Origin of the sequence: Flavobacterium ustbae (assembly GCF_003946915.1) — a bacterium.
Taxonomy (GTDB): Bacteria; Bacteroidota; Bacteroidia; order Flavobacteriales; family Flavobacteriaceae; genus Flavobacterium; species Flavobacterium ustbae.
In genome coordinates this window covers 1-115,343 of record NZ_RPOC01000007.1, presented here as the reverse complement: position 1 = coordinate 115,343, position 115,343 = coordinate 1, and the positions used below count along the sequence as shown (strand labels likewise).

76 protein-coding genes (1 of these 76 running past the window's edge) are annotated in these 115,343 nt (G+C 35.5%); 55 read left to right on the top strand and 21 right to left on the bottom strand.

The window, feature by feature from the left end; genetic code table 11:
- The 13 genes from EG814_RS11225 to nagB form a co-directional block, all read left to right on the top strand.
- Positions 1-2,349: the 3' portion of a glycoside hydrolase family 95 protein gene (locus EG814_RS11225; protein ID WP_125721915.1), read on the top strand. 99 nt of this gene lie to the left of the window's left edge; 2,349 of the gene's 2,448 nt are visible here — the last part of the coding sequence; its start codon lies off the left edge, out of view; the stop codon is at positions 2,347-2,349.
- A 539-nt stretch (positions 2,350-2,888) separates the two neighbouring features.
- Entirely contained in the window at positions 2,889-4,454 is a 1,566-nt protein-coding gene (locus EG814_RS11220) for an MGH1-like glycoside hydrolase domain-containing protein (protein WP_125721913.1), read from the top strand.
- 172 nt (positions 4,455-4,626) lie between these two features.
- The gene (locus EG814_RS11215) at positions 4,627-7,377 is read left to right on the top strand and encodes a glycoside hydrolase family 78 protein (RefSeq protein ID WP_125721911.1); all 2,751 of its coding nucleotides are present in this window, start codon (positions 4,627-4,629) and stop codon (positions 7,375-7,377) included.
- A gap of 221 nt (positions 7,378-7,598) precedes the next feature.
- Positions 7,599-8,744, top strand: a complete 1,146-nt coding sequence (locus tag EG814_RS11210; RefSeq protein WP_125721909.1) for a sialidase family protein — start codon at positions 7,599-7,601, stop codon at positions 8,742-8,744.
- A gap of 160 nt (positions 8,745-8,904) precedes the next feature.
- Entirely contained in the window at positions 8,905-9,792 is an 888-nt protein-coding gene (locus EG814_RS11205; RefSeq protein WP_125721907.1) for a sugar phosphate isomerase/epimerase family protein, read from the top strand.
- Between the two features lie 159 nt (positions 9,793-9,951).
- Positions 9,952-12,681, top strand: a complete 2,730-nt coding sequence (locus tag EG814_RS11200) for an alpha-d-galacturonidase (RefSeq protein ID WP_125721905.1) — start codon at positions 9,952-9,954, stop codon at positions 12,679-12,681.
- Positions 12,682-13,152: 471 nt separating this feature from the next.
- Positions 13,153-16,593, top strand: a complete 3,441-nt coding sequence (locus EG814_RS11195; protein WP_235830959.1) for a malectin domain-containing carbohydrate-binding protein — start codon at positions 13,153-13,155, stop codon at positions 16,591-16,593.
- Positions 16,594-16,917: 324 nt separating this feature from the next.
- Entirely contained in the window at positions 16,918-19,323 is a 2,406-nt protein-coding gene (locus EG814_RS11190; protein WP_125721901.1) for a sugar-binding domain-containing protein, read from the top strand.
- A gap of 228 nt (positions 19,324-19,551) precedes the next feature.
- Positions 19,552-20,961, top strand: coding sequence for a glycine-rich domain-containing protein (locus EG814_RS11185; protein ID WP_125721899.1), 1,410 nt, complete (start codon positions 19,552-19,554; stop codon positions 20,959-20,961).
- Between the two features lie 142 nt (positions 20,962-21,103).
- Complete coding sequence (locus EG814_RS11180; RefSeq protein WP_125721897.1) at positions 21,104-21,664, top strand: YdeI/OmpD-associated family protein; 561 nt, start codon at positions 21,104-21,106, stop codon at positions 21,662-21,664.
- Between the two features lie 49 nt (positions 21,665-21,713).
- Positions 21,714-22,358 (top strand): Pr6Pr family membrane protein, encoded by a 645-nt coding sequence (locus EG814_RS11175; RefSeq protein WP_125721895.1) that lies wholly within the window; start codon positions 21,714-21,716, stop codon positions 22,356-22,358.
- A gap of 87 nt (positions 22,359-22,445) precedes the next feature.
- Positions 22,446-24,539: an alpha-L-fucosidase gene (locus tag EG814_RS11170; protein WP_125721893.1), complete on the top strand. Its 2,094-nt coding sequence runs from the start codon at positions 22,446-22,448 to the stop codon at positions 24,537-24,539.
- 138 nt (positions 24,540-24,677) lie between these two features.
- Positions 24,678-26,591 carry a glucosamine-6-phosphate deaminase gene (gene nagB, locus EG814_RS11165; RefSeq protein ID WP_206430303.1) on the top strand — a complete coding sequence of 638 codons (1,914 nt, stop codon included), beginning with the start codon at positions 24,678-24,680 and terminating at the stop codon, positions 26,589-26,591.
- A 1,121-nt stretch (positions 26,592-27,712) separates the two neighbouring features.
- Here nagB and EG814_RS11160 read toward each other — a convergent pair.
- Both EG814_RS11160 and EG814_RS11155 read right to left on the bottom strand, forming a co-directional pair.
- Complete coding sequence (locus EG814_RS11160; RefSeq protein ID WP_125721889.1) at positions 27,713-28,426, bottom strand: LytR/AlgR family response regulator transcription factor; 714 nt, start codon at positions 28,424-28,426, stop codon at positions 27,713-27,715.
- Between the two features lie 71 nt (positions 28,427-28,497).
- Positions 28,498-29,556, bottom strand: a complete 1,059-nt coding sequence (locus tag EG814_RS11155; RefSeq protein ID WP_125721887.1) for a sensor histidine kinase — start codon at positions 29,554-29,556, stop codon at positions 28,498-28,500.
- 130 nt (positions 29,557-29,686) lie between these two features.
- On the opposite strand from EG814_RS11155, the gene EG814_RS11150 reads away from it, so the two are divergent.
- The 16 genes from EG814_RS11150 to EG814_RS11075 all read left to right on the top strand — a co-directional run bounded on the left by EG814_RS11150 (position 29,687) and on the right by EG814_RS11075 (position 58,810).
- The gene (locus EG814_RS11150; protein ID WP_125721885.1) at positions 29,687-31,924 is read left to right on the top strand and encodes a GH92 family glycosyl hydrolase; all 2,238 of its coding nucleotides are present in this window, start codon (positions 29,687-29,689) and stop codon (positions 31,922-31,924) included.
- A gap of 48 nt (positions 31,925-31,972) precedes the next feature.
- A complete protein-coding gene (locus EG814_RS11145; protein WP_125721883.1) occupies positions 31,973-33,850 on the top strand; it encodes a sodium:solute symporter family protein in 1,878 nt (625 codons plus the stop codon).
- Between the two features lie 299 nt (positions 33,851-34,149).
- Entirely contained in the window at positions 34,150-35,115 is a 966-nt protein-coding gene (locus EG814_RS11140) for a glycoside hydrolase family 130 protein (RefSeq protein ID WP_125721881.1), read from the top strand.
- Positions 35,116-35,120: 5 nt separating this feature from the next.
- Complete coding sequence (locus EG814_RS11135) at positions 35,121-36,188, top strand: carbohydrate-binding family 9-like protein (RefSeq protein WP_125721879.1); 1,068 nt, start codon at positions 35,121-35,123, stop codon at positions 36,186-36,188.
- A complete protein-coding gene (locus tag EG814_RS11130; RefSeq protein WP_125721877.1) occupies positions 36,163-37,281 on the top strand; it encodes a putative glycoside hydrolase in 1,119 nt (372 codons plus the stop codon). The genes EG814_RS11135 and EG814_RS11130 overlap by 26 nt, the downstream gene beginning before the upstream one ends.
- Before the next feature lie 88 nt (positions 37,282-37,369).
- Positions 37,370-38,389: a N(4)-(beta-N-acetylglucosaminyl)-L-asparaginase gene (locus EG814_RS11125; protein WP_125721875.1), complete on the top strand. Its 1,020-nt coding sequence runs from the start codon at positions 37,370-37,372 to the stop codon at positions 38,387-38,389.
- 360 nt (positions 38,390-38,749) lie between these two features.
- Positions 38,750-41,062 (top strand): beta-N-acetylhexosaminidase, encoded by a 2,313-nt coding sequence (locus EG814_RS11120; RefSeq protein WP_125721873.1) that lies wholly within the window; start codon positions 38,750-38,752, stop codon positions 41,060-41,062.
- Positions 41,063-41,079: 17 nt separating this feature from the next.
- Positions 41,080-42,930 carry a beta-galactosidase gene (locus tag EG814_RS11115; protein ID WP_125721871.1) on the top strand — a complete coding sequence of 617 codons (1,851 nt, stop codon included), beginning with the start codon at positions 41,080-41,082 and terminating at the stop codon, positions 42,928-42,930.
- Between the two features lie 267 nt (positions 42,931-43,197).
- The gene (locus tag EG814_RS11110; RefSeq protein WP_125721869.1) at positions 43,198-44,682 is read left to right on the top strand and encodes an alpha-L-fucosidase; all 1,485 of its coding nucleotides are present in this window, start codon (positions 43,198-43,200) and stop codon (positions 44,680-44,682) included.
- 11 nt (positions 44,683-44,693) lie between these two features.
- The gene (locus EG814_RS11105; RefSeq protein ID WP_125721867.1) at positions 44,694-46,937 is read left to right on the top strand and encodes a GH92 family glycosyl hydrolase; all 2,244 of its coding nucleotides are present in this window, start codon (positions 44,694-44,696) and stop codon (positions 46,935-46,937) included.
- Positions 46,938-46,950: 13 nt separating this feature from the next.
- On the top strand, positions 46,951-49,611 hold the full coding sequence (locus EG814_RS11100) for a glycoside hydrolase family 3 N-terminal domain-containing protein (RefSeq protein WP_125721865.1): 2,661 nt from the start codon (positions 46,951-46,953) through the stop codon (positions 49,609-49,611).
- Positions 49,612-49,874: 263 nt separating this feature from the next.
- Positions 49,875-52,961 (top strand): SusC/RagA family TonB-linked outer membrane protein, encoded by a 3,087-nt coding sequence (locus EG814_RS11095; RefSeq protein WP_125721863.1) that lies wholly within the window; start codon positions 49,875-49,877, stop codon positions 52,959-52,961.
- Positions 52,962-52,977: 16 nt separating this feature from the next.
- Positions 52,978-54,564 (top strand): SusD/RagB family nutrient-binding outer membrane lipoprotein, encoded by a 1,587-nt coding sequence (locus EG814_RS11090; RefSeq protein WP_125721861.1) that lies wholly within the window; start codon positions 52,978-52,980, stop codon positions 54,562-54,564.
- A gap of 437 nt (positions 54,565-55,001) precedes the next feature.
- Positions 55,002-56,048 (top strand): sialidase family protein, encoded by a 1,047-nt coding sequence (locus EG814_RS11085; protein WP_125721859.1) that lies wholly within the window; start codon positions 55,002-55,004, stop codon positions 56,046-56,048.
- 245 nt (positions 56,049-56,293) lie between these two features.
- Positions 56,294-57,259 (top strand): M20/M25/M40 family metallo-hydrolase, encoded by a 966-nt coding sequence (locus EG814_RS11080; protein ID WP_235830958.1) that lies wholly within the window; start codon positions 56,294-56,296, stop codon positions 57,257-57,259.
- Between the two features lie 615 nt (positions 57,260-57,874).
- Entirely contained in the window at positions 57,875-58,810 is a 936-nt protein-coding gene (locus tag EG814_RS11075) for a T9SS type A sorting domain-containing protein (protein WP_125721857.1), read from the top strand.
- A gap of 118 nt (positions 58,811-58,928) precedes the next feature.
- On the opposite strand, the gene EG814_RS11070 is transcribed toward EG814_RS11075, so the two are convergent.
- Entirely contained in the window at positions 58,929-59,294 is a 366-nt protein-coding gene (locus tag EG814_RS11070; RefSeq protein ID WP_125721855.1) for a winged helix-turn-helix transcriptional regulator, read from the bottom strand.
- 81 nt (positions 59,295-59,375) lie between these two features.
- On the opposite strand from EG814_RS11070, the gene EG814_RS11065 reads away from it, so the two are divergent.
- Positions 59,376-60,251 (top strand): NmrA family NAD(P)-binding protein, encoded by an 876-nt coding sequence (locus EG814_RS11065; protein ID WP_125721853.1) that lies wholly within the window; start codon positions 59,376-59,378, stop codon positions 60,249-60,251.
- 270 nt (positions 60,252-60,521) lie between these two features.
- Here the strand turns inward: EG814_RS11065 and EG814_RS11060 are convergent, their stop codons facing one another.
- The 6 genes from EG814_RS11060 to EG814_RS11035 form a co-directional block, all read right to left on the bottom strand.
- Positions 60,522-61,850: a hypothetical protein gene (locus EG814_RS11060; RefSeq protein ID WP_125721851.1), complete on the bottom strand. Its 1,329-nt coding sequence runs from the start codon at positions 61,848-61,850 to the stop codon at positions 60,522-60,524.
- Between the two features lie 38 nt (positions 61,851-61,888).
- Positions 61,889-64,282 carry a TonB-dependent receptor gene (locus EG814_RS11055; RefSeq protein WP_125721849.1) on the bottom strand — a complete coding sequence of 798 codons (2,394 nt, stop codon included), beginning with the start codon at positions 64,280-64,282 and terminating at the stop codon, positions 61,889-61,891.
- Between the two features lie 617 nt (positions 64,283-64,899).
- The gene (locus tag EG814_RS11050) at positions 64,900-65,889 is read right to left on the bottom strand and encodes an FAD:protein FMN transferase (protein WP_125721847.1); all 990 of its coding nucleotides are present in this window, start codon (positions 65,887-65,889) and stop codon (positions 64,900-64,902) included.
- 259 nt (positions 65,890-66,148) lie between these two features.
- Positions 66,149-68,332, bottom strand: a complete 2,184-nt coding sequence (locus EG814_RS11045; RefSeq protein ID WP_125721845.1) for a PepSY domain-containing protein — start codon at positions 68,330-68,332, stop codon at positions 66,149-66,151.
- Positions 68,333-68,359: 27 nt separating this feature from the next.
- Positions 68,360-68,842: a DUF2271 domain-containing protein gene (locus EG814_RS11040; protein WP_125721843.1), complete on the bottom strand. Its 483-nt coding sequence runs from the start codon at positions 68,840-68,842 to the stop codon at positions 68,360-68,362.
- A 109-nt stretch (positions 68,843-68,951) separates the two neighbouring features.
- Complete coding sequence (locus tag EG814_RS11035; protein WP_125721841.1) at positions 68,952-70,442, bottom strand: ankyrin repeat domain-containing protein; 1,491 nt, start codon at positions 70,440-70,442, stop codon at positions 68,952-68,954.
- An 813-nt stretch (positions 70,443-71,255) separates the two neighbouring features.
- Between EG814_RS11035 and EG814_RS11030 the strand changes: the two genes are divergently transcribed.
- The 3 genes from EG814_RS11030 (at position 71,256) to EG814_RS11020 (ending at position 75,834) form a co-directional block, all read left to right on the top strand.
- A complete protein-coding gene (locus EG814_RS11030; protein ID WP_125721839.1) occupies positions 71,256-72,230 on the top strand; it encodes a ribonucleotide-diphosphate reductase subunit beta in 975 nt (324 codons plus the stop codon).
- A gap of 16 nt (positions 72,231-72,246) precedes the next feature.
- Positions 72,247-73,944, top strand: coding sequence for a ribonucleoside-diphosphate reductase subunit alpha (locus tag EG814_RS11025; RefSeq protein WP_125721838.1), 1,698 nt, complete (start codon positions 72,247-72,249; stop codon positions 73,942-73,944).
- 285 nt (positions 73,945-74,229) lie between these two features.
- Positions 74,230-75,834, top strand: coding sequence for a Na+/H+ antiporter (locus EG814_RS11020; protein WP_125721836.1), 1,605 nt, complete (start codon positions 74,230-74,232; stop codon positions 75,832-75,834).
- A gap of 141 nt (positions 75,835-75,975) precedes the next feature.
- Here the strand turns inward: EG814_RS11020 and EG814_RS11015 are convergent, their stop codons facing one another.
- Positions 75,976-77,748, bottom strand: coding sequence for a MutS-related protein (locus EG814_RS11015; RefSeq protein ID WP_125721834.1), 1,773 nt, complete (start codon positions 77,746-77,748; stop codon positions 75,976-75,978).
- 62 nt (positions 77,749-77,810) lie between these two features.
- Complete coding sequence (locus tag EG814_RS11010; protein WP_125721832.1) at positions 77,811-78,644, bottom strand: universal stress protein; 834 nt, start codon at positions 78,642-78,644, stop codon at positions 77,811-77,813.
- 181 nt (positions 78,645-78,825) lie between these two features.
- Here EG814_RS11010 and mnmE point away from each other — a divergent pair, with 181 nt between their 5' ends.
- Positions 78,826-80,226, top strand: coding sequence for a tRNA uridine-5-carboxymethylaminomethyl(34) synthesis GTPase MnmE (gene mnmE, locus EG814_RS11005; RefSeq protein ID WP_125721830.1), 1,401 nt, complete (start codon positions 78,826-78,828; stop codon positions 80,224-80,226).
- Between the two features lie 550 nt (positions 80,227-80,776).
- Here mnmE and EG814_RS11000 read toward each other — a convergent pair.
- Positions 80,777-81,136: a nuclear transport factor 2 family protein gene (locus EG814_RS11000; protein ID WP_125721828.1), complete on the bottom strand. Its 360-nt coding sequence runs from the start codon at positions 81,134-81,136 to the stop codon at positions 80,777-80,779.
- Between the two features lie 188 nt (positions 81,137-81,324).
- Here EG814_RS11000 and EG814_RS10995 point away from each other — a divergent pair, with 188 nt between their 5' ends.
- The 7 genes from EG814_RS10995 to msrA all read left to right on the top strand — a co-directional run bounded on the left by EG814_RS10995 (position 81,325) and on the right by msrA (position 89,165).
- Entirely contained in the window at positions 81,325-82,434 is a 1,110-nt protein-coding gene (locus tag EG814_RS10995; RefSeq protein WP_125721826.1) for a catalase family protein, read from the top strand.
- 32 nt (positions 82,435-82,466) lie between these two features.
- Positions 82,467-83,600 (top strand): Gfo/Idh/MocA family protein, encoded by a 1,134-nt coding sequence (locus tag EG814_RS10990; RefSeq protein WP_164515318.1) that lies wholly within the window; start codon positions 82,467-82,469, stop codon positions 83,598-83,600.
- Positions 83,601-83,725: 125 nt separating this feature from the next.
- Positions 83,726-84,211 carry a (2Fe-2S)-binding protein gene (locus EG814_RS10985; protein ID WP_125721822.1) on the top strand — a complete coding sequence of 162 codons (486 nt, stop codon included), beginning with the start codon at positions 83,726-83,728 and terminating at the stop codon, positions 84,209-84,211.
- Entirely contained in the window at positions 84,204-85,220 is a 1,017-nt protein-coding gene (locus EG814_RS10980; protein WP_125721820.1) for an FAD binding domain-containing protein, read from the top strand. The genes EG814_RS10985 and EG814_RS10980 overlap by 8 nt, the downstream gene beginning before the upstream one ends.
- 16 nt (positions 85,221-85,236) lie before the next feature.
- Complete coding sequence (locus EG814_RS10975; protein WP_125721818.1) at positions 85,237-87,489, top strand: xanthine dehydrogenase family protein molybdopterin-binding subunit; 2,253 nt, start codon at positions 85,237-85,239, stop codon at positions 87,487-87,489.
- Between the two features lie 345 nt (positions 87,490-87,834).
- A complete protein-coding gene (rpiA, locus tag EG814_RS10970; RefSeq protein ID WP_125721816.1) occupies positions 87,835-88,521 on the top strand; it encodes a ribose-5-phosphate isomerase RpiA in 687 nt (228 codons plus the stop codon).
- Positions 88,522-88,673: 152 nt separating this feature from the next.
- Positions 88,674-89,165, top strand: a complete 492-nt coding sequence (msrA, locus tag EG814_RS10965) for a peptide-methionine (S)-S-oxide reductase MsrA (protein WP_125721814.1) — start codon at positions 88,674-88,676, stop codon at positions 89,163-89,165.
- A gap of 123 nt (positions 89,166-89,288) precedes the next feature.
- On the opposite strand, the gene EG814_RS10960 is transcribed toward msrA, so the two are convergent.
- Both EG814_RS10960 and EG814_RS10955 read right to left on the bottom strand, forming a co-directional pair.
- Positions 89,289-89,552, bottom strand: a complete 264-nt coding sequence (locus EG814_RS10960) for a hypothetical protein (protein ID WP_125721812.1) — start codon at positions 89,550-89,552, stop codon at positions 89,289-89,291.
- 65 nt (positions 89,553-89,617) lie between these two features.
- Positions 89,618-89,839, bottom strand: a complete 222-nt coding sequence (locus EG814_RS10955) for a hypothetical protein (RefSeq protein WP_125721810.1) — start codon at positions 89,837-89,839, stop codon at positions 89,618-89,620.
- Positions 89,840-90,357: 518 nt separating this feature from the next.
- On the opposite strand from EG814_RS10955, the gene EG814_RS10950 reads away from it, so the two are divergent.
- From EG814_RS10950 to EG814_RS10940, 3 genes are all read left to right on the top strand, one after another.
- A complete protein-coding gene (locus EG814_RS10950; protein ID WP_125721808.1) occupies positions 90,358-91,005 on the top strand; it encodes an outer membrane beta-barrel protein in 648 nt (215 codons plus the stop codon).
- Between the two features lie 306 nt (positions 91,006-91,311).
- Positions 91,312-93,627, top strand: a complete 2,316-nt coding sequence (locus EG814_RS10945) for a TonB-dependent receptor (RefSeq protein ID WP_125721806.1) — start codon at positions 91,312-91,314, stop codon at positions 93,625-93,627.
- A 60-nt stretch (positions 93,628-93,687) separates the two neighbouring features.
- Positions 93,688-94,794, top strand: a complete 1,107-nt coding sequence (locus EG814_RS10940; protein ID WP_125721804.1) for a PepSY-associated TM helix domain-containing protein — start codon at positions 93,688-93,690, stop codon at positions 94,792-94,794.
- A gap of 49 nt (positions 94,795-94,843) precedes the next feature.
- Here the strand turns inward: EG814_RS10940 and EG814_RS10935 are convergent, their stop codons facing one another.
- Positions 94,844-96,838, bottom strand: coding sequence for a GAF domain-containing hybrid sensor histidine kinase/response regulator (locus EG814_RS10935; RefSeq protein ID WP_125721802.1), 1,995 nt, complete (start codon positions 96,836-96,838; stop codon positions 94,844-94,846).
- Between the two features lie 190 nt (positions 96,839-97,028).
- On the opposite strand from EG814_RS10935, the gene EG814_RS10930 reads away from it, so the two are divergent.
- The 5 genes from EG814_RS10930 to EG814_RS10915 all read left to right on the top strand — a co-directional run bounded on the left by EG814_RS10930 (position 97,029) and on the right by EG814_RS10915 (position 99,863).
- A complete protein-coding gene (locus EG814_RS10930) occupies positions 97,029-97,640 on the top strand; it encodes a hypothetical protein (protein WP_125721800.1) in 612 nt (203 codons plus the stop codon).
- 40 nt (positions 97,641-97,680) lie between these two features.
- Entirely contained in the window at positions 97,681-98,166 is a 486-nt protein-coding gene (locus tag EG814_RS10925; RefSeq protein ID WP_125721798.1) for a hypothetical protein, read from the top strand.
- Positions 98,167-98,194: 28 nt separating this feature from the next.
- Entirely contained in the window at positions 98,195-98,938 is a 744-nt protein-coding gene (locus EG814_RS10920; protein ID WP_125721796.1) for a hypothetical protein, read from the top strand.
- A gap of 183 nt (positions 98,939-99,121) precedes the next feature.
- Entirely contained in the window at positions 99,122-99,289 is a 168-nt protein-coding gene (locus EG814_RS21025; protein ID WP_164515317.1) for a hypothetical protein, read from the top strand.
- Positions 99,290-99,362: 73 nt separating this feature from the next.
- The gene (locus tag EG814_RS10915) at positions 99,363-99,863 is read left to right on the top strand and encodes a PRC-barrel domain-containing protein (protein WP_125721794.1); all 501 of its coding nucleotides are present in this window, start codon (positions 99,363-99,365) and stop codon (positions 99,861-99,863) included.
- A gap of 99 nt (positions 99,864-99,962) precedes the next feature.
- Here the strand turns inward: EG814_RS10915 and EG814_RS10910 are convergent, their stop codons facing one another.
- A complete protein-coding gene (locus tag EG814_RS10910) occupies positions 99,963-100,946 on the bottom strand; it encodes an SDR family NAD(P)-dependent oxidoreductase (RefSeq protein ID WP_125721792.1) in 984 nt (327 codons plus the stop codon).
- Positions 100,947-101,385: 439 nt separating this feature from the next.
- Here EG814_RS10910 and EG814_RS10905 point away from each other — a divergent pair, with 439 nt between their 5' ends.
- Both EG814_RS10905 and EG814_RS10900 read left to right on the top strand, forming a co-directional pair.
- Complete coding sequence (locus EG814_RS10905) at positions 101,386-101,760, top strand: nuclear transport factor 2 family protein (RefSeq protein WP_125721790.1); 375 nt, start codon at positions 101,386-101,388, stop codon at positions 101,758-101,760.
- A gap of 209 nt (positions 101,761-101,969) precedes the next feature.
- Positions 101,970-102,599 carry a hypothetical protein gene (locus EG814_RS10900; RefSeq protein ID WP_125721788.1) on the top strand — a complete coding sequence of 210 codons (630 nt, stop codon included), beginning with the start codon at positions 101,970-101,972 and terminating at the stop codon, positions 102,597-102,599.
- Between the two features lie 36 nt (positions 102,600-102,635).
- Here EG814_RS10900 and EG814_RS10895 read toward each other — a convergent pair whose 3' ends face one another.
- The 4 genes from EG814_RS10895 to EG814_RS10880 all read right to left on the bottom strand — a co-directional run bounded on the left by EG814_RS10895 (position 102,636) and on the right by EG814_RS10880 (position 107,445).
- Positions 102,636-102,863 (bottom strand): hypothetical protein, encoded by a 228-nt coding sequence (locus tag EG814_RS10895; RefSeq protein WP_125721786.1) that lies wholly within the window; start codon positions 102,861-102,863, stop codon positions 102,636-102,638.
- Positions 102,864-103,056: 193 nt separating this feature from the next.
- Entirely contained in the window at positions 103,057-104,550 is a 1,494-nt protein-coding gene (locus EG814_RS10890) for an autotransporter outer membrane beta-barrel domain-containing protein (RefSeq protein WP_235830957.1), read from the bottom strand.
- Positions 104,551-104,585: 35 nt separating this feature from the next.
- Positions 104,586-106,373 (bottom strand): T9SS type A sorting domain-containing protein, encoded by a 1,788-nt coding sequence (locus EG814_RS10885; protein ID WP_125721782.1) that lies wholly within the window; start codon positions 106,371-106,373, stop codon positions 104,586-104,588.
- Positions 106,374-106,986: 613 nt separating this feature from the next.
- Positions 106,987-107,445, bottom strand: coding sequence for an RNA methyltransferase (locus EG814_RS10880; protein ID WP_125721780.1), 459 nt, complete (start codon positions 107,443-107,445; stop codon positions 106,987-106,989).
- Between the two features lie 446 nt (positions 107,446-107,891).
- Here EG814_RS10880 and EG814_RS10875 point away from each other — a divergent pair, with 446 nt between their 5' ends.
- Positions 107,892-108,134 (top strand): hypothetical protein, encoded by a 243-nt coding sequence (locus tag EG814_RS10875; RefSeq protein ID WP_125721778.1) that lies wholly within the window; start codon positions 107,892-107,894, stop codon positions 108,132-108,134.
- 33 nt (positions 108,135-108,167) lie between these two features.
- On the opposite strand, the gene EG814_RS10870 is transcribed toward EG814_RS10875, so the two are convergent.
- Positions 108,168-108,656 (bottom strand): DNA-deoxyinosine glycosylase, encoded by a 489-nt coding sequence (locus EG814_RS10870; protein ID WP_125721776.1) that lies wholly within the window; start codon positions 108,654-108,656, stop codon positions 108,168-108,170.
- A 325-nt stretch (positions 108,657-108,981) separates the two neighbouring features.
- On the opposite strand from EG814_RS10870, the gene EG814_RS10865 reads away from it, so the two are divergent.
- From EG814_RS10865 to EG814_RS10855, 3 genes are all read left to right on the top strand, one after another.
- On the top strand, positions 108,982-110,634 hold the full coding sequence (locus EG814_RS10865) for a T9SS type A sorting domain-containing protein (RefSeq protein WP_125721774.1): 1,653 nt from the start codon (positions 108,982-108,984) through the stop codon (positions 110,632-110,634).
- Complete coding sequence (locus tag EG814_RS10860) at positions 110,591-113,905, top strand: sugar-binding protein (protein ID WP_125721772.1); 3,315 nt, start codon at positions 110,591-110,593, stop codon at positions 113,903-113,905. The genes EG814_RS10865 and EG814_RS10860 overlap by 44 nt, the downstream gene beginning before the upstream one ends.
- A gap of 10 nt (positions 113,906-113,915) precedes the next feature.
- Positions 113,916-115,343: MopE-related protein (locus EG814_RS10855; RefSeq protein WP_262700064.1), on the top strand; the 1,428-nt coding region annotated here is incomplete at its 3' end.

Sequence of the window (115,343 nt, the reverse complement as noted above, 5' to 3'; positions counted from 1 at the left end):
ATCTGGAACGAGGCCTTGCCATTAGGAAACGGACGCTTGGGCGCGATGGTCTTTGGCGATCCGGCTGTGGAGCGTTTACAATTGAATGAAGAAACCATTTGGGCGGGTTCTCCAAATAGTAATGCCCATTCTAAATCTATTGAATCTCTACCAATTGTCCGCAAACTAATATTTGAAGGAAAATTTGATGAAGCGCAAGATTTGGCTACAAAAGATATAATGTCGCAGACGAATGACGGAATGCCGTACCAGACTTTTGGGAGCGTTTATATTTCATTTCCAGGGCATCAAAAATATTCGAATTATTATCGGGATTTAGATATTAGTAACGCTTCCGCGAAAGTGAAGTACACGGTTAATGGAGTGGAATTTACTCGCGAAATCATCACTGCATTTTCAGATCAGGTAATTGCGGTGAAGCTTTCTGCGAGCAAACCGGGACAAATTACGTGTAATGTTTTCATGAATAGTCCGATTGATAAAACCGTTCCGTCGACAGAAGGAAATCAGATTATCCTTTCGGGAGTTGGAACCAATTTTGAAGGTGTAAAAGGAAAAGTAAAATTTCAAGGTAGATTGACTGCTAAAAATAAAGGCGGAGAAATTGATGCGAGCAATGGAGTTTTAAGTATTAACAAAGCCGATGAAGTGACTTTGTACATTTCGATTGCAACTAATTTTAAAAACTATAAAGACATTTCAGGAGACGAAATTGCGAAAAGCAAAGATTATTTGGCTAAAGCCGAAATAAAAGATTTCGAAACCATAAAAAAAGCTCACACTGAATATTATCAAAAATTCTTCAACAGAGTTGCTTTAGATTTAGGTTCGAATGAAAACGCTAAGAAACCAACAAACGAAAGAATTAGAGATTTCTCCAAACAATTTGATCCGCAGTTAGCAGCTTTATATTTCCAATTCGGACGTTATTTATTGATTTCAAGTTCACAGCCGGGCGGACAGCCAGCGAATTTACAGGGAATTTGGAATGACATGGTTACTCCGCCTTGGGACAGTAAATACACGACAAACATCAATGCCGAAATGAATTATTGGCCAGCGCAGGTAACGAATTTGCAGGAAATGCACGAACCGTTTTTGCAGATGGCAAAAGAGTTAAGCGTTACGGGTGCAGAAACTGCTAAAATGATGTACAATGCCAGCGGATGGGTTTTACACCACAACACCGATATTTGGCGTGTAACAGCTCCGGTAGATTCAGCAGCTTCAGGAATGTGGCCGACTGGTGGAGCTTGGGTTTGTCAGGATTTATGGGAAAGATATTTATATACAGGCGATAAAAAATATTTAGCAGAGATTTATCCGATCATGAAAGGTGCTGCAGATTTCTTTTTGGATTTTATGATTGTAGATCCAAACACGGGATATTTGGTTGTGGTTCCTTCAAGTTCGCCTGAAAATACTCATGCGGGTGGAACAGGAAAATCAACCATTGCGTCTGGAACAACAATGGACAATCAATTGATTTTTGATTTATTTACGCATGTTATGGAAGCTTCAACTTTAGTTTCACCAGATGCTGCTTATGCGAAAAAAGTGAGTGATGCTTTGGCAAAAATGCTTCCAATGAAAATTGGAAAACACAATCAGTTGCAGGAATGGCAGGACGATTGGGATGATCCGAAAGACAATCACAGACACGTTTCACATTTGTACGGATTGTATCCGAGTAATCAGATTTCGCCAATCAAAACACCTGAATTATTTGAAGCCGCAAAACAATCACTGATTTACAGAACAGACGAATCTACAGGTTGGTCAATGGGCTGGAAAGTGAATTTATGGGCGAGATTATTAGACGGAAATCATGCTTATAAGCTGATTCAGGATCAATTGCATTTGGTAACAGCAGATCAGAGAAAAGGCGGAGGAACGTATCCGAATATGTTAGATGCGCATCAGCCGTTTCAAATCGATGGGAATTTTGGCTGTACAGCAGGAATCGCAGAAATGCTGATGCAGAGTCAGGAAGATGCGATTCAGTTATTGCCTGCTTTACCAACTGTTTGGAAAGACGGAAGTGTAAATGGTTTAGTAGCAAGAGGTGGTTTTGTAATCGATATGACTTGGAAAAATAATAAAGTTTTGACTTTAAAAATATATTCAAAAATTGGTGGAAACTGCCGTTTAAAAGTGGAGAATACTTTGAAAGGTTCGTCAATAAAAAAAGCAAAAGGAAAAAACGGAAATGCTTTGTTTTATGATGTGGAAGTGAAGAAACCAATTATTTCAAATGAAGCTAAACTAGAAAAAGTAAAATTGCCGAATTACAATGTTTACGATATGAATATGAAAGCAGGGCAGACGTATACTTTTACGGGGAATTGATTTTTTTTAACCATATAAGTTACATAAGGGAATTTAGAGTTTTTTTCCTGCAAGGTTTTCGAAACCTTTTAGGTAAATAGCAAGTATAGTTTGTCATTGCGAGGAACGAGACATCGTACAACGATTGTCGATTTTGATTGCGTTGGACGGATTAAAATCCGTCCCTACAAAATGTATCGTTCCTATGGAACCTTAGAATGTTTGTAGAAATTCCGGAGGAATGATTTATATTGTAGCAACGGATTTTAATCCGTTGAAAATAGGTTGACATAGTTAAAAGAGTTCCGTAGGAACGGTTCATATTAAAATACGAAGTTTAGTTTGTCACTTTTGATAAAACTGTGAATGGAATCTTTGAAGACCAAAACACCTACAAGGTTTTGTCCCGAAGCCTCGGGATTGCAGGAGTTGCAAAAACGTAAACGTCTCTCGCGTGAGTGATGGAAGTGGAGCTCTCCCGATTTTTCATCGGGAAGCGGGAACGGACAGCACGGCCCGGAGGGACACGCCCAAAAAAATATTAAAATAATATAATTAAAATGTTACGAGATTTTAAATACAAAATAATAGCCCTTACGGTTTTAATTGCTTTAAACACAAGTTGTAAATCAGGTGTTAGTCATTCGCATAAAGGAAAATCGGCTGTTTTAAATTCGGCAGATTACAAACATTATGTTGATTATTTCAACACGATGGAAGACGAAAATTTGAAATTTGCGATTCCGAATGACAGCGCATGGACTTGGATGGAAAAGAACATTCCGTTGTTTGAATGTCCACAGCAGAATTTTGAAGAGATTTATTATTTCCGTTGGTGGAGTGTTCGGAAGCATATTAAAAATACACCTTTGGGATTTGCGATTACAGAGTTTTTAGTTGACCGTTCATATGCCGATAAATACAATATGATCAGCTGTGCTTTGGGGCATCATATCAACGAATTTCGTTGGGTTCATGACCCGAAATATATTGAACAAGATGTGAAAATTTGGTACAGAGGTAATGACGGAAAGCCAATGAACAAATTGTATAAATTCAGCAGTTGGACAGCCGATGCTTTGTACAATCGTTATTTGGTGAATAAAGACGAAAAATTCTTATTGGATTTGTACCCAGACATGGTTACGGATTATGCAGTTTGGGAAAAAGACCGTCAGCGCAAAGATGGTTTATTTTGGCAGCATGATGTAAAAGACGGAATGGAAGAATCTTTAAGCGGCGGGCGAAAAGTGCAAAACGCAAGACCAACAATTAACAGTTATATGTATGGAAACGCTTTAGCGATTTCTAAAATGGCTGAAATGAAAGGCGATAAACAAGCAGAAGCAAAATTTAAAGCGAAAGCAGAGGTTTTGCAGCAATTAGTAGAAACCAAATTATGGAATCAGAAAAGTGAATTTTTTGAAACTTTGACGCAAAAAGATACTTTGGCACAGGTTAGAGAAGCGATCGGATTTATTCCGTGGTATTTTAATCTTCCTGAAAAAGGAAAAGGTTTTGAAAAAGCTTGGGAACAAATTAAAGATGAAAAAGGATTTTCGGCACCGTTTGGATTGACAACGGCAGAAAGAAGAAGTCCGCGTTTTAGAACGCACGGAACGGGAACTTGCGAGTGGGACGGTGCAATTTGGCCTTTTGCAAGTTCGCAGACTTTGACCGCAATGGCAAATGTTTTAAATAGTTACGATCAGAATTTTGTTGGAAAACCAGATTATTTCAAACAAATGGAATTGTATGTGCAATCGCAGTATTATAGAGGAAAGCCTTATCTTGGCGAATATTTGGACGAAACGACTGGCTATTGGTTAATGGGCGATAGAGAAAGAAGCCGTTATTACAATCACTCGACTTTCAACGATTTGATGATTACGGGAATGGTTGGTTTACGTCCGAGAGCAGATGAAAAGATTGAAGTGAATCCGTTGATTCCGCAGGAAAAATGGGATTGGTTTTGTCTAGATAATGTTTTGTATCATGGCAATATTATTACTATACTTTGGGATAAAACAGGCGAAAAATATAAAAAAGGAAAAGGTTTTAGAATTTATAAAAACGGAAAAGAAATTGCGGTTTCTGAGAAATTGGAAAGAGTGATTTCAGAGTAAAATTGAATTGTTTCACGCAGATTTTAAACAGATTTAAGCAGATTAAAAGTGATTTTTATTCGTCTCTTTCTTATTTGGGAATTATAAAACACGATAAAAATCTGCGACCATCTGCATAAATCTGCCTAATCTGGGTGAAAAAAATAAAGCACAAAAGCATTAAAATAATACCATGAAAAAGTTTTTTTTACATCTTACCCTAATCATTTCACTTTTTACCATTTCGGCGAAAGCCCAAAACAAGATTATGGTTAGTGATTTGAAATGCGAAATGCTTACCAATCCAGAAGGAATCGATGTTTTACAGCCTAGATTAAGTTGGAAAATAAAAGCAGACGTAAACGATGTAAAACAAACAGCTTATCAAATTATAGCTTCTTCCAGTTTAGAAAAACTAAATGCCGGAAATGGCGATTTATGGAACAGCGGGAAAGTACAAAGCGATGCTTCTGTAAATGTAACTTATAATGGAAAAAAACTTGAAAACCGTCAGGATGTTTTCTGGAAAGTAACCGTTTTTACCAATAAAGGAGAAATTCAATCTAAAGAAAATGCACATTTCAGTATCGGAATTTTGACTTACGCCGACTGGAAATCAACGCGATGGATTGGGTATGAACAAACTTCTCCTGGAGACAGTATTTCTCAATATTCTAGATTATCAGCAAGATATTTACGAAAAGAAATCAATCTCAAAAAGAAAGTCAAAAATGCCAAGGTTTATATCATGGGAATGGGCTTGTACGAGTTGTACATTAATGGAAATAAAATTGGAGATCAGGTTTTAGCACCTGTTCCGACGGATTATACAAAGAATGTAAAATACAATGTTTTTGATGTGACTTCGCAACTTCAGGAAGGTAAAAACATCTTAGGAACGATTTTAGGAAACGGACGTTTTTTTACGATGCGCCAAGATTACAAACCTTATAAAATCAAAACGTTTGGTTACCCAAAAATGGCTTTACAGTTATTTGTAGAATATACCGATGGAAGCAAAGACGCTATTCGTACAGATGATACGTGGAAAATCACAACCGATGGACCAATTTTATCGAACAACGAATACGACGGTGAAGAATACGACGCCCGTAAAGAAATGAAAGGTTGGAACACCATTAATTTTGATGATAAAAAATGGTTTTCAGCAGAATACGTGCAGGAACCAGGCGGGTTTTATGAAGGGCAGATGTCGGCAAATATGAAGGTGAAACGCGAAGTAAAACCTATTTCGATCAAACAAACACCAAAAGGAACTTATATCTTAGATATGGGGCAGAATATGGTGGGCTGGTTGCAATTGAAAGTGAAAGGGAAAAGTGGAGAAAAAATCACGATGAAGTTTGCTGAATCTTTGCAGAAAGACGGTTCGTTGTACATTGCGAATCTGCGTGATGCGAAAACTACAGATATTTATACTTTAAAAGGGGAAGGCGAAGAAGTTTGGGAACCTCGTTTTGTTTTCCACGGATTTCGATTTGTTGAAATTTCAGGTTTTACAACAAAGCCGACTTTAGAAAATTTTGTTGGAAAAGTGGTGTATGATGACATTCAAACAACAGGAACTTTCGATTCTTCAAACCCAATAATGAATCAGATTTTTAAGAATGCGTGGTGGGGAATCAGCGGGAATTATAAAGGAATGCCAATTGACTGTCCACAAAGAAATGAGCGTCAGCCTTGGTTGGGAGATAGAACTACAGGAGCTTATGGCGAAAGTTTTTTGTTTGATAATCAGACTTTGTATGCCAAATGGTTAGACGATATTAAATATTCACAAACGCTAGATGGTGGACTTCCGGATGTGGCACCTGCTTTTTGGCGTTATTATGGAGACAATGTTACGTGGCCAGGAACGTATATCACGGTTGCCGATATGCTGTATCAGCAGTTTGGAGACGCAAAAGTGGTCGAAAAACAATATCCAAACATGAAAAAATGGATGGATTATATGGAAGAAAATTATTTGGTTGATGATATTATGACGAAAGATAAATACGGCGATTGGTGCGTTCCGCCAGAATCTCTAGAATTAATTCGTTCGAAAGATCCAATGCGTTTAACAGATGGGGAATTGATTTCGAGTGCGTTTTATTATCAGTTATTGAATATTATGAAGAAATTTGCGGTGATTGCTCATCATGAAAAAGATATTCAGCATTATGATGAACTGGCTTCAAGAATCAAAAAAGCATTCAATACCAAATATTTAAACCAATATAAAAACAGTTACGCGAATAATACTGTAACTGCCAATTTACTGCCTTTAACTTTCGGAATGGTTCCAGATGGACTTCAAACCAAAATATTCGAAAATTTGGTACACCAAGTAGAAGTCGTAAAAAATGGTCACATAAGCACAGGCGTTATCGGAACTCAGTTTTTAATGCGAACGCTTACTAATTTCGGACGTGGAGATTTAGCTTTCAAATTAGCATCCAACAAAACTTATCCAAGCTGGGGTTATATGGTTGAAAATGGAGCCACTACAATTTGGGAACTTTGGAACGGAAACACCGCAGATCCTGCTATGAATTCGCAAAACCACGTCATGCTTTTAGGTGATTTACTGATTTGGTATTATGAAAATATGGCGGGAATCAAAAGCAATCCTGAAACGCCAGGCTTCAAACAAATTATCATGAAACCTGATTTTAATGCAGGATTGACCTATGTAAATGCGTTTTATGAATCGATTTACGGAATGATAAAAAGCGATTGGAAAAAAGATAAAAAGGGATTGGTTTGGAATGTTAGTATTCCTGCAAATAGTTCTGCTGTTGTATATCTTCCAACTAGCGATATTTCTGCTGTTTCTATTAATAAACAAAAGCTGGATAAGACTTCTTCTTATAAAATTGAAAATAACAATATTGTACTTTCATTAGAATCAGGTTCGTATGTTTTGAAGGTAAAACAATAACATAGGGAAAATTTGTCCCCAGATAAAGATGCTTTAGTAATAAAAAGCTTAAGATATTTTGCTATAAACGTTAAATAACTTGCATTTTTAGTATTTCGGGACAGTACAGGATACATTGTTAATTTTTTAGTGTTATTTTTACACTTAATAAATATTTTTACCTAAAAAAATGATAGGTATATATTTATTGTCGAAAAAAATAATTCATAATTTAATTAAGAATGAAGATTATAAAATTAGCATTTGTATTGTTTGGACTTTTCCTTTTAGGAAGTTGTAAGTCGGCTTTAGAAAAGAAAACATGGAAAGAAGGAATTTTAGTAGATCAGTTTGTTTACGATAAAGCACCTTATCCGTCTTGCCATGCCATTACAATTGTCGAAGCAACAAATGGTGATTTAGTAGCCTCTTGGTTTGGGGGAACTCACGAGAGAAATCCTGACGTTTGCATTTATGTAGCAATTAAACCAAAAGGAAGTGATACTTGGAACGAAGGTGTAAAAGTGGCCGACGGTGTAATGAAAGAAGGCCCAAGATTACCAACATGGAATCCTGTTTTATATCAAATTCCGAATGGAGATTTAATGCTTTTCTACAAAATCGGACCAAAACCATCTGAATGGTGGGGCGTAATTAGAACTTCATCTGATGGCGGAAAAACTTGGTCTGAGGCTCAAAAAATGCCAGAAGGTTTCTTAGGGCCAATCAAAAATAAACCAGTTTTATTAAGCAACGGAACTTTATTATGTCCGTCAAGTATCGAAGGCGACGGCTGGAGACTTCGTATGGAATCAACTCCTGATTTCGGAAAAACTTGGGTAATGGGCGATACGCTTCCAAGAGGAAAACAAAAAATCAATGCCATTCAGCCGAGTATTTTATTCCACAAAGACGGAAGCATTCAAGCAATAGGAAGAACCAGAAACAGAGCTATTTTCAGCACTTTCTCAAAAGATAACGGAAAAACATGGTCGGATGTGGAGTTAATCGGACTTCCAAATAACAACTCAGGAACAGATGCTGTAACTTTAAAAGACGGAAGACATTTATTGGTTTACAATCACGTTCTTCCTCCGGGGAAAGAAGCAAAAGGACCGAGAACGCCTTTGAATGTTTCGGTTTCTAAAGATGGAATTAACTGGAAAGCTGCTTTAGTTTTAGAAGATTCAAAAATCAGCCAATATTCATATCCATCGATGATTCAAGGCTCAGACGGAATGGTGCATATTGTGTATACTTGGAGAAGAGAAAAACTGAAATACGTAAAAGTTGATCCGAGTAAACTGGTTGCACTTCCAATTAAAAATGGAGTTTGGCCAGGCGAAGAAGGAAAAGTGGTTACGGCTGTGAAAGCGGAAGAAGAGTAAAAAATATAATGCCACAGATTAAAGGATTTTCACCGATTAAAAAATCTGCTAGATCTGCTAAATCTGCGTGAAAAAATTTACTCTCGCAGATTTAGCAGATTATGGAGATAAAAAAAATCCTTTTTAATCTTTTAATCTGTGGCAAAAAAAAAATATACCCATGATATATAAAAAACATTTATTAATTGCATTGCTTGTTGTTTTATCAACAACATTCAACAGCTGTGCAACGGCTCAGCCATCAAAAAACAAACAGCAATACAAAGTAGCGGTTTGCGACTGGATGATTTTAAAAAGACAAAAATTAGGTGCTTTCGGATTAGCAGCTGAAATCAAGGCAGACGGAATCGAAATGGATATGGGCGGTTTAGGAAAGCGTCCTACTTTCGACAGCAAATTGGGCGATCCTGTAGAAAGACAAAAATTCTTAGATAAATCAAAAGAATTAAATGTCGGAATCAGTTCCATTGCCATGTCGGGTTTTTACGCACAGTCTTTCGCCAAAAGAGAAACCATCGAACCAATGATCAACGATTGTGTAAAGGCAATGAAAGACATGAAAGTAAAAGTGGCTTTTTTACCGTTAGGAACAGAAAGCGATTTGACTAAAAATCCAGAACTACGTCCGATTGTTATTGAAAGATTAAAATGGGCGGGAAAACAAGTCGGTAAAATTGGCGGTGTTATTGCTATTGAAACTTCATTAAGCGCCACAGACGAGAAAAAACTTTTGGAAGAAGTAGATTCAAAATACATTAAAAGTTCGTTCAATTTTGCGAATGCCGTAGATAACGGAAGAGATATAGCATTAGAATTAAAGATTTTAGGAAAGAAACATTTAGCACAGATTCACGCTTCAAACACCGATAAATTTTGGTTAGAAAACGATCCTGCGATCGACATGCCAAAAATCAAACAAACGCTGGATGAAATGAAATGGAGCGGTTGGCTGATTGTAGAGCGTTCAAGAGACGTAACACAAGTTCATAATGTAAAAGCCAATTACGGAGCCAATGTCGCTTATTTGAAGAAAATCTTCCAGAATTAAATAAATTGAAAGATACAGTGATCAATATGTAATCGTTAAACTAAACAAATTATCACTACAAATCTGCCGAATCTGCTCAATCTGCGGGAGTCATATTTTCTCGCAGATCACGCAGATTTAGCAGATTATTTTTAAAAGAATACCCAAAAACAGCATATCATGAAACATTTACAATTACTTCTTTTGTTTTTTTACGTCACTTTCGCGCAAGCGCAAAACATCACCATTGTGAGTGATGAAAACGCGCCGAGAGCAAAATACGGTGCAGAGAAATTAGCTAAGACTTTAACTTCAAAAGGTTTTCAGGTTAATGCTTCAGACAAATTCAAAAAATCAAAAGATAAAGTAATTGTTATTGGCGAAAAAGGAACTGATTTCTGGAAGAAAAATGCCAAAAGCGCTAAAATAGACGACAGTAAACTGACGAAAAAAGAAGGTTTTCAGATTCGTACTCAAAATAATATCATTTATATAGAAGGAACAGATGCAACTGGAGCATTGTATGGCGCTTTAGAATTAGTAGACCGTATTAAAGATTCTGGTAAACTTCCGTCAGAACTAAATATTGATGACAGCCCAGAAATGGTTTTACGTGGCGCGTGTATCGGAATGCAGAAACCGGTTTATCTTCCGGGGCGTGACGTTTACGAATATCCTTATACGCCAGAAACTTTCCCGTGGTTTTACGATCAAAAATTATGGATTAAGTATTTGGATATGATGGTTGATAACCGCATGAATTCCTTGTATTTATGGAACGGACATCCGTTTGCTTCTTTGGTAAAACTAAAAGAATATCCGTTTGCCGTAGAAGTAAGCGACGAAGATTTCAAAAAGAACGAAGAAATCTATAAATTCCTAACTGTAGAAGCCAACAAAAGAGGAATCTGGGTAATTCAGATGTTTTACAACATCATTGTTTCTAAGCCTTTTGCAGAGCATTATAACATCAAAACTCAGGATCGTTCACGACCAATTACGCCTTTGTTGTCCGATTATACCAGAAAATCAATTGCGGCCTTTATCGAAAAGTATCCAAACGTTGGTTTAATGGTTTGTTTGGGAGAAGCCATTAATACCGTTGATGATGATGTAGAATGGTTTACAAAAACCATAATTCCGGGTGTTCGCGATGGTTTGCAGGCATTAGGAAAAACAGAAGAACCACCAATTATCTTGCGTTCTCACGATACAGACGGACCTTTGGTAATGGAAAAATCACTTCCGTTATACAAAAACTTATATACAGAAAGTAAATATACAGGAGAATCTTTAACGACTTACACGCCGGGCGGACCTTGGGGTGAAACGCACAAACAATTAAGTTCTCTTAAATCGATTCATATCGAAAACGTGCACATTTTGGCGAATTTAGAGCCTTTCAGATACGGTTCGCCAGATTTTATTCAGAAAACCGTAAAAGCGATGCATAACATTCACGGGGCAAATGCTTTACATTTATATCCGCAAGCTTCGTATTGGGATTGGCCGTATTCTGCCGATAAAACCAAAACGGGCGAACGTTTACTAGAAATGGATCGCGATTGGATTTGGTACAAAGCTTGGGCAAGATACGCTTGGGAAAGCAAAAGAGACCGAAACGAAGAAATCAAATATTGGGATAAAGATTTAGCTGCGAAATATGGAACAAGCCAAGAAGCCGCTAATAACATTCTAAAAGCATACGAAGAAACAGGAGAAATCGCTCCAAAAACGTTAAGACGTTTCGGAATCACCGAAGGAAATCGCCAAACCTTATTGTTAGGAATGTTCGAAAGCCAATTGGTAAATCCGTCAAAATGGAGAGTATATCCAGGATTCCACGAATCTTGTGGGCCTCCGGGCGAGTTATTATTGGAATATGCTAAAAAAGAATGGAACAAAGAACCACATTCTGGCGAACTTCCAACGCAGATTATTGCTGAAATTACAGAACATGGAAGGTTAGCGGTTGAAGCCATCGACAAAGCCGAAGCCAGCGTAACCAAAGACAAAGACGAATTTTTACGTCTTAAAAACGATGTACATTGCTATAAAGCTTTCGCCGATTTCTTCTCAGAAAAAGTAAAAGCTGCGATTTTGGTTTTACGTTACAGCTATTCCAATGATATTGCCGATTTAGACAAAGCATTGCCACATTTAGAAAAAAGCATCGAATATTACGAACTTTTGGTCAATTTGACGAAAGATCATTATTGGTACGCCAACAGTATGCAGACCGCTCAACGCCGAATCCCGATTGGAGGTGACGATGGAAATAATAAAACTTGGGCTGAATTGTTACCGCATTACGAACGTGAATTGGCGAATTTCAAAAGAAATTTAGAAAAACTAAAATCGTCTAAAGATGGTAAAATCGAAACCAAAGAAGGAAAACCTTGGAAACCTGCCGAAGTAACTTTTATCGATGAAAAACCAGGAACCTATTTAGTAAAAAAAGGAACAAAAGTTTACGGAACAGACATTTCTGAATTAACCAAAATTGCTCCAGAACTTCAAAACCTAAAAGGATTTTCTTTTGTAGAAAACGAACAAAACGAAAAAGGAACACATTTGAAGTTTAGAAACACAAAAGCGGTTAAATTAGTAGTTGGTTATTTCAACTCCGATCAGAAACGATTTTTGTTGCCGCCAAGTTTAGAAACCGATGCTGCAGGAAATGCGCACGGTCAGGCCGAAGTAATTTTGGCAAGCGCCATGAATTTGAAAGAACTGCCACGTGTAAACATTCATACCTACACTTTCCAGCCGGGCGAAAACAAACTCGATTTAGGAAAAGGAAAAGTATTGATTTTAGGTTTCATCGACGCCGATCAAATCATTACACCGCGTGATGTCGGGTATATAGATGCAGGAGAAAAAGCAGCAATCGACTGGTTATTTTATTAATAAAGATAATAATTTGGGCGTGTTCGCCGCGGCGAATCGGGCTTTCGGCTAAATTCCCGATTTAGAAAAACAAGGCTTTTTAGCCGTAGTTTTTGTTAATCGGGAGATACCGCCTCAATCCATCACGCGAAGCAAACGTTACCTTAAACCTGACGGGTTTAATACGAAGTAATAAACGCAATCTTGTCATCCTGAACGAAGTAATGACACGTAAGAAACTCGACAAAAGTTGTCATTTCGACGGAGGAGAAATCACACGCGTGATTCGACAAAGATTGGAAATAACTGTACGGAGTTTCTAGTGAGATTTCTCCTTCGTCGAAATGACAAAGAAAGCCGAAGGCTTTACTAATAAACTAAAAAACAACCTTATATAACTTATATGGTTTTAAAAATATGAACAGAATAGTTTTTTTTATTTTTTGTTTTTTCTCAAGTTTTTGCTCTGTTTGGAGTCAGGGCAAAAGTTCGATGCGTAAAGAAATTTCGCTGAATTCATCTTGGGAGACCGTAATGCTGGATAATCTTCCGCTGAAAGAAGAAGATTTTGTAGAAAATCCAAAAACTGATTCCAATTGGCAAAAGGTAAGTGTGCCTCACAATTGGGATCAGTATTATGGTTTCAGGAGAACAAAACATGGAAATTTACACGGAACAGCGTGGTACAAAAGAACTTTAAAACTGGATAAAATTAAATCCGGACAAAAGTTTTTTTTGTTTTTTGAAGGCGTAAGTTCATACGCAACAGTTTGGGTAAACGGAAAAAAAGTCGGTGAACACAAAGGCGGAAGAACCACTTTTACGCTGGACATTTCCAATTTAATCATCCCAAACAAAGAAAATCAGATTTTGGTAAAAGCATCGCATCCCTCATTTATTGCCGATCTTCCTTGGGTTTGTGGAGGCTGTTCGGGCGAATGGGGATTTTCAGAGGGTTCTCAGCCAATGGGGATTTTTAGACCTGTTTCTTTAATTATTACAAACGATGTCAGAATCGAACCTTTTGGTATTCATATCTGGAATGACAAATCGGTTTCGAAACAAAGAGCGATTCTTCATACGACAACCGAAATCAAAAATTACGGCACTTCAAACCGAAATTTAACTATAGAAAATACTTTTTTTGATGCTTCAGGAAAGAAAGTTTCAGGCATTAAAAATCAAATCAAATATAATTCGGGAGAGAAAAGAGAAGTAGTTCTGACGTTGCCAGAAATTCAAAATCCGAAATTATGGTCGCCTTCGAATCCGTATTTGTATAAATTGGTTACGACCATTTCTGAAAATGGAAAAGTTATAGATCAGTTAACAACGCCTTACGGAATCCGATGGGTGAGCTGGCCGGTAAGTCGTGACGGAAAAGATAATCGATTTTTTATTAATAACGAACCTGTTTTTATCAATGGAGTCTGTGAATATGAACATCAGATTGGAAACAGTCACGCATTTTCAAACGAGCAGATTCATGCTAGAATCGAACAAATAAAAGCAGCTGGATTTAATGCTTTCCGTGAAGCGCATCAGCCTCATAATTTAGAATATCAGGCAGCATTAGACGAAAATGGAATCTTATTTTGGAGTCAGTTTTCCGCACATATTTGGTACGATACACCAGAATTTAAAGAAAATTTCAAAACGCTTTTACGCGAATGGATTAAAGAACGCAGAAACAGTCCTTCGGTTGTGATGTGGGGATTGCAAAACGAAAGTACGATTCCGAAAGAATTCGCAGAAGAATGTACGCAGATTATCCGCGAAATGGATCCATTATCGGAGAAACAAAGAATCGTCACGACTTGTAACGGAGGAGAAGGAACCGACTGGAACGTAGTTCAAAACTGGTCTGGAACGTATGGCGGAGATCCGTTAAAATACCATCTCGAAATGACGACGCAGTTATTAAACGGAGAATACGGCGCTTGGCGTTCGGCTGATTTGCATACCGAAGGCGAATTCGATCAAAAAGGAACTTTAAGCGAAAACCGTTTTTCGCAATTAATGGAAATCAAAGTTCGCGAAGCCGAATCGGTTCGTGATAAAATTGCGGGACAATTCAATTGGCTTTTTGCCTCACACGAAAATCCAGGACGTGTGCAAAACGGCGAAGGATTTAGAGATATTGACAAAGTAGGACCTGTTAATTACAAAGGACTTTTCACGATTTGGGGCGAACCTTTGGATGCGTATTATATGTATCGCGCCAATTATGTTTCGAACAAAACCAACCCGATGGTGTATATCGTTTCGCATACTTGGCCAAGTCGTTGGGAAAGTGCCGGAATCAAAAACGGAATCGATATTTACTCGAATTGTGAAGAAGTGGAATTGTTTAATGATGTCAATAAAATGTCATTAGGAAAACTAAAAAATCCAGGAATAGGGAAACATTTTCAGTTTAATAATGTCAATGTTCAATACAATGTTTTATACGCCGTGGGTTATGTAAACGGAAAAGCAGTTGCGAAAGATTATGTTGTTTTGAATAATCTTCCAAAAGCAATCAATTTAGAAGCCTTAACGCCTAATAAAACGGATATTTTAAAAGCAAAAAGCGGTTTAAATTATATCTATAGAGTAAATTGTGGTGGTTCTGAATTCACAGATTCTAACGGAAATACTTGGTTAACCGACACACACAAAAGCGGAAAAAACACATGGGGTTCTTTGTCATGGACAGATAATTTCGAAAAACTTCCTGATTTCTATGCAAGCCAAAGAAGCACTTTTGATCCAATTGACGGAACAAAAGATCAAGCTTTATTTCAAACCTTCAGATACGGAGTTGAAAAGTTAAGTTATGAATTTCCTGCGCCTGACGGAGAATATTTAATCGAATTGTACTTTACGGAACCCTGGTACGGAACAGGAGGCGGATTGGATTGCAAAGGCTGGCGATTATTTGATGTTGCCATTAACGATAATGTTGTTTTAAAAGATTTTGATATTTGGGCGGAAGCAGGACATGATAAAGCTTTAAAGAAAACTTTTGTTGTAAAAAGCGTTGGAGGAAAAATCAAAATTTCATTTCCGAATGTAAAAGTTGGTCAGGCGATAATTTCTGGGATTGCAATTGCATCAAAAGATAAAAATGTAAAATCTGCGGAGGAATCGGCTAGAAATATTCAGAATGTAAGTTTAGATGCTAAAGATTTCAAAATTGCGTCTTGGTTGGATATTAATTCGAAACAATATGTAAATTCAGAAGAAGCTTTTACAGAACTTCCGTCAGAAGTTTTTGGAGCAGATTATTTACAGTTTTCAGCTGATTCAAAAGATTCAGGTTCGTTTACAGCTAAAGAAGAATCGAATGTTTTTGTTTTAGTTGATAGTAAAATTAAGACTTTAAGTTGGCTTTCAGATTATAAAAAAATAGAAGAAAAAGCAAAAAATAATGCTGGAATTTCTTTTGATGTTTTCGCTAAAAAAGTAAAAAAAGGGGAGAAAGTTTCTTTTGATAATTCAGAAACGATTTCGACAATTGTCGTTGTTCCAACTTATGATATGGGTGAAAAAGACGATTCAAGACCTGTAGTTATTATCGAAGCCGAAAAAACAAAAACAACTGGAACTGGAATCGAAAAAGGGAATTTCAAAAAAGCAGATTATATTGAATTTACTAAAAAGACAAATAACAGCATTGAGTTTGAAGTAAAACCAGGAGTAGCAGGAATTTATTTGATGCGTTTCCGTTTCATGAACCGAAATGAAACGCCATTAAAAGTAAAATTCAAAATGGAAGATGCTTACGGAATTTTAATGCGAAATGATACGATTGAATTTTTCCCTTCACCGGAAAAATGGAAGATTTTAAACACAACATCAGGAGGTTATATTAACGCTGGAACGTATAAAATTACTCTCGAAGGAGACGATTTGAAAGGACTTTTAATTGATAATTTTGAATTTCAGTAAATTGAGCCACGAAGGCACAAAGACGCAAAGGTTTTCATTGTAGAGACGCACCGCAGTGCGTCTACGCTCCAAATGTCCATACTGTGTGTTAGACGCACTGCAGTGCGCCTCTACGGTAAGGTTGTGGAATATTTTGTGAAAGAATTTAGAATAAAAAATAAATCGCGCAAAGTCGCAAAGACGCCAAGAAAATTAAAACATATAAGTAATATAAGAAAATTTAGGTTTTGCTAAAATGAACTTATATTACTTATATGGTTAAGAAAAAAAACTTTGCGTCTCTGCTCCCGAAGTTTCGGGATTGCGAGAGAAAAAAATAAAAATATGGTTAAGAAAATTTTACTTGCATTTACAGTTTTGCTTTCAGCATCAATAATGGCTCAAAAACAAGCCAGAATTGTAGAAGACTTTAATAAAAACTGGAACTTCAAATTAGGAGATTATCCAGAAGCAATAAACACAAACTACAATGCGTCAGATTGGAGAACGCTTCAATTGCCACACGATTGGAGTATTGAATTAGCTTTCGATAAAAACAGCAAAACTAAACAGGCGCAGGGATTTTTACCTGCAGGAAAAGGCTGGTATCGCAAAGTTTTCACCGTTCCAGCGAACTGGAAAAACAAAACGGTTTCCATTGAATTTGATGGTGTTTTTAAGAACAGTGAAGTTTTCATAAACGGAAAATCATTAGGAATTCGTCCAAACGGTTATATTTCTTTTGGATATGATTTAACGCAGTATTTGAATTTTGGAAAATCGAATATTATCGCCGTAAAAGTTGATAACGATTCTCAGCCAAATTCACGCTGGTATACAGGATCGGGAATTTATAGAAACGTAAGATTGGTAGCTGTTGAAAAACTCCACGTAGGGAAATGGGGAACTTTTGTAACGACTCCAGAAGTTTCAACAGAAAAATCAAAAGTAAATATTGAAGTTACGATTGATAATGATAATACTGCTGCAAAAGAATTTAAACTCGTTACTTCGATTGTAAATGCGGAAAATAAAGAAGTAGCAAATTTTACTTCAAAAGAAAAAATCGGTGCAAAAACTTCTGAGAAAAAAGTGCATAATCTGGAAGTAAAACAGTCAAAATTATGGAGTACAGAAAATCCGTATTTGTATAAAGTGATTACAAAGGTTTATGAGAAATCAAAATTAGTAGACAATTACGAAACTCCGCTAGGATTCCGTTATTTTAATTTTGATGCTGAAAAAGGATTTTCGCTAAACGGAGTTCCAACGAAAATTTATGGAGTTTGTCTGCATCATGATAATGGCGCTTTGGGTGCTGTGGAAAATATTCATGCCGTTCGAAGAAAACTGACGTTGATGAAAGAAATGGGAGTTAATGCGATTAGAATGTCTCATAACCCGCATTCTTTGGAAATGATGCAATTGTGTGACGAAATGGGTTTCATTGTTCAGGACGAAGCTTTTGACGTTTGGAAAAAGAAAAAAGTAACCAACGATTACCACAAAGATTGGGATGCGTGGCACAAACAGGATTTAGAAGATTTTATAAAAAGAGACCGCAATTATCCGTCGGTTATGATGTGGAGTATTGGTAACGAAATCCGCGAACAGTTTGATTCGACTGGAATTGCGATTACTAGAGAATTGGCTCAAATTGTAAAAAATCTAGATACGACTCGTCCCGTAACTTCCGCTTTGACAGAAAATGTAATTGAGAAAAACTTTATTTATCAATCGGGAGCTTTAGATTTATTGGGATTCAATTATAAACACGAAGATTATAAAGATTTTCCAACCAAATTTAAAGGACAAAAAATACTAGCATCAGAAAGTGTTTCGGCTTTACAAACACGTGGGCATTATGATTTTCCAGACGGAATCAAAGCTTGGCCAGTAAAACACGGCGCTCCGTTTGACGGAAATGCTGATTGGACGGTTTCGGCTTACGATCAGGTGAAATCATATTGGGGTGCAACGCACGAGGAAAACTGGAAAACCATCAAAAGTCAGGACTTTATGGCGGGAACTTTTATCTGGACAGGATTCGATTATATCGGAGAACCAGATCCGTATCCGTATCCTGCTAGAAGTTCGTATTTTGGAATTGTGGATTTAGCCGGACTTCCAAAAGATGTGTATTATATGTACCAAAGTGAATGGTCAAAAAAAGACGTTCTGTATATTTTTCCGCATTGGAATTGGAAAAAAGATCAGGAAGTTGCCGTTTGGGCGTATTACAATAATGCCGATGAAGTGGAGCTTTTCTTAAACGGAAAATCTTTAGGTAAAAAAGCCAAACACAATGATGATTTGCATATTTCATGGAATGTAAAATTTGAGCCAGGAACTTTAAAAGCGGTTTCCAGAAAGAATGGAAAAGTGGTTTTAGAAAAAGAAATTCATACCGCTGGCGAAGCTTCTAAAATTGATTTAAAAGCAGATAAAACTTCTATTAAAAATGATACTTACGATTTGGTTTATGTAACAGTTTCGTTAGTTGATAAAGACGGAAATGCACTGCCAAACGCAATGGATTTAATCAATTTTGAGGTTTCTGGCGGAGGAAAATTAGTTGGAGTTGATAATGGTTATCAAGCTAATTTGGAGTCTTTTAAAGCGAATTCTTGTAAATTGTTTAACGGAAAATGTATTGCGATTATTCAATCGAATGGGAAGAAAGAGATTATTCAGTTGAAAGCTTCAGCAAATGGATTGTCGTCTTCAGAAATTACAATAAAAGTAAATTAAAAATCTCGCAATCCCGATATCTATCGGGAGCGAAGGCGCAAAGTTTTTAAACCATATAAGTTATATAAGTCAATTTAAGTTTTTGCTTAACTGAACTTATATAACTTATATGGTTTAATTTTTTGTAAAGATGTTTTTTGTGAGAGAAATAATGCTATTTTAGCTAAAGATTTGTAGTGTTACATAATACATTTCACGACATAGAAATACTAAATCATAAGCGATTTTATGGATAAAACACTTTGGGAAAAGGTTGTAGTATTTAGCTTTGATAATCCGAATGATGAGTACGGATTTTCGACGAGATTAGCATTAGAAAACCATTGGACATTATATTTTACTCAAAGTGCCATATTGGAGTATAAAAAGTTCATGTTTCTAGCAGCCACAAACAACGAAATGGTTTCACCTTCAGAAATTGTGGATATTGTCTGGCATCAGCATTTAATTTTTACTAATTCCTATTCTGATTTCTGCAATTTATTGGGAAAAAGAATCGAGCATATTCCGTCGACTCATAATAAATCTGAGTTTGAGAGATTTCAAACAGCTAAAGAACGAACTGCAGCACTTTACGAAATCAATTTTGGAAAACAGCCCGCAGAAGTTTGGCATTATAACAATGAATTTGATTCTCTACAACTTGAGAAAAGTAAATTTGATGTCAAGAAACTGAGAAAGAACTTCTTCAAATATACCTTGGCTGGATCTATTCCTGTCTGTCTGATAATTTATTTTCTTTTAATAAAAATTCAGAATCCTCATTTCATAATTGGTTATTTGTTACTTTTTGTTGCAGTATTTTTATTGTTGAAAGATTATGTTCGAAATAAATTCAGTGCCTTATATACCGAATTAGAATCGAATGCAATTATAAAAAATCTTACTGCGTTCGAACTCATTTACTTTCGGGATAATAGTTTAGATGCTGTAATTCATGGAGTTGTCAATAAATTGATCGAACGGAATAAAATACAGATTCTAGAGAATAAAAAATTAGAATTAATCGACGAAAGTTTGGGCGATAATCCATATGAAAACTGTGTTGTCGAAATTATGAAAGAGTTTGAGCCAATGCCGTACAAGCAACTGTGCTGGAATGTGAGACAGAAACCTATTTTTGAACAGCTTCAAAAAGCAACTTATAGAATAAAGGATAGAATTATCGCATCGAAACCATTCACGAATGTGATGATTACAGTAATGATTACTTTGGGAGCACTTTTAACTATTGGTTTTAGCAGACTTTTTTCTGGGCTTTGGAGAGACAAACCAGTTATATTTTTGCTGGTTGCTCTCGTGCCTTTAGTTTTCATTGTACTTTACTATTTAAATCAGTTATTAAATCTAATTTTTGTAGATATTATTCCTTCTTCGATTAAAGAAAAAGTATTAAGCAGAGGCGAGAGTATGCGAGATTGGGAATGGGATTATTTTCTCTACGGAACTGCAGTGCTTTCTGCTGCTTTTATTCCGTTAGTGAATTATGCTTCACCATCATCAACATCATCTGGGGATTATTTCAGCTTTTCAAGTTCAACCGATTCGGGTTCCTGCGGTTCTTCTTGTGGGAGTTCTGGAAGTTCCTGCGGTTCCTCATGCGGAAGTTCATGTGGAGGTTGCGGTGGCGGAGATTAATATTTTTTGAACCATATAAGTTGTATAAGAAATTTTAAGTTTTTGGCTTAATTAAACTTAAATGACTTATATGGTTTAAATTTTCTTTAATTTTAAACTTTGCGTCTCTGCGCCTTTGCGCGATTATTTAAACTCTAAGAAAATGACACCGACTTTTTTTGCAGATCAAAAAGATTTTAGAAAATGGCTAGAAAAGAACCATCAAAAAGAAAAAGAACTTTTGGTTGGTTTTTATAAAGTTTCAAGTAAAAAGCCCTCAATGAGCTGGTCAGAATCTGTAGATCAGGCGCTTTGTTTTGGATGGATTGACGGTGTGCGCAGATCGATTGATGATGAAAGTTACAGCATTCGTTTTACTCCGAGAAGGCCTTCTAGTATTTGGAGTGCGATTAATGTTCAAAAAATGGAAGATTTGACTAAAGCAGGTTTAATGACAGATGCAGGTTTAAAAGCTTTTAGTTTTCTGTCAGAGAATAAATCAAAAATATATTCGCACGAAAAGAAAGAACCTATCCCGCTTTTAGAAGCTTACGAAAAGCAATTTAAAAGCAATAAAATAGCTTGGGAATTTTTCGAAAAACAAGCTCCCTCTTACAAGAAAGTTATGATTCATTGGATTATGAGTGCTAAGCAGGAAAAAACGCAATTGTCAAGACTTGAAAAAACAATTGTAGAAAGCGAAAAGCAAAAACGAGTGCTATAGCAAAATCCAATAAAATTGCTTATTTTAGTGGTTTGACTTGTAGCGAACTATGGAAAAAGAAAATACCACAACGATAAAAGGGGAGATTTTGCTGGGTATTATTTTTGCCCTCGAATTATATGCTTTACCTGTACAATTTTATTTATTGCTAAAAGGATCCGAATTTACCTTTTTCAGTGCTGCAGTGCGCTTTTTTAGCTTTTTCACGATTTTAACCAATAGTATCGTTTTTATTTGCAGTGCCATGCTGCTGTTTGGAGGAAAATCGAGAATAAATTTTTTCTTTAGAAAGTGCACGACTTTAACGGCAATTACGGTTTATATTCTGATTGTTGGAATGGTTTTTAATCTGCTCCTTCGTCATATTATCGAATTAAAAGGACATCACCTTATAGTGAGCGAAATATTCCATACTGTTGTCCCAGTCTTATTTTTCTTTTTTTGGTTGTTCTTTGTGAGTCCAGAAAGAATCTCTTTCAAAGTTATTTTCTTCTGGCTCGTTTATCCGATTCTCTATATTATTTATACTTTATTTCACGGAATTACGACCAATTTTTATCCGTATCCCTTTATTGATGCAACCAAATTAGGCTTTAAAACCGCTCTCGTAAACGGATTATTTGTTTTAATTGCTTTTGTGGTTTTGTCAGTGATTTTGATTTCTATTTCTAAAATTAGAACCAAAATGCTTTAAAATCTGTTGTTGGTCGAAATTCTATTTACGAGATTTCAATTTGTAGTATATTTATGCTTTATATACCATTTTAAAGCAGTTTTACCTATGAAAAAAATATTCCTTTCCTTATGTCTTTTTGGAATAATTTCTAATGTGTCAAGTCAAGAATTACCAAACGCTCCAAAACCATTTGGACCGCTTCCGACACAGAAACAAATCGATTGGCAGGAAATGGAATTCTATGCTTTTGTGCATTTTTCATTAAACACTTTTACCAATAAAGAATGGGGTTACGGAGATGAATCGGCAGAACTTTTTAATCCGTCGCAATTAGATGTTCGACAGTGGGCTCGCATTGTGAAAGAGTCGGGAATGAAAGGAATTATTCTGGTTGCTAAACATCATGACGGTTTCTGTTTATGGCCTTCGGCGTATACAGAACGTTCAGTTAAAAATTCTCCTTGGGAAAATGGAAAAGGCGATTTGGTTAAAGAATTGGCCGCTGCTTGTAAAGAATACGATTTAAAATTAGGATTATATCTTTCGCCTTGGGACAGAAATCATCCGCAGTACGGAAAACCGGAGTATATCACGTATTTCAGAAATCAGCTAAAAGAATTATTGACGAATTATGGAGATGTTTTCGAAATGTGGTTTGATGGCGCAAATGGTGGTGATGGGTATTACGGCGGAGCTAATGAAATGAGAAAGATCAATTCGTTAACTTATTACAACTGGGAGGAAACCTATAAATTAATTTATGACATAGCACCAAAAACGTTAGTTTGGGGCGTTGGTCCGTCAGAAGCGAGATGGATTGGAAATGAGGAAGGTAGAGCAGGAAAAACCAATTGGTCACTGCTTCGTCAGAAAGATGAATTGGCTGGAAAAGTGCATTACAGCGAATTTATGTCGGGTCATGAAGACGGAGAAAAATGGGTTCCTGGAGAAGCCGATGTTTCGATAAGACCGGGATGGTTTTATCATTCAGTTGAAGACGATAAAGTGCGTTCGCTTGACGAAATGGTCGATATTTATTACGAATCGATTGGACGAAATGCGACTTTATTATTGAATCTTCCGGTTGATCAACGTGGTTTGGTTCATGAGAACGATGAAGCAAGATTGAAAGAATTGGTTGCAACAATTAAAGCCGATTTCAAAACAGAATTATTGGCAGATACACAAGTTCAAGCATCAAATACAAAAGGAGCAGATTCTAATTTTGGACCTCAAAATGTTATTGACGGAAATAAAAATACCTATTGGGCTACAGACGAAAAGGTTAAGGAGGCAACAATCGAATTTACGTTTAAAAAGCCTACAGCAATCAACAGAATTTTGCTTCAGGAATATATTAAACTAGGGCAGCGTGTAAAAGCATTTACGGTGGAAGCTAAGATTGATGGAAACTGGAAAACTATTGCTACGGAAACTACAATTGGTTACAAAAGAATTTTGCGTTTAGACCGCGTGACAGCTTCGGCTATTCGAGTTAATATTTTAGATGCAAAAGCGGGATTTGTAATCAGCGCAATCGAAGCGTATAATGCGCCAACTTTCGTTAGAGAACCTCAAATTCTTCGTGATAAAAAAGGTTTGGTTACGATTAAATCGGAAGATGGAAATGCTATTTATTATTCGCTTGACGGAAAAAATCCTTCAGAAAAAAGCATTTTGTATAAAAAGCCATTTGTACATAATAAAGCAGTAGAAATTAAAGCAATTTCGAGAAATACGAAGGAGAAAATAAACAGCGGTATAAAAACGGCTAAATATGGCGTTTCTAAAGAAAAATGGAAAGTAGTTTCGGTTTCTAGCGGAGATCTTGTTTCTGCTGAACGTATTATTGACGGAAATGCTAACACAGAGTGGGGATTTGGAAATGATGAAAATAAACTGCCTCAAAGTGTTGTGATCGATATGGGAGAATTAGTGAGCATAAAAGGTTTTACTTATACGCCACAACAGGTTGGCAACAATTTGAATCTGATCTCTAATTATGAATTGTATACGAGTGTAGATAGTTTTTATTGGGACAAACAATCAGAAGGAGAGTTCTCAAATATCAAACATAACCCAATTGAACAAATTAAGAGTTTTACTGCAGTTAAAGCAAGGTTTTTAAAGTTTGTCGCTACATCAGGCGTAGGAAAATCACAAACTGTTTCGATTGCCGAAATTGGAGTTGTAGAATAAAAGCTTTTCAGAAACTTTAGAAATAGCTTAGCTTTCTTATTTTGTCTTTTGCCGAAGCGCAGTCGTTATTAGTCGAATTTTTAAGACGAACGAATAATTTAATTCTACTTTTATCTTAGAAATTAAATGGCAAGGCAAATGATTAAAGAAGATATAGGTTTTAGAGAAGCAGGGAAATTTGAAGAAACTCGTTACGAGAAAATTCACAATGTTATTTTCGAATCTTCGCAAGAAGCTTCTTTACTTGTCGCGCAGGAAATTGCCAATTTAATTCAGAGAAAAAATGAGCTAAACGAACCTTGTGTTTTAGGTTTAGCAACAGGTTCTTCGCCAATTAAGGTTTACGAAGAATTGGTAAGAAAGCACAAAGAAGAAGGGCTGAGTTTTGAAAACGTAGTGACTTTCAACTTAGATGAATATTATCCGATGGATAAAAATGATATTCAGAGTTATTATCATTTTATGCACGAGCATTTATTCAATCACGTTAATATTCTTCCAAAAAATATAAATATTCCAGATGGGCAGGTGAGTGCCGAGGAATTACAGCAATATTGCATCGATTACGAAATGAAAATTATTTCGTACGGCGGATTGGATTTTCAATTGCTCGGAATCGGCAGAACAGGACATATCGGATTTAATGAACCAGGTTCTCACGTTAATTCGGGAACCAGAAGTATTACTTTGGATCATATCACGCGTGTCGATGCGGCTTCTTCTTTTTTAGGAATTGATAATGTGCCGAGAAAAGCCATTACAATGGGAATTGGAACCGTTAGAAATGCAAAAAGAATTGTTTTGCTAGGCTGGGGAATCAGCAAAGCGGGAATTATAAAAAAGACAATCGAAGGACAAGTTTCTTCGCAAGTTCCAGCGACGTATTTACAAGAGCATAACAACACAACATTTGTTCTAGATACGGAAGCTTCGTCTGAATTAACACGAGTTAAAACGCCTTGGCTGGTGAAATCTTGTGTTTGGACAGATGAATTAAAATTGAAAGCGGTGGCTTGGTTAAGTGAGTTGACTAAGAAACCTTTCTTAAAACTGACGGATAAGGATTATAACGACAACGGAATGTCGAGTCTTTTGACGGAAGAAGGAACTGCATACGATTTGAACATTAAGATGTTTAACAAAATGCAACAGACAATCACTGGCTGGCCGGGCGGAAAACCCAACGCAGATGATACTTACAGACCGGAGCGTTCCACGCCGGAGAGAAAAAGAATCATTATTTTCAGCCCGCACCCAGATGATGATGTGATTTCGATGGGAGGAACTTTTGATCGTTTGGTCGAACAAGGACATGAGGTTCATGTTGCGTATCAAACTTCTGGAAATATTGCCGTTTCGAATGAAGAAGCATTGAAATTTGCAGAAATTTCTAAAGCATTGAATCCGAATTCTGAAGTTTCTCAGGAAATTATTGATTTTCTTAAAAACAGAACAGGAACAGAAATGGATTCTGCTGAAGTTAGAAAATTAAAAGGATTGATAAGAAGAAGCGAATCTTTTGGCGCAACGCGTTACATTGGTTTGTCAGATTCAAATGTTAACTTTTTAGATCTTCCGTTTTACGAAACAGGAACGGTTAAAAAGAATAATCTTTCGGATGCAGATGTTGACATTATGTGCGATATCATTGAAAGAATAAAACCGCACCAAATTTATGCCGCTGGAGATTTAGCAGATCCGCACGGAACTCATAAAGTGTGTTTAGACAGTTTGTTTGAAGCTTTGAAAAGATTAAAACACAATAGCTTTATGGATGATTGCTGGGTTTGGCTGTATCGAGGCGCTTGGCATGAATGGGAATCGTACCAAATTGACATGGCAGTACCAATGAGTCCTGACCAAGTTATGAAGAAACGACATGCTATTTTTTATCACCAGTCTCAAAAAGACGGCGTAATGTTTCAAGGTGATGATAGCAGGGAGTTTTGGGTGCGAGTTGAAGACAGAAATAGATTGACTGCAGAAAAATATCACAGCTTAGGTTTAGCAGATTATTCGGCTATCGAAGCGTTTAAGCGATATCACTTTTAGTGATTTTTTGCAGCAATAAAGATAATAGACTATTTCATGGTTTATTTTGGTTAGTTACCTATAATTGAGTAAAATGCGGTCGTGGTTGGCCGCATTTTTTTTGTTTTTTGTTTCACTGTAAATGGTTTTACCGCAGAGAGCGCTAAGGATACGCAAAGATTCGCAAAGATTCGCAAAGGTTTTTTTTAAGTTTTGTCATCCTGAGCGTCCCGAAACTTCGGGAGAAGGGCGCAAAGGTTTTTTCTTAAAGATTGTCTGTAGAGACGCACTGCAGCGCGTCTAACGTTTGTTATATAATCTCGCAAAGTCGCGAAGTCGCAAAGTTTTTTCTCAAAGATTATCTGTAGAGGCGCACCGCAGTGCGTCTAACGTTTTGTGTAGAAATGGTTTTAATCTCGCAAAGTAGCAAATGCGCAAAGTTTTTTCCTCAAAGATTAGCTGTAGAGACGCACCGCAGTGCGTCTAATGTTTGTTATATAATCGCGAAAAGACGCAAAGGCGCAAAGTTTTTTCTCAAAGATTATCTGTAGAGGCGCACCGCAGTGCGTCTAACGTTTTGTGTAGAAATGGTTTTAATCTCGCAAAGTAGCAAATGCGCAAAGTTTTTTCCTCAAAGATTAGCTGTAGAGGCGCACCGTAGTGCGTCTGACGTTTTGTGTAGAAATGGTTTTAATCTCGAAAAGTCGCGAAGGCGCAAAGTTTTTTCCTCAAAGATTAGCTGTAGAGACGCACTGCAGTGCGTCTAACGTTTGTTATATAATCGCGCAAAGACGTAAAGGCGCAAGTATTTATGAAAACTTCAATATCAAAAAACAATAAAATTCCGTTAGGAATGGTCAATTTTATAGCAACGGATTTTAATCCGTTGAAATAATAATTGTCGTTTTAAATTAGTTCCGTAGGAACGACATATATTAAAAACAAAAAAAATGTTTCGATCCTACGGATCTAATTTGTATTGGAATCCATCAATCCCGGGATTAAAATCCCGGGCTACAATATGAATCGAGCTTATAGCTCTTTTGTTTTATTTTTATCTCTCCATGAAAAAAAATCGCAAAGCTTAAAAATAAACTTTGCGAATCTTTGTGAATTTTTGTGAATCTCTGAGGTAAAATTAATTATATCGAAGAATTCAAGATTTTCTGTTTTACTTCATCAATATAAGATCTTCCGATAACGTAACGAAGTCCTTCAATTTCAATGCTATTTCCTTCAACGGCGTCGATTTTGTCGATGGCGATGGTGTATGATCTATGGATTCTGATGAAATCTCTTTCGGGTAATAAACTCGTGAAATCGGATAAAGTGCTGTGAATAATGAACTTTCCAGACGTTGTACTTATTTTTAGATAATCTTTTAAACTTTCGATTACTAAAATTTCGTTCAAGAAAATTTTCTTCATTTTTTTCTTATCGATTTTGACGAATATAAACGGATTTTCTTTACTGTTCTCTATAGGAGCTTTGGTATTGGTATTAAGACGTTTGCTGATTTTATTTACGGCTTTCATCAAACGTGGAAACTCAATTGGCTTTACTAGATAATCCAAAACATCCAATTCGTAAGTTTCAATAGCAAACTGGTCATAAGCGCTTGTAATTACCAATAACGGCGGATTTTCTAAGCTTTTAATAAAATTAATACCGTCCAAAACAGGCATATTGATGTCTAAGAAAATTACATCAATTGTATTGTTTTTTAAAAAATTAAGTCCTTCAATAGAATTACTGAAAGTGTTTACCAATTCTAATTCTTCAATTTGCTCAATATAATTTTTAATAACGTTTATTGCCAATGGCTCATCATCGATAATTAAACACTTTATTTTCATTTGTATGGTTATTTTGGGCCAATGTGTGGTTATCTTGTAAGTATAGTTTTAGTTATATCTAAAAGTAGGGGCTATGTAACTTTTATAACTAGTTTAACGACAAAAATATTCTTTTTATTTTTAAATGAAAGCTTATAGTCACTTTTATTATATCCTAATTCGAGTCTTTTTTTTACGTTCTCGATACCTATACCACTTGACTTGTTAAAATTATCTTTATGTACGGTAAATTCGGGCATTGGGTTTGAAATCGTAAAATGTAAGTAATCTCCCTTTACTTTAAATCTGATGTCAATTAGTACATTGCCAGTGTTTTTGTTTACACCATGTTTAAATGCATTTTCGACGAAAGTCAAAAGTAAAACAGGTGAAATTTCCTTATCATGTATATCTCCAGAAATAGACATTTCAACTTCTAATCGTTCTCCATTTCTAATTCGTTCCAAATCCAGATAATTCTGAATGCACATAATTTCATTCTCCAGACTTTGCTTTTTACCTTTTGTTTCATACAACATGTAACGCATTAATTCTGAAAGTTTTAAAACGATTTTTGGTGTTTTGTTTGATTTTTCTACAGAAAGCGAATAGATATTATTTAAGGTGTTAAAGAAAAAATGCGGAGAAATCTGTGATTTTAAAAACAATAATTCCGTTTCCAGTTGCGATTTTTCAAGATCAGTAACACGTCTCTGTTCTTTTAAGAAATCAAGTGTAATCTTAATTGCCGTTACAAAAGTCATTACATACAATTCGCCCATCATCATATCTATAGTATAATTGAGTGTAAGCGTGTTGATTGTCTGCGGACCTTCAGGCCACACATCATGTGTTATCAATAAATAAGTCAGGTTGAATTTAAGAACCACCATTACAAATATGGCAGAAAGTACACTTATAATATATAGAACGTACTTTTTTTTGTAGACCAGATGTGGCATTAAAACCAAAATATTCAGATAGCACAAAGCCATGTGAATTGGAAATCCGAGCAAAGTAGTTTTTAAGGAGTAAACATAGTCGTTAAAATAGCTTCCCCAGCGAAAAGTATTGAATACAAAATACGTAAGCCAGAAATAAACATGATAACGACTAGGTAAACTATAAGGTTTGTTGGCGTTAAAAATCATAAGCGGTCTTTAGAGTGTCGTTTGTTACTGTTTTTTGATGTTTAGAGCTGTTTAAATGTCGTCCGTCTAAAAATATTTTGGTAAAAGTTGAATTTATCTAAATTTAAAGTTAAATTAATATTGTTTTGATATGAAGAAAATTACTCTGCTTTCTTTAACGGTAATTTTTGCTGCAAGTTGCAAAATAAATGTAGATAAAAACAAAGATCGAAAAAGTTTTGCAACAAATTATGTAGATCCTTTTATAGGTACAGGCGGTCACGGACATACGTATCCTGGCGCAACAGTTCCGTTTGGGATGCTGCAGGTGAGTCCAGATAATGGAATTTCAAGCTGGGACTGGTGTTCTGGCTATCATTATTCTGACTCAATAGTTTCTGGATTTAGTCATTTACACTTAAGCGGAACAGGAATCGGTGATTTGGCAGATATTTTATTTATGCCGACAAACAAAAAGTTAGACTTAACCGCCAAAGCCGCTTCACGCGATTTCCTTCCGTATAAATCAAAATATAGTCATGTTAACGAAAAAGCAACACCGGGTTCTTACCAAGTTTTTCTTGAGGATCCTAAAATCAATGTAGAATTAACCTCTACGCAAAGAACCGCATACCATAAATATACCTATGCTGCTAACGACAAACAATCTGTAGTTGTAGATTTAGGTTTTGCCATCAATTGGGATAAGGCAACCAAAACGGCTATTAAAATTGAAGACGAAAATACGATTAGCGGTTTCCGTTACAGTACAGGCTGGGCAAAAAATCAGAAAGTATTTTTTGTAGCTAAATTTTCTAAACCTATTACAGAATCTATTTTAACAGCTGATAAAAAAGTAGTTTCTGGCGGAAATGCTGAAGGAGAAAATACAGCGCTGCAATTATTCTTCGATTCTAAAAACTCAAATCAGTTAGATGTAAAAGTGGCTCTTTCTTCGGTAAGTGTTGAAAATGCAAAATTGAATTTAGATACAGAAAAACAAGATTTCGAAAAAGTTAAATCGAAAGCTGCTGCAGATTGGAACAAAGCTTTAAGCAAAATTACAGTTGAAACTCCGGTAGATTCTTTAAAAACCATTTTCTACACCGCTTTGTATCACGCACAAGTGGCCCCAGTTACGTACAGCGATAAAAACGGACAATTTAGAACGGAAGACGATAAAATTGTAACGGCAAAAGATTATACGGCTTATTCTACATTATCGCTTTGGGATACTTTTAGAGCAGAAAATCCTTTGCTGACTATTTTAGAACCAACAAAAGTTTCAGATTTAGTAAACTCAATGTTAGCGTATTACGAAACAAAAAAAATACTTCCAGTTTGGACGCTTTACGCGAATGAAACCAATACAATGACAGGATATCATTCAATCCCCGTTATTGTAGATGCTTATTTTAAAGGTATAAAAGGTTTTGATGCTGAAAAAGCCTACGAAGCGATGAAATCAACGATGATGCAGGACGAACGCGGATTGAATTTCTATAAACAATACGGTTATATTCCTTATACTTTATTAGACGAATCGGTTACGATTACTTTAGAATACGCTTACGACGATTGGTGTGTGGCGCAAATGGCTAAAGCACTTGGAAAACAAGCAGATTATGAGCTTTTCTCAAAACGTTCAAAAGCATACGAGCATTTATTTGATTCGAAATCCGGTTTCATGAGAGGAAAATCGCAAGATGGAAAATCTTGGAACGAACCTTTTGATCCAAAACATTCTAACCATAGAGAACATACAGATTATACGGAAGGAAATGCTTGGCAACACAGCTGGTTTGTGCCTCATAATGTAGATAATTTCATCAAACTTCACGGAGGTAATGAAACTTTCACCAAACGTTTAGAACAATTATTTACAGAAAGTTCTGAGATTACAGGAAGCAATGTTTCTGCGGATATTTCGGGATTAATCGGACAATACGCGCACGGAAACGAGCCAAGTCACCACATTGCTTACATGTTCAATCATGCAAAACAACCTTGGAGAACGCAATATTGGGTGCGTCATATTTTAGACACACAATACAATACCACAGCAAACGGATTGAGTGGAAACGAAGACTGCGGACAAATGTCGGCTTGGTATGTTTTCAGTTCAATGGGATTATACCCAATGAATCCAGCTTCTGGCGAATATGAAATTGGAAGTCCGATTTTTGAGAAATCGACTTTAAATCTTCCAAACGGAAAAACTTTTGTGATTGAAGCAGAAAATGTTTCCAAACAGAATTTCTATATCCAATCGGCAACCTTAAACGGAAAACCATTCAATAAAACAGCAATCACTCACCAAGAAATGCAAAATGGCGGAATTCTTCATTTTGTAATGGGGTCACAACCCAATAAAAACTGGGGATTATAACAAAGAATAAAACAAAGCATAACTAACCAAAAATAAAAAAAGATATTAATGAACATTATCGACGTATCAATCATTTTAATCTACATCGTCCTCTCGGTCGGCATAGGAATCTGGATTTCAAGAAAAGCATCAAAAGGCTTAGATGACTATTTTTTGGGAGGAAAATCAATCAAATGGTATTTCTTAGGGCTAAGTAATGGCTCTGGAATGTTTGATGTTTCGGGAACTTCCTGGATGATTGGCGTGCTGTTTTTATACGGTGTAAAAAGTTTCATGTTCATGTGGCTTTGGCCGATTTGGAATCAGATTTTCGTAATGATGTTCCTCGCAGTCTGGATCAGAAGATCGAAAGTAATGACGGGATCTGAGTGGATTCTAACACGTTTTGGAAGTGATAAAGCAGGAAAGGCATCTCATATCATTGTAGCGATTTTTGCGATTATTTCTACAATTGGTTTCATTGCTTATTTCTTCGTTGGAATCGGAAAATTTGTAACGATTATTTTGCCTTGGGATTTGACTGTTCATATGAACGGTTCAGTTTTCTTAACATCAGAACAGGCTTATGCGTTGTTAATCATTTTCTTAACTACAATTTATACCGTTAAAGGAGGAATGTTTTCTGTGGTTGCGACAGAGGTTGTTCAGTATATCATTATGATTGTTGCCGGAGTTTTAATCGCTGGTTATGCTTTCATTAATTATACAGATATTCAAATCAATTCGGTGATTACACCAGAATGGAAAAATGTTTTCTTTGGATGGGAATTCGAAACGCAATGGGGCGATAAATTTGAAACATTCAACAAATTAATTGATACAGAAGGTTACAAAATGTTTGGCGCTTTCATCGGAATGACGTTGTTCAAAGGATTTTTTGCCAGCGTTGCAGGGCCAACTCCAAGTTATGATTTACAAAGAGTTTTGTCAACAAAATCGGTTAAAGAAGCGGCTTACATGAGCGGTTTTACCAACCTGATTTTATTCATTCCGAGATATTTATTAATTACGGGAATCGTGGTAATTGCTTTAGTAAATTTAGCGCCAGAATTAAATGCAAACGTAAACTTAACCGGAGCAGATTTAGAATTATTAATGCCAAAAGTGGTTAATCTTTATATCCCAGTTGGAATTAAAGGAATTCTACTTGCAGGTCTTTTAGCAGCTTTCATGTCTGGATTCTCAGCTTTCGTAAACGCAGGACCAGCATACATTGTAAATGATATTTATAAAAAATACTTCAAGCCAGTTGCTTCAAACAAACATTATATTAAAGTAAGTCAGATTTCGTCTTTCTTAGTGGTTGGTTTAGGAGTTTTCATGGGATTCTTCGCAGATTCGATCAATTCATTAACACTTTGGATTACAAGTGCTTTATACGGTGGTTACGTTGCAGCCAACTTCTTAAAATGGATTTGGTGGCGTTTTAACGGCTGGGGTTATTTCTGGGGAATGGTAGGCGGATTAATTGCAGCTTCTCTTCAGTTTGTTTTAGATCAGAATAAAGGAAATTTAGCAGCGGGTACATTCTTGCATGATCTTTCGCAAGTGCCATCAATCTACTTATTCCCATTAATCTTCGGAATGTCGATTTTAGGTTGTCTTCTAGGAACTTATCTAAGCAAACCAACTGATATGGAAGTTTTGAAATCGTTCTACAGCAACGTAAGACCATGGGGATTCTGGAATCCAGTTTACAAACAATTAAAAGCTGAAGATCATTCTTTCCAAAAAAATAATGATTTCTATTTAGATATGATGAATTGTGTAATCGGAATTGTTTGGCAATCGAGTATGATTTTGCTTCCGATTTATTTCATTATCAGAGATTATCCAAAAGCTTTGGTAGCGTTGGCAGTGTTTTTAGTGACAACGACGATATTGAAATTTACTTGGTTGGATAGAGTTAGGAAGATTGAAGAATAAAGAAAATAGAGTATAGATAATAGAATAAAGATTTCTAGATAAAATATTTAAACACATAGAAACATAGATTTTTCTTTTGCTTGAAAAGGATAAAGAAAGAAACTAGTTTCTAACACATAGCATAGCATTGAACATAGCCCATAGTTTCAACTATGGGTACGCAAAATTGTCCGTAACGCTATGTGTAAACAAGTGAAACGTCTTTTTGTACGCTCCAAAAAGCTATGATTCTATGTGTTTAAAAAAGCATACAACAAAAACCACAAACAAAGAACAATAAATAATAAAAAAGATAAAAAATGAGTACTATTCCTTGGCAAGACAGACCCGAAAACAGTAAAGATGTAATGTGGAGATATTCTGAGAATCCAATTATCGACAGATATTCGATTCCTTCTTCAAACAGTATATTCAATAGTGCAGTTGTACCTTTTGGAGACGGATATGCTGGGGTTTTTAGATGCGATAATAAAGCAGTTCAGATGAATATTTTTGCGGGTTTCAGTAAAGACGGAATCAATTGGGACATCAACCACGAACCAATCGAGATGAAATCTGGAAATACAGAAATGATCGAATCGGCTTATAAATACGATCCGCGTGTAGTTTGGATCGAAGATCGTTACTGGATTACGTGGTGTAATGGTTACAATGGACCAACAATTGGTATTGGTTACACTTTCGATTTTAAAGAATTTTTCCAATGCGAAAATGCATTCCTTCCTTTCAACAGAAACGGAGTTTTATTCCCGCAAAAAATCAACGGAAAATATGCGATGTTAAGCCGTCCAAGTGATAACGGACACACGCCATTTGGAGATATCTGGATCAGCTATAGCCCAGACATGAAATATTGGGGCGAACACAGATTGGTGATGAAACCATCTCCGTTTGATCAAAGTGCTTGGCAATGTACGAAAGTTGGAGCAGGACCAATTCCGATTTTAACTGATGAAGGCTGGTTAATGATTTACCACGGAGTTATCAATACTTGTAATGGTTTCCGTTACGCAATGGGTTCTGCACTTTTAGATGTTGATTCACCAGATCAGGTAAAATACAGAACACAGCCTTATATATTAGGACCTGCAGAAACGTATGAAATGGTTGGAGACGTTCCAAACGTAGTTTTCCCATGCGCCGCTTTACACAGTATTGAAGAAGATAAATTAGCAGTTTATTACGGAGCAGCAGATACTCACGTAGCGATTGCTTTCGGAAAATTAAGTGAAGTAATTCAGTTTACAAAAGAAAATAGTTTATAAAGAAGATGCATAGTAGAAGTAAATTATTGTCCCTTGCCGTATTTTTTGTTGCGTTGATGGGATATGCGCAATCTGAAAAAGAGGTTTCACCAAAAAGTTATATTGCGTATAAAACGTCAAAAGAAATTGTTATTGACGGCGATGAAGCAGATAAAGCTTGGGAAAAAGCATCTTGGACAACGCCTTTTGTCGACATAGAAGGTGTTGAAACTCCAAAATACAAAACTCAGGTCAAAATGCTCTGGGACGATAATTACTACTATATTCTCGCAAAAATGGAAGAGCCTCACGTTTGGGCAAATTTAAAACAACGCGATACGATTATTTTTTATAATAATGATTTTGAGGTTTTTATCGATCCGGATAATGATACGCACAATTATTATGAATTAGAAATAAACGCTTTAAACACGGCTTGGGATTTATTTATCAATAAACCTTACCGCGAAAAAAATACCGTTCTAAACGACTGGAATATCGACGGATTAAAATCGGCTGTAAAAGTAAACGGAACTTTAAATAATCCTTCGGATATTGATAAAGGCTGGACATTAGAAATAGCCATTCCGTGGTCGGTTTATAAAACTTCGTATCATGATGATGTTGTTCCAAAAGATAAATTTTGGAAAGTCAATTTCTCTCGTGTGAATTGGCAGCATGATATTGTCAACGGAAAATACGAACGTAAAAAAGATAAAGAAGGAAAATTTCTCCCAGAATACAATTGGGTTTGGTCGCCTATGGGAGTGATAAATATGCATGAGCCCGAAAAGTGGGCTTATGTATACTTCTCTTCAAAAGAAAGCGAGGATAAATTTACAATTCCGCAGGAAGAAAAAGTAAAATGGGAGTTGTATACGTTGTACAGAGCTCAGAAAAGATATTTTGACAAGAATAAAACATGGGCTAAATCCATAAAAGATATCAGTACAAAAAATATAATTGTTGACGGAAAGGTTTTAAAGCCGATATTAGAGAATCATTTATCGGGATTTAATATTGCAATAAAAAGTCCTTTTTCAAACAAAACCTTAATAATTAAAGAAGATGGTAAAATTAGTACGAACGACTAAGTTACAGCAGCTATTAAAAGTTTTAGTTTTGGCGCTTTCGCTTAGTTTATTCTCTTGCGGACAAAAAGACGCTAAAACAGCAGAAAACGGAAAATTCAATTTTGGAGTTTGGACAACTGCTGATCCTAAAAAATCGGATGCAGATTATACAACAGAATTCAAAAAATACAAAGACGGCGGAATTGATGAAGTTTTAATCAACACCAATACAGATCCGAAACTTTTAGGAAGATTGGTTCCGTTAGCTAAAAAAGAAGGTTTAAAAGTTCATGCTTGGATTATGGCAATGAACCGCCCGAACGATTCAGTTGCTTTACAGCATCCAGATTGGTATCAGGTAAGTAAAGAAGGAAAATCTTGTTTTGATAACCGTCCGTATGTAGATTATTACCAATGGCTTTGCCCAACTAAAGAAGAATCAAGAAATCACGTTTTAGGCTTGGTTGAAGGTTTAGCAAAAGTGGAAGGAATCGAAAGTGTACATTTAGATTACATTCGTTTTCCAGATATCTTTTTGCCAATCAGCTTGTTGCCAAAATACAATTTAGTTCAAGACGTAGAATTGCCACAATTTGATTTCTGTTATTGTGATGCCTGCGTTTCTAAATTCGAAAAAGAACACCATAAAAATCCAAAGCAAAGTCACAATACTTCAATTGATATGGAGTGGAAAAACTTCCGATTAAATGCGGTAAAAGCGGTGGTTGATGATGCGTATAAAATAGCTCACAAACACAACAAAAAATTAACAGCAGCAGTTTTTCCTTATCCAGAAATGGCAGACCATATGGTTCGCCAGCGTTGGGACAAGTGGAATATTGATGAAGTGTATCCGATGATTTACCATAGTTTCTACGATGAAGAAATTGACTGGGTTGGCTATGCAACTAAACAAGGTGTAGGCGATTTAGAATCAAAACCAACAAAAGTTAACACAGGAATTTATATTCCAGGATTAAAATCGGATGCAGAATTGAAAGAAGCAATTCTTCAAGCGAAGAAAAATGGAGCGACAGGAGTTTCATTTTTTGACGGAAATGCTTTATCAGATAGTAATTTAAAGACTATAAAAGCAGTAAAAGCAAGCTTATAAAGATTTTACTCGGATTAAAATTTTTTACGAAGTAAATTAGCGACATCAAGAATTGAATTCTAAATGTTGAACCAAAAATAAAAACCACATGTCAAATAGAAGAGATTTTATCAAGAAAACAGCTTTAGGCACTTTGGCCGTAAGTTCTGTTTTGGGCGTTAGCGGATTTGCTGCAAATCATGAAAATGAAGTTGAAGAAGTAAAAGAGAAAAAACAGCAGAAACCGATCATTATTTCGACTTGGAATCATGGTCTTCCTGCTAACAAAGAATCTTGGAAAAATTTAAAAGAAGGAAAATCAGCTTTAGACGCAATCGAAGCAGGAATGAAAATTCCTGAAGCTGATCCGACTGTTCGAAGCGTTGGTTACGGAGGATACCCAGACCGCGAAGGAAAAGTGACCTTAGACGCTTGTATTATGGATCATAACAGCAATTGCGGTTCTGTTAGTTTTCTTCAAGGAATTAAACACCCAATTTCTGTTGCTAAAAGGGTGCTTCAAAATACGCCTCACGTTATGTTAGCTGGACAAGGCGCATTGCAATTTGCTTTATCAGAAGGTTTTAAAGAAGAAAATTTACTGACTCCAGAATCTGAAAAAGACTGGAAAAAATGGCTGGAAGATTCTAAATACAAACCAGTTATCAATATAGAAAATCACGATACAATAAGCATGCTAATGTTAGACCAGGAAGGTAATCTTTCTGGGGGTTGTACCACGAGTGGTGCAGCTTGGAAAATGCACGGACGCGTCGGTGACTCCCCAATAATCGGCGCTGGTCTTTTCCTGGATAACGAAGTGGGGGCAGCTGCTGCAACTGGTTTAGGCGAAGCCGTGATCAGAACTGCAGGTAGTGCGATGGTGGTAGAATTAATGCGTCAGGGGAAAACTCCTTTTGAGGCTTGTAAAGAAATTACAGAACGTATTTACAACAAACACAAAAATCACAAAGACATGGAATACCTGCAAGTTGGTTTTATCGCTTTGAATAAAAACGGTGAATATGCAGGGTATAGTTTAAGATCTGGTTTCAATTTTGCAGTTTCTGATGACGTAAAAGGCCACAGAATGGAAGATGCGAAATTTAAAATGTCTTGGGAGAAATAAGATTGAAATGAAAATTTTTAAACACATAAAAATATAGATTTTTTATGTTTAAAAGAATGGATGGATTAAAATCCATCTCTACAATATGTTTCGAGCCGAAGGCTCTTTCGTAAGAGTTCCGGAGGAACGAACCATTTTGTAGCAACGGATTTTAATACGTTGAAGGCAAAAGATTAAACGCATTTTTTGTCATCCTGAGGAACGAAGGATCACACAAGAAACTTTACAATGATTGGTGAGTTACTGCGAGGAATTACTAGTGTGATCCTTCGTTCCTCAGGATGACAAACTAAAACAAAAAACTATGTCTCTATGTGTTTGAAAAAACGAACCACAAAGAGACAAACCAAAAAACAAAGAATGAAAAAATTACTATTCCTATTAACCCTAATCACTTCAGTTTTCTCGGCTAATGCACAGAAAGTTTACACAGAAAGTGATATTAAGATCATTCCGAAACCGAGTCAGACTCTTATTAAAACAGGTGTTTTTGAGTTTACAAAAGATACAAAGTTTGTCGTAAACGGAGATTTCCAAAAAGATGCTGCAAATGCTTTGGTTTCTAAATTTGAAACGGCGGCAGGATTTAAACCTGAAATCACAAATAAGATTCCGGCAGGAAATTTTGTTCAGTTTAAAGTCGATCCAAACTTAAAAAATGAAGCTTATGTTTTAGATGTAAATCCGACCAATATTGTGATTTCTGCAAAAGGAAATATTGGTTTTCTTTATGGTTTAGAAAGTGTTCGTCAATTACTTCCAGAAGCGATTGAAAGTAAATATGCAATTACTTCTGCAAAATGGGAAATTCCAAGTTTAACGATTAATGATGAACCTCGTTTTAAATGGAGAGGTTTAATGTTGGATTTATCGCGTCATTTCTTCGATAAAAACTATGTTTTGGCAACAATCGACCGTTTGGCAATGCACAAAATGAATGTGTTGCACATGCACTTAGTGGACGATCAGGGTTGGAGAATTGAAATTAAAAAATATCCAAAACTAACAGAAGTTGGTGCTTGGAGAGTAGATCAGGAAAATGTTTCATGGAATGCGAGATTAACGACAAATCCTGATGAAAAAGGAACGTACGGCGGATTCTTTACGCAAGACGAATTAAGAGAAATCGTAAAATACGCAGCTACAAAAGGAATCGAAGTAATTCCAGAGATCGAAATGCCGGCTCACGTAAGCAGTGCTATTGCAGCCTATCCAGAACTGGCTTGCTTCAATCAGCGAATTGGTGTTCCGTCAGGCGGAGTTTGGCCTTTAACAGATATATATTGTGCAGGAAAAGAAACGACTTTTGAATTTTTGCAAAATGTGATTGATGAAGTAATTACGATTTTCCCTTCAAAATATATTCATATTGGTGGCGATGAAGCGACGAAAACCAATTGGGCAAAATGTCCGCATTGCCAGAAAAGAATTAAAGACGAGAAATTAAAAGATGTCAACGAATTACAAAGCTATTTTGTAAAACGTATGGAAAAATACATCAACTCAAAAGGCAAAAGAGTGATCGGTTGGGATGAAATCCTTGAAGGAGGTTTGGCTCCAGACGCAACTGTAATGAGTTGGAGAGGAATGAAAGGCGGAATTGAAGCTGCAGATCAAGGTCATGACGTAATTATGACTCCAGAATCTCCTTGTTATTTCAACTTTTATCAAGGGCCGCAAAATGAAGAGCCTTTGGCTTTTGATGCTTATAATCCGTTGAGTGAGGTTTACAAATTTGATCCTGTAGTTTCAACCATGACGCCTCAAGAAGCTGCTCACGTTTTAGGCGGGCAGGCAAATCTTTGGGCAGAACATTTAGCCTTGCCAAAAGATTCAGAATATATGATTTTTCCAAGATTGGCAGCATTATCAGAAACTTTATGGAGTCCGAAAGAGAAACGCAATTGGAATGATTTTACAGCGAGATTGTTTTCTCTTCTAAAACGTTACGATTATTTAGGAATCAATTATGCGAAAAGTGCTTATTTGGTAACAGCTTCTTCTACAGCAGATTTAGCGAACAAACAAATTAAAGTAGAATTGAAAAATGAATTTCCTAACCCAGACATTCGTTATGTTTTAGGAGATAAAAATATCAATCAACATGCTGTAAAATATGTTGCTCCAATTGAAATCAAAGAAACTACAGTTTTAAAAGCTTCTTTATTTCAAGATGACAAACCAGTTGGAAAAACATACACAGACACAATTGTTTTCCATAAAGGATTTGCTAAAAAAGTAAAATACTTAACGCCTTTTAATTCGAATTACAAAGGAGATGCGAATACGATGGTAAACACCATTCGCGGAAGCAAAAATTTCCATGACGGACAATGGCAAGCTTGGCTGGTTAACGATATGGAATTGGTTATTGACTTAGAAAAATTAGAAAGCATTGAACAAGTATCAGTTGGAGCATTAGAAAGTCAGGGAGCAGGAGTTAATTTCCCAATCGAGGTTAAAGTTTTAATCTCTAATGATGGAATAAAATATCAACAGGTTGGAAAAATTACACGTCCGTATGCGGTAAATGCGGTTCCGGAATTGAAAGATTTCAAAATCAATTTCCAAAAACAAAATGCACGTTTTGTAAAAGTAATTGGAGGCAACTTAAAGAAAAGCCCAAAAGGAGAAAGCTCTTGGTTGTTTGTCGATGAAATTGTAATCAATTAATTATTTAGATATAAAAAATGAATAAGATACTATTTAAGCTCGGGATATTATTGATTTGTTTGATGCCGTTTTTTAGCAAGGCACAAACAAAAGGATTTTCTATATCTAATGGAGAATTTAAGCAAGACGGAAAAATTGTTAAAATACATTCTGGAGAAATGCACTATGCGCGTATTCCTAAAGAGTATTGGAGACATAGATTGCAAATGCTTAAGGCTATGGGAATGAATACCGTGGCAACTTATGTGTTTTGGAATTACCACGAAACAGCGCCAGGTGTATGGGATTTCAAAACAGAAAATAGAGATTTAGGAGAGTTTTTACGTATTGCCAAAAGCGAAGGATTATATGTGATTCTTAGACCAGGTCCGTATGCATGCGGCGAATGGGAATTTGGAGGATATCCTTGGTGGCTGCAAAATAATCCGGATTTAGTAATTCGTACCAATAACAAAGCTTTTTTAGACGCTTGCAAAACTTATTTGGAGCAATTGTCTGCACAGGTAAAAGGATTTTTTGCTAATCAGGGAGGGCCTATTATTATGGTTCAGGTTGAAAATGAATTTGGCTCTTATGTTTCTCAAAGAACAGATATTTCGGCTGCTGATCATACAGCCTACAAAACAGCTATTTATAATACGCTTAAACAAACTGGTTTTCAAGAACCTTTTTTTACTTCTGATGGTACTTGGCTGTTTGAAGGTGGTAGCGTTGATGGCGTACTCCCAACTGCAAATGGAGAATCCAATATTGATAATTTAAAGAAGCAGGTTGATAAATTTCATAAAGGGCAGGGGCCTTATATGGTTGCAGAATTTTATTCTGGTTGGTTGGATCATTGGGCAGAACCATTTATTAAAATTGGGTCTGAGGAGATTGCAAGCCAAACTAAAAAATACCTAGATGCAGGCGTGTCTTTTAATTTTTATATGGTTCATGGTGGAACTAATTTCGGATTTACTTCTGGAGCAAATTATAATGAAGAAAAAGATATTCAGCCTGATCTTACAAGCTATGATTATGATGCGCCTATTAGCGAAGCAGGTTGGGCGACACCAAAATTTATGGCGATACGTGATCTAATGCAAAAATATTCTAAAACGAAATTAGCACCAATTCCAGAGAAAATACCAGTTGTAAAATATCCTAATCAGCCTATCAAATCTAGTATGGATGTTTTAAGCTGGATAAAAAAGGAAAAACCTGTTGTAAACGATCAGCCCTTAACATTCGAAAAACTGGGTCAGGGACATGGATATGTTTTGTATCGAAAAAGATTTACGCAGCCAATTAATGGCAAATTGAAAATTGAAGGATTAAGAGACTTTGCTACTGTTTATGTAAACGGAGTTTACGCGGGCGAGTTGAATAGAGTTTTCAATAACTACGAGTTGGAAGTTAACATTCCTTTCAATGCTATTTTAGAAATTCTGGTTGAAAATATGGGGCGTATTAATTACGGTGCCGAAATAGTACACAATACAAAAGGTATTATTTCTCCTGTATTTATTAATGAATATGAAATTAGCGGCGGATGGGAAATGTATAAAATGCCAATGAGTGAAGTTCCAGCTATTAAAAATGAAAAGGTAAAAACCGGACGTCCAGTTATATACGAATCTATTGTAAACATAGATAAACCAGCGGATACTTTTCTTGATATGACAAATTGGGGAAAAGGAATTGTATTTGTTAACGGACACAATCTTGGACGCTACTGGAAAGTAGGACCACAACAAACGCTTTATGTACCAGGTTGTTGGTTGAAAAAAGGTGAAAATAAGTTTGTTGTATTGGAACAGCTTAATGAAAATAGCAATACAGAATTGACTTTTACAGATCAGCCGATACTTGAAAAATTAAATTAAGATTAGCTCATTGAGTGAAATTAAAAAATACTAACATTTTAACACATAGAGACATAGTCCCGAAGTTTCGGGATTGTGTCGAAAAAAGAAAATGGAAGAAACAAGTTTCCACACATAGTTAAGCTATGTGCATTTAAACTAGTGAAACGCCTTTTTTAAGTTTAAATAAACTATTTTTCTATGTGTTGAAAATAATTTCGCTCAACAAGTTAAGATTACATATTAAACCAAAAAATAAAAATAATAACACAATAAAATAGATTAAAGATGAAAAGAGGAATATTCATTATCGCCCTTTTATTTTCAGCTCAGCTATTCGCGCAGGCGATATATGAAGATGAAAGATACGTACCAGAAACTGACCCTTTAGTATTGAAAAACTTAGATGAATGGCAAGGCAAAAAATTTGGTTTGCTAATGCACTGGGGAACTTACAGCCAGTGGGGTATTGTAGAATCGTGGTCTATTTGTCCAGAAGATTACGGATGGTGTGAACGTAAAAAAGGAAGCAATCCTGCTAATTACAATCAATATATTGCAGATTATGAAGGTTTGAGAAAAACTTTTAATCCGGTAAAATTTGATCCTGCAAAATGGGCTAAAGCAGCTAAATATGCGGGTATGAAATACATGGTTTTCACTACAAAACACCATGACGGATTCAATATGTACGATACTAAATATTCTGATTATAAGATTACAAGTAAAGACGTTCCTTTCCATACAAATCCAAAAGCAGACGTTTTAAAAGAAATTTTTAACTCTTTTAGAGGAGAAGGAATTTCAACAGGAGCTTATTTCTCTAAACCAGACTGGCATAACGAAAACTACTGGGATCCATACTTTCCACCATTTGATAGAAACGTAAACTACGATCCGTCATTATACCCAGAAAAATGGCAGAAATATGTTGATTTTACCCACAACCAAATCCTAGAAATCTTAACGAACTACGGAAAAGTAGATATCCTTTGGTTAGACGGAGGATGGGTTCGTAAAAGAGACCAAGTAAACATCAAAGAAAACTACGATGAGAAGTTTGCAGAAAACGAATCTAAAAACGGTTTCATCAAACATAGAGTGGTTGACCAAGATCCTAAAATGGATGAATTGGTTGTAAAAGCACGTCAGAAACAACCAGGTTTAATTGTTGTGGATAGAGCAGTTCACGGCAAAAACCAAAACTACTTAACGCCAGAAGGGCGTGTTCCTGCTAAAACATTGCCTTATCCTTGGGAATCTTGTATTCCAGCTGGTGGCGGATGGTCGTATTCTCCAGGTGCAGAATATATGACTGGAAGACAAGGTATCCATATGTTAATTGATATCGTAGCTAAAGGCGGAAACTTATTGTTAAACGTTGCTCCAAGTCCAGAAGGAGAGTGGGATAAAGGCGCTTACGATTTGTTACAAGCTTATGGTGATTGGATGAAAGTAAACAGTACAGCGATTTACAACACCAAACCAATCGAGCCTTACAAAGAAGAAAACATTTGTTTTACACAAAATAAAGCGGGTAATGTATTTGCCTTTTATTTAGCTAAAGAAGGAGAAGACAAAATTCCTGCAACAGTTACAGTAAAAGCAATCAGCCCTAAAAAAGGAACGAAAATTACAATGTTAGGTTCTAAAACTTCATTGAAATGGGTAAAATCAGATAACGGATTTACCGTTACTATTCCAGAAAGTTTAAGAAACAATCTTCCTGCAAAAGAAGCTTGGACTTTAAAAATCGAAGCGATTAACAGATAAGAATGAAGCCTATGGTTTTAAATAAAAATAATAAATTCAAAACAGCATGTATTTTGTACATGCTGTTTTTTAGCATCACTATTTTGGCACAGGAGCCTGCCGATTTTGTCAATCCGCTTATTGGAACTTCCAATTATGGAGCGGCATTTCCTGGACCAATTGCACCGCGCGGAATGGCAAGCATTAGTCCGTTTAATGTGGCGGGAATAAAAGGTACTCCGATGGAAAAAGACAGCCAGTGGCTTTCGAATCCGTATGTGAATGAAAATACCTTTTTGACAGGATTTAGTCAGGTGAATTTGAGCGGTGTTGGCTGTCCAGAATTGGGCGTTATTTTATTGATGCCGACGACGGGAGCAGTAGAAATCGATCATTTAAAATACGGTTCTACTTATTCTAATGAAGTTGCAAAAGCGGCTTATTATAGCGTAAACATAGACAAGTATAAAGTAAAAGGCGAATTTACGGCTTCAAAACGAGTTGGAATAAGCCGATTCACTTTCCCGAAAGGGCAGTCTAACATTCTGTTAAATCTTGGTTTAGGTTTAACAAATGAAGAAGGTGCTATGGTAAAAGTGGTATCGCCAACAGAAATTGAAGGAATGCGTTCGGTTGGTTCGTTTTGCTACAACAGCCCAGAAGATTCTTATCCAGTTTATTTTGTGGCTCAATTTTCTAAACCTGCCGATAAATTTGGAGTTTGGAAAAAACCTGCAAAATATAACGGAGTTGAAGCACAATGGATGGGTTACAATGGAAAAGCGAGAATGATGCAAAATACAATCAAAACCGTTGTAGGTGATAGTATTGGAACTTATTTTACTTATAAATTCGATAAACAAGAAACGGTTGAAGTGAAGATTGGAATTTCGTACGTAAGTATCGAAAATGCCCGTGAAAACTTAGCAAAAGAAGTGGGTAACAGAACTTTTGATGCCATTTACAAAGAAACCTACAACGAATGGAACGAAGAATTATCTAAAATTTTGGTCGAAGGCGGTTCAAAAGATGATAATACGATTTTCTATACGGCCTTGTATCACACTTTAATTCACCCCAATATTTTAAATGATATTAACGGAGAATATCCAGTAATCAAAAGAAGTAAGATTGGTAAAACCGATGGCACACGTTATACCGTATTTTCTTTATGGGATACGTACCGAAATGTGCACCAGCTGATGTCTTTGGTGTATCCAAAGCAGCAATCTGATATGGTAAAAAGCATGCTGAGCATGTTTGATGAAAACGGCTGGTTGCCCAAATGGGAATTGAATTCGACAGAAACTTTTACTATGGTTGGCGATCCTGCAAGTATTGTAATTACAGATACTTACTTAAAAGGAATTCGCGATTATGATGTCAATAAAGCGTATTACGCAATGCTGAAAGGCGCAGATCAGGTTGAACATAATCCGCTTCGTCCGGGATTGAAAGATTATATCAAAAAAGGATATGTAACGACAGATAATAAAGGTCCGGTTTCAACAACTCAGGAATACAATATTTCAGATTACGCTATTTCGCTTATGGCCAACGAATTTGGGGACAAAGACAATGTAAAACGTTTTAAAAACCGTTCGTTATCGTATAGAAAATTATTTGATAAGGATTTGAATTTGCTACGTCCAAGAACTGCAAAAGGAGATTGGTACGAGCCTTTTGATCCTGCTTCTGGAGCCAATTTTGAAGAAAATGTTGGTTTTATCGAAGGAAATGCGTGGCAATATAATTTCATGGTTCCTCACGATATCATCGGATTAAAGAAATTAATGGGCGGCGATCAAGCATTTTCGGCACAATTGCAGAAAATCTTCGACACCAAACAATTTGATATGGCAAATGAGCCAGATATTGCCAATCCGTATTTATTTAATTATGTGAAAGGGGAAGAATACAAAGCTCAGGAACATGTAAAAAGATTGGTTCGCGAACATTTTAAAAATGAACCAAAAGGATTGCCAGGAAATGATGACACGGGAACGATGTCGGCTTGGCTAGTGTATTCGATGATGGGAATTTATCCAATATCGCCTGGAGATCCAATTTACACCATTACAGCGCCAATGTTTCATAGAGTGACGATTAAATTAGATCCAAGATATTATAATAAAGAAAGCATTGTAATTGAAAGACAAATCAATAATGATGGGAAAATCAATTCGATTGAGCTAAAAGGAAAAACACTTAATAGCTTTTTTATTTCGCACAATGATTTTGTGAATGGAACAAAGCTTAAAGTGATTCAAAATTAAAATACACACAACTATGTTACAATTAAGAATGAGAAAAACAGCCATTATTTTTGTAATGGCTGTTGGCTTTTTTAACCAAAGCCATGCCCAGAAAAAGTATCCGTACCAGGATGCCAAACTGCCGGTAGAAGAGAGAGTGCAAGACTTGTTAAGCCGTATGACACTTGAAGAAAAAGTGCGTCAGATGGATATGTACAGAGGAGATTTTTTTAAAGAAAAAGAAGATTTTGCGAAAGGTAAATCGGCTGAGAAAATCGGAAAATTAGGTATTGGAGCGATTCATGACCTTTATCCGCGTTCAGCGAAAATGATTAACGATTTGCAGACCAATGTAATAAAAGGAAACCGTTGGGGAATTCCAGCGTTGATTATGTGTGAAATGCTTCACGGATATTTAGACGAAGGAAGTACAGCTTTCCCAATGAATATCGGACTTGGAGCAACTTGGGATGTTAACGTTTTAGATAAAGTGGGTAAAGTAATCGGTATGGAAGCACGTGCTCATGGCGTTCATTTTGGTTTTGGCCCAAATTTAGATTTAGGACGCGAGCCAAGATGGGGGCGTGTTGCGGAAACTTTTGGTGAAGATGCTTTCTTGAACAGCGAAATTGGTTTGGCTTTTATTAAAGGTTTGCAAGGAGACGATTTAAAATCGGATCGTTCGATTATTGCGGAGCCTAAACACTTTGCAGTTCACGGTATTCCACAAGCGGGAGGAAATTCTTCTCCAATTTTAGTAGGAGAACGTTCAGCTCGTGAAGATCATTTACCTTCTTTTAGAAAAGCGTTTACAAAAGGCGGTGCATTGGGAACAATGTGTGCGTATTCTGAGTTAGACGGAATTCCATGTGCGGCAAATCATTGGTTATTGACTGATGTTTTAAGAAAAGAATGGGGTTTTAAAGGAATTGTAGTTTCAGATTTAGGAGCTATTAAATACATCCAAACGACTCACAAAGTGGCAGATTCTCCAAAAGATGCTATTAGAGAAGCGGTTTCTTCTGGTGTTGATATGCAGTTTTACGATTTTTCAAACGAATTCTGGCAAAACACGATTATTGAATTGGTTAATGAGAAAAAATTAACGGAAGAAAACATCAATCGTGCTGCGGGTGGCGTTTTACGTTTGAAATTCTTATTAGGATTATTTGAAAATCCGTTTACAGATAAAAATCTGATTAAAGAACGTTTTCATACCAAAGAAAATCAAGCAGTTGCTTTAGAAGCTGCTCAAAAATCGATGATTTTATTGAAGAATGAAAACAACCTTCTTCCATTAAAAAAAGACCTTAAAAATATTGCGGTTATCGGACCAAATGCAAATGCTTCAAGATTGGGAGGTTATTCTCCTAAAAATAGTGTTGGAACAACCGTTTTCGAAGGTATTCAGCAAATCGTTGGAAAAACAGCAAATGTAGTTTACGAAGAAGGCGTACCGCTGATTGTAAAAGGTCAGGCTATTCCATCAAAATATTTATTTCTTGCAGATGGGTCTCAAAACGGATTAAAAGGAGAATATTTCAATAACAGAAATCTTGAAGGAACTCCAGCTTTAACGCGTATTGACAGCCAATTAGAGTTTGACTGGCCTTGGGCGCCTGGTGATGGTGTTAATGTAGATGATTTCTCTATTCGTTGGACAGGTTATATTCAATCAGATAAATCATTTGATGGTTGGTTAGGTTTAAGTTCTGATGACGGAATAAGAATGTGGGTTGACGATGTATTGGTTGTTGACAACTGGACAAAAGGAGCAACAAGCATTGTTACAACTCCAAAAAATATTGAAGCAGGAAAGAAATACAAAGTCCGCATCGAGATGTGGGAAGGAGGCTGGGGAGCCAGAGCGCACTTGCGTTGGAACTTAGAAAAAGTAAACATGCAGCCAGCGATTGAAGCCGCTAAAAAAGCTGATGTTGCGATTGTAGTTTTAGGAGAATCAAACGAATTAGTAGAAGAAAACCGAGATGTTGCCGACTTGAATTTACACGGAATACAGCAGGAATTGATTGAAGCGATTCAGAAAACAGGAACTCCGGTAGTTTGTGTGCTATTAAACGGTCGTCCGTTGTCTACCAACTGGATTGCAGATAATATTCCAGCAATTATTGAAGGATGGTTCCCTGGAGAATTTGGAGGAAGAGCTGTTGCCGATGTTTTGTTCGGAGATTACAATCCAGCGGGAAGATTGCCAATTACGGTTCCGAAATCGGTTGGGCAGTTACCTATATATTATAACCAAAAACCTTCTGCAATTCACAGATACGTTGCAGAGAGCGAAAATCCGTTATTCAATTTCGGTTTCGGATTAAGCTATACGAAGTTTGAATATTCGAATATGGCTATCAGCTCGACTGAAATTAAAAAAGACGGCGAATTGAAAGTTAGCGTTGATGTGAAAAACGTTGGAAATTTTGATGGAGACGAAGTTGTTCAGCTTTATGTAAATGATGTTTACAGCACGGTTACAACTCCAGAAAAAACATTAAAAGGTTTCAAAAGGGTATTCATTAAAAAAGGAGAAACCAAACGTGTCGATTTTACACTTACAAAGGATGAGCTATCTCTCTGGAACAGAGAAATGAAGGAAGTTGTAGAGCCTGGAGATTTCGAAGTTATGGTCGGCGGAAATTCGGTCGATTTGTTAAAATTAAAATTCAAGGTTTTGAACTAAAAACCCGAAAACGCCGAAGATATTTCGGCGTTTTTGCTTTAAAAAAATGAATACAATCATAAAAGGCTTAAATCTCTAAATTATTTGGGGTTTAGGTCTTGTAAATAAACAAGACTAGGATTACAAATGAAAACGTTTTCTTTCATTTTTGGACTAAAGATTCACCAACACCTTTTCAAAATTGTCATTTGTCGAAATTATGATTCGTTAACAAAATGTATTCTTAAGTTTAACATGTTATTAACTCTAAAAAAACAACTAATATGATTAAAAGCGTACTAAAATTACTGTTGGTCATATGCCTTTTTGGTTTTCAAAACCTAGAAGCGCAAACCACAGTAAAAGGAACGATAACAGATGCTCAAAGCGGAATTCCAATTCCTGGAGCAAATATTATTGTTAAAGGAACTAAAACAAGTGCTTCAACCGATTTTGACGGTAAGTATGCGATTGTGGTTCCAAATCAATCAGCAGTTTTAGTTTTTACTTATGTAGGATCTGCTACAAAAGAAGTAGCTGTTGGATCTCAAACTACAATTAACGTAGCTTTAGGTGCAGACACACAGCAGTTAGGAGAAGTAGTTGTTACTGCTCTTGGTATTAAGAGAGAGAAAAAAGCAATTACGTATTCTGCACAAAACGTTTCTGTAGACGAACTTTCGGAAGCAAGATCATTAAACGTTGCTAACTCACTTTCTGGTAAAGTTGCAGGTCTTAATTTCTCTACGACTTCAAATGGTGTTGGTTCTTCTTCTAGAATTACTTTAAGAGGTAACAGATCTCTTAACGGAAACAACCAGCCTCTTTATGTAGTAGATGGTGTGCCAATTAGTAATGGTACAACAACAACTAATCCTGATATTGATACAGGAGGAACTACACAACCTGATGGTATCTCAAACATTAATCCAGAAGATATTGCTTCGATGACAGTTCTTAAAGGACCATCTGCTGCAGCTCTTTACGGTTCTAGAGCATCAAACGGTGTAATTGTAATTACAACAAAATCTGGAAAATCTGGAAAAACTACTGTTTCGTTATCATCTAACTTTATGGCGTCTTCTGCTTATAATTTGATGAACTTACAAAACGAGTACGGTCAAGGTACAAGCGGAAATTATATTTCTAATTCAAGTTCAAGTTGGGGAGCACCTTTAGACGGACGTCAGGTTTCTGCTTGGCAGTTGGTTCGTAACCCAAATTATACTGGACCAGCAACACAAAGCTATGCTCCACAGCCAAACAACGTTATTGATTTCTATAAAACGGGCTATAACTTAGCTAATACTTTGACAGTTACTGCTGGTAACGAAAAAGCTCAGGGTTATTTCTCTTATACTAACACACGTGCTGAAGGTATTGTTGGTGGAAACCAAATGGATAGACATAATATGAACTTAAGATTAACGAGCAAAATCACTGATAAATTATCATTAGATGTAAAAACAAACTACATCGTTCAAGATATCGATAACTTATTAAGAACAGGTGAAGAATCTATCGGAACATCTGCTTACTTATTGCCTCGTAGTATTGCTTACAATGATTACAAAGATTTCGAATATTTTGATGCAGCTGGTCAAAGACAAGTAAACTATTTCCTTGACGAAACTGGAGCTCCTGGAGGAAACCCATTCTGGTCTGCTTTAAGAGATGATGCTCGTACAGACAAAAGAAACAGATTTATTGGTTTAGCGTCTCTTAAATATCAGATGACTAGTACATTAAGTTTACAAGGTAGAGCTGGTTTAGACCAAATGACAAACAAAAATGTAAGAAATAGATACGCTACAAATGCATTCAACAGTAATATGGGTTCATATAGCGAATCTTATGAAACAGTTAGCGAATTAAACGTTGATGCTTTGCTTTCTTACAATGAAAAATTTGGAGATTTTGCTGTTGGACTTAATGCTGGTGCAAATGCTTTACAACAAAACAGTTCAGGATTAGGTTCTGGTGGTGTATTAAGTAAGAGAAACTACTTTGCATTATCTAATGTTCAGACAATTCAATCTACTTCTACAGCTTCAGAAAAAAGAATCAACTCTGTTTACGCATTTGGTCAATTAGGTTTCAGAAACTATTTATTCTTAGATGTAACAGCTAGAAATGACTGGTCTTCTACTTTGCCAACAGATTATTTCTACCCATCTTTCGGACTTTCTGCGGTTCTTTCAGATATGTTTACATTACCTGAAGTAATCAGTTTTGCGAAAATTAGAGGTTCATATGCTGAAGTTGGTAACGATACAGATCCTTATCAGACACAACAGAGATTCTCTTACATTGGAGGAAATGGTGGTATGTTGTACGGCCAAAGTACAAAAGCAAATCCAAACTTAAAGCCTGAGATTTCTTCTTCAACAGAATTTGGTGCAGATGTTAGATTTTTCAACAACCGTTTAGGTTTAGATTTTACTTATTTCAATACATTAACAAATAACCAAATTTTCTACATCAATACACCTGAACCATCTGGATATTCTAGAGCAATCGTTAACGGTGGAGATATTGAAAATAAAGGTATCGAGCTTACGCTGACAGCAACTCCAATTCAAACAGAAAACTTTACTTGGGATATTACAGCAAACTACGCATCTTATAAGTCTAAAGTAAAATCTATTTATGATGGAAGAGATGAATTAGTTCTTGGTGAAGGACGTTTGGTAAGAAGTAAAGTTGTTGTGGGTGGTGAATACGGAGATTTATATATTAAAGGTTTCCAAAGAGATCCTTCAGGAAACATCATCGTAAATAACGCTGGTATTCCATTGGCAACAAATGGTTTTGATGTTCGTGCAGGTAACTTTAACCCTGATTGGACAGGTGGTTTCAAAAACAATTTCAAATACAAAGATTTTTCTTTAAGTTTCTTAGTTGATTTCCGAATTGGTGGTGAAGTTATTTCATACACTCAGGCTAGACAAGCTGGTCTTGGGGTAAGCGATATTACACTTGCAGGAAGAAATGGTGGAATCATTGTTGATGGTGTTGTTGCTAACGGAAACGGTACGTATTCTCCAAATACAACAAGCATCAATGCAGAGCAATATTGGACTGCTATTGGACAAAGAACTCCTATTGCTGAGCCATTTATTTATGATGCAACAAACATTAGATTAAGAGAGCTTGTTTTTGGTTATTCATTGCCAAAACGTATATTAGGTGATTCAGGATTTTCAAGCATTGACTTTTCTTTAGTGGGTAGAAACTTATTCTTCTTCTTAAACAAAGCAGAACACTTTGATCCAGAAGCAGGTGCGGGTACAGGTAACCTACAAGGGATAGAATCTTTCAACATTCCTTCTACAAGAGATTATGGAGTAAATGTGAAATTTGGATTTTAATTAAAAAAAAGACAACATGAAATATAGTTTTAAAATAAAAACATTAGGAGTTGCATTAATGGCAGTTTCTGTTTTATCAAGCTGCACAGGCGACTTTGATGAAATAAACAAAGATCCGAATTCATTGACTGAAGATCAGTTAGATGCTACTTTAGCGGGGCCTGCATTTGCATCTGCATTGTATGCAGGTATTCATAATGGATCTTACTCATCACCAGGTGTAGATGATCAAGGTACTTGGGGTATCGCAACGGGTATTTTATCTTCAACTTTTATTCACTACCTAAACTGCGGATACGGAACAGAAAGAAATGCTTTCGTTAACGGATACGAAGGTAGAGGATGGACAAGATTTTACACAGTTGCAGCTCCAGCTTTAACAAATGCTTTCAAAGCATCTGAAGGAAACGCAGAAGCTACTGCAATCTTAAAAATCTGGAAAGTTTTTATGTACAACCAAATGGTTGATGCTTACGGGCCAATTCCGTACACAGAAGCAGGTAACGGAAAAGAATCTGTTGCTTATGATAGTGTAGAATTTATTTACGAAGATTTCTTTAAATTGTTAGATGAGGCAAACGCTACGTTATCTTCTTCTTCAGTAACTTCAGTTGCATCACTTGCTCCAAACGATAGAGTTTACGCAGGAAGTGTTGACAGATGGAGAGTTTTTGGAAACAGTATGAGATTACGTTTGGCTTTGAGAATTTCTGACAAGGAACCTGCAAAAGCAAAAACTCAAGCAGAAGCGGCAGTTGCTGCAGGAGTTATGCAGACAAACGATCAAAATGCATTCTTTAAAGCAAGTAATATTACTCCGAACAACTTAAACATGATTGTAAATAGCTGGGGTTATGTAATGACTTCTTCTATGGAAAGTATTTTAGTAGGATACCAAGATCCACGTTTATCAAAATGGTTTGCCCCAATCACTACAGGAGTTTATAGAGGAAATCCAGTTGGAGGTTTAGAAGATCAATTTGGTGCTACTGAATTCTCTAAATTTAATAATGATGAATTAGGTAACGGTTCTGCTAATACACGTAGTGAAACTAAAAACATCGAAATCTTTATGGCTTCTGAAAATTACTTAAGTAGAGCAGAAGGAGCTTTAAACGGATGGAATATGGGCGGAGATGCTAAAACATTATACGAAACAGGAATTAGATTATCTCTTGCACAATGGGGATTCACTGAACCTGCTGTGGTTAATGCTTACATCAACGGAACAAGTTTACCTACGTTGCCAAACATTTTAACATTATATCCAACTTTAGATTTACAAGATATTCCAGTTAAATTGCCAGTGGCTTGGTCTGCATCTACTGCTGATCAAAGAACTCAAATTGCGGTTCAAAAGTACTTAGCAATTTTCCCAGAATCTTGGGAGGCTTGGGCAGATTTACGTAGAAGCGATGCTAAAGTAATCTATCCAATATTGAATACTGATAATCCAGATGCTGGTGTTGGTAAATCTTTAATGAAAAGAATTATCTATACTACAAATGAATACTCATCAAACAAAGCTGCTGTTGATGGCGGAGTTGCCAAATTAGGCGGTCCTGATACAGGGGGAACTAAACTTTGGTGGGACGTAAAATAATTAATTTGGTAAAGTAAAAAATCAAAAGATTTGTTACTTGAGCAGAAGGAGAGGTAACTCTCCTTTTGCTTTTTTCAAAAGTTTTAGTTTAATGTATGTTAAGTTAGGAGTTAAGGGTTAAGGGTTAAGGGTTAAGGGTTAGGAGTTAAGGGTTAGGAGTTAAGGGTTAGGAGTTAAGGGTTAGGAGTTAAGGGTTAGAAGTTAAGGGTTAATGGTTAGGAGGTAGAAGATAAAATTTAAGCGTTAAAACTATCTCGTAGAGATACAATATCGGTAGGTTTAAAATTATAAACGCAATTATTTGTCCCGTAGGGACTAAACATCTCGTTATTTTTTATTATCTTATTTTATCATTTTGCATTTCCCATTTAACAAATAACATTTCACAGATAACATTTCACAAATAACATTTAGAATAAAAATTCACATCAATAAAAATGAATTTCAAATTAAAAAATTATATAACCGCCTTTGCTGCGATTATTTTATGCAATACTATAAGCGCACAAAAAGCAGTTAATATAGAAAGCAGTTATATTGCAGATCCGCCTGCAACGCCAGCAAGTCACGCATCGACTTTAGTAGAATACAAACCAAACGAAATTTTAGCAGCTTGGTTTGGCGGAAAATATGAAGGTGCAAAAGATGTCGGAATTTATATTTCGGCTTATCAAGACAAAAAGTGGTCGGCACCTAAAATGCTCATTCAGCCGTTGATTAAGAACGGAGACACACTTCCTTGCTGGAATCCGGTTTTGTTTAAAAGTAAAAGCCAGAATTTGTATTTGTTTTATAAAATTGGAAAAAATCCGAGAGAATGGTTTGGCGCTATGATTGTTTCGAAAGATAACGGAACAACCTGGGGAGAACCGAAATATCTTCCAGACGGAATTTTAGGTCCAATTCGAAACAAACCAATCGAAACTACACCTGGCGTAATTTTATGCGGAAGCAGCACAGAAAGCGTTAACACAGATGAATGGCGTGTACATGTTGAAGAATATACTGAGGCAACAGATTCTTGGAAAAAAATCGCAGTTGAAAATGAGAAAAATTTCGATATTATTCAGTCAACATTTTTAATTCATAGTGCTACCGATATTCAGATGTTATCTCGAAGCAAACACAACAAAATAGTTTCTAGTTGGTCGGGTGACAATGGCAAAAGCTGGATTCGTACAAATACCATCAATGTCATCAATTCGAATTCGGGTATTGATGCTTTGACTGTTAATAGAAGCACATTTCTACTAGTAAATAATCCTTTGCCAATGGGTAAAGACTGGTTTAACGGACGAAATGTTTTAGATGTTGAATATTCTCGAGACGGTTTAAGATGGAGCAGACTATTCGATCTTGAAAAACAAGAAAAAGGAGAGTTCAGTTATCCGGCCATAATCCAAACCGAAGACAAAAGAATACATGTTTTATATACTTACGATCGAAAATATATTAAACATACCGTTTTTGAGCTTAGTTTATAACAATTTGCAAATGGGACGCTGATGACGCAGATTCGCTTTCGCGAAGACGCTGATGAAAACGGATTTTTTTTATTTTTTGTTTCACGCAGATTAAAAAAAGATTTTAGCAGAAAGCGCAGATTCTTTTTAAAATTAAATAAAAAAGAATTTATTAAATCTGCGTGAAACAAAAAAATCCGTTTTCATCAGCGTCTTTACGAAGTAAATCCGTTTTATCCACGTCCTAAATTTTTAGATTACGAAATATGAAAGTTTTAAAAAACATCATTATTCTGGTAAGTTTCTTTTTTTTGAGCACAACTTCAAATGCTCAAAATATGGCTCAGACATTTTATAAACACGACAAGCATTTATCGTCTGATAAAATGGAAGGGCGTTTTCCAGGTACAAAACAGAATAATAAAGCAGCAGCTTATATTCAGAAGCACTTCAAAAAATATGGTCTGAAAGAATTAGGAAGTTCCTATTATCAGCCTTTTAAAGTTTTTATAAAAGAAGGAATCAACAAAATGAAATCGGATAGCGTGTCGACACAAAATGTTGTGGGTTATGTTGAAGGCTCAGATCCGAAATTAAAAAACGAATACATCGTAATCGGTGCGCACTACGATCACTGGGGTTGGGGCGGACCAGGTTCTGGAAGTAAAAAGAAAGAAGCTTTTGCTATTCATAACGGAGCAGATGATAACGCTTCTGGAGTTTCGGCTTTACTGTGCATTTTAGAAGAAGTTTCTAAGATGAAAGTAAAACCAAAACGAAGCATCATTTTTATTTCGTTCAGCGGAGAAGAAGAAGGATTAGTAGGTTCAAAATATTTTGTGAATCATCTTCCAGTTGCCAAAGAAGCCGTAAAAGTAATGCTCAATATGGATATGGTCGGAAGATTAAATGATAAAAAAGAGCTTTATATGGGCGGTGCAGGAACTTTTCCTAACGGAGTAGAGTTAATGAAAAAACTCCAAGAAAACAGCGGATTAAACCCTGTTATACATGCAGGAGACGTTGGCGGTTCCGATCATGTTTCTTTTTACAAAGAATCGATTTCAGCAGTTGGTTTTCATACAGGCGGACATCCGCAATACCATACACCCGAAGACGATTTCGATTTAATCAATTTTGAAGGCGGTGCATTAGTCTCAAAATATATTTTTAATGCATTAACAGCAATCGCAAATTACGATCAGGATTTGGTTTTTATTAAGCAAAACTAAACAAAGCATTATAAATTAAGGTAACTAGTGAAATTCAAGCTTGTTCAATTTTACATAAAAAGTTAAGTTAATTAGTTTTTGTTGTTAGAAAAGACGGTGTCTATTTAATGTTATAGACACCGTTTCTCATTTTAAAAGTAGCTGTATTAGCTTTATGGCACCTTAAAATGGAAAAATTGTCTGTAAAAAAAAATCTAAAGATGATTAATAATGATCATTTTTTTTGAAGTTTAGGTTGAAATTAGAAAAAAATCTGACTTTACGGATTCCCGTATAGAAATAATATTTCATTAAACTATATTCGTAACATATTTATAATGACTCTAATGATATTATAAAAAAGCTTATGCAGAAACTTTACTTATTTCTTTTTTGTTATTTCACATCTCAATCCCGAAATATTATATGGGATAAATCCTAAAGTGAATGCACCTTAATAACCTGTCAAATCTTTAAATAATATACTGTTAATGAAATTGCAACAAGTTGATTTATAAAGCATGAATTGTTTATCTAATTAACTAAATCGCAGAATTAATAGTTTAAATTTTGGTCGGAAAAACCGAAACAGCGACCCTAAACTGACTGAAGGTAGGTATGTAAAAATAAATTATTATGAAAAATTTTACTTTTTTAATTGTTTTTTTATTTCTGTCAACATTTAAAGGAAATAGTCAAGCTACATCAAGTGGCTCAACATTGACTGTTAGTAATGTGGCAGGTACTGTTATTTATTATGAACATAACATAAATTTGTCAGGAGGATTTATAAGTAGTTCTGGAGCTGGAGCACCATTAAATACTCCAATTAAAATTAAAATTTCGTCAGCAGGAACGAGTGTTAGTCCGCGTTTTGTTACTGGAGAATTAAATGGAGAATGTGATACTTATTCAGTAGGAAGTATGAATTCTACAAATACCGAATTTGTGACTACTTTAAATAACTGTTGCAATTCTGTGGCCGAAGGATTCGCGAACGGAATGCGTTTCGAAATTCCTATAAAATGTACTACTCCTTCTGGCGGCAGCGGTTGTATAACATATAATTTTTCTACTAATTGCGATCTATATTGTGCTACATTTTATTTGTCTTCAAATAATGCTATTTGTAGAGCAAAAAATTATACTGCACAAATAGGATTTACAGATGGTACATCAACTTCAATTATTGTCAATTTCGCATCAAACAATACTGTTTTTTGTTTTGTGAAACCGATTAGCGGTATTTTATCGTCTACTTTTAATGGCTGTACAACATGTTATACAGGTCCAAGTCCTGAAAGAACAGCTAGTGCTATTGAAGAAACTGAATCTAATAGCACGTTTGCGATTATTGTTTCTCCTAATCCGACAACATCAGTGTTAAACTTTACAGGTGAAAACTTAGAAAAATATAATATTTCCTTGTTTGATTCAAAAGGCAAAAAAATGATTAAAGATGCTAAAATAACTTCTCAAATTAATGTTGAGAATTTTACTAAAGGGATATATGTGTATGTTATTACAGACGCAAATGGTTTTAAGCAGGAAGGGAAAATTATTAAAGATTAATTTTTTGAATGTTTAATCGATTTATAATAATAAGCGCAGAAAAACAGCCTTAAGGCTGTTTTTTGTTTTTGATTTAAATTCATTAAGAGATTAGTTTTTTTGTTGAAGGCGGTGTCTATCAAATAGTATAGACGCCGTCTTTGACTTTAAAAGCCCATGCTGCCATTGCATCAATAACGGGCAATAAACCAGTTCCTGCATTGCTTAATTTGTACGTTACAAATGGCGGTACGACAGGTTTTGCTTCGCGAATAACCAATCCGTCTGCTTCTAATTGTTTTAAATGCTGAATAAGCATTTTTTCTGTAACAGCAGGAATAGCTCTTTTCAATTCGCTGTAGCGTTTATCTCCAGTCGATAAATGATATAAAATGATAGGTTTCCAGTAGCCTCCAATTTTCTCCATAACAAAAGTTACAGGACATTTTTCCAACGCATACTGCTTGTTTTCCTGAATTGTAGACGATTCTTTAATTGCGGTCATAATACATACTTTAGGGTAAGTACTTGTATAAAAGTAAGTACAAATATACCTTTGTCTTGTTAAATAAAAAAACATTTTAAGATGAAAATTATAATTTCAGGTTCATTAGGAAACATAGGAAAGCCATTAACGGCACAATTAGTACAGTCAGGACACGACGTAACAGTTATCAGCAGTAATGCAGATCGAAAAGAGGCAATTGAAAATTTGGGAGCAAAAGCAGCAGTCGGATCAGTTAGCGATGCCGATTTTCTTTCTCAAACTTTTGCTGGTGCAGACGCTCTTTTTGCGATGACTCCTCCTAATATGGGTGGTGTCAATATTATTCAAAATACTACAGATGCTGGTGCCGCTTTCGCGAAAGCAATCCAAAACGCCAACATTAAGAGAGTAGTAATGCTAAGCAGTATTGGAGCCGATTTGCCAGCAGGAAACGGGCCAATTGCAGGTTTGTATAATATTGAGAAGATTTACGAGAAATTAGATAATTCTATTACGTTTTTAAGAGCGGGATATTTCTATTTCAATTTCTTTAATGATATCCCGATGATAAAAGGAGCGGGGATCATGGGAGCCAATTTTCCGGCTTCAAACCGCATTCCATTAGTGCATCCAGAAGATATTGCTACAGCTGCCGCAGAAGAATTACAAAAGACTCAAGAAGGGCAAAATATTCGCTATATTATTAGTGATGTAAAAACACCTTCAGAAATTGTAAAAGCGTTTGGATCTGCCATTGGCAAACCAGAACTTCCGTGGGTTGAATTTACAGACGAACAATATTTTGGCGGAATGACGCAAGCTGGTGTTGCAGAAGAAATGGCAGGTCTATATACCGAAATGGGAACGGGTTTAAGAAACGAAACCATAGCTGCAGATTTCTTAAACAATGATGGAAAGGCAAATGGTAAAATCAAATTGGAAGATTTTGCAAAAGAATTTGCTTCAAAATTTTAGTGCTTTAAATATTTTAAACACATAGAAACATTCCCGATAGCTATCGGGATTTAAAAGAAAAAAAGGCGTTTCACTTGTTTAAATGCACATAGCAGACACGTGAAATTATTTATTTCTTCTTATGCTTTCACATAAAAAAATCTATGTTTGTAGACTAAACTCACTTAATAAAAAAAAACATTCCGCTTACTATAAATAGAAGCGGAATGTTCAATTAAAAAAAAAATCAATGAATGAAATTTAGAGATTGTTCTTCACAATCTTATTTTTTTAGAATACCCCAATGTAATGGTTTCCTGGTTTGTTTAGCAATTTAGCACCTTTAGTAACTTTTCCAGAAGGAATATCAATTACATAAATGTTACCATCTTTTCCAACTGGTGTTACTGCAATGTAGAAATTGTTTCCATCAACAACAAAACCTTGGTATTGTCCGAAATCTAAATCGGCATCGTAATCAATTCCTTCCACTTTTGTAGCTGTTCTTGTATTCAAATCCAATCTAGCCAAATAACCTTGATCAGTTCCTTCAAAAGTATATACAGCATAAGCAATTCCATTTCCAGCATATCTCCAAGCATCGATGTAGCTTCCTTTTACTCCCAATGCAGTATCTAAACTAAATACATAATTGTCATCGTATTGATTATTTTGACCAATTCTTAAAATATAAGAACCTTTTTGAGCATCTCTTTGAGTAGCTTGGTAGATATTACCATCTGTAGCTACAAAACTGTTAAAACTTCTATATCCGCTTGTATCACCAAAACCAACTTTTGAAGTAATAACTACAGGATTTTCTAACGAAGGATAATCAACAATAACAGATTTTGAACCTAAACGTGTGAAAGATGATGCATTTTGTCCTGTTGTAGGATCTGTTTTACGCATCCAAGTTCCAATGATTAATTTGTTTCCTGCTTTGTTAAGTGTTGGAGCATCTAGACGGAAAATATGGTGTCCTTGAGCTTCTTCTTCAGTGCTTAACGGAATTTCATATTGTTTGAATGCAGAAATTAGAGTTTGCTTCATGTCTAAAGACAATACAGTTGCAGTTCCTCTGGTGTATTTGTATGTTTTGTCTTCGTTTGTATTTACAATTGGAGAAGAAACGTTTACAGCAACTCCTGTTTTATCTCCGTCGAAAAGTTTTACCCATCTTGGTGAAGTTCCTGCGTATTGAGAAATATTAACTTTTGCTGCAGATTCTACAAATTTATTTGCACCCGTTACCTGATACGTCATAAATTCTCCCCCGTTTGCACCCGTATACGTAATATTAAAAAGTGTATTTCCGTCTACAGAAGATTGCAAACGAGCCGTTCTGTTTGACTGAACAGCCATTCCCTGATCATAAACATTTACAGAAAAATTTGGATCAATTGCATTTTCTTTACTAATAGCAAAAACTCTAGTTCCACCGTTTCCGTCACCAGGTTCAGTCTGCATTAAAGCCCCCGCAACAGTAATCCATCTTCCGTCTGTTACTGGGTTTACAGGTTCTGTATTTTCATTTTTGTTATCATCGCTGCTACACGATGTCAATGCCAACGAACTTAGAGCCAAGCTGAAAGCAAATAGTTTAAAAGTGTTTTTCATTGTATCTGATTTAAAAAATTAGTTATTTATTGAATTGATTAAAATTTATTAAGTGTATAGTTTAATTTTAAATAAAAAGCTCTTCCGGGTTTTTGAGCGGCAAAATTGTCGTAAACCTCCTCGTCGAGAATATTTCGGGCATCAAAACTGACAATGAATTTTTTGTCCGGAAAAACATAACTCAGTCCCAAATCCTGCGGAAATTGCGCTGTTGTTCTGTCAATTTCTAGCCACGAAGTATAAAATGGCGTTACATAATTGCAGTTGTAATACAAATTAAGTTCTGACTTATTTTGAATTACATTCTTTAAATTATACTGCATATTTCCATTAATGGTGAAATAGGGCTCGTTTGGCAATTGCTGATTGAAATACGGAAGCGTGTTTCCGTTTTTATCGTATTGATCTTTAAAAAGCGTATTAAACTTTGAAATATTCATTCCTGCAAAAAATCTTTCGTTATATGAATATTGAAAAGAAGCTTCAAAACCAACAGATTGTGCACTTCCTAAATTGATAAATGGCGAAGACTGAACAGCTTCATTTATACGATCACTAATCTGACGAACAATTTTATCTTTAGTATTTCTCCAAAAACCATTTCCGGAAATAGTCAATTTATGCTTTTGCATAATGTAAGGTCCAAATCTAAATCCTGCATTTATATTGTTGCTATATTCAGGTTTTAAGCTGCTGTTCCCGATTATATTTTCCCCGGGAAAACCGAAGATTTCATTCTCAGACGGAAGCCTGATTGCTTTTTCTGCCGAAACCATTAACATTGCTTTTGGCACAACAAAGTACGAAGTTGCAAATCCGTAGCCGTTATCGTTTGTAGTTACCGAACTTAAAACTTCTTTAATAGTAGCCTGACCGCCAACGTTTTCAATCAAAGGTTCACGCTGATTGGTTTTTAAAGAATAATTTTTGAAGAAAATATTAGCATGCAAACGAGATTCAAAAGCTTTCATTTCATAAGCCAGAGAAGAAACTACTTTATTTAAATTACGTCTTACATCAAAATTTCTTTCCAGTTCAGATTTCATTTCATCTCTTTCATTTCGGATAATGGCATACGTCATACTATTCACCATAATTTTATGATTATCAGAAAGCGAATAACTTAATCCTGCTCTAGTATTAAAAATATTAGAAGTTAAATGATTCACCGTTGGCGCACCTTGCTGAGCGCCACCAATAGTCTTAACAGGATCTCCGTATAATCCTAAAGCTTTTTCGCCATTCCAGTTGTAGTTCCATTTTACGGTATCATTGATTACGTCATTTCTATGACTGTATGTTGCAATTACAGAAAGATCCAATTTCTTAATCAGGAAATCTTTCTTGTTGTAGTTCAGACTGTAAACATTAGCTGCGGCTTCACTAAAACGTCCTTTATACGGTTTGGTCATATACTGTCCATGCTGAATCTGACTATAATCCTGCGAACCATTATAACTGATTAAAAAAGTATCTGCCCAGTCCACATTGGTGTAACCTGCTTCAAATCTTCCTCCGATAGAGCGATACATGCTCTCGAATCTTTTGGCACGAATGTATTCGTAGCGTCCGTTTGGTGCAATGTTATAAACCCATCGTCCCCAAACTTCATAATCATTATCCGAATAATTCTGAAAAGCGTTTGCCTTTACTGTAAAGCCTTTTTCATTTCTGTAAGAAGTACTGATATTTGACTGAATGGTATTAAAAGAACCATAAGAAACAGAAGCATTCAAAGTATTTCTGGCTCCTTTTTTCAGTACCACGTTAATAGCACCTCCAAGTGAATCATCTGACAAATAAGCAGGAACGACACCTTTAAAAACCTCGATTCGCTCAATTAAAGCAGGTGGGATACTATTTAAACTAAAAGAACTACCATAAGTTTGAATAGGAACACCATCTATAAAAATTTTAATCGCAGCTCCAGACATTCCGTTAATATTATAAACAACACTAGATCCCAATCCTCCATTTTGTCTTACACGAACACCGCCGGAGCGATCCAGTAAATCATTAGTTTGAAGATTTCTCTTTGCAGCTTCCTCTGTTTCAATAACGTTCACGGCAAATCCCTGCTCAATAATTTCTTTTTTAAATGTCTTTTTCTGCACCAAAACCTCATTTAATGATTTGGCATCGTTTCGTTGAAGTAAAATAGAAATCTCTAAGTTTGCTTTGTTAAGAGTAACTTTAGTCGTTTTCTTTTGCGCTTCCATAGAAGACGTTTCCAAAATGTATTCTCCGTATTTAACGCCTTTTATTTCAAAACGCCCACTGTCGTCAACAATCGCGTATTTTTGAGTTCCTCTGATGGAAACTGTTGATCCATAAGCCAATTCGTTTTGGCTGTAAGAAACTTTTCCCGAAATAGTTCCGGTTTGTGACCAGCTTGTAATCGTAATAAAAAATAGAAGTAGAATTAATCTCATTATAGTCTGCGAATAAAAGTGCTGCAAACTTATGTGATAATTTAAATTTAATCTAAATAAACATATTAGAAGATTATTAGAATTGTGTTGTTGATTCTAATGTTGTTTTAATGTTAATTTTTTGAAACTATCTAAGTCATATAAGATAACTTATAGTTTTAACAGCAAAGAGCTAAGTCGGATACTCGCAAAGCAAATATTTTAATCTCGCAAAGTCGCGGAGGCGCAAATTTTATAATGAGTTGCCTCAAGCTTTAGCTGGACGTTATCTTAAGGAAAAATGAAAAAGGCTTTAGCCAAACTAGGCAAAAAATCATTGCCAATTACGATGCATGTAACATAGCCCAAGGTTTCAACCTTGGGTACCCAACGAATTAACGTACGCATTATAATAAAATTCCTCAAAGTTTCAACGTTGAGATAAATATGATAATATATTCGTTATTTATTGTGTACACAAGGTTGAAACCTTGGGCTATATTTGAAAATCTAATGTGGATTTTTTTGTAAAGTTGTAAATCTATTAAAATTTAAAAAACTTAGCGTCTTAGCGACTTTGCGAGATTATTTCTTTTCAATTGGATAGAAAATTCTTTCTGTGCTTTGCGGTTAAATCATTACAATTTATAAGCAAAATTCTTAGATTTAATAACTTTCCCTTTATTGGTAATCATTACACAGCTATAATCGGGAAATTTTTGAAGTAAAAGCAATCCTTCTTTTTGGCCTAAAACCATCATAGAAGTGCTTAATCCGTTTGCGGTTTCGGCATTTGGGCCAAAAACAGTAACACTGCACAAACCAGTTGCAGGATAACCAGTTGCAGGATTTATAATATGCGAATAACGTTTTCCGTTAAAAACCACAAACTTTTCATAATTGCCAGAAGTTGTAACAGCTCCTTCTTTCAACGGAACCGCAGCTAAAATTTTTTCCGGTTTAAACGGATTCGTAATTCCAATTTTCCAATCTTTTCCGTTGGGCTGTTTTCCCCACGTGCTCATGTCACCAGAACCGTTTATAATTCCCGCTTGAACACCTTTTGCAATCATCATGGCTCGACATTTATCGGTTGCATAACCTTCGCCTAAAGCGCCAAAACCAATTTTCATTCCTTTTAATTTCAAGAAAATGGTCGATTGAATGCTGTCTAAAATGATGTTTTTATACCCCACTTTTTCTACCGATTTTTTTATGGCTTCCGCCGAAGGCATTTCGGTCATTGAACCGTCAAATTTCCAAATGCGATCTAAGGCAGCAAAACTAATATCAAACCCACCATTTGTTATTTCAGAAAATTTGATAGCTCTTTGCGTCAATTCAAAAACTTCACGATCTACTTTTATCGGTTTAATTCCCGCATTCTGATTGACTTCAGAAACTTGAGAATCGGTTTTCCAATCGGAGATTAAGTTTTCAATTCGGGTAATTTCACCAATTACAATATCGATATTCTGCTCAGCCGAAAGAGAGTCTTTGTCAACAATGCTAATATCAAAACGTCCGCCCATAAGAAGCGTTGTTCTTTTTCGTAATACTTGTGAATGTGCTGAAAAGCAACAAATAATTGTATATAGAAGCAAGAATTTATGTGATATTTTATGCATAGAAAATTGATAGGAAATACATATGTATCGGGTTTACTTCGTAAAGATACGGATTGAGTAGATTTTTTGTTTCACTCAGATTTTTAATGATTTAAGCAGATTTAATAGATTTTTTTATTTAATTAAAATGATTTAAAAGAATAAATCTGCGCTTTCTGCTAAAATCTTTTTAAATCTGCGTGAAACAAAAAAATCCGTTTTATCTGTGTCTTCGCGATAGCGAATCGGTGTCATCCGCGTATAATTTATTACAATCAGCTTAATAGCAATCTGTCAAAAACTGCTTATTAGCTTTATATTCTTCGAGTGTTTTTAATCCTTTTGTTTCGCACAATTCGCTTAAAATAGCTTCAACATCTTTCTGCATGGCAAGCGAACCGCAGATCATAATGACGCCGTCTTTTTTCAATAAAGTCACAAAAAAAGAAGCATCTCTTTTAATTAAATCCATCACATAAATATGCTCCGCTTCACGCGATAAGGCAACATGAAAATTGTCCAAATGTTCCTTCTGAATCATGATTCCAGCGAACTTTTTATAAGCCATTAAAGTTGGCGTTTCCATTCTAAAACCGCTGTACAAGTGAAGCTCTTGTTTCGTTTTATTCTGTTCAATCATTCCTAAGAAAGGCGCAATACCCGTTCCGTTTGAAATGAAAGCCACTCTAGGAGCTTTCTTTGGAAGATGAAAAGCAGTATTTTTAACAATTTGTGCTTTTATCACATTTCCAGGTTCCAAAGCATTCAAGAAACCAGAACCCAATCCGTTTGGATGCAGTTTTACAACTAATTGGATATTTCCAGAATGATTTCCGATCGAGTAGAGGCGTTCTCTAGAATCGTTGGCAGGATAGATGGCTAATAGATCGCCAGAACTAAATTTAGCTCTCGCATTAGCTCTCAAAGTCAGAATAAAAGTATGTTCGGTTTCAGAAATTGGTGTTTTGTCTAAAACCATTAATTTTTGCAATCCTTTCGGAACATGATTGTATAAAGAAGGAGTTGTTGCTAGCGGAATTCCCGTTTTTTCGCTCCATAATTTTACCCATTCTACAAATTCCACCGCCGATTTATCATTTACAGTCTGTAATTTCAAATAACGTTCTGCCCATTTTTGTTTTCCTAAAAGCTGATCAATTTCAATAGCAAATTGGCAAAAATCAGGATATGATTTAGAACCAAAACCTACAACAGAAAAATTAATATTTTGCTCTTGATTCTGTTTTTCTAAAAGAGTTTTGAATTGCCTTCCGTTAGAAGGAGCATCTCCCAAGCCATGAGTTGATGTAAAAACAATAATATGCTCGGCTTTCGGATAAACAGAAAACTTATTCAATTCGCTGACAAAAACTTTTTGTCCGTGATTAATTAATTGTTTCTGAATGGAATTTGCAAATCGGAATGTGCTTCCGTTTTCTGAACCGACCAAAAGGATAAATGTACTTTCGCTTGCTTTAAATTTATTCTTAATTCGGCTTGATCTTCTTTTCAGCGTAATCGCAAAACCAGAATAAATAAAGAATAAAATATTAAGGCAGGCAATAGCTAAAATTACCGCCCAGATTCTGTTGATTCTTCCTGTATGAAGATCTAGACTTAATGCTGCAAATTGTGCCGTCATTGGAGAAAGCTTTTCAGAAATTACAGTTCCTGTGACCTGATTTACTTCAACTTCTCGGTCTTTCAATTCAATAATATAATATTCTTCTGGATCATCCGTAAAAGGGAATTCGATCTTTTTTACATTAGATAATAAAGTGGTATTGAATATTGAAGTTGTTTTGACTTTGTCTGAAAGCTCTGTTTTTACAGGTTTTACTTTTTCTTTGCCCATAAAAAAGTTAAATCTTTCTAGCGATAAATAAGTCCCCGTAAGGGCAATAATTAATATAGGAATTAAAGCCAATCTTCCTAAAAGCACATGATAATATTGTGCAAAATATTCTTTGATTATTTTAGAAAAGAAATTTCGGATGCCGCGCTGTCTTTTTAAAACCAGAACGAAACCCGAAATTGCTATTAATAATAAGCAAAAAGAAATTACACCTACAAAAAAACGTCCTGCTTCATGAAGAAACAGCGAACGGTGTAGACTCGTAATCCAATTTATGAATTCGCTTTTCTTTGCAGGAGTTCCTAGTGCCTTTCCAGTTTTTGGATCAATGTAGGCGCTAACGTCATTTCCGTCTGCATCAATGGCTTGAAGCGTTACAAACTGATTGTAATCTACACTTAATTCTGTAATTTCTGAATATTCTTTCTTTAAAACGGGTAGCGTTTCGCCCAAAGTTATTTTATTAAAATTTTCAGCTTTATACGGAAGCGTTTTTTCCTGAACCGCATCGACGGCCAGAATGATTCCAGTTACCGAAGCCAAAAGCAAAAAAATAGAAGAAAATAAGGCCAAAGCCAAGTGTGCGTAACGCCAAAAAGAAAGAGTCATTGAGTGTATTCTAGAAATGTAATCGTATTATATTTTGCTTAATCTTACGTATTTGATGTAGCCTTTGCCATCTGTTTTATCAGCAAGACCGTCAGTTGAAAGCGGAATTTCAAGATCGCTGACATAGTATTTCTGATCTTCAACAGCAGTTTCAAAACGTAATTTGTATCCTTTATTAATTTTAGAATTTTCGATTTCGATGGTAGTCACGCTACGGTCACCGCCCGTTACAGAAGCACCAGTTTTAGCACTGATGTCATCATTTTTTAGCGTGTGAAATTTATTCCATTCTTTCAATGATTTGTACCATTTTTTGTCATCGCCCATTACATAAAGCGTTTTTTCGTATTCACCGCTTGCATTAATCAGAGAAACAACGATATAAGCACCTTCTCCCATATAATTATTCATCTGCAGCATAATCTTGTATTTGCTTGATTGTGCCTGAGATTGAAAAGATGCTAAAAAAATAAAAGCGCCCGCAAGAGCCATTTTTAATATTGATTTCATAAAAATTGTATGTATTGATTGGTAATTTAAATTCTAAAATTCAAATTCCAAATCCCAAAAATAGAGTTTGGAATTTGGAATTTCAAATATTGATTATTATCTAATTGTTTTATTTTAAAAATTCAACAGAAACGTTGTTTTTAGTGAGTAAGTCATTTTCTTTAGCTAAAGCGTAAGCCGTTTCGTCAAATTCTGTGCTGATGTCTTTTTTCGCCCCAGCAGAAACTAGATATTTTAAAATAGCATCATCTTTAGAAGTCATTGCCGCTCTGTGCAAAGCGGTTAAGCCATCTTTATTTTTAGCATTAATGTCAACTTTTAAATCAGTGATTTTTTTAAGAAGATCGACATCATTTTTCGTAATCGCTACATGATACAAAGTATTTCCGTCTTTTTGAGGAGCAGCTAGGTTTAATCCTTTGTCTTGAAGCAGTTTTGCCTTTACATCAAAAGGATCTGTAGCTGTTTTTTCTTTTCCAGCAGGACGATAAGATTGTACTAAATAAACACCCAAATTATTTCCGTCTTTATCTTTAACATTAACATCGGCACCTTTAGCCAAAAGTAAATTTACCGCTTCTGGAGTTCCATATTGTACTGCTTTTGTTAAAGCCGATTCTCCTTTTACATTCTGTGCATTTACGTTTTTTGCTTTCGGAAGAAAAAGCTCTAATACAGCAATTTCTCTTGCCGAAGCTGCAGCCATAACAGGCGTATTTCCTTCTTTATCAGCTTTGTTTACATCAACACCTTTGTCTAAAAAATATTTAATAATATCGGTCTGATTGGGTTTTCCAGCCAAAATGTGCAATACATTTTGTCCTGCTTTGTTTTGAGCTGTTGCTTTAATTTTTACTTCTTCAACCAAGTATTTATACGTTTCAAGCGTATTGGTTTCTCTTCGGCTTCCTTGTGCTGCAACCAAAAGTGCATTATCCGTTGGTTTAATTCCTTTTTCTAAAAGTTTCTTCAATAGCGCAATATTTCCAGATCTTGCGGCATACGTAAAAGCAGTATTTCCATCATTATCAACATCTCTAATAGACATTCCTTTAGTAGAAAAATAGTCGGCAGCTTTTAAATCTTTATCTGACGGAATAGCCAAGAGCAAAAGATTAGCACCGTTTGCATATTTTTTGGTCGGATTAATTCCTGCCTTAAAAAATGCCTCATACATTTCTGGATTAGATTGTCCGTTTGAAGCGGCAAAATCTGCTGGAGCAGTTCCGTGGCTATCTTCAAAATTTACGTCAGAACCTTTAGCAATTAAATATTGCACTAGTGCTGTATTGCCTTTGTAAGCCGCCCAGTGCAGGTAAATACGGTTATCGTGCGTTAATTTTGTAATTGAATTTCCAGGCTGATCGATTAAAAATTTGATTGTTTCTACTGGAGCATCATTGTTGATTGCTAAAGTTGTAACATCAAAAGCATTTACATTGGCTTCTGCTGGATTGTTTCCTTTTGCGATTTCAGCTTTCACATTTTCTGTACTTGGAGAAGTTTTCCAGTAAGCAGCATCTAAAAGCGTATTTTTTTGCTGCGCGCTCACAAATAATGTTGTTGCGAATGCAAAAGAAACAAGTAGATTCTTTTTCATATCGAAATGTAATTTATAGTTGTTAGAATAATATGTTTTTGGAATTTCTTTATCTATTTAGAATAAATAAAAATAAAGCAAATGTAAAGATTAATATTTTTAAACCAACAACAATTTGAAGTAAAAAGCCTTTTTTGATTGATATTTACTAATTTTTAAGAATCAGCTAAGTTCATTTTAATCTTTCTGTAATGTTGTCTAAAATATTTTTAAATCCTGTTTGTTCGATAATATAGATATTGAATTAAAGTGGCACTAAAAAAATAACTTTTGAGAGGTTTCTAGATAAAAAATTACCTTCGTCGAATTTTAACTGTTAAAGTTGATTTAAATCATTAGTTTATTAAAATCAATTATTTTGAGTTTTATTCGATTTACTGTAATTGGTTGTAATAAAATGTGTTATAAAGGATTTTAAAAAGGGATTAAAATTCTATTTAGAATCGTTATTAATAATTCGACGTTTTTTTTCTCTCGAAAATTCGACTTTAAAAAATGGGTTGTTGATAACTTACTTTCGAATCTGTTCTAAAATCAATGCTTTTTTGATGTTGATAACTTCACAAGGATTATATAGAAAATGCTAGTTCATTGCGAATTACAAAATGCTCGCGAGCTGTTGATAAAAATTCTTTCAGTGCTCTTTTTTGAAGTTTTAAAACTGTTGATAATTGGGCTGATTTTTAACACCAAAAACTAGACAAGAGAATATATGCGACTTAAATTTGTATAAATAGAAAAACACGCTGCCACTTCCCCAAATACAGTATTCCGTTTTTCTATCTTAAAAAAGTCACTTAAAACTCTATATATATGTCAATTTTTGATAAAAGAATCAATTATAAACCTTTTGAATATCCTGAGGTTCTGCAATTTACCGAAGCAATTAATAAAGCTTACTGGGTACACACTGAAGTAGATTTTACTGCCGATACGCAAGACTTTCATGCGCATTTAAACTTGGCAGAAAAAACAGCAATCAAAAATAGCTTATTGGCAATTGCACAGATTGAGGTAGCTGTAAAAAGTTTTTGGGGTAATATATATGAGCATTTTCCAAAACCAGAATTCAACGGATTGGGAACTACTTTTGCAGAATGTGAATTTAGACATTCTGAAGCTTATTCTCGTTTGCTAGAAGTTTTAGGTTATAATGACGAATTCGAAAGACTATTGGACGTTCCCGTTATTCGCAGACGTGTAGATTATCTTTCTAATGTATTAAAAGATACCAAATCTCAGGATAATAGAAAATATATGGTTTCGTTGATTTTGTTCAGTATTTTGATTGAGAACGTGTCTTTATTCAGTCAGTTTGCCATTTTGTTGTCATTCACAAGATTCAAAGGATATATGAAGAATGTGAGCAATATTATCGCTTGGACTTCAATTGATGAACAGATTCATGCTAATGGTGGAATTTACATCATTAATAAAATCCGTGAAGAGTTTCCAGAATATTTTGATGCGCCAACTTTAGAATTAATTAGAGAAACGGTAAAAGAATCAATTACTGTTGAAGCGGATATCTTGGATTGGATTTTTGAAAATGGAGCAGTTGAAACCATAAATAAAGAAGATTTGGTAAACTTTATGAAATTTAGAATTGATGAAAGTTTGAAACAAATCAACATCGAAACTATTTTTAATGTTTCTCCAGATGAATATTCAAAAATGACTTGGTTTGAAGAAGAGGTTTTTGCCAACAGTCTAGACGATTTCTTTGCAAAACGTCCTGTAGAATATACAAAACACGATAAGAGCATCACAGCAAACGACCTTTTCTAATACAAGCCCATAATATATGAATACGATAGACACAAACCCAGCAAATAATACTTTTGAGCCACAAAATGACAGCAAAATGTGGTGGAAAAATTCTGAAAGTGAACAGATTTTAAACCGCGGTTATCTTCTAAAAGGAGAAACTGTAGAAGGAGCAATCGATAGAATTTGTACCGCAGCAGCTAGAAGACTGTACAAACCAGAATTGAAAGAATCTTTCATGGAAATGATCGAAAGAGGCTGGATGAGTATCAGTTCGCCAGTTTGGGCCAATATGGGAACAGAAAGAGGATTGCCAATTTCTTGTTTTAATGTACATGTTCCAGATAAAATTGAAGGAATTACGCATAAGCTTGGAGAGGTAATTATGCAAACTAAAATAGGAGGTGGAACTTCTGGTTATTTTGGTGAATTGCGCGAGCGCGGAAGTGCTGTAACAGACAACGGAAAGAGTAGTGGTGCGGTAAGTTTTATGAAACTTTTTGATACAGCTATGGATACGATTTCTCAAGGTGGAGTTCGTCGCGGTGCGTTTGCAGCTTACTTAGATGTGGATCACCCAGATATTGAAGAGTTTTTGAAAATTAAAAGTATCGGAAACCCAATTCAGAACTTGTTTACAGGAATATGCGTGCCAGATTATTGGATGCAGGAAATGATCGATGGAGATGCAGAGAAAAGACAAATTTGGGCAAAAGTACTAGAAAGCCGTCAGCAAAAAGGTTTGCCTTATATTTTCTTTAGCGATAACGTAAATAAAAACAAACCGCAAGTTTATAAAGATCAGAATCTTAGAATCAATGCAAGTAACTTATGCAGCGAGATTATGCTTCCTTCAACTCAGGATGAATCATTTATCTGCTGTTTGTCTTCTATGAATTTAGAATTATATGAAGAATGGAAAGATACTGAAGCAGTAAAATTAGCGATCTTTTTCTTAGATGCCGTTTTACAAGAGTTTATCGAAAAAACAGAAGGCAACTATTATCTTTCTGCAGCGAATAAATTTGCTAAAAGACACCGTGCGCTTGGTTTAGGCGTTTTAGGATGGCATTCTTATTTACAGAAAAATATGATTCCGTTTGAAGGAATGGAAGCTAAAATGAAAACGACTGAGATTTTTAAACATATTAGCGATAAAGCTGATAAAGCAAGTCAGGAATTGGCTAGAATTTATGGCGAACCAGAATTGTTAAAAGGGTACGGAAGACGTAATACGACAACAATGGCAATTGCTCCAACAACATCTTCTTCGGCAATTTTAGGGCAAACTTCGCCAGGAATTGAGCCTTTCAGCAGTAATTATTACAAAGCTGGATTAAGCAAAGGGAATTTTATGCGTAAAAATAAATACCTTAAAAAACTGTTGGAAGAAAAAGGTTTAGACAACGAAGAAGTTTGGAGAGGAATTATGCTAAACGGAGGAAGCGTTCAGCATATGGAACAATTGACTAAAGAAGAAAAAGATGTTTTTAAAACATTTAAAGAAATCAGTCAATTAGAAATTGTACAGCAGGCAGGAATTCGTCAGAAGTTTGTAGATCAAGGACAAAGTTTAAATCTTAATATTCCAGCTGAATTGGCAATTAAAGATGTAAATCGTTTAATGATCGAAGCTTGGCAGCAAGGAGTAAAAAGTTTATACTACCAAAGAAGCCAGAGCGTTTCTAAAGAATTGGTAACAAGTCTTGTTTCGTGCAGCAGCTGCGAATCGTAAATATCATAAAACCGGATCTTCTTAGATTCGGTTTTTTTTTTTCGCCACGAATTTACGAATTATTTTTGCCACAGATTAAAAATAATTCTCACAGATTTTTAATCCTTTTAATCTGTGCAATCTGTGGCTAATAAAAATAATTCGTGAATTCGTGGCTAAAAAAACTTAGAGTCTTTGTGTCTTAGTGGCAACTCTATTTTTTTAAGGTTAAGCTAATTTAATTCTTATAAAATCTTAATTTAGCACCCAAATTCCTTAATCCAAAATCAAATAAATACCATCTCAATGGAGAATATTACCGTTATTATAATGTTGCTTTTTGGCGTTGCTTTTCTGAGCTTAGTTAGTAAAAGATATAATTTCCCAATTCCGATTGTTTTAGTTTTATGCGGTGTTGTTATTAGCGTTGTTCCTGGACTTCCGGTAATTGCGCTGAGTCCTGAAATCGTGTTTATCGTATTCCTTCCGCCACTTTTGTATCACGCCGCGTGGCATACCAGCTGGTCCGAATTTAAACAGACGATTCGTCCGATAACTTTGGCAGCTGTTGGTCTAGTATTTTTTACTACAGGATTGGTTGCCGTGGTTGCACATTGGCTCATAGATGATATCTCTTGGCCGTTAGCGTTTTTGCTTGGCGCCATTGTTTCGCCTCCAGACGCGGTTTCGGCAACGGCGATTACAAAAGGTTTAGGACTTAATCCGAGATTGATTGCTATTTTGGAAGGAGAAAGTCTAGTAAACGATGCTAGTGGACTTGTTGCATACAAATATGCGCTTACGGCAATTACAGCAGGAAATTTTGTGCTATGGCAGGCAGGATTAAATTTTGTATTAATGTCGGTTTTGGGGGTTGCAATAGGCTTGGCTGTTGGTTACATCATGTATTACATTCATAAAAGATTTGTTTGTGACGATATTATCGAGGTTACGCTTACTTTATTAACGCCATTTGCGTCTTATTTGCTTGCAGAGCATTTTGAAGGTTCGGGAGTTTTGGCAGTAGTAACAACAGGTCTTTTTCTGGCTGCAAGGTCTGGAGCAATCTTTTCTCACGAAAGCAGAATTATGACCAATACGATTTGGGATGTATTAAATAATATCCTAAATGGCTTGATCTTTATTTTAATCGGACTTCAATTGAGACAAATTATAGACGGAATCAGCAATTATTCTGGGAATTCATTATTTATTTGGGGAGCGGTTATTAGTATTGTCGTTATTTTGGTTCGTTTTTTATGGGTTATTCCAGCTACGCTTATTCCAAGAATGATTAGCAAAAAGATTCGTGAAAAGGAAGAATTTGATTATCGCAATATGATCATTTTTGGCTGGTCAGGAATGCGTGGTGTTGTTTCGATGGCTGCTGCTTTGGCGCTTCCGCTAATGCTGAATAAAACGGAAGAATTTCCACTTCGAAATTTAATTATATACTTGGTTTTCTGTGTCATACTTTCGACTTTGATTTTGCAGGGACTAACACTTCCATGGCTTATAAAAAAACTTAAAATCGAGCGTTATTCAATATTGGCAGAGGAATACAACATTCGAAATTTGATTGTTTCTGAAACTATTGCACATATTGAAGATAATTTTTCATTACTGAATGGCGAACTTCTTCATAATATAAAAAGCAAATACGAAGTAAAATTTAACCGTCTGCAAAAAACAGAACTTCCGGCAAATTTCTTCGGAAATGGACAACTTCTTGGCGGCGAAATTTTTAATGATTTTACTAAAATTCAAATCGATCTGCTGAATGTAGAACGTTCAAAATTAGAATCAATGCATAAATCAGGCTCTGTAAACGAAGAAATCTTCCGTAAAATAGAAAAAGAATTAGATTTGGAAGAAACCCGCCTATGGATGGAAATGTATGAGGAAAACTGATAGTGTTATGAGTTATGAGTTATGAGTTAAGGGTTAAGGGTTAAGGGTTATGAGTTATGCAATTACAATTCGTAACTTCTAACTTCTAACTTCTAACTTCTAACTTCTAACTTCTAACTCCTAACTTCTAACTCCTAACCATTAAATAACTCCCATTTTCTGCATTAAGAAAGTCGCGCTTTTATTTTTGCAGATTCCGTTTCGGAGTTTGTAATCGAAATGTAAATCGTTGTTTTGAATTTCGACTTCAAAACATTGATTGGTTAAAATTTGAGGAAATTCGTTTGTTGTTAAGCAAACTTCTATGTCGTGAGTAGCGATGGCGCCAATAGCTTTTTTCGAAATTATTTTCTTAACCACTTCAATTGTTCCGTTTCTTTTGTCATCAGAATTTGTTCCTCTTAAAATTTCATCTAATAAAACAAAAGCAGGCTGATTTTCAAGTGTATCCATGATCTGTTTTAAACGTTTAATTTCAGCAAAGAAATAAGATTCGCTATCCGATAAAGAATCAGATAATCGCATTGAAACTAATACTGGAAGTGGATGAACTTTAGCTTCTGAAGCACAAATAACTGATCCAATTCCACTCAATACCATATTGATTCCTAAGCTTCTCAAAAATGTGCTTTTTCCAGACATGTTCGATCCTGTTAAAATCACGAAAGATTGCGGGTAAAATTGCGTATCATTTCCAATTCTTGTTGCAGGATTAAGCAACGGATGGCTCAAGTTTTTAAACTCAATTTTATATTCAGAATTGATTTCTGGGAAAACAAAATCATCGTTGTTATACGCTAAATTGGCTAAACTGTTTAGCGCTTCAATTTCGCCAATAATAGAAATCCAATAATTCATTTCAGAAGCATAATCTTCTTTCCATTTTAATAATGCTTTTAAAACATGAAGATTGAATAAAAATGTTCCGTTGAATAAAGTCGCTGTAACAAAATTATTGATGGTGTCCATTCTCGAAAACAGCTCAGAAAGCTGTTTTAAATGCTGGCTGGCTTTAGCATTTTTAAAATTAAGCTGTTGCTGCAAATGAATTAACTTTTTTGATTGGAAAGATTCTTTTTCAATTTTTTCAATCAGTAAACTGTATTGTTTTATGATTTTATCAACGTTGTCTGCTTTTGCTATTTCCGACTGGATCCTTTTCACACATCTTCCTAAAACAATCAGATTAGCAATAAAAATATACGTCAAATAAGAAAGTATAATGGTTTTAGAAGTGATAAAATAAGCCGCTAAAAATCCAAAAAAGGTTACAGGAAGAATAATTGAAAGTACAATTAAAGCTTTAGGTAAAGAATTATTTGTATAAGAAGTCCAATATTTTATGGCTTCATAAGAAGCTTTGGAATCATTGCCAATAATGGCAAGCGCTTGAAATTCTTGTCTCCAGTCTATTTTGCTTTTCAATTCGTTAACCGCTTCCTGATTTTCTAAAATTTCAGTTTCAGGCAGCGTATGAAGGAATAGTTCTGCAAGTGTTTTTTTTCCGATAAAAGAAGCTGTTCTGTTGAGATTTTGAAATAAAGAATGCTCTCCAAAAATATCCAAATCGTACGCATACGGATGATGAAAATCTATAAACTCAACACCGTTTTCAAAAGGAGTTTTTTCTCGTTTTAAGAAAGTAATTTCGTTTTGGTTAATTTTTAAAAGCGTGTCGGCCAATAGTTTTTGAAATGACAATCTCGAATGCACTCTCATTAAAAAAAGAAAACCAACAAAAGATAAAACAGCTAGAATAACATAAAGTATTTGATCTGTTTTTATGTAATTAAACATAAAAAACAAGAAAAGAAAAATACTTAATAGCCTCAAAAGGCTTATGCTGTTGTATTTTTTGTTGGTTTTATTATAAAGTTCTGAGTATTTTGCAACATTGTCTGGATATGCTTTCATTCTATTATTTTGCTTGAAATACAAATATAGCTTTTAAGTTACAAAATCATCATAGATTGAAGCTAATCTTCGTGCATCACCAAAATCGGAACCTGGACTTCTTTGGTAATCTTTTTGGTAAAACTTGAATCAAAAAGACTTTCAAAGAAAGAACGTTTGTGTGTTATCGTAGTCAGAATATCAATGTCTTTGTATAACACAAAATCGAGAATAGTTTCTTTAACATCATCACTTGGCAACACTAAAAATTCGACATTTTCTGTTGCAAATTCGCTTTCAAATTCTTTTCTAACTTGATCTGTGACATCAGAATTAGATGTTTTAACATACAAACTTTTAACTTTAGCATCTGTTTTTTTAGCGATTTTTAGAATCTTTTTAAGTTCCTTTTTATCTTTTTCGCGGTAGCGCGTAGTAAAACCAATTGTTTTTACTTTTTTGTATTTAGCATCAATTGGAATACATAAAACCGGAACTTCAACTCCAGAAATCACAGATTCGGTATTAGAACCCGTAAAGAATTTTGTCCAGTCAGAAACGCTGTTGGTACCCATAATCACAAAATCGATTTGATCTTCTTCTACAGCATTTTTCAGGTTATAAACAAGGTCACCATCCATTAGACGGTGTTTTATGACAATATCGTCTAATTTGCGTTCGGCAGCAATTTCTCGAAGTTTAGGAATCTCATCTTTAAACATTTCAAATTTTGCTAATTCAATTGAGCTGTAAATAGAAGCGTAATTCTCTGGAAAGAATTGGCTGTCGTAAACGGGAATCTCGAATGTATGAAGTAAGATTAGTTCGGCGTTTACAACTTTAGCAAATTCTAAAGCATGAACAAATGCATTGGTAGCTGCATCAGAGAAATCGGTTGGAAATAATATCTTTTTCATAGTATTTAAGATTAAGGTTTGTCTCTCAAATTTACTCATTCTGCGAAGAAATTAACCTGATATTTATCAGTATTTTAACACTTAATAATTTGTTAATCTTACTTAATTTGAAGATTTCTCATACGAATGGATGGTAAGTTAGTGCAGAAAATAAATTGCGCTTTTTTTATACCTTTGCAACATGATAAATCAAGATTCTATAGTTGCTCTAGCTACACCTTCGGGTGCTGGAGCCATTGCCATAATTCGTATTTCTGGAGCTGAGGCCATTACAATTGGGAATTCGGTTTTTAAATCTATTAAAAACAAAGATTTAACCAAGCAAAAGACGCATACACTGCACTTAGGGCATATTGTAGACGGAAGCAAAACGTTAGACGAAGTTTTGGTTTCGGTATTTAAAGGTCCGAATTCTTATACGGGCGAAGATACAATTGAAATTTCTTGTCACGGATCGACTTATATTCAGCAGCAGATTATTCAGTTATTGCTTCGAAATGGCTGTAGAATGGCCGATGCTGGTGAATTTACATTGCGGGCTTTTCTTAACGGAAAATTAGATTTGTCTCAAGCAGAAGCCGTTGCCGATTTGATTTCTTCTGATAATGAAGCTTCTCATCAAATTGCAATGCAGCAAATGCGTGGCGGATTCAGTAATGAAATTGCTAAACTTCGCGAGGAACTTCTAAATTTTGCTTCTTTGATTGAATTGGAATTGGATTTTGCAGAAGAAGATGTAGAATTTGCAGATAGAACACAGTTTCATGAATTATTAAACCGAATCGAATTTGTTTTGAAACGTTTAATTGATTCGTTTGCTGTTGGAAATGTAATCAAAAACGGAATTCCAGTTGCTATTGTTGGTGAACCAAATGTAGGGAAATCGACTTTATTGAATGCTTTGTTGAACGAAGAACGTGCCATTGTCTCTGACATTGCGGGAACAACTCGTGACACCATTGAAGATGAATTGGTTATTGGCGGAATCGGTTTTAGATTTATCGATACGGCCGGAATTCGTGATACCAAAGATGTTGTAGAAAGCATCGGAATCAAGAAAACCTTTGAAAAAATTGAGCAGGCGCAAGTTGTCATTTATTTGTTTGATGGTTTAAAGTTTCAGGTTTCAAGTTCCGAGTTTGTATCGGAGATTGAGCAAATAAAGAATAAATATCCGCTAAAACCTTTAGTTATTGTTGTAAATAAAAAAGACATTTTGTCGGCTGAAGAAGTTTTAAATATTACAAGTAAACTTGAAAATCTGAATGCAAAACTTCTTCTAATTTCTGCGAAAGAAAAAATAGGAGTGGAGGATTTAAAGAATGAATTGCTATCATTTGTAAATACTGGCGCACTTCGTAATAATGAAACAATTGTTACTAATACAAGACATTATGATTCGTTATTAAAAGCTTTAGATGAAATCCAAAAAGTAAAATTTGGTTTAGAATCTGGTCTTTCGAGCGATTTAATGGCGCTTGATATTCGTGAAGCTTTATACCAATTCGGACTGATTACAGGTCAGGTTTCTAATGATGAATTATTGGGGAATATTTTTGCTAATTTTTGCATCGGGAAATAGAAGGCGCAAAATAAAACAAAACAAAAATAACGAAAAGAGTTATGGTATTGATAATTAATACTTTGGCTCTTTTTTTTATTGAGGCAAATATAATCTCATTAAAGTAATGATTTATAGATTTTTGTAAAAGGCTTCATTTTTTAATTGATGAGGTTCTTCATCTATTGTCCTGTGACTGCTCTTATTTAATTTTATATTAATGGACTTAACTTCTCGATTGGAATACTGTAAAATTATGTAAAGATTCTGTAAGTAATAGATCTTTATATTATCGTAAATTTGTTTATATACTGGTAATGCACTACAAAAATCAGTCAGAAAAAACAGGGGACCGGCGGGGTTCGTCTGGAGGTTCTGTCCCAAATGATTTAGTTAATTACCTTATACTTTTCAGGCAACCGCCGGCCGCCTAAGGACTCCCTTTTTAAGGGAGTTTTTTTGTATCTTGAATTCAGTGTTTTCTTTGGCGGAAAAGATTATAATTATGAATGGAGCCCATTCAAGATGTAGCTAAACGTATAGGAAGATGAAATGGCGTTCAATAAAAAAATCAGCGAGAATTTTGTTCTATTACAAAAGCTTTGAGATCTGCCATCATTCCGTCTCTAAATTTCCATACATCACAGTATTCGTAATGTGTTGTTTTTCCGTCGTTATCCTTTAAACTTATTTTTCCCACTACGGTTACAAAATCACCGTCAGCAATAGTTTCTTCCACATCAAAAGTTGGAGGTGTGGTGTAAGTATCTTCCATATATTTTCTCACGGCTTCTTTTCCGATCAAGATTTGATCGCCTACAAATGTCCATGTAACATCCTCGGTACAATAAATTAAAAAACCGTCATTGTTTCCTGCTGTAACTTCAGCGTTAGCTTTCTGCAGCGTTTCTTTATTTTTTTGTGGTGTCATATCTAATTTTATTAATAACCTTAAAGATAAGACATCGATTACTTATTAAAAACTGAAGAAGTAAAAAAAAATATATTGATTTTATTTCTAATGACTTAGCTTGTAATATTATATAACAAACCCGCAAAACTATATAATTATTTCTTTTTCTTGATAGCTATTTTTAAGATCAATAAAAATCTGATACTATGACATCTAATCACGATTATGTTCTTTATAATAAAAATATAGAAGTACAGCAACAAGACGAACAAGAGATTATGCAGAAAATAGTTGATTCTATGGCGAGAGTTAACAAATTAATGTACGAAAAATACCGTCACGCCATACGCGATGCACACGCTAAAAGCCATGGAATTCTAAAAGGAGAACTTCATATCTATGATAATCTGCCCGAACATCTTTCACAGGGAATTTTCAGAAACGCTAAAACCTATCCCGTTATAGTCCGTTTCTCTACGGCGCAGTCATCTATTGTACCTGATAAAATGTCGGCGTTTAGAGGAATGGCAATAAAAATAATCGGTGTAGAAGGAGAGAAACTCTTGCCAGAATTAGCCGATGCAATTACTCAAGACTTTTTACTTGTCAACTATCCCATTATACCAACGGGAACGATAAAAGAATATTTAAAAATGCAGGAAGGAATAGAAAGCCAGACACAGAATGGAGAGTTCGTTCAAAAGATAGCACAAAAAGCTGCAGTGGGGGTACAAAATGTTCTTGCTGCTGTCGGTTTGGCTGACGACACCAACCATTTGAGTGCGCCTGGACCCCATATTTTAGGCGATACTTATTTCAGTATGGCAGCACTTCGTTACGGAGATTACGTAGCAAAAATCAATGTAAAACCGCTTTCTAAAAATGTAAAAGAATTAGCAGGGAAAAAGGTCGACGAGAAGATTATGGATGAAGATGAAAATGCGTTTTTAACCAAAATTATTTCTGATTTCTTTCAAACGGGAACTGCTGAATATGAGATGGGCGTACAGCTTTGCACTAATCTAGAAACGATGCCGGTAGAAGACGGATCTGTACAATGGCCAGAAGAAGAAAGCCCTTATCAGCCAGTTGCCAAGTTAATTTTTCGTCCGCAGAAGACCTTTAGTCCCGAGCGTCGCGTTTACGCCGATGATGTGCTGAGTTTCAATCCGTTTCATTGTCTGCCCGAGCATAGGCCACTAGGAAACATCATGCGTGTTCGAAAACTCGCTTACGAAACCTCAAGCCGCTACAGGCACCATATGAATGCACAACCAAGAGTAGAACCAAAAAGTATAGAGGAACTACCAGATTAAATAACAGATAATTACAGATATAAAAAATGATTATGAAAAAATATAAAGTCGGAATAATAGGATATGGGGGATTTGGTAAATTCCTTCACTACTGGTGGTCTAAAATTGAAAATGTCGAGGTTGCGGCTGTGGCCGATCACGGATCACATATTCAAGATGCGAAAAACTTAAAGCTATACTCAAATTGGGAAGATCTTATTGCAGATCCTGAAATAGATATAGTGAGCATTGTTACGCCGCCAGGCCTGCATGCTGAAATGGCCTGTGCAGCCATGAGAGCAGGAAAACATGTGCTGCTTGAAAAACCTATTTCTATAACAGAAGAGGAAGCCAGACAGATTGTAGAAATGCAGAAGCAGACTGGCCGTGTGATTACCGTTGATCATATGATTCGTTATAATCCCATTATTCAGACTTTTAAAGAATTGTCGGATAAAGGAGTTTTTGGAAAAATCCGTCACGCTGTCGTTAATAATTATGCACAAGATGAATCACTAGCGCCAGAGCATTGGTTCTGGAATAAAGAAATTTCTGGAGGTATTATGGTAGAACACGGTGTGCATTTTTTTGATATTATTAATGCACTGGGTGGACAAAAGCGCGAGAAAGTATGCGGAGTTTCGCATGATCGCAATGAGCAGCAGCGTGATCGTGTTTCGGCGCTGGTGCTTTATAATGAAGGATTGATAGCATCGTATTATCACGCCTTTTCAGGTCCGGGATTTTTTGAACAAACTACCATTGAACTAGCGTATGATCTGGCCAGAATCGAGATTGAAGGATGGATGCCAATGAAAGGAAAATTGAAAGTTCTTGTCAATTCTGATACGCGGCCATTTCTTAAAAATATTCCTGGGTGGAAGGAAAACCACTCTGAAAACTTTGCAGAAATGGGAGATGAGTCCAGACCTGAAGGCTGGGGTTCTTCTCAGATTGAAGAAGAAAAGAAGAAAGGTATTTATGCCGGAGGAATAGCATACGACACCGACCAAATGGTTTTGGGAACATTTGAAATACCGCAGACAAAAGGAGAAGTTTATGGCAATTGCGTACAGCTCATCCTTTCGGATATGATTCGTAAGATAGAAGATGAAAATCATACATTGGCAATTACTCTTGAAGATGCTTTTGAAGCCTTAAGAACGGCAATTCTAGCTTCTAACTAATTGTACGATTTTTGGTGATTTCTTCGAATTATATAACTATGAAGGTATAAAGTATAAGTAATACCGTTTTTACTTAGCGAGATTTGTTAGACTGAATATTTTACGCTTTTGTAAATCAATTTATTATGGAAAATAATTCTTCGATTCTCACTTCTCTGACGATCAATAGTAAAGATTATAAATTGGAGCTGCTTCCTTGGGTTTCACTACTCGACACACTACGTGAAAGGCTTAACTTAACTGGAACAAAAAAAGGATGCGACCACGGGCAATGTGGCGCATGCACCGTTTTGTGCGACGGCAAAAGAATTTTAAGTTGCCTGACCCTCGCAGTGACCAAAAATGGCAGTGATATTACAACCATTGAAGGTGTGGCAGATGGTAAAGAACTTCATCCGCTCCAGAAAGCTTTTATTGAGCACGATGCCTTTCAATGCGGTTATTGTACGCCTGGACAGATCTGTAGTGCCATTGGAATGCTTCGGGAAGGAAAGGCGACTACCCGTGAAGACGTAAAAGAGCTCATGAGTGGCAACCTTTGCCGCTGCGGTGCTAATTCTGGAATTATAGACGCGATTATGCAGGTAAAAGAAGGGATCGATCATGAATAGTTTTGATTACAAAAAAGAAATTACTGTCGATGCGGCAGTTAAAGCGGCAGCTGATAATAAAGCAATGTTTTTAGCCGGCGGGACAAATATTATTGATCTTTGGAAATACAATTTAACTAATCCGGAAAAACTCATTGATATAAATGATGTACAAGAAATTAGTACTATTCAATTACTGGAAAATAATGGTGTAAGATTAGGAGCTTTGGCTAAAAATGCAGCTACGGCTTATGATCCGCTTATAGAAAAAAAGTATCCCTTATTGTCTAAAGCGATTCTAGCGGGTGCTTCTCCGCAGATCCGAAATATGGCTACAGACGGTGGCAATCTTTTACAGCGCACACGCTGCTATTATTTTTACGATCCGGATGTTCCCTGTAATAAGCGCGAACCTGGATCTGGCTGTCCTGCAATTCAAGGCTGTAATCGTATTCATGCCATATTAGGAACAAGTGAGCATTGCATTGCGGTTTTTCCGTCAGATATGTGTGTGGCTTTAGCAGCACTGGAAGCAGTGGTAAATGTAACGGGGCCAAACGGAGATAGAAAGATTCCTTTTGCTGATTTTCATAAACTTCCTGAAGATACACCACATCTTGATAATAATTTAGAAAAAGGCGAAATGATAACCTCAATTGATCTTCCGCCAAATCACTTTTCAAAAAATTATGCTTACTTAAAATTACGTGACCGCCATTCGTATGCTTTTGCATTGGTATCTGTTGCAGTTGCTTTTGAAATGGATGGCAAAACGATATCAAAAGCTAGGATCGCTTTAGGAGGAGTTGCACACAAACCATGGCGCGTACCCAAAGCAGAAGAACTGCTGAGAGGAAAAAAAGCAACGATGGAAAATTTTGCCACGGCGGCTGAGTGTATTTTAGCGGGTGCGGTAGGAAGAGGAGATAATGATTTTAAGATACCTCTTGCAAAGAGGTCGATTATAAGGGCCTGCGAAATGGCTTTATATCCAGAATCGCAAATTCCAGGGGCTGGTCCTTCACTTTAATTTAAAAATAAAAAAAATGGAAAATAAACCCTTAATTGGACAGCCCCTCAGCCGGTTGGAAGGTTATGAAAAAGTAACAGGAAATGCGCAATATGCAGCGGAGTACAATATACCAGATCTCTTATACGGCTATGTAGTCAATAGTACCATCACAAAAGGAAAAATCTTAAGCGTTGATGTCTCGGATGTGCTCGCACTTCAAGGAGTCGTTAAGATATTTACGCACGAAAATCGTCCAAGTCTTGCGTGGTTCGACTTGCAGTATGCGGATATGGATGCGCCCCCAGGAACAGTTTTTAAACCATTAAGCGATAATATTATCAGATATAATGGCCAGCCGATTGCTCTCATCGTGGCAGAAGATTTAGAGACTGCACGTTACGCTTCAACTTTGATTAAATTTGTTTATGAAGAAGAGACGTTTAATACGATATTATCTCAAAATCTAGATAAGGCACGCGAACCTAAAATTGGAATGTCGACACCGCTGAAGCCGCCTCCGCCAAAACCAACTGGTAACTTTGAACAGGCCTACGCAAGTGCCGAATTTAAAACCGAAGCCAAATACCGACACGGAACCGAACATCATAATCCGCTGGAACTTTTTGCAACCACCACCATTTACGAAGGCGATGGAAAATTGACCATTTATGATAAAACGCAAGGAACAATAAACAATCAGCTTTATGTTGCCAATGTTTTTGGTTTAAAATATAAAAATGTCAGAGTGCTGGCTCCGTATGTCGGTGGCGCTTTTGGGTCTGGTCTACGTCCGCAGTACCAATTATTTTTGTGTGTATTGGCATCCCTGGAACTCAAAAGGAATGTGCGTGTTACATTGGAAAGAAAACAAATGTTCTCGTTTGGACACAGGCCTCAAGTAATTCAGTCACTGCGGTTCGGAGCCGACAATAGCGGAAAAGTAACAGCCATGAATCACAACGCGGTTGGTGAAACTTCTGCCTATGAAGATTATAATGAAATTCTGGTTCCTTGGAGCCATAAATTATATCCAGCAGCGAATACTTTATTTGAATATAAATTGGCTCCGCTAGACCTTGCCACACCAATCGACATGAGAGCGCCCGGAGGGGTGAGCGGTATGCATGCAATTGAATGCATTATGGATGAACTGGCTTATAAATTGAATATGGATCCTTTGGATTTTCGCCTTAATAATTACTCAGAAATTGATCCTTCCACGCAAAAGCCTTTTACCAGCAAAGAATTAAAGCAATGTTATAAAAAAGGTGCTGAAAAATTTGGCTGGCATATGCGAAATCCAAAACCTGCAAGCACAAAAAAAGGAAATAGACTAGTAGGCTGGGGCATGGCAACTGGTATTTGGGATGCCTACCAATTCCCCGCAAGGGCAGAAGTCATATTAACTAAAGAAGGCCGACTGGAAGTTCATAATGCGACAACCGATATTGGTACAGGAACCATGACAGTAATGACGCAGATCGCGGCTGATGAATTTGGAATTTCTGTAGATGAGGTATCGTTTTTTTATGGTGACAGCAAAAAGCCTTTTTCAATGTTTCAGGGAGGTTCTGCCATTACAGCTTCTACCGGTACGGCAATTGTCGCTGTGATCAGAGAATTAAAGAAAAAAATTATCAAGAAAATCAAAGATTCGCCCAATTCTCCATTTAAAGAAATTCCAGAAGATCAAATTGTTTTTAGAAATAGTGGCTTAAGCGTAAAAAAACAGCCGGATCTTTTTATTACATTTCAGGAACTTATTAAAGCCAATAAGGGCAAAGAATTTAAGGCAGCCAAATTGGCAGGACCAGATTTATTAAAACTCAGAAAATTTAGCAAAGCAACTCATAGCGCTTCATTTGTTGAGGTCGAAGTAGATAAAGACTTAGGAACCATAACCGTTACCAGAGCTGTTACAGCGGTAGCGGCAGGAAAAATAATCAATCCGAAAACGGCGAGAAGCCAGATATTGGGATCTATGATCTGGGGAATAAGCAAGGCACTGCATGAGGAAACGTTAATCGATCCCAATCTTGGGAAATATATGAATGCCAATCTTGGCGAATATCATATACCTGTACATGCAGACATTCCAGAAATGGAAGTTATCTTTGCCGAAGAAAACGATGGTCTCATTAACGAATTAGGAGTTAAAGGTGTCGGTGAAATTGGCATGACTGCCATTCCTGCAGCAATAGCAAATGCAGTATTTCATGCAACTGGGAAGCGTATAAACGATCTTCCGATTCATTTTGATAAGCTTATGGGGCACCACGGATACTAATAATAAAGTATTGCCCTGTTTCAATGGCTTTGAAAGCTTATTGCGTCGGCTGCGCTTACCCTGATTTTAATCCGCTAATATGGCATAAAACAATCCTGTAAAAAGCGCCGCTGACAATTTTAATTAATTATTGAATAAATGCTCCAGCAAAATCAATGAATTATTAGCAAATAATGAAATTCAGGAAAAGGGCTATTAAGTCTTTCTTTTATTTTTTTGCTCGATAGTGCTGACCTGGCCTTCGAAAGGGTCAAGAAAACGGAAGGAGGTCATCTAAAAAGATTAAAAGACTAAACTGTTTTAGCAATATTACATTTTGTAATTTTAGAGCAATTCTTAATTACTATGAAAACAAAATCAGATTTTGATAAAGAAAAACAGCTTGCCGCCAAAGAAGCGGTAAAACTGATTCGTGATAATATGATTGTAGGTCTCGGAACGGGTTCTACAGCATATTATGCTATAATAGAAATCGGCGAGCGAATTAAGGAAGGGCTGAAAATTAAGGCCGTAGCAACTTCAAAGGAGACAGAACGTCTTGCTGTTTCTTTAAATATTGAGCTGATTGACATAAAAAATATTGATGTGATTGACATTACAATTGATGGAGCTGACGAATTCAATTCTGATTTAATAATGATTAAAGGTGGTGGCGGTGCGCTTTTCCGTGAGAAAATTGTGTTGTCACTTACCCGAAAAAAGATCATTATTTCTGATTCTTCCAAAAAGGTAGAAATACTTGGGAAATTTAAAGTACCTATTGAAGCTGTTCCGTTTGCCTCATCGTATGTAATGAAGCAAATCACGATAGCGGGCGGAAGCAGTAAGTTAAGAATGAAAGAAGGAAGAGAGTTTCTGACCGACCAAGGCAATTACATTATCGATGCTGATTTTGGTCCGATAAACGATCCCGAAACTTTGGCGATGACACTTAATAATATTGAGGGAGTGCTTGCACACGGGCTTTTTATAGGGCTGGTCGATCAAATTATTATGGGACATGGCGATACTACCAAGATTTTCGAGAAATGAAACTGAAGCTGCATAATAAATACGGTTTATTGTTTTTTATCTATGACAGCATAAGATTTTGAAATCATCTACATTTCGAGTTTACAAATTAATATGCTAATTTTATATGCACTGAAAAAGAGACAGATTAAATAAAATTTAGAAGTAATACTATGGAAAATTTAAATAAAGCTTATATAGCAGGAGGGTGTTTCTGGGGAATGGAAGACTTGTTTAGAGTTCTTCCCGGAGTTGTAGATACCGAAGTGGGCTATATAGGAGGAGAAAATGTAAATCCGACGTATGAGAATCACCCAGGTCATGCCGAAGGAATCGAAATAACTTATGACACACGTGAGACTTCTTTCAAGGAGCTGCTTGATTACTTTTTCCGCGTTCACGATCCTACAACAGTAGATAGACAGGGAAATGACAGAGGATCTAGCTACAGATCGGCTATATTTATACAGAACGAAGAAGAAAAACAGACTGCAGAAGAAGTCATTAAAATTGTAAATGATTCTGGCAGATGGAACGGACCTGTGGTTACAAGACTTGAACCTATTGCGAAGTTCTGGCCTGCTGAAGGCTATCATCAGGATTATTTGGTAAAAAAACCAGACGGCTATACGTGTCATTTTGAGAGATTCGGAACGTTTTTATAAAACGCAATAACATTACATACCCAAAATAATTAAAGCTGTGCGGATTCTGAATCTGCGCAGCTTTTTTCATTTACGTCAAAAGGATTTTGTCTGTGAAATTGTAATTCTTGAAAAGCAACTAATCTAGTTCCTGTTGGTTAGATTAAGAGTACTTGTCTCTGTTGTCTGATCCAATATAATCAGATTAATATCAGACAGAAACAGTAATATGTTCATTATCCGGGTGTGATCGACTTTTTCTGCAACAGGATTTTCGGCTGAAAAAGGTTCTCCGCCTCCAGATAGAAAAACAATGATGCATAATTCTTCAAAAGGCACCAATCGGCCTTGATTCAGACAAATATATTTATAGATTTGGGCGGGCAGATGGCAGTAATTGACAGTCATAATATTCTTTTATATTATATACGATAACTGCCCAAACTAGGTTTTAATCTCTTAGCGAAAGCGTCTTAATAATAGCTCTGCTCCAAATACGGATCGTAGATATCGGTGTCCCAATCTCTGTCGTTATAGTCATCGGCAAACTCTTCATCTGGATCCGGATCAAGAATACTTTCGTTTCCGCGTGCGTTGATGCTGTCGCCTGATAAAAATTCACAGTCAAAATCTGGTTCGTCGGCATGTCTGTTATATAGGGAAGTTATGTTGTGTGATAATTTTGATGGCTTCATGTTGTATTTAGTTACTGGTTTATACTGTTTTATTGTAATTCAAAAATAGATAGCGCAACGACGTTTTAAATTACAGAATTACGGGAGGAGTTTATATAATTTTAAAGAAGAAGTAATTAATGAATTCTTTTTCCTCTAATTTTTATCTCATTATAAATTCACTATTCTAAAAGTTTATAAGTATTTATAAGTCTGTAAATCTGTATGTTATTTATAATTTAACTTGAGTTGTACAGATAAAAAATGGTTTCATTTTATAATTTGCAACATGATTGATCCTATTTCTTTATGCCAAAATATTTTTGTAGGATAACTTTGGTACAGATAGAGTAAGAATAAACTTTACAATTCTTTACCATGAAAAATAGTTTTAAAATTTTTACGACTGATAGTATCTAAGTAGTTTCATAATAAAGGTAAATAACTGAATGCGTAAAAATATATCTTCTAATTCTATCTTTAATTTGGTTGACAAACCGAGGCAAACAAAAATTATTTATGAATTAAAATTAGAAATTATGAAAAAGTATCTTTTATTATTTGTTGTTTTTTCCTTTTCACTGACGCTGTCAGCGCAAAGCGCCCAGTCATTTTTGCTCAATCTGTATGGAGGCTATACCTTTTCTGATAAAGTTGATTTTGATAATTCATACGCAAGAGTGGAAGATGGTTTTGGGTATGGAGTAGGTTTGGAATATTTTATAATGGATAATGCTTCTGTCGAATTAAAATATAACAGATTAGACACAAGAATGCCTTTGTATACAAAAGTTCTTACGCGAGATGGAGTTCCTGCAGGAACTCAGCTTAATGCAGGAGATGATAAAGGGGCTATCAATTATATTTTAGCAGATTACACATATTATTTTGGATCAAGTTCTCAAAAGGCGCTTCCGTTTTTGGGTGCGGGCGCAGGAGTTGCAATTCTTGAATCACCAAGAAATGGCAACGGAACTTACTTTGCTTGGGAAGTAAAGGCTGGTGTAAAAGTGAAAACTAATTCACCTGTATCAATTAATCTTCATGCTTATCTGCAATCTATGTCAGCAGCTGTTGGATACGATTACTATTGGGACTATTATTGGGGACCAGTAGGAGTTACTGATTATGCGTCGACATTTCAATTTGGACTCGGTGCCGCTATCAGTTACGATTTTAGCAAATAATAAAATCAAAAATTTTGGTATAAATTAGTTAAGAAAAATTTCAAATATTGTAGAAATTGTAAACAAGTCTATAAATAATAAAAAGCAGGGATTTGAGTCCCTGCTTTTTATTTGGCATTATAGCATATTCTTAATGATTTTCTTTTTGCTACTTAGCCTAAATGGATTACGAAAAGAGATACTATTTGAATACATACAGAATTATTGACTTAAAAAACTTAATTATTTGTGAAATAATTTAGAATGTCTATTTTTGTCAAGAATTAATCTAAATAAAAATAATACCCTTTTCTAAATACCATAAAAATGAATTTTAAACGCCCAATTACCCTAATCATTTTTCTTTTTTTAGCCATCAATTTACAAGCACAAACACTTCGATTAAAGGTTGAAAACGAATCAAAAAGTCTCATTGCAAACGCCTCAGTTTCTTCAGGCAATAAAATCATCGGAACGACTAATAAAGCTGGACAAGTTTCGATCTCAGTTCAAGATATAGAAGACAAAACGGTTTTAATTACTTCTCCAGAATATCAGCCACTTTCGTATGTTTTTAGTAATTTGGATGAAAAAAATGAAATTCCAATTGTTCTAATCAGCGAAAATGAATTGCATGAAGTTGTGGTTACTGCTGGTAGAAAGCAAGAAAATATTGCTACGGTTCCTTCTTCGATCACTATTATGAGCCAAAAAGAAATTCAGGTTCAAAGCAGTATTAATACCAATTTATCGTCTATTTTAGGAAATGTTATTCCGGGGCTTGGTGTTTCAACAAATAAAGCAACCAATTCGGGTCAGACTTTAAGAGGACGTCAAGTTTTGGTTTTAATTGACGGAATTCCGCAATCGACACCTTTAATGAATGGTGCTCGTGATATTCGTGTTGTCGATGCCAACGCCATCGAACGTATTGAAGTTATTAAAGGTGCTACTTCTATTTACGGAAACGGTTCTGGAGGTGGTATTATCAATTATATTACAAAAAAGAGTCCGTTGGTAGATAGTTTTCAAGGAACAACAACTGTAGGAACTACTTTTAATCCGCTTCATAGTAAAGAGACTTTTGGCTACCGTGTTTCGCAATTTTTTAATGGTCGAAAAAACAAATTCAGCTACGTTATTGGTGGAGCTTTTGATTACACAGGCCTTCAAAGAGATGCTGATGGAAAACCTTTGGGACAGACAGATGGTTTGTCTAACTCGTCTCAGTCGAATGCTTTTTTGAAATTAGGATATGACATGGATGAACACACTAGTTTTAATGTAGTTTACAATTTTTATACTAGTACGCAAGACGCTAAATACATTAGTCAAGCGGGAGTATATGGTCAGACTCCTACAATTGGTGTTAGAGGTACAGAACCTGGCAAAAGTGCCGGAACGCCATTCAACCATAATTTTATGTTTACTTTTTCGAAAAACAATTTATTTAAAACAACACAATTGGATGTGTCTGCTTATCTAAATTCTTTTCAATCGATGAATCGTTATGTAGCATCGGCAACCGCTTGGTATGGTCCTGGACAAACTATGATTAATTCGAATAAAAATGGAACAAGAATTAATTTAAATACGCCATTCAACATTGGTTCTATGCCTACCGAAATTACTTATGGTATTGATGTCTTAAATGATGTTACTTTTCAGGATTTGGTAGACGGACGTGTTTATATTCCGAAAATGGACATGTTAAACATTGCTCCATATGCACAACTAAAAGTAGATGTTTTAGAAAACTTGATTTTTAAAGGAGGATTGCGCTATGAAAATGCAACAGTTCGTGTTGATGATTATAATACAATTGCTTCTGGACCAGGAAATGAAGGAAGTATTTTTGTAGAAGGAGGTAAAATTCCATATAATGCTACGATGTTTAATGCTGGTCTTCGTTTTAATAAGTACGAAATTTTTAATCCATTCGTTAGTTTTTCTCAAGCGTTTGCCATAAACGAATTGGGAAGAATTTTAAGAAGTGCAGAAGAAAGCACGATAGCAAGTTTGGCAACAGATCCAATTATTACGAATAACTATGAAGTTGGTTTTTCTAGTAAGTTTTACAATTTTAATTTAACGGCAGCATATTATATTAGTACTTCAAAATTAGGCGCAAACTTAATTGAAATTGACGGACGTTTAGTGGCGCAGCGTGAACCTGAAAAAATTAAAGGATATGAAATAACATTAGACTATAGATTCTCTGATAAATTGAATGTTGGGGGAAGTTATTCTTATGTAGATGGAAAAGCAGAGTTTGATGACGGACGTGAAGTATATTTAAACGGATCTCGTATTGCTCCTCCAAAAGCAACAGCATTTATTAACTACAAGCCTGCGTCTGACTGGTTTTTACAGCTATCTTGGGTAAACACGGGTTGTCGCGATCGTTTTGAGCCAAATGCTAATGGAAGATATAATAATAGCGAAGGACCTATTTCGACGGTCAATTTGATTAATTTTGCAGGAAGTTATGCCTTTAACAAAAACTGGTCATTGAACTTAGGGGTTGAGAATTTATTAAACAACAGCTATTATTCAACTTTAAGCCAATACCGCGCTGTAAATGCAGATTATGTAATGGGTAATGGTATGACGACAAGTTTAAACCTACGTTATAAATTTTAAAAATTTCGAAAAAAGATCATTTTTAAAAGCTTTGGCTATTATTTGAAAACGAGATAATAAATGAATAAAACGCTTAAAAAAAATATTGGCTTATTGCACCTTTGGCTCGGACTTGCGTCCGGGCTAATTGTTTTTATAGTTGCGCTTACCGGAAGTATATTGGTCTTTGAAGATGAATTGGATGAGTTTTTTAATCCTGAATTTTATAAAGTAGCAAGTATTGAAAAAGAAAAACTGCCAGTAGACGGTATTATTTCTAATGTGAAAGAAGAATTTCACCTCAAGAAAGTTGATCGCGTTCATTCTTTTTATGATCCAGAAAGAAGCTTAATGATTACTGCAACTGATTTTGAGAAGAAAAAGCAGCTTTTTTCTATTGACCCGTACACTGGTAAAGTTTTAGCCTCTATTCCTGCCGAAAGGCGTTTTTTTTCAATCGTTCTTGATTTGCATCGTCATTTGGTTTTGGGTGATTTTGGACAAGCAGTCACCGGAATCAGCTGTCTTATTTTTGTGTTTATGCTTTTGTCAGGACTTGTTTTATGGTGGCCAAAGAAAATTAAAAACTTAAAACAAAGATTAACAGTAAAATGGGGTGCATCATTCAAAAGAGTAAACTGGGATTTTCACTCAACTTTTGGTTTTTATACTTTTTTGGCATTGCTAATAATCTCACTAACCGGTTTAACTTGGTCGTATGAATGGTTTGAGAGCGGTGTATATTTATTGGCCGACGGAACTGCTAAAAAGAAATCTACAAAAGTTGAAAATCCAACTAAAATTGATCCAGAAGGAGATAAGTCGTTTTTCTATCAAAATATATTTTCCAAAACAGATAGTGTTTATACTTATAAAGGAGATACCCAAATCAGAATACCATCAGATACAATAAATAGTATTATGGTAATCAAAATGAATCTTGAAAAAGAAATACCCAATATTGCCAGTCTTGCTTATTTTGATAAGTATACAGGCGAAATTGTAGAAACGAGACCATTTGAATCATTTAGCAATGGAGACAAAGTGAGACGTTTGATTTACCCAATTCATACAGGAAGCATTTACGGTTATCCAACAAAAATTATTGCTTTTTTGGTTTGTCTTTTTGCTGTGACACTTCCAATAACGGGTCTACTTATTTGGCTTGGCAGGAAAAAGAAGAAATAGATATTTTTTTATTTCTAAACTAGACGAAAGTGATGCTCAATTATGGCAATTAATAAATCTCTTTTTTAAGATCTTTAATAATTTCATCAACGCTACAGTACAATATATCAAGATGATCAGCCGTTGCTGCGGTGAACTTTCTGGCAACAGCTTCTCTTACTATCTCTTTAAGATCCATATTCAATCCTTCTAAAAGAAAAAGATGCAGCCAAAGCTGAAGCTGCTCTGCATTTTGAAGTACGGCATTATAGTCAGCGCGCTTTACAGCATTTTGCAGCTCTTTTATTTCTTCTGGAGCTTTTTCTATAAATTGAGTAATGATTTCTTTTTTCCAACCTGGTTTTCGAAGTTCTATTTGATCAATCTGTGATAAATCAGCTTTTGGTCGGTGCATTGGGCGACGCTCTTTTTTGATAACCATTCTAATCGCCTCTAGTAATTCGTATTGTTTAAAAGGCTTTGGTACGTAGCCATCCATTCCGGCGTTGTAGCAACGGTCTTGTTCGCCAGCAAGGGAATGCGCTGTCATAGCAATAATAGGAATAGAGCTATTCATTTCTCGACGGATAAACTCTGTTGTCTGGTAGCCGTCGCGTACCGGCATTTGTAAATCCATCAGCACCAAATCATATTTTTTGTTAGAAAGCATTTCAATACCCTGTTCGCCATTTTCAGCAGTATCGATTTCGAATCCAAAACCTTCAATGACGTTTTGAGCCAGTTTTTGGTTTAGACGATTATCTTCGCAGAGTAAAATGCTAAGCCTTCCAAGATCGTTAACAGGTTTAATTTCTGCTTCTACAGTCTCATTAGTTGCTTTTTTATAAGTTATAGTAAAAAAGAATTCCGATCCGCGACCTTCGTGGCTTTTAACCTCAATCACCGAACCGTGAAGTTCTGTAAGCTGCTTAACAATGCTAAGGCCAAGTCCTGTGCCCCCAAATTTTCGGGTTGTACTTTCCTCTGCTTGTGTAAATCGCTCAAAAATAGTATCAAGATGTTCTTTTGGTATACCGATACCACTATCTTTAACAGAGAATCGAATCAAATAAGCATCAGCAGTTTCTCCTGTTTTTTTTACAGAAATAGTGACTTCTCCTTCAGTTGTAAATTTCAGTGCATTCCCAGCTAAATTGACTAGTATCTGATTGAGTCTCACTTCATCTCCAGCAACTCTAGTAGGAAGATCTGCATCCAAATACAGATTAAATTCTACACCGTGAGGCACCTTGACTTTCAGTAGATCATAGATATGTTTTAAAGCTTTGGTTAAATCAAAAGGCTGTAATTCTAATGTTAGGCCACCAGATTCAATTTTAGAAAGATCTAAAATGTCATTCACAATCAGTAGCAGGTTTTCTCCCGCCGTTTGCACGTCTTGTACAAAGCTACGCTGTTCTTTATCAAGGTTTGTACCCGATAACAATTCGGTAAAACCGATAACGGCATTGAGTGGCGTACGAATCTCATGGCTCATATTGGCCAGAAAATTTTCTTTGGCTGCAACTGCGCGTTCAGCTATTTTTTTCTGGCGTGCAAGTTCACTATTTTTAGTTCCCAACTCTAAAGTATTAATTACATGTCGAGCCACGATTTTAAGCGCGCTTAGTTGGCTATCATTAAGTTTTCTAGGTACATGGTCTGCTGCACACAAAACCCCTATATGATAGCCGTCATGAGTAGTGAGTGGTACGCCAGCATAGAAGCGTATTTTAAAGCCTCCGGTTACATTGGGATCATTCTTAAAGCGCTCATTGAGCAGTAAATCGGGAATTTCAACTAGCTCGGAGTCCATTATGGTATAACGGCAAAAAGTAATTTCTCGAGGAACTTCAGAAACGCCTAAACCAATTTCTGATTTGAACCATTGTCTGCTTTCATCTATAAAAGAAATATAAGCTATAGGAACTCCGCAGATGTAAGACACAAGCGCCGTAGCATCATCAAATGCATCATCGGGTAAAGTGTCCAGTATATTGTAGCGTTTTAATGCATCAAGACGCGCAGCTTCATTGTCGGTAACTGGTATTGGGGCAGCATTCATGATATAGAATTTAACTATAAAGGTACAAATAGTTGTAAATGAGTTTTTTATATTCTAACTGCGGTTAGATTATATAATTTACAGTTAGTATTTTATCAAAGCTTTAGTTTTTTTAACGAATGAAGGATTCTTGTTAAAAAATAGGAAAAGGATGAATATTTTTTATATATTTAATTTATAAAGCGATTTAATGAAAAACAAAATCATAAATTTTAGCTTATTCCAACGACTGCTTCTTACTAGCCAGTATGCAGTTATAGTGCTTCTTGTAATGTTAGTTTTTTCTTGTGCAGGTAAAATTTACATGAAAGAAGATTATACTTTTTACAATTCAAATTTTAGACTGGATCAGTCTGCTTCTTTAAGAACAGATGGCGTTTATGTATTGCAATCTATTTGGACAGCCGAAAATGGCGGTATTTTAAAACAGCCTAAAGACCATAGATTTTATAAATTCTATGCTACAGGACAATGCAATCTGTCATTGGATTCTTCGTTTGAAATAAAAACAGAAAAAGATTATGCGGATGCGGTTAGTAAGGATTTTCTAATGCAGAAAAACACGCTTTTTCAAGGTTATTATAAACTCTCTGCTGATAGAATTGCAATTGAGAGCAGAGTAGTTCCCCGACATCAGTTTGAATATAAATATGGTTATGTCAAAAAAGATAGTTTAATTATTGTTAAGGCAGGCAATAGTAAAAAAGGAACTTTTGATGATTCGAATTTCCCTGAATATTATAAGGAATATTACGTGTTTAAACCATTGGCTCTGCCAAATGAAAATCAGCCACAATGGTAACTTCTATAAGCGTTTAAGTAAACTAATTATTGATTAAAATATGAAAATACGAATAATGCTAAACTCCATTATAAAAAAGGGAAGTGTTTTAATACTTGCAATTCTGGCTATAAGCTGTATGTATAAAGAGCCAAATTTTACAATTAAAGGAGATGCTGCTCTCATTAAAAATATCAAAGTAAATGTAGAAATGATGAGAGATGGCGGCACAAAATTAGCTACAGCTTACTATAATGGCAATTCTTATACTTTTGATAATACTAATGTGCTTCGTTATAAAATATATGTATCCTATCAAGACAAATATTTTAATACTATTGAAATGGATAATCTGCATTCTAAAATTAAAGGAAAATCAATAAATGAAATTACTATTAGGAAGAAAGGTAGTAAAATAACTGTTTCCTATAAAGGTATAGAAGAGAGCAGTGGTAGTGCAGACAAAGAACTGATTGCAGATAAAGTGTTTTTTGAAGCAGAAGATATTAAGAAAGAAAAAGAGAAATTTACTGGCTTTTATAAATAATTAAAAGGATAATAATTATAAAGAAAAAATGAAAAAGATATATTTTATATGTTCCTTGTTAGCGGTTTTAGCGGTCGCCTGTAAAGAAAAATCAAATGAAGAAATGCGAGAAGCTGACCAAATTGATTCTCAAGCTTTAGCTAATGGACAACAAGTTGCAGAAAAAGACTGTCCAAACGAAGAGAATCTGCTTTGGCAAGGCGATACATTTGCGTCTTATACAGAAGATATTATGAGAGGCAAAGGCGTAATATCTTTTACAATGGAAATTAACGACAGATTGGATTTTTTGAATAATGATGATAGCGTTTTTGGCGAAATAGTATTAAACGAAGATCTGACTTTTTTTACGCTAAAAATGCCTCAAAAAGTCATAGCCAGAAAGGTTATTCCAGCCTATGATTTTGCTGCTTTTGATTTTGACTGTGAAGATATCGGCACTGATCCAGATTATTTTATCATTTATATCAATAAAGAGAAAAGAAAAATAAAAAAAGACGGACTTAAATATACTTTTTCTACATGGGAAGATTATATCAAAAAACAGCATATTGGTCTTAAAAGCTGTAACCTCATCAAAGATAAAGAAGGCGCTATCAATCAGAAAAGCAGTAATCAAGCTTTTGTCGTTAGCAAAATAAACGAAGATGAAATAGAGATTACTTCAGACAAGAACTGCTTGGGTGAAGATGTGCCTTTCGAATCTGTTAAGGGAAAAGTAAAATGGAAGTCGGGTAACAAACTGCTAATAAATTTTGCGCTCTGCAATTAATTTTTTCTCTCAAAAACGGTTTTTCTTTTCGTTGTTTAAACTAATAATTTTCTGTGCGATAAATACTTATCTTGTTTTTATTGTACTGGGAATTGTATAACATCTGCCTGAAATTAAATATTATATCCTGCATTTGCCTTTGTAACTTTAATATGAAATTTAATAATCATAAAAAAATAAGTTATGGCAGAAATAAAAATTGAGAAAAAGAAGCCTGTGTGGCCGTGGATTGTTGCAGTGGTACTAATTGCTGCACTTGTATATTATGTTTTTTTAAGAGAAGACCATGTACAGGATCCGAATAGAACAGAGATTGAAAACACTACAGCGGTGGACAGTACAGCAAATTAATCTTAGATAGCAGAAACATAATTATTGTTTAGGCCTAGGAAAAATATATAATTCATTAAAGCAGAAAAGAAAAATGGAAAATAAAGACAGAAATTTATACAAACTGGACGAACTTTCAGATTATAAGATTGCTTCGAACTATTCTGATGTAAGAGGATGGAAAATTGTAGACGCAGACAACCGTACCATAGGAACAATTGATGATTTATGGGTAAATAAAGATATGCAGCGTGTGGTTTATTTAGATGTAAAAGCAGATAAAGCGCTGATGGAAGATAGCCGTAATGAGGTCCACCAAACAATTGCCAGTGATAACGGTAGTGAATTTATGTACCGTGACGGTGATAGCCATCTAATTATACCTATTGGATCGGTTAACATTAATAAAGATACTAAAACTGTTATGGCAAGCGGTATAGGATATGATACCTTCAGAAGAACAGGCCGTTATAATACGCAGCAACGTTTTGACCGTAATTACGAAAGAGCAGTTTTAAGAGGTTATTATCCTAATGAAAATTATGATAATGATGATACTTTTTACAGTCGCAGGGAGTTTGATAACCGATATTAAGATTTAAAACTTTTAGAGTTTTATATTAAAAAAATACGAGATGTTTGATTTTAAACATCTCGTATTTTTTTATACTTCATTAAAAAGCAATTGAATAATTTAGAACTTTTTATTTAGAAAAAATAAGGCTGTACTAATCGCTACTCCAGCAATCAATGCTGTAGTAACAGGAGAGTTTTTATTCAAATTTGGATTTCCGTAAACGCGAAGCGGTTCTTGAGAGTTCTCGAGAACATTTCCAGGATTATTTTCCTTATTATGGTTAAGTTTCATTTTCATGCGCAAAGCTGCAGATGCGGTATTAATTACTGTTTTAGGAAATGTTTTATAAGTTCGAGTAATTGCCGCAGATTTTAAATCTGGAAAATGATCTTTTTTCGGATTTTTAGCTAGATTCACTATTGCTGCAGCCGTATCACGTGGGTCAGAAGCAATAAAAGGAATCGTAATATCAAAACCTGAATACTTGGCAGAATGGAGATTGCCCGTTGAATTCTGCAGCTGTGGATATACGTTGCAAATGTGAATGTGCTTATGATTGGAGATTTCGCCCTGTAGACATTCCATCATACCTCTAATTCCATATTTTGTGGCTGAGTAGACAGCACTGTATGGCGCAGGCATGAATCCGCCAATGGAGACATTATTAATCAAAATGCCTTCGTTCTGTTCTTTAAAGATTTTAATTGCATTGTAAGCACCATGCATATAGCCAAAAAGATTGGTTTTAATTACCTGCTGGTGTATTTCCATTGGAATTTCCTCAAATTTTCCGCTTGCCATAACTCCAGCATTATTTACCCAGATATCCACTTTACCATTTATGCTAAGAGCCTCTAAAGCTGCTTTCTCAACATCATCAGCATTTGATGTATCTGTTGAGATAGCTATAACTTTCACATTCGGTCTTTTGCAGTTTTCTGCAGCTTCATCTAGCCCTTTTTGACCTCGAGCCAGCAATATTACATTACAGCCTTCATTGACAAAAGCTTCTGCAGTTGCAAGACCTACGCCACTACTTGCACCTGTAATTACTACAGTTTTTCCTATAAGGCTATTTTTCTCTTTTTGAATGTCTTTCATAATTTTATTATTTAATATGCACTAAAGATTTTTATTTAAAAAGCAATGGATTTAGCTTAATAAATTTGGTCGATTCACAAGCAATTTTTTCGTTAGTTCTCGATGAGGCAGTTTTTGATTGGAATTTTTTATCACATGTTCTTGTATTAGAAGCAATGTTTTTATTATTCTGTGTAATCATGTTATCTGTTTTTAATTATAGATAAAGCAGAGAATTCATTTGTCGTTCTCTGTCTTGCTCACGGATTTATATTGTTTTTATAAGTAGCTAATTTACAGAGGTAATGATATTGTTTTCTTACAGAAGCAAGTGCGAATCTTATTAAATTTTCATGCATTTTAAATAGATTGGAAAATGTTTTAAATCTGTGTTAAAAGTCTATAAGCATTGTAATATAAATCTGAACTTTATAATACTGTTAATTTTAAAAATGAGGATATGGAAACGCAGATTATGGAATTAGAAAAAAAATACTGGGAGGGAATGGAAGAGAAAGAATACGAAACAGTGAGAAACCTCACCAGTTTTCCGTGTATTGTTGCAGGAAAAAATGGCGTGCACAGTATTGATGAAGCAACTTTTAAAAAGATGTTTGAGTCGGGAGAAGGAGATAAAATCAAGGTTTTGAATTTTTCAGATTTCCATTCGCAGCAACTTGACGATAACAATGCGGTTACGGCTTACCTAATAGAATTGGGTATAGCAGGAGAGGAAAAGCAAGAATCTTCAAAATGTGCCTGTACTTCGGTATGGATTAAAAAAGAAGGAAAATGGCTCTGTACACTACACACTGAAAGCGAATTGTCTCGGTAACAAGAGATATTTTATTGAATTGAAAAGCTTGAAAATTATTGGTTCTCAGGCTTTTTTTATTTGAAAATTAAGATTGCTATAAGCCAGAAAACAAAGCTTATTGTTAAAACTGGACCATTCAGAACCGAGTTTATCTTTCTACTTTTACATTGTAAAATTGATTTTATAAAAACTAATTTAATGAATATCAAACCTAAATAATTATACCGATGTCAAAGTTTCATCTTAATATTCAGGATTTAGTTCAGGGAGAGTTCCAACTGAAGAAAGTAAATGTAGCATTTGTTTTTCAGGTCAATTGTCCTGGCTGTTTTATATATGGCATTCCCATTACGAATGAACTCAATAACTTATTTGCAGATAAAGTTGGTTTCATTGGAGTAGCCACTGCTTTTGAAGATTTTCAATTTAATAATGAGGAAAACTTAAAACTGCTTTTAGCTGACGGAACTCTAGTGGGAGAAACAAAGAAGTATTACAATTCAAATTACGGTCTTTCCAAATATTCTGAACCTTTAACTTTTCCGACAGCTTTTGATCGTATGACCAATTCAGAAGACTTTTTTAATTCTGCTTCTTTTGATGTGATGTGTAATTCGATACCAGATTTTACTGCTTTTTCAGAAACAGAACAAGCAATTTTAAAACAAAGAATAAAAGCACATTATGCACAAATTCCTGTTATAGCAGAAACCTTTACTATTAATCAGTTAAGAGGTACGCCATCATTTATAATTTTTGATGATCAGTATACTATTTTAGGACATTATTTTGGTCATCAGAGTCAAGAAGTATTAAAAGCTAAATTAGCAGAGCTTGTGGAGAGTGTTCATAATTAATGAAAGTTATACTTTTAGAGCATTAAAATAATGAGCTCATTTCATTCTTGAATCTATAAACTCATTTAAAATACGCTGAACTGAGGCTTCCACATCGCCCGCAATAAGATTAGGAGATTTCAATAAATAATCGTCGACAAAGGCAAAAGTTGCTTTTTCGGTTTCATTAAATCTCTCAGCACTATCCTGCGCCGCAGATAAATTATAACGGAACTCCAAAAATGCTTGTAGTTCCAATTCAAACTTTTCTATTGACTCATTCATTGGAGTATATATTTATGTTGACAATCTTACAAGCAATTTAGTTTTAAAATGTCGTAGCTATGTTACAATTCTCTAATGTGATGTTATACAATTATATTATCTATTATTAAATAAAAGCTAAAAGAAATGTAAAAGCAACTGATTATATGTCAGCTGCTTTTATATTTTAATAGAATTTATTGTAACGGAAATTTTATCTCGCACTTAGATTTAAAGACACTGTTGATATATTTCCTGATCCGTCAAAACGTTCTGCCCAGACTTCAATAAAATCGTTGGTTTTTAGCTGAACGGTTCCTACAACTGGAAGTGCTACGATTCCTGCAGTAGATAAGAAGCCAGAAGAAGGTCTTCCATAAACTTTGGTATCGGTAAGTACTACACCGTTTCTGGCGATGTAAAGAACTAAAGTAATGTCTGCGCCTGTTCCTTGATAGGAAACAGAAGCTGATACCTGAAAATATCGAGTTTTATTTCCTCTATAAATAATTTTGTTATTTCCGTCTCTCGTGAAACGAAATAGATTGTTTGAGGTGGTGGTTCCGTTTAATTTAACCCTGCTTGCTGTTCCTGTTCCAGTAAATGTTGTGGTTACACCAGATCCTACTGTTGCGTCCAGATTAATATCTCCGATAGCGTCTGAATCTCCTTCTCTTGGTATGCCAGGTGCATCTACCGTCCATGCAGTACTGAAATTATATCCTGCATATGTGGAAGCTGCAGGATAACGGTTAATATATCCTCCGGTATTGGTGGTGGTGCCAGAGAAAACGGTTCCTAAAAGTACTCCTGTTCCAACAGATAGTGTAGCGTTGCTCACGTCCATAGCAACGTCTGCACCGTTCATAGTACTGAAACCGCTGTTTTTCTGTATCAATCCGAAAGTGCCGGTAAAGGTTTCAAAAGTTCCATTGTTGCTAGAAGTCCAAGCTTGGTTGTTAAGCAAAAGACTTCCGATATTGGAATATGTGATACCATTTGTATTATTGACAAACTGAATAATATTACCAAAGTAAAGTCCAATTCCCGATATACTTCCTACACCAGAAGTCATGCTGTCAACCACAACGTTCTGAACGAGTAGGGAAGACGCAGTCGCGGCTCCAGGGCCTACAATGGCAAAAGCAGTCCCTCCTCTTAGAGTAACGTTTCTAATACTTCCTCCAGTATTGCCTTGAAAAATAATTCCTCCTGTAAAAGATAAGACATCTTCATTGGCATCAAGTCCTGAAACGTAAGCATTATTGATATTAATAGGCCGTGTGAGCGTGATGTTACCGTTGATTTCATACAAAGTATTACTTGTAAGCAGATAAGCATTTCCACCGCCAGCAGCGAGTTCAGGAGCTAAATCGGCGGCTGATTTTACGAGTTTGTAATTGTTTCTTTTAAGAGCACTTTCGTTAGCCATTTTTACCCAAGTTGCAGAAAGCGTATTATAGAAATAAAAAGCCTTTTCTGTGGTGTCAAAGACAAGCAGACTTTCAGCCGGAGTTGTAATCGCGGTGCGCTGTGCTGTAGTCATTCGTGGTGCCAGCATTCCTTGTGTTGTTGAGGTTATGTCTAATATCGAAGTGGCATCTGGAGTAATAGTTCCTATTCCAATCTGAGCTTGTGATACTGCCGATAGTAAGAAAAAAAACAGCAGGATAATCGTCTGGTAGGATAAAGTAAATCTTGTATACATATGCTTTATTTTTAGTTTTATTTTTTCTTCGTTGGTTATTTGTTTCCACTATTGGAGATTATTACTTTTTTTGAGATTCTCTGATTTTCATCTGTTAGAAATTCGGCAATATATACGCCGTCAGACAAACCATCAGTTGGAAAAATGTATGCAGGTTCTGCATTTAAGTCTTTTTTTAGAATAACTGCTCTTCCTGTCATGTCAAATAAAGTGAACGATTTAATGGTGAATGCTTGCGGATTGGCTGCTTTAATATTCTTGCGTCTGCTGTCCTGATAGATAACAAAACTTTGCCAGTCTGGATTTTCCTCTATTCCAAGGGTCTGATCGGTAAAAGCAATAAAGAAACGGTCAGTATAAGTACCTGTTGCAACCAATAATTCATAAGAGGCATTTCTGATTTCATGGTAAGAGTCATCAGATTTGTCATAAAGATATAAAGCTTGCGAAGTATCTATATTCACAGCTTCTGATACATGAAATTTCAAAGTACTTGCTTTGGATGCTTTTACAGAGAGTGGAATTTTTTTATAGGGATCAAAGTTTACACCCTGAATAAGATAAGCCTTATCTTCAATCCAGAAATTAACATCTTCGGGAAGGTCTAAAGTCATGTTTAGCGCATCAATTCCAGAATCAGCTCCATCTGTTGCCTCATCGAGAAAAGCAAGAGCAAGCTGTCTGGTAAACTGGTTATTAATTATGGTATTCAATCTAAAATAAGAAAGCGGTTCAACTTCCTCTGTTTCGAGCTGTTTTTGCGCCTTCTTTTCAAATTGAGATAATCCGCTTGTCTCTCTCAGAAAAACGCGATGGGCATTCTTGAAAATGACATTTCCATTGGCAGTTCCATTAAGCAGAAAACCTTGCCCTATTGGAGCGTATCGACGCAGTTGTACTGTTCCTAATACTCCTCCTGGCCCAGGATTTACAGTCCCGTCCTGATTATAAGCATTAAATGTAGGAGGTACGTAAAGTCCTTCAGAAGTAGTATTAATAGGAGAGTAAGAACCGTAGCCTCCACGGTAAGCACTTAGATAATGTGAATTTACGTTACGATCCTGCTGCCAGAAATAAGCCGTTCCCCCCGTAAGAGTACGATTGTCAGGATCCAGCAAAAAGGCATTCAGATGCAGGACTGAAGGATACGGATTTCCTGTGAGTGTGGCACTTCCTGTTCCTAAAGATACAGTAATGTTACCGTTATTTGGTTTTCCCCTAAAATCATAGCGTTGTGCACCACCAGGATTATTCGCAACTCCCAAACCCGCTGGATCAAGCATATCAGTGCCCGAAGTTCCTTTCATCGTAAAACCTTCGCCTGGAGCTATAGTAGAGGCGGTTCCAACCGAAATCCATTGGGAGTAATTATTGGCATTTATTAGTTTATAAATCCAATGAGAAGCTATGGCAAGCGGACTAGCAGTTCCGTCATAACTTCCTGTAGGCAATAGTGTAGCAGGACTTGAAGCAATAGGGCCATCTGGACGCGAGAGCAAGCTAATACCGAAATTGGTATTTCCAGAAGCACTAGAAGGCGTTCCTACAGGAGAACACCAATAATTATAATCAAAATTGTCTGATGTTCCCTCTTGATATACAGATAAAGATCCAAGTCCAGTGTTTCCCGATGCACTGTTTCCACCTTGAACCAGCTGAGCATCATTTCTTAAATAAAGATTAGAATTAGGATTTAAATTTAGATTTTGCCCGACATAAAGAACTTGATTTTTGGCATAAATGCTAGAATTGGTGCTCAGATGCAGTTGAGAAAAGCTTTTGAAACTGAGCGTTAGAATAAACAGTGTAAATAGTTTTTTCATAATATCTTCTATAAGTTAAACTGTCTTAAAGCAATTAGAACATCAAATTTTTCTTCGCGTAAGCACTACGGCAAATCCAAGTATAAGACCCGCGGCGAGTAACGTAGAAGAATGTGAGTCAATTGGCAGAACGGGATCGTCATCAGGAAGACCGGGTGGTGGAGGACCTCCTCCCTGTGCATACAAGGCAGACGAAAAAAGAAAAAGCAAATAGAGTACATAGGTTAGTTTTCTAATGTTCATAACCAACTGTATTTACGCTGTTGAACCCAGCAATATTTAAGACTCTATTTTTCTGGCTGTTTCTAAAACAAAATGGTGTAATGCTCGCTCCTGAAAGAGGTAGTTGGAGAAGCAATAAAGTAGGAGGATAAATTGAATTTTTCAGCATAAGTACTTGGGGTTTAGTGAAAAAGACAAAGTTAAAATCAAAATCATATTTCACTTACATAATTTTTTCTTAGAATTATATAATTCCCACTTAAATAGTATTTAAACAATAAAACTCGTTTAAACAAAAAGAGTCAAATTGTTACGAATAACAATTTGACTCTTTTATTTTAATTGATTATTGAGCTATAAGTTTATTAGACTTAAATCTCAAACTTTTATTTTAAGAACGTGGTTTAGACAAATTTCTATCATACATAACAATCGTTCCAGCTACGGCTACATTCAAACTTTTCTCTGATTTAAATTTTACTAAATGATGGCATTTCTCCATAACTTTTTTAGATAAACCATGATCTTCAGCTCCTAAAACATAAACGCAGCGTCTCGGATGCTCAAAGGTTTCTAAATCGACAGCTTTATCAGATAGTTCAACGCCAACCAATCGTGCTCCTTTTGGTAAGTTTTCAAAAAAAGCTTCGAAAGTATCATAGTGAAAATATGGAATAGCTTTTACAGCATCGTGAGTATCGCAGGCTTGTTTCGCATATCGATTGCCAATAGTAAAGATAAAAGTTGCACCCAAGTTTTGAGCCGATCGCCAAAGCACACCTAAGTTTTCGGGTGTTTTTCCATTTTGTATTCCGATACCAAAGTATTCGTTTATAAAATTATCATTCATAAGACAAAAGTACAAACTGTAGATACATAAATCAATTTTTATAGAGACGAAAGAGATATTAACATAAATCACAACAAAGACAAGAAGAAGTTTAATTGCATATCATATAAATGCTAAGTTGCCAATTGTAGAAATAGATTCAGTTTTGATGAGGTAAAAGGTTTCTTATTGGTGATGTACTAAAACATTTGATTTATTATTGTTTCATATTAGCAGATAAATGGTTCATTTTACGATTTCTCGTTTCAGTTTATAATCTGAAACCATTTCTAGACATTTAAATATAAAGATTAAAGATTTTCGCTTTAATTTTAAAATATTAAATACGGCTTTTCAAATTGGCAGATGAAGATGCTGTTCGAAGAATGTAATGCAGTTATATTATTATGAGATTATAAAATGAACCTGTAAGGTAAAACAGTATTAATTTAAACGCAACAGAACTTATGGCGGCTATTCCTGACGAATTGTATAATGTTAAATTTGCAGCGTACCTTGATTCAATGAAAGAATTGTATCAACTCGACGAAAAATTTAAAGATATGTGCGATGCATACTGCGTAAGTACTGCCAAAACAGACTTTTACAAGGAAAAAAGCGAAAAAAGTTATCGACGCAAAATGAAGTTTGAAACTCTGTCTAGAGAATTAGAAGAAGAAATACTTTTTTATATCATGCGCAATAGGTAATTCTTTTTAGTACAAAAATTTACATTACGTTTGTTAAAGTGTTATTTCTGATACTGCTTTCCATTCTTCCATTTTTTCTGCTGTCGTTAAGCCCGCATTTAGTCCGCTGGTTGAAGGCAGCGTTTTATAAACAATACCTTCCTGCGGAAGAGTATGTTTTTGGAAATATTTTGCAGCAGCTTTGCTTTCAAAAAAGACATATTTTATATTGGGGTATTGTTTGTGCAGACTTTCAAAATCATTTATTGTTTCTTCTTTTATTTTGCCATCACTGCTTCCTTCTCGTTTACAGCTTTTTAGCACATTCCAAAGACCAATGTTATATTTTGTAAGGAGTGCTTTTCGATCTTCATAAGAGGCACTAAATTCTTCTTCAAAAATGGCAAACAGAATTTTCCAAAAAAGGTTTCCCTTGTTCGCATAGTATTGCTGTTTGGCAATGGATTGCTCGCCAGCCATAGTTCCCATAATCAGAATAATTGTGGAGTTGTCGATTAATGGATGTAGGGCTTCTCTGTGCATAATTTCTTGTAAGTTTTTGTAAAATTACGAATAATGGATAACAATGTTATTCTCGTCTCTAAGGGAAAAAATGTGGAATAAATTTTTGATTGAGTATTTTGTTTAATTCTAAACCACACAAGTACTGCTAGTTGTTTAATGTTTTGTTTCTTATTGTTTTACAGTACGTTTTTTATCGAATTTTATAAGAGATAATCTTTTCTTTCTCTTTTGCTTAAAAATTAAACAGAAGTTAATTCTTTACGGAAAGACGTAAAGAAGTGTGGTTTTATTAAATTATTTTCGCCCGAATTATAATAACTAACTTCAAATTTATAAAAAGCTTATGCGGAAACTCTACTTACAGCTTCTATTTTTAATTTCTCTTAATAGTTATTCTCAAGATGTTCTTTGGGAAAAATCTTACGGAGGTATACATGCAGATTACCTTTTTGATGCACAACCGACAGCTGATTATGGCTTTATTTTAGCTGGAAGTTCGCTTTCGAATAAAACGGGAAATAAGGCAGATGATAATCATGGCGATCTAGACTACTGGGTTTGGAAAATGAAAGAAAACGGAGAACTTGACTGGCAGAAAAGTTTTGGCGGAATTGGTTTTGATTTGCTCCAAAGTATTAAAAATACTAAAGATGGCGGATTTATTCTCGCTGGAACTTCAAACTCTTCGAAAAGTTTTCAAAAAAAAGAGAACTGTAAAGGTCTTTCTGATTTTTGGGTAATAAAATTAAATGCTGCTGGAGATGAACAGTGGCAAAGAACTATCGGTGGTAAAGGGCAGGATGAACTTTTGTGTGCTTTCCAGACTAAAGATGGAGGTTATATTTTAGGAGGCTCTTCAAGCTCAAATCCAAATTCGATTTCAAATTCTAATCTAGATGAAGACTCTTTTGCTACTGATATTTATTCAAAATCAGAGAAAAGCAGAGGCAGTATGGACTACTGGATAATCAAGTTAGACCAAGAAGGCGTTATCCAATGGCAGAAAACCTATGGTGGCCAATATTCTGATATTTTGAGAAGCATGGAGCAGACCTCGGATAACGGATATATTCTTGCAGGATATTCTAATTCTCCTATTTCAGGTGATAAAACAGAATCAAATAAAGGTATTGGCGATTATTGGATTTTGAAAATAAACGATACTGGTGTTATTGAATGGCAAAAAGTCTATGGTGGAGACGGTGATGATCAGCCGTACGTAATTCATCAGAGTAAGGATGGAGGCTATATTGTTGGAGGAAACTCAAACAGTTCTAATGCATTGACAACTGAAGGAGGAATTGTGGCCAACGGAACAGATTACTGGATTCTTAAACTGGATCAGGAGGGAAGTGTTGTCTGGAGTAAAACATATGATTTTGGAAAAGTCGATATCCTTACATCGTTAGTAGAAAATAATGATCAAACTTACTTAATAGGTGGTCATGCGCGCAATTCAGCTCCGAGATCTGTTGGGGGACTGGTATCAAAAGCAACAAGTTTAGTGGCAAAAGAAAAAGACGGAATTAACGATTATATCGCATTGAAAATTAATAACGAGGGAGAAGAAATCTGGAATAAAACCGTTGGAAGCGGAGGCGAAGATATTCTTCGAAAACTTGTCGAGACCAGAGACGGGGGCTATCTTATGGCAGGAACTTCTAATGGTTCATCAAAAGATAAAAACTCCAATATTGGATCAAATGATTTTTGGGTCGTAAAATTAAAAGATAAGGCTCAAGTTGAAAAAGTAAAGGCAAGTATCGAAGCCATTCCAAATCCTGTATCAACTTTTACAAATGTAATTATTGGGTATGATTTTACTAAAGGTACCGCATCAGTAATTGATATTTTAGGAAGAACCTTGCAACACTTTGATATTTCCAGCAGAACTGTGCCGGTAGATTTAAGCTATTATGCTGAAGGAATCTACATCATCAAAATTCAGACTGATGTTAAGACAGAGTCTGTTAAAGTTATTAAGAAAGTTAATTAAAAATTACATGATGCAAAAGCAATTTATTAAGTATTCAGTAAAAACTTTGTTTTTACTGTTTTTCATCTTTATATCAGAAACTGGTATTGCTCAACCAGATACCAGTAAGTATTTACCCAATATAACTCCACCATCTCCTGTTGCAGGTGAACTTGGAAAATTTGGAAATATTCCAGTTGGATTATTTACAGGAGCTGCAAATATTTCTGTACCATTAACAAGTTTTAAAACAAAAGATTTAGAATCGCCAATTTCTCTTTTTTATGGCTCTAACGGAATAAAAGTTGATGAAGTCGCATCAAATGTAGGCTTGGGTTGGAATATGAATTTTGGAGGTGTCATTACACGTACTGTTCGTGATAAAGCAGATGAGATGCAGGCTGCAGTTTATCCGCCAGATAACTTAGCTAATGCGACTAATGAGGCTAAATTGCAATTTTATCGAGCTGCTGTACAAGCAAGTGCAGATACTGAGGCTGATATATATTCTTTCAATTTCAGTGGAAATTCAGGTAAATTTATTTATGATAAAACCGGCAATCCCATTTTCGTTAATAATCAAAAAATTAAAATTCAAAGAGTTGGGATTAATAATGCCGATTTTTTATTGACAGCCACTAACGGTATTCAATATTATTTTACAGAAAAAGAAACAACTGCTTTTAGAAATCAGGGGGCAGGACATTCTGTAATTAGCGGAAGTGTGACGGCATGGTATTTAAGCAAAATAGCGCATCCAAACGGATCAGAAATATATTTCACTTACGAGGATAGTTATATGGAATATACTGCATCTAATTCACAAACTTTTACAATCGCATATCCTGCAATGCAACCTGATTGTTCAGGTACTTTGGCAAGTGCTCCAGTTATGAGTGATATCGTTGCTTATAATATGACTGTATTAGGTAAACGAGTAAATAAGATATATAGTAATAATACTAATGATGGATACATAAATTTTAGTTACAGTGCCGCAGGAGTTAATGAAGAAGTGGAGGGAAATAGTAAAATTCAGACCGTTACTCAGTTTAATAAGGAAGGAAATGAGATTGAAAAAATAAATTTTACTTATTTGAAAACTGCCAACGGACGCGTTTTTTTAGAAAATATTACCTTTCTTGATCCTTCTAAAAAATACGGTTTTGAGTATATAAATAGAGAAAACTTTCCTCAAAGATTATCAAAAAGCCAAGACCATTGGGGATATTATAACGGTAAATCTAATGTGAACTTAGCGCCTAAAAATATCGCCGACTATAATTTAAATGACATCGATTATAACGGTGCAGATAAAGAGCCAGACGCAAATTTTGCTAAAACAGGACTTTTAAGTAAAATGATTTATCCTACTAAAGGATATACTCAATTTGAGTATGAAAGTAATACGTATTGGGGAGACAAAACTACCTATCCAGTAAAGACAACAGATACATATAGAAGGCCACGAACAGATTGGAATGAAGAACCTGTCATATATACCTTAACTTCTCCAATAGACCAAAGAATTGAATTTACTGGTTATGTAGCTTTTTCAAGTGATCAAGAGCCTAAATATGATATGTATGGTAATCTAATTCCAGATCCAAATGATACTGGACATGATATTGCCTCTTTGCAGGTAACTTGCGTTGATGCAGGAGAAACACCATGTCCACAATTGTATGATATTAGATATACAGGTGAAAAGCTATATTATTCCGATTACTGGTTTGTAAGTAAAACAACCAAGAAATTTTATTTAGATGCAAAAGCAGGTAAAACATATAATTTACATTTTTTTAAAGGTGGTTTTTATACAGTTGCATTATTAACTGTGACTTATTATCCGACTGCACCAGTAACGATCAGTACTAATTTAGAAACAGGCGGAGTAAGGATAAAAGCGACAAAGGACTTTTCAGACACAGCATCAACACCTATTTACAAGAGATTTTACTATGCTCCAAAAAACGATATTAATCATTCTTCTGGAAACAAAGGAAAAACGCCGTATTATGTAGATCTATCAAAGACAAGAAAAACATGTTCAGTAGGTCAGGGTCAGCTTGGTTTATGTTGGTATATTGATAATGAATTTCTAACAGTTAGTTCCAGCAGCATTATTTCTTTGTTTGATACAGGAAGTAGTAATTGTTTTTATAAATACGTAACTGTTAGTGAGGGAGGAGATAATTTTGAGAATGGTGGAGAAATGAAAGAATACATTATTCATAGAGACAATTTTGGACAATCAATTTTAGGTACTGATATTAAAAGTGCTCCGCTTACTAATTTTGGATGGGACAATGGTCTGGAATTGAAATCTGAGGTTTTTCAAAAAAGATCTGCTGGCAATCCGTTTATAACTGTGGCAGAGAATATAAATAATTACAAATTAGATCCTATATATTCTAATGAGATAAAAGCGTATGCTGTTAGAAAAAACTTCGAAGAGCCTTGTCCGAGCTCACAAACTATTGAAAATTTTAGCATTGTAGAATATAAGACGATAGCACATTGGTTTTATTTAGAATCTTCAATTTCTAAAAAGTATGACCTTAATGGACTAAACCCTATAGAAACTACAACTGCTTATCAGTATGCTAATCCTTCACATATTCAGCTGACTTCTCAAAGTATACAATCTTCGACACAGGAAACTTTAGAAACCAAGTACTACTATCCTCATGATTTGGCAGCTGAACCCTTTGCATCTAATATGATAATGGACAACAGAATTGATACTGCTTTAAAAACGGAAACTTACAGAGGTTCAATAAAATTATCGGAACAAAAAACAGTATATGCTAAAGATGAATCAACTAAAAACTTACTGCTTCCTAAATTTATTTATTCAGCTAAATCTTCTAATTCTTTAGAGAAAAAAATCGTGTATGATAAGTATGATGAAAAAGGAAATGTCTTGCAATATACTCCTGAAGGAGGTATGCCAGTGTCAATTATTTGGGGTTACAATAAAACACAGCCAATTGCGAAGATCGAAAATGCAACTTATGCACAATTAGAATCATCAGCAGCAAATCTGGAGACAATTTCAAATTCAGGTAACGAAACAAATTTAATTCAGGCATTAAATGATTTAAGAAACACCTTTTCAAATGCAATTATAACAACTTATACTTATAAGTTATTGGTGGGAGTATCAACAATTACAGATCCTAAGGATGTCACTACCTATTATAATTATGATGAGTTTAATAGATTGAAAGTAATAAAGGATAATGAAGGTATGATTTTATCAGAGAACCAGTATCATTATAAAGACTAAAAGAAGAGAGATGAAAATATATATATATAGCTTTTTGTTGTTAATCGTTTCATTTGGATATGGACAAAAAGTAGGTGTTAATGCGGCTCCTCCAGGTGGCGGGGGAGGCGAAACTATGTATCGATGGTATGAAGATGAGGATGGAGACGGTTTTGGAAATCCAAATAATAGTATTTTGAGGGCTACTAAACCAGATGGTTATGTAAGTAACAAAAATGATTGTAATGACTATAATCCTAATATAAAAGATACTGGTTTATGGTATTTAGATGCTGATGGGGATGGTTATGGTACTAGTTCTGTAATTTCTACTAGTTGTACAAAACCTGCTGGTTATGTAGAAAATGCTGCTGACTATAATGATTCAACGGTTAACATAACAAATGTAGCCCCGCAATATTACTACAAGGATGCTGACGGCGACGGATTCGGTAATCCATCTGTGTATGTTTACTATAGTGTTAAGCCTAGTGGTTTTGTAACCAACAATACAGACTGTAATGATGCCGATATAAGCGTGAACCCTAACACTGTTTGGTACTCAGATTCTGATGGCGATGGCTTTGGAGCAGGATCGGGAGGAAATTCAAAAAAGAGTTGCACGCAACCTGCTGGTTATGCAAGAAACGCACAGGATTGTAATGATAACAATAGTAGCATACATCCAAACACTATATGGTATAATGATTACGATGGTGATGGCTATGGCGATAGTAATGACACGTTTGTTGCATGTGCAACTCCTGTAGGACATCGTTATGTAACAAGAGGAGGAGATTGTAATGATGCAGATGCAACTTTAAATCCAGGAGTAATTTGGTATCAAGATGCGGATAATGATGGTTTTGGAAATGCCGCTGTAAAAATAACTAGTTGCGTACAACCATCGGGATATGTCCGTAACGGATCTGATTACAATGATGGAACGGCTAATATAACGAATGTTGCTCCCCAATATTTTTATAAGGATTTAGATAATGATGGATTCGGAAATCCTTCTATTTCTATTTATTATAGCTACGCTCCGGGAAATTATGTAGCCAACAATACAGACTGCAATGATGGAGACGCTGCCATTAATCCCAATACGATCTGGTACCGTGATGCAGATGGAGACACTTTTGGAACGGCCGCAACCAAACTGGTTCAGTGCACCCAGCCGGCAGGATATGTGAGAAATTCATCAGATTATAACGACACGACAGCCAATATCACCAATATTGCCCCATCGACCTTTTATAGGGATGCTGATGGCGACACGTTCGGAAACCCTTCCTTAAGCGTTTCGTACAGCGTGAAGCCTACGGGATACGTAGCCAACAATACGGACTGCAATGATGCTAACGCTGCCATTAATCCCAATACGGTGTGGTATCGAGACCAAGATGGAGACACTTTTGGAACGCCTGCAACCAAACTGGTTCAGTGTACCCAGCCT

Coding starts and splice junctions, on each gene's coding strand:
- EG814_RS11160 (WP_125721889.1), bottom strand. CDS start 28,426: ATGAAAATAAAGTGTTTAATTATCGATGATGAGCCATTGGCAATAAAC.
- EG814_RS10955 (WP_125721810.1), bottom strand. CDS start 89,839: ATGAAGCCATCAAAATTATCACACAACATAACTTCCCTATATAACAGA.
- EG814_RS10885 (WP_125721782.1), bottom strand. CDS start 106,373: ATGAAAAAACTATTTACACTGTTTATTCTAACGCTCAGTTTCAAAAGC.
- EG814_RS11130 (WP_125721877.1), top strand. CDS start 36,163: ATGGTAAAATTAGTACGAACGACTAAGTTACAGCAGCTATTAAAAGTT.
- EG814_RS10960 (WP_125721812.1), bottom strand. CDS start 89,552: ATGACTGTCAATTACTGCCATCTGCCCGCCCAAATCTATAAATATATT.
- EG814_RS11135 (WP_125721879.1), top strand. CDS start 35,121: ATGCATAGTAGAAGTAAATTATTGTCCCTTGCCGTATTTTTTGTTGCG.
- EG814_RS10920 (WP_125721796.1), top strand. CDS start 98,195: ATGAAAAAGATATATTTTATATGTTCCTTGTTAGCGGTTTTAGCGGTC.
- EG814_RS11205 (WP_125721907.1), top strand. CDS start 8,905: ATGATATATAAAAAACATTTATTAATTGCATTGCTTGTTGTTTTATCA.
- EG814_RS10895 (WP_125721786.1), bottom strand. CDS start 102,863: ATGAATGAGTCAATAGAAAAGTTTGAATTGGAACTACAAGCATTTTTG.
- EG814_RS10890 (WP_235830957.1), bottom strand. CDS start 104,550: ATGTATACAAGATTTACTTTATCCTACCAGACGATTATCCTGCTGTTT.
- EG814_RS10935 (WP_125721802.1), bottom strand. CDS start 96,838: ATGAATGCTGCCCCAATACCAGTTACCGACAATGAAGCTGCGCGTCTT.
- EG814_RS11150 (WP_125721885.1), top strand. CDS start 29,687: ATGAAGAAAATTACTCTGCTTTCTTTAACGGTAATTTTTGCTGCAAGT.
- EG814_RS11050 (WP_125721847.1), bottom strand. CDS start 65,889: ATGCATAAAATATCACATAAATTCTTGCTTCTATATACAATTATTTGT.
- EG814_RS11010 (WP_125721832.1), bottom strand. CDS start 78,644: ATGAAAAAGATATTATTTCCAACCGATTTCTCTGATGCAGCTACCAAT.
- mnmE (WP_125721830.1), top strand. CDS start 78,826: ATGATAAATCAAGATTCTATAGTTGCTCTAGCTACACCTTCGGGTGCT.
- EG814_RS11090 (WP_125721861.1), top strand. CDS start 52,978: ATGAAATATAGTTTTAAAATAAAAACATTAGGAGTTGCATTAATGGCA.
- EG814_RS11200 (WP_125721905.1), top strand. CDS start 9,952: ATGAAACATTTACAATTACTTCTTTTGTTTTTTTACGTCACTTTCGCG.
- EG814_RS10875 (WP_125721778.1), top strand. CDS start 107,892: ATGGCGGCTATTCCTGACGAATTGTATAATGTTAAATTTGCAGCGTAC.
- EG814_RS11215 (WP_125721911.1), top strand. CDS start 4,627: ATGAAAAAGTTTTTTTTACATCTTACCCTAATCATTTCACTTTTTACC.
- EG814_RS11110 (WP_125721869.1), top strand. CDS start 43,198: ATGAAAAGAGGAATATTCATTATCGCCCTTTTATTTTCAGCTCAGCTA.
- EG814_RS10980 (WP_125721820.1), top strand. CDS start 84,204: ATGAATAGTTTTGATTACAAAAAAGAAATTACTGTCGATGCGGCAGTT.
- EG814_RS10910 (WP_125721792.1), bottom strand. CDS start 100,946: ATGAAAGACATTCAAAAAGAGAAAAATAGCCTTATAGGAAAAACTGTA.
- EG814_RS11210 (WP_125721909.1), top strand. CDS start 7,599: ATGAAGATTATAAAATTAGCATTTGTATTGTTTGGACTTTTCCTTTTA.
- EG814_RS11025 (WP_125721838.1), top strand. CDS start 72,247: ATGAATACGATAGACACAAACCCAGCAAATAATACTTTTGAGCCACAA.
- EG814_RS11030 (WP_125721839.1), top strand. CDS start 71,256: ATGTCAATTTTTGATAAAAGAATCAATTATAAACCTTTTGAATATCCT.
- EG814_RS10865 (WP_125721774.1), top strand. CDS start 108,982: ATGCGGAAACTCTACTTACAGCTTCTATTTTTAATTTCTCTTAATAGT.
- EG814_RS10990 (WP_164515318.1), top strand. CDS start 82,467: ATGAAAAAATATAAAGTCGGAATAATAGGATATGGGGGATTTGGTAAA.
- EG814_RS11105 (WP_125721867.1), top strand. CDS start 44,694: ATGGTTTTAAATAAAAATAATAAATTCAAAACAGCATGTATTTTGTAC.
- EG814_RS11100 (WP_125721865.1), top strand. CDS start 46,951: ATGTTACAATTAAGAATGAGAAAAACAGCCATTATTTTTGTAATGGCT.
- EG814_RS11040 (WP_125721843.1), bottom strand. CDS start 68,842: ATGAAATCAATATTAAAAATGGCTCTTGCGGGCGCTTTTATTTTTTTA.
- EG814_RS10985 (WP_125721822.1), top strand. CDS start 83,726: ATGGAAAATAATTCTTCGATTCTCACTTCTCTGACGATCAATAGTAAA.
- EG814_RS11015 (WP_125721834.1), bottom strand. CDS start 77,748: ATGAAAGCATATCCAGACAATGTTGCAAAATACTCAGAACTTTATAAT.
- EG814_RS11045 (WP_125721845.1), bottom strand. CDS start 68,332: ATGACTCTTTCTTTTTGGCGTTACGCACACTTGGCTTTGGCCTTATTT.
- EG814_RS10945 (WP_125721806.1), top strand. CDS start 91,312: ATGAATTTTAAACGCCCAATTACCCTAATCATTTTTCTTTTTTTAGCC.
- EG814_RS11020 (WP_125721836.1), top strand. CDS start 74,230: ATGGAGAATATTACCGTTATTATAATGTTGCTTTTTGGCGTTGCTTTT.
- EG814_RS11035 (WP_125721841.1), bottom strand. CDS start 70,442: ATGAAAAAGAATCTACTTGTTTCTTTTGCATTCGCAACAACATTATTT.
- EG814_RS10880 (WP_125721780.1), bottom strand. CDS start 107,445: ATGAATGATAATTTTATAAACGAATACTTTGGTATCGGAATACAAAAT.
- EG814_RS10925 (WP_125721798.1), top strand. CDS start 97,681: ATGAAAATACGAATAATGCTAAACTCCATTATAAAAAAGGGAAGTGTT.
- EG814_RS10950 (WP_125721808.1), top strand. CDS start 90,358: ATGAAAAAGTATCTTTTATTATTTGTTGTTTTTTCCTTTTCACTGACG.
- EG814_RS11075 (WP_125721857.1), top strand. CDS start 57,875: ATGAAAAATTTTACTTTTTTAATTGTTTTTTTATTTCTGTCAACATTT.
- EG814_RS10930 (WP_125721800.1), top strand. CDS start 97,029: ATGAAAAACAAAATCATAAATTTTAGCTTATTCCAACGACTGCTTCTT.
- EG814_RS10915 (WP_125721794.1), top strand. CDS start 99,363: ATGGAAAATAAAGACAGAAATTTATACAAACTGGACGAACTTTCAGAT.
- EG814_RS10995 (WP_125721826.1), top strand. CDS start 81,325: ATGACATCTAATCACGATTATGTTCTTTATAATAAAAATATAGAAGTA.
- EG814_RS11125 (WP_125721875.1), top strand. CDS start 37,370: ATGTCAAATAGAAGAGATTTTATCAAGAAAACAGCTTTAGGCACTTTG.
- EG814_RS11115 (WP_125721871.1), top strand. CDS start 41,080: ATGAATAAGATACTATTTAAGCTCGGGATATTATTGATTTGTTTGATG.
- EG814_RS11170 (WP_125721893.1), top strand. CDS start 22,446: ATGAAAAAAATATTCCTTTCCTTATGTCTTTTTGGAATAATTTCTAAT.
- EG814_RS11055 (WP_125721849.1), bottom strand. CDS start 64,282: ATGAGATTAATTCTACTTCTATTTTTTATTACGATTACAAGCTGGTCA.
- EG814_RS11180 (WP_125721897.1), top strand. CDS start 21,104: ATGACACCGACTTTTTTTGCAGATCAAAAAGATTTTAGAAAATGGCTA.
- EG814_RS11060 (WP_125721851.1), bottom strand. CDS start 61,850: ATGAAAAACACTTTTAAACTATTTGCTTTCAGCTTGGCTCTAAGTTCG.
- EG814_RS10860 (WP_125721772.1), top strand. CDS start 110,591: ATGTTAAGACAGAGTCTGTTAAAGTTATTAAGAAAGTTAATTAAAAAT.
- EG814_RS21025 (WP_164515317.1), top strand. CDS start 99,122: ATGGCAGAAATAAAAATTGAGAAAAAGAAGCCTGTGTGGCCGTGGATT.
- EG814_RS11155 (WP_125721887.1), bottom strand. CDS start 29,556: ATGATTTTTAACGCCAACAAACCTTATAGTTTACCTAGTCGTTATCAT.
- EG814_RS11095 (WP_125721863.1), top strand. CDS start 49,875: ATGATTAAAAGCGTACTAAAATTACTGTTGGTCATATGCCTTTTTGGT.
- nagB (WP_206430303.1), top strand. CDS start 24,678: ATGATTAAAGAAGATATAGGTTTTAGAGAAGCAGGGAAATTTGAAGAA.
- EG814_RS11120 (WP_125721873.1), top strand. CDS start 38,750: ATGAAAAAATTACTATTCCTATTAACCCTAATCACTTCAGTTTTCTCG.
- EG814_RS11000 (WP_125721828.1), bottom strand. CDS start 81,136: ATGACACCACAAAAAAATAAAGAAACGCTGCAGAAAGCTAACGCTGAA.
- EG814_RS11065 (WP_125721853.1), top strand. CDS start 59,376: ATGAAAATTATAATTTCAGGTTCATTAGGAAACATAGGAAAGCCATTA.
- EG814_RS11085 (WP_125721859.1), top strand. CDS start 55,002: ATGAATTTCAAATTAAAAAATTATATAACCGCCTTTGCTGCGATTATT.
- msrA (WP_125721814.1), top strand. CDS start 88,674: ATGGAAAATTTAAATAAAGCTTATATAGCAGGAGGGTGTTTCTGGGGA.
- EG814_RS10900 (WP_125721788.1), top strand. CDS start 101,970: ATGTCAAAGTTTCATCTTAATATTCAGGATTTAGTTCAGGGAGAGTTC.
- EG814_RS10975 (WP_125721818.1), top strand. CDS start 85,237: ATGGAAAATAAACCCTTAATTGGACAGCCCCTCAGCCGGTTGGAAGGT.
- EG814_RS10940 (WP_125721804.1), top strand. CDS start 93,688: ATGAATAAAACGCTTAAAAAAAATATTGGCTTATTGCACCTTTGGCTC.
- EG814_RS11070 (WP_125721855.1), bottom strand. CDS start 59,294: ATGACCGCAATTAAAGAATCGTCTACAATTCAGGAAAACAAGCAGTAT.
- EG814_RS11190 (WP_125721901.1), top strand. CDS start 16,918: ATGGTTAAGAAAATTTTACTTGCATTTACAGTTTTGCTTTCAGCATCA.
- EG814_RS11140 (WP_125721881.1), top strand. CDS start 34,150: ATGAGTACTATTCCTTGGCAAGACAGACCCGAAAACAGTAAAGATGTA.
- EG814_RS11185 (WP_125721899.1), top strand. CDS start 19,552: ATGGATAAAACACTTTGGGAAAAGGTTGTAGTATTTAGCTTTGATAAT.
- EG814_RS10905 (WP_125721790.1), top strand. CDS start 101,386: ATGGAAACGCAGATTATGGAATTAGAAAAAAAATACTGGGAGGGAATG.
- rpiA (WP_125721816.1), top strand. CDS start 87,835: ATGAAAACAAAATCAGATTTTGATAAAGAAAAACAGCTTGCCGCCAAA.
- EG814_RS11195 (WP_235830959.1), top strand. CDS start 13,153: ATGCGTAAAGAAATTTCGCTGAATTCATCTTGGGAGACCGTAATGCTG.
- EG814_RS11220 (WP_125721913.1), top strand. CDS start 2,889: ATGTTACGAGATTTTAAATACAAAATAATAGCCCTTACGGTTTTAATT.
- EG814_RS11145 (WP_125721883.1), top strand. CDS start 31,973: ATGAACATTATCGACGTATCAATCATTTTAATCTACATCGTCCTCTCG.
- EG814_RS11175 (WP_125721895.1), top strand. CDS start 21,714: ATGGAAAAAGAAAATACCACAACGATAAAAGGGGAGATTTTGCTGGGT.
- EG814_RS10870 (WP_125721776.1), bottom strand. CDS start 108,656: ATGCACAGAGAAGCCCTACATCCATTAATCGACAACTCCACAATTATT.
- EG814_RS11080 (WP_235830958.1), top strand. CDS start 56,294: ATGAAAGTTTTAAAAAACATCATTATTCTGGTAAGTTTCTTTTTTTTG.